Source organism: Verrucosispora sp. TAA-831 (genome assembly GCF_050780145.1).
GTDB lineage: Bacteria > Actinomycetota > Actinomycetes > Mycobacteriales > Micromonosporaceae > Micromonospora.
The window spans coordinates 2633003-2745981 of record NZ_CP192240.1 but is presented as its reverse complement, the minus strand read 5'-3'; the positions used below and the strand labels follow the sequence as shown (position 1 = coordinate 2745981).

Annotated in this window: 104 protein-coding genes and 1 riboswitch (2 of these 105 running past the window's edge); of the genes, 42 read left to right on the top strand and 62 right to left on the bottom strand. The window is 72.3% G+C overall.

The features are described from left to right. From ACQVFL_RS12480 to ACQVFL_RS12465, 4 genes are all read left to right on the top strand, one after another. Nucleotides 1-458: the end of an ABC transporter permease gene (locus ACQVFL_RS12480; protein WP_396694095.1), read on the top strand. The gene continues 520 nt to the left of window position 1, outside the view; 458 of the gene's 978 nt are visible here — the last part of the coding sequence; its start codon lies beyond the left edge, outside the window; it ends in the stop codon at nucleotides 456-458. Continuing rightward, nucleotides 455-1378: a carbohydrate ABC transporter permease gene (locus tag ACQVFL_RS12475; RefSeq protein ID WP_396694097.1), complete on the top strand. Its 924-nt coding sequence runs from the start codon at nucleotides 455-457 to the stop codon at nucleotides 1376-1378. Before ACQVFL_RS12480 ends, ACQVFL_RS12475 begins: the two co-directional genes overlap by 4 nt. 45 nt (nucleotides 1379-1423) lie before the next feature. Beyond that, complete coding sequence (locus ACQVFL_RS12470; RefSeq protein ID WP_396694099.1) at nucleotides 1424-3064, top strand: extracellular solute-binding protein; 1641 nt, start codon at nucleotides 1424-1426, stop codon at nucleotides 3062-3064. 147 nt (nucleotides 3065-3211) lie between these two features. After that, the gene (locus ACQVFL_RS12465; RefSeq protein WP_396694101.1) at nucleotides 3212-3898 is read left to right on the top strand and encodes a hypothetical protein; all 687 of its coding nucleotides are present in this window, start codon (nucleotides 3212-3214) and stop codon (nucleotides 3896-3898) included. A 66-nt stretch (nucleotides 3899-3964) separates the two neighbouring features. Here the strand turns inward: ACQVFL_RS12465 and ACQVFL_RS12460 are convergent, their stop codons facing one another. Then, a complete protein-coding gene (locus ACQVFL_RS12460) occupies nucleotides 3965-5536 on the bottom strand; it encodes a DUF6194 family protein (RefSeq protein WP_431729408.1) in 1572 nt (523 codons plus the stop codon). A gap of 63 nt (nucleotides 5537-5599) precedes the next feature. Between ACQVFL_RS12460 and ACQVFL_RS12455 the strand changes: the two genes are divergently transcribed. Beyond that, nucleotides 5600-6334, top strand: a complete 735-nt coding sequence (locus ACQVFL_RS12455) for a TioE family transcriptional regulator (RefSeq protein WP_396694181.1) — start codon at nucleotides 5600-5602, stop codon at nucleotides 6332-6334. A 38-nt stretch (nucleotides 6335-6372) separates the two neighbouring features. Here ACQVFL_RS12455 and ACQVFL_RS12450 read toward each other — a convergent pair whose 3' ends face one another. The 6 genes from ACQVFL_RS12450 to ACQVFL_RS12425 all read right to left on the bottom strand — a co-directional run bounded on the left by ACQVFL_RS12450 (nucleotide 6373) and on the right by ACQVFL_RS12425 (nucleotide 12127). Further along, nucleotides 6373-7179: a hypothetical protein gene (locus ACQVFL_RS12450; protein WP_431729407.1), complete on the bottom strand. Its 807-nt coding sequence runs from the start codon at nucleotides 7177-7179 to the stop codon at nucleotides 6373-6375. 126 nt (nucleotides 7180-7305) lie between these two features. Beyond that, nucleotides 7306-9438 (bottom strand): alpha-glucuronidase, encoded by a 2133-nt coding sequence (locus tag ACQVFL_RS12445; protein WP_431729406.1) that lies wholly within the window; start codon nucleotides 9436-9438, stop codon nucleotides 7306-7308. A gap of 31 nt (nucleotides 9439-9469) precedes the next feature. Beyond that, nucleotides 9470-10369, bottom strand: a complete 900-nt coding sequence (locus ACQVFL_RS12440) for an energy-coupling factor ABC transporter ATP-binding protein (RefSeq protein WP_431729405.1) — start codon at nucleotides 10367-10369, stop codon at nucleotides 9470-9472. Continuing rightward, nucleotides 10366-11109 carry a cobalt ECF transporter T component CbiQ gene (cbiQ, locus tag ACQVFL_RS12435; RefSeq protein ID WP_396694111.1) on the bottom strand — a complete coding sequence of 248 codons (744 nt, stop codon included), beginning with the start codon at nucleotides 11107-11109 and terminating at the stop codon, nucleotides 10366-10368. Before cbiQ ends, ACQVFL_RS12440 begins: the two co-directional genes overlap by 4 nt. After that, nucleotides 11109-11438, bottom strand: coding sequence for an energy-coupling factor ABC transporter substrate-binding protein (locus ACQVFL_RS12430; protein ID WP_396694113.1), 330 nt, complete (start codon nucleotides 11436-11438; stop codon nucleotides 11109-11111). Before ACQVFL_RS12430 ends, cbiQ begins: the two co-directional genes overlap by 1 nt. After that, a complete protein-coding gene (locus tag ACQVFL_RS12425; protein WP_396694115.1) occupies nucleotides 11435-12127 on the bottom strand; it encodes an energy-coupling factor ABC transporter permease in 693 nt (230 codons plus the stop codon). Before ACQVFL_RS12425 ends, ACQVFL_RS12430 begins: the two co-directional genes overlap by 4 nt. 30 nt (nucleotides 12128-12157) lie before the next feature. After that, nucleotides 12158-12332, bottom strand: a riboswitch (cobalamin riboswitch). Nucleotides 12333-12457: 125 nt separating this feature from the next. On the opposite strand from ACQVFL_RS12425, the gene ACQVFL_RS12420 reads away from it, so the two are divergent. Further along, on the top strand, nucleotides 12458-12862 hold the full coding sequence (locus ACQVFL_RS12420) for a DUF2267 domain-containing protein (RefSeq protein ID WP_396694117.1): 405 nt from the start codon (nucleotides 12458-12460) through the stop codon (nucleotides 12860-12862). Between the two features lie 4 nt (nucleotides 12863-12866). Here ACQVFL_RS12420 and ACQVFL_RS12415 read toward each other — a convergent pair whose 3' ends face one another. Further along, nucleotides 12867-13286 (bottom strand): roadblock/LC7 domain-containing protein, encoded by a 420-nt coding sequence (locus tag ACQVFL_RS12415; protein WP_396694119.1) that lies wholly within the window; start codon nucleotides 13284-13286, stop codon nucleotides 12867-12869. Between the two features lie 297 nt (nucleotides 13287-13583). On the opposite strand from ACQVFL_RS12415, the gene ACQVFL_RS12410 reads away from it, so the two are divergent. Then, nucleotides 13584-15170, top strand: coding sequence for a hypothetical protein (locus ACQVFL_RS12410; protein WP_431729404.1), 1587 nt, complete (start codon nucleotides 13584-13586; stop codon nucleotides 15168-15170). 19 nt (nucleotides 15171-15189) lie between these two features. Here ACQVFL_RS12410 and ACQVFL_RS12405 read toward each other — a convergent pair whose 3' ends face one another. Continuing rightward, complete coding sequence (locus ACQVFL_RS12405) at nucleotides 15190-16032, bottom strand: helix-turn-helix transcriptional regulator (RefSeq protein WP_396694123.1); 843 nt, start codon at nucleotides 16030-16032, stop codon at nucleotides 15190-15192. A gap of 178 nt (nucleotides 16033-16210) precedes the next feature. Between ACQVFL_RS12405 and ACQVFL_RS12400 the strand changes: the two genes are divergently transcribed. Continuing rightward, a complete protein-coding gene (locus ACQVFL_RS12400) occupies nucleotides 16211-17155 on the top strand; it encodes an SDR family oxidoreductase (protein WP_431729403.1) in 945 nt (314 codons plus the stop codon). 69 nt (nucleotides 17156-17224) lie between these two features. On the opposite strand, the gene ACQVFL_RS12395 is transcribed toward ACQVFL_RS12400, so the two are convergent. From ACQVFL_RS12395 to ACQVFL_RS12380, 4 genes are all read right to left on the bottom strand, one after another. After that, a complete protein-coding gene (locus tag ACQVFL_RS12395; protein ID WP_431729402.1) occupies nucleotides 17225-18601 on the bottom strand; it encodes a GH1 family beta-glucosidase in 1377 nt (458 codons plus the stop codon). A 35-nt stretch (nucleotides 18602-18636) separates the two neighbouring features. Further along, the gene (locus ACQVFL_RS12390; protein WP_396694129.1) at nucleotides 18637-19476 is read right to left on the bottom strand and encodes a carbohydrate ABC transporter permease; all 840 of its coding nucleotides are present in this window, start codon (nucleotides 19474-19476) and stop codon (nucleotides 18637-18639) included. After that, nucleotides 19469-20443: a carbohydrate ABC transporter permease gene (locus ACQVFL_RS12385; RefSeq protein ID WP_396694131.1), complete on the bottom strand. Its 975-nt coding sequence runs from the start codon at nucleotides 20441-20443 to the stop codon at nucleotides 19469-19471. Before ACQVFL_RS12385 ends, ACQVFL_RS12390 begins: the two co-directional genes overlap by 8 nt. A 66-nt stretch (nucleotides 20444-20509) precedes the next feature. Continuing rightward, complete coding sequence (locus ACQVFL_RS12380) at nucleotides 20510-21805, bottom strand: sugar ABC transporter substrate-binding protein (protein ID WP_396694133.1); 1296 nt, start codon at nucleotides 21803-21805, stop codon at nucleotides 20510-20512. Between the two features lie 216 nt (nucleotides 21806-22021). On the opposite strand from ACQVFL_RS12380, the gene ACQVFL_RS12375 reads away from it, so the two are divergent. Beyond that, on the top strand, nucleotides 22022-23221 hold the full coding sequence (locus ACQVFL_RS12375) for an ROK family transcriptional regulator (protein ID WP_431729401.1): 1200 nt from the start codon (nucleotides 22022-22024) through the stop codon (nucleotides 23219-23221). A gap of 227 nt (nucleotides 23222-23448) precedes the next feature. Further along, nucleotides 23449-25671: a discoidin domain-containing protein gene (locus ACQVFL_RS12370; protein ID WP_431729400.1), complete on the top strand. Its 2223-nt coding sequence runs from the start codon at nucleotides 23449-23451 to the stop codon at nucleotides 25669-25671. Nucleotides 25672-25716: 45 nt separating this feature from the next. Here ACQVFL_RS12370 and ACQVFL_RS12365 read toward each other — a convergent pair whose 3' ends face one another. Next, entirely contained in the window at nucleotides 25717-26556 is an 840-nt protein-coding gene (locus ACQVFL_RS12365; RefSeq protein WP_431729820.1) for a LysR family transcriptional regulator, read from the bottom strand. Between the two features lie 101 nt (nucleotides 26557-26657). Here ACQVFL_RS12365 and ACQVFL_RS12360 point away from each other — a divergent pair, with 101 nt between their 5' ends. Next, on the top strand, nucleotides 26658-27392 hold the full coding sequence (locus ACQVFL_RS12360) for an SDR family oxidoreductase (RefSeq protein WP_431729399.1): 735 nt from the start codon (nucleotides 26658-26660) through the stop codon (nucleotides 27390-27392). Nucleotides 27393-27663: 271 nt separating this feature from the next. Here ACQVFL_RS12360 and metH read toward each other — a convergent pair whose 3' ends face one another. Beyond that, complete coding sequence (metH, locus tag ACQVFL_RS12355; RefSeq protein ID WP_431729398.1) at nucleotides 27664-31179, bottom strand: methionine synthase; 3516 nt, start codon at nucleotides 31177-31179, stop codon at nucleotides 27664-27666. A 281-nt stretch (nucleotides 31180-31460) separates the two neighbouring features. Between metH and ACQVFL_RS12350 the strand changes: the two genes are divergently transcribed. Together ACQVFL_RS12350 and ACQVFL_RS12345 are read left to right on the top strand one after the other, a co-directional pair. Then, nucleotides 31461-32330, top strand: a complete 870-nt coding sequence (locus tag ACQVFL_RS12350; protein ID WP_396694143.1) for a PAC2 family protein — start codon at nucleotides 31461-31463, stop codon at nucleotides 32328-32330. 140 nt (nucleotides 32331-32470) lie between these two features. Next, nucleotides 32471-33262 (top strand): GntR family transcriptional regulator, encoded by a 792-nt coding sequence (locus ACQVFL_RS12345; protein ID WP_396694145.1) that lies wholly within the window; start codon nucleotides 32471-32473, stop codon nucleotides 33260-33262. 58 nt (nucleotides 33263-33320) lie between these two features. On the opposite strand, the gene mshC is transcribed toward ACQVFL_RS12345, so the two are convergent. The 4 genes from mshC to ACQVFL_RS12325 all read right to left on the bottom strand — a co-directional run bounded on the left by mshC (nucleotide 33321) and on the right by ACQVFL_RS12325 (nucleotide 36776). Next, a complete protein-coding gene (mshC, locus tag ACQVFL_RS12340; RefSeq protein WP_431729397.1) occupies nucleotides 33321-34553 on the bottom strand; it encodes a cysteine--1-D-myo-inosityl 2-amino-2-deoxy-alpha-D-glucopyranoside ligase in 1233 nt (410 codons plus the stop codon). A 66-nt stretch (nucleotides 34554-34619) separates the two neighbouring features. Next, a complete protein-coding gene (locus ACQVFL_RS12335; protein ID WP_396694149.1) occupies nucleotides 34620-35438 on the bottom strand; it encodes an SCO1664 family protein in 819 nt (272 codons plus the stop codon). Further along, entirely contained in the window at nucleotides 35435-36010 is a 576-nt protein-coding gene (locus ACQVFL_RS12330; protein ID WP_117229826.1) for a DUF3090 domain-containing protein, read from the bottom strand. Before ACQVFL_RS12330 ends, ACQVFL_RS12335 begins: the two co-directional genes overlap by 4 nt. A gap of 52 nt (nucleotides 36011-36062) precedes the next feature. Then, nucleotides 36063-36776 carry an MSMEG_4193 family putative phosphomutase gene (locus ACQVFL_RS12325; protein ID WP_431729396.1) on the bottom strand — a complete coding sequence of 238 codons (714 nt, stop codon included), beginning with the start codon at nucleotides 36774-36776 and terminating at the stop codon, nucleotides 36063-36065. 649 nt (nucleotides 36777-37425) lie between these two features. Between ACQVFL_RS12325 and ACQVFL_RS12320 the strand changes: the two genes are divergently transcribed. After that, on the top strand, nucleotides 37426-38007 hold the full coding sequence (locus tag ACQVFL_RS12320) for a hypothetical protein (RefSeq protein ID WP_431729395.1): 582 nt from the start codon (nucleotides 37426-37428) through the stop codon (nucleotides 38005-38007). 121 nt (nucleotides 38008-38128) lie between these two features. Here ACQVFL_RS12320 and ACQVFL_RS12315 read toward each other — a convergent pair whose 3' ends face one another. Together ACQVFL_RS12315 and ACQVFL_RS12310 are read right to left on the bottom strand one after the other, a co-directional pair. After that, complete coding sequence (locus ACQVFL_RS12315; RefSeq protein WP_396694815.1) at nucleotides 38129-38965, bottom strand: undecaprenyl-diphosphate phosphatase; 837 nt, start codon at nucleotides 38963-38965, stop codon at nucleotides 38129-38131. Continuing rightward, on the bottom strand, nucleotides 38962-40014 hold the full coding sequence (locus tag ACQVFL_RS12310; protein WP_431729394.1) for an LLM class F420-dependent oxidoreductase: 1053 nt from the start codon (nucleotides 40012-40014) through the stop codon (nucleotides 38962-38964). The genes ACQVFL_RS12315 and ACQVFL_RS12310 overlap by 4 nt, the downstream gene beginning before the upstream one ends. A gap of 147 nt (nucleotides 40015-40161) precedes the next feature. Between ACQVFL_RS12310 and ACQVFL_RS12305 the strand changes: the two genes are divergently transcribed. Then, entirely contained in the window at nucleotides 40162-41133 is a 972-nt protein-coding gene (locus tag ACQVFL_RS12305; protein WP_396694819.1) for an aldo/keto reductase, read from the top strand. A gap of 59 nt (nucleotides 41134-41192) precedes the next feature. Further along, a complete protein-coding gene (locus ACQVFL_RS12300) occupies nucleotides 41193-41387 on the top strand; it encodes a DUF5703 family protein (protein ID WP_396694821.1) in 195 nt (64 codons plus the stop codon). Nucleotides 41388-41476: 89 nt separating this feature from the next. Here the strand turns inward: ACQVFL_RS12300 and ACQVFL_RS12295 are convergent, their stop codons facing one another. Together ACQVFL_RS12295 and ACQVFL_RS12290 are read right to left on the bottom strand one after the other, a co-directional pair. Further along, nucleotides 41477-42130 carry a hypothetical protein gene (locus tag ACQVFL_RS12295; protein ID WP_396694823.1) on the bottom strand — a complete coding sequence of 218 codons (654 nt, stop codon included), beginning with the start codon at nucleotides 42128-42130 and terminating at the stop codon, nucleotides 41477-41479. A gap of 19 nt (nucleotides 42131-42149) precedes the next feature. Then, nucleotides 42150-43478 (bottom strand): M20/M25/M40 family metallo-hydrolase, encoded by a 1329-nt coding sequence (locus tag ACQVFL_RS12290; protein WP_396694825.1) that lies wholly within the window; start codon nucleotides 43476-43478, stop codon nucleotides 42150-42152. 107 nt (nucleotides 43479-43585) lie between these two features. On the opposite strand from ACQVFL_RS12290, the gene ACQVFL_RS12285 reads away from it, so the two are divergent. From ACQVFL_RS12285 to ACQVFL_RS12275, 3 genes are all read left to right on the top strand, one after another. Further along, the gene (locus ACQVFL_RS12285; protein ID WP_431729393.1) at nucleotides 43586-44185 is read left to right on the top strand and encodes a hemerythrin domain-containing protein; all 600 of its coding nucleotides are present in this window, start codon (nucleotides 43586-43588) and stop codon (nucleotides 44183-44185) included. Nucleotides 44186-44262: 77 nt separating this feature from the next. Beyond that, the gene (locus tag ACQVFL_RS12280; protein ID WP_396694829.1) at nucleotides 44263-45258 is read left to right on the top strand and encodes a LysR substrate-binding domain-containing protein; all 996 of its coding nucleotides are present in this window, start codon (nucleotides 44263-44265) and stop codon (nucleotides 45256-45258) included. A gap of 38 nt (nucleotides 45259-45296) precedes the next feature. Further along, entirely contained in the window at nucleotides 45297-45533 is a 237-nt protein-coding gene (locus ACQVFL_RS12275) for a hypothetical protein (RefSeq protein ID WP_431729392.1), read from the top strand. A gap of 101 nt (nucleotides 45534-45634) precedes the next feature. Here the strand turns inward: ACQVFL_RS12275 and ACQVFL_RS12270 are convergent, their stop codons facing one another. Genes ACQVFL_RS12270 through ACQVFL_RS12260 form a run of 3 tightly spaced genes read right to left on the bottom strand, consistent with a single transcriptional unit; the run spans nucleotide 45635 to nucleotide 48739 of the window. After that, a complete protein-coding gene (locus tag ACQVFL_RS12270) occupies nucleotides 45635-45985 on the bottom strand; it encodes a DUF3140 domain-containing protein (protein ID WP_396694831.1) in 351 nt (116 codons plus the stop codon). Next, a complete protein-coding gene (locus tag ACQVFL_RS12265) occupies nucleotides 45985-46149 on the bottom strand; it encodes a hypothetical protein (RefSeq protein ID WP_350697378.1) in 165 nt (54 codons plus the stop codon). The genes ACQVFL_RS12270 and ACQVFL_RS12265 overlap by 1 nt, the downstream gene beginning before the upstream one ends. 34 nt (nucleotides 46150-46183) lie before the next feature. After that, nucleotides 46184-48739: an ATP-dependent Clp protease ATP-binding subunit gene (locus tag ACQVFL_RS12260; protein ID WP_396694833.1), complete on the bottom strand. Its 2556-nt coding sequence runs from the start codon at nucleotides 48737-48739 to the stop codon at nucleotides 46184-46186. 193 nt (nucleotides 48740-48932) lie between these two features. Here ACQVFL_RS12260 and ACQVFL_RS12255 point away from each other — a divergent pair, with 193 nt between their 5' ends. The 5 genes from ACQVFL_RS12255 (at nucleotide 48933) to ACQVFL_RS12235 (ending at nucleotide 54120) form a co-directional block, all read left to right on the top strand. Beyond that, nucleotides 48933-49313, top strand: a complete 381-nt coding sequence (locus ACQVFL_RS12255) for a hypothetical protein (RefSeq protein WP_396694835.1) — start codon at nucleotides 48933-48935, stop codon at nucleotides 49311-49313. A gap of 182 nt (nucleotides 49314-49495) precedes the next feature. Continuing rightward, nucleotides 49496-49756 carry a hypothetical protein gene (locus tag ACQVFL_RS12250; protein WP_131053345.1) on the top strand — a complete coding sequence of 87 codons (261 nt, stop codon included), beginning with the start codon at nucleotides 49496-49498 and terminating at the stop codon, nucleotides 49754-49756. 8 nt (nucleotides 49757-49764) lie between these two features. Next, entirely contained in the window at nucleotides 49765-50799 is a 1035-nt protein-coding gene (locus ACQVFL_RS12245) for a hypothetical protein (protein WP_431729391.1), read from the top strand. Next, nucleotides 50792-53461, top strand: coding sequence for an FtsK/SpoIIIE domain-containing protein (locus tag ACQVFL_RS12240; RefSeq protein ID WP_431729390.1), 2670 nt, complete (start codon nucleotides 50792-50794; stop codon nucleotides 53459-53461). Before ACQVFL_RS12245 ends, ACQVFL_RS12240 begins: the two co-directional genes overlap by 8 nt. Beyond that, nucleotides 53458-54120, top strand: coding sequence for a hypothetical protein (locus ACQVFL_RS12235; protein WP_396694841.1), 663 nt, complete (start codon nucleotides 53458-53460; stop codon nucleotides 54118-54120). The genes ACQVFL_RS12240 and ACQVFL_RS12235 overlap by 4 nt, the downstream gene beginning before the upstream one ends. A 114-nt stretch (nucleotides 54121-54234) precedes the next feature. On the opposite strand, the gene ACQVFL_RS12230 is transcribed toward ACQVFL_RS12235, so the two are convergent. Beyond that, a complete protein-coding gene (locus ACQVFL_RS12230) occupies nucleotides 54235-55587 on the bottom strand; it encodes a cupin domain-containing protein (RefSeq protein ID WP_431729389.1) in 1353 nt (450 codons plus the stop codon). Nucleotides 55588-55590: 3 nt separating this feature from the next. Then, entirely contained in the window at nucleotides 55591-55896 is a 306-nt protein-coding gene (locus ACQVFL_RS12225) for a hypothetical protein (RefSeq protein ID WP_176094334.1), read from the bottom strand. Between the two features lie 154 nt (nucleotides 55897-56050). Between ACQVFL_RS12225 and ACQVFL_RS12220 the strand changes: the two genes are divergently transcribed. Then, a complete protein-coding gene (locus tag ACQVFL_RS12220) occupies nucleotides 56051-56818 on the top strand; it encodes a PIG-L deacetylase family protein (RefSeq protein ID WP_396694846.1) in 768 nt (255 codons plus the stop codon). A 77-nt stretch (nucleotides 56819-56895) separates the two neighbouring features. Here ACQVFL_RS12220 and ACQVFL_RS12215 read toward each other — a convergent pair whose 3' ends face one another. From ACQVFL_RS12215 to ACQVFL_RS12180, 8 genes are all read right to left on the bottom strand, one after another. Beyond that, entirely contained in the window at nucleotides 56896-57324 is a 429-nt protein-coding gene (locus ACQVFL_RS12215; protein ID WP_431729388.1) for a DUF2267 domain-containing protein, read from the bottom strand. A 427-nt stretch (nucleotides 57325-57751) separates the two neighbouring features. Continuing rightward, nucleotides 57752-58621 carry a DUF72 domain-containing protein gene (locus ACQVFL_RS12210; protein ID WP_431729387.1) on the bottom strand — a complete coding sequence of 290 codons (870 nt, stop codon included), beginning with the start codon at nucleotides 58619-58621 and terminating at the stop codon, nucleotides 57752-57754. A 45-nt stretch (nucleotides 58622-58666) separates the two neighbouring features. Beyond that, on the bottom strand, nucleotides 58667-59065 hold the full coding sequence (locus ACQVFL_RS12205) for a TraR/DksA family transcriptional regulator (RefSeq protein WP_131057494.1): 399 nt from the start codon (nucleotides 59063-59065) through the stop codon (nucleotides 58667-58669). A 122-nt stretch (nucleotides 59066-59187) separates the two neighbouring features. Further along, nucleotides 59188-59829: a uridine kinase gene (locus ACQVFL_RS12200; RefSeq protein WP_431729386.1), complete on the bottom strand. Its 642-nt coding sequence runs from the start codon at nucleotides 59827-59829 to the stop codon at nucleotides 59188-59190. A gap of 131 nt (nucleotides 59830-59960) precedes the next feature. Continuing rightward, complete coding sequence (locus ACQVFL_RS12195) at nucleotides 59961-60572, bottom strand: winged helix-turn-helix domain-containing protein (protein ID WP_431729385.1); 612 nt, start codon at nucleotides 60570-60572, stop codon at nucleotides 59961-59963. A 339-nt stretch (nucleotides 60573-60911) separates the two neighbouring features. Further along, a complete protein-coding gene (locus ACQVFL_RS12190; RefSeq protein ID WP_431729384.1) occupies nucleotides 60912-61442 on the bottom strand; it encodes a winged helix-turn-helix domain-containing protein in 531 nt (176 codons plus the stop codon). A gap of 44 nt (nucleotides 61443-61486) precedes the next feature. Then, nucleotides 61487-61984, bottom strand: a complete 498-nt coding sequence (locus ACQVFL_RS12185; RefSeq protein WP_396694857.1) for a rhodanese-like domain-containing protein — start codon at nucleotides 61982-61984, stop codon at nucleotides 61487-61489. A 64-nt stretch (nucleotides 61985-62048) separates the two neighbouring features. Further along, a complete protein-coding gene (locus ACQVFL_RS12180; protein ID WP_396694859.1) occupies nucleotides 62049-62510 on the bottom strand; it encodes a cysteine dioxygenase in 462 nt (153 codons plus the stop codon). Nucleotides 62511-62652: 142 nt separating this feature from the next. Between ACQVFL_RS12180 and ACQVFL_RS12175 the strand changes: the two genes are divergently transcribed. Beyond that, nucleotides 62653-63048 (top strand): ankyrin repeat domain-containing protein, encoded by a 396-nt coding sequence (locus tag ACQVFL_RS12175; RefSeq protein ID WP_396694861.1) that lies wholly within the window; start codon nucleotides 62653-62655, stop codon nucleotides 63046-63048. A 10-nt stretch (nucleotides 63049-63058) separates the two neighbouring features. Here the strand turns inward: ACQVFL_RS12175 and ACQVFL_RS12170 are convergent, their stop codons facing one another. The 4 genes from ACQVFL_RS12170 to secA2 form a co-directional block, all read right to left on the bottom strand. Then, the gene (locus ACQVFL_RS12170; RefSeq protein WP_431729383.1) at nucleotides 63059-63826 is read right to left on the bottom strand and encodes a class I SAM-dependent methyltransferase; all 768 of its coding nucleotides are present in this window, start codon (nucleotides 63824-63826) and stop codon (nucleotides 63059-63061) included. Nucleotides 63827-63929: 103 nt separating this feature from the next. Next, entirely contained in the window at nucleotides 63930-64433 is a 504-nt protein-coding gene (locus tag ACQVFL_RS12165; RefSeq protein WP_396694865.1) for a DUF2231 domain-containing protein, read from the bottom strand. A gap of 71 nt (nucleotides 64434-64504) precedes the next feature. After that, nucleotides 64505-65245 (bottom strand): ANTAR domain-containing protein, encoded by a 741-nt coding sequence (locus ACQVFL_RS12160; RefSeq protein WP_396694867.1) that lies wholly within the window; start codon nucleotides 65243-65245, stop codon nucleotides 64505-64507. Nucleotides 65246-65428: 183 nt separating this feature from the next. Then, a complete protein-coding gene (gene secA2 / locus ACQVFL_RS12155) occupies nucleotides 65429-67723 on the bottom strand; it encodes an accessory Sec system translocase SecA2 (RefSeq protein WP_396694869.1) in 2295 nt (764 codons plus the stop codon). Nucleotides 67724-68070: 347 nt separating this feature from the next. On the opposite strand from secA2, the gene ACQVFL_RS12150 reads away from it, so the two are divergent. From ACQVFL_RS12150 to ctaD, 3 genes are all read left to right on the top strand, one after another. Next, nucleotides 68071-69057 carry a glucosyl-3-phosphoglycerate synthase gene (locus ACQVFL_RS12150; protein WP_396695358.1) on the top strand — a complete coding sequence of 329 codons (987 nt, stop codon included), beginning with the start codon at nucleotides 68071-68073 and terminating at the stop codon, nucleotides 69055-69057. A gap of 137 nt (nucleotides 69058-69194) precedes the next feature. Further along, complete coding sequence (locus ACQVFL_RS12145) at nucleotides 69195-69920, top strand: ATP-binding protein (protein ID WP_396694871.1); 726 nt, start codon at nucleotides 69195-69197, stop codon at nucleotides 69918-69920. An 87-nt stretch (nucleotides 69921-70007) separates the two neighbouring features. Beyond that, nucleotides 70008-72008, top strand: coding sequence for an aa3-type cytochrome oxidase subunit I (ctaD, locus tag ACQVFL_RS12140; RefSeq protein ID WP_396694873.1), 2001 nt, complete (start codon nucleotides 70008-70010; stop codon nucleotides 72006-72008). A gap of 96 nt (nucleotides 72009-72104) precedes the next feature. Here ctaD and ACQVFL_RS12135 read toward each other — a convergent pair whose 3' ends face one another. The 4 genes from ACQVFL_RS12135 to ACQVFL_RS12120 form a co-directional block, all read right to left on the bottom strand. After that, entirely contained in the window at nucleotides 72105-72968 is an 864-nt protein-coding gene (locus ACQVFL_RS12135; RefSeq protein ID WP_396694875.1) for a SigB/SigF/SigG family RNA polymerase sigma factor, read from the bottom strand. A 216-nt stretch (nucleotides 72969-73184) separates the two neighbouring features. Next, nucleotides 73185-74606, bottom strand: coding sequence for a hypothetical protein (locus ACQVFL_RS12130; protein WP_431729819.1), 1422 nt, complete (start codon nucleotides 74604-74606; stop codon nucleotides 73185-73187). Between the two features lie 76 nt (nucleotides 74607-74682). Then, complete coding sequence (locus tag ACQVFL_RS12125; protein WP_431729382.1) at nucleotides 74683-75765, bottom strand: thiamine pyrophosphate-binding protein; 1083 nt, start codon at nucleotides 75763-75765, stop codon at nucleotides 74683-74685. Further along, nucleotides 75758-76876 carry a Vms1/Ankzf1 family peptidyl-tRNA hydrolase gene (locus ACQVFL_RS12120; RefSeq protein WP_396694879.1) on the bottom strand — a complete coding sequence of 373 codons (1119 nt, stop codon included), beginning with the start codon at nucleotides 76874-76876 and terminating at the stop codon, nucleotides 75758-75760. The genes ACQVFL_RS12125 and ACQVFL_RS12120 overlap by 8 nt, the downstream gene beginning before the upstream one ends. 148 nt (nucleotides 76877-77024) lie before the next feature. Here ACQVFL_RS12120 and ACQVFL_RS12115 point away from each other — a divergent pair, with 148 nt between their 5' ends. Further along, nucleotides 77025-77564 (top strand): hypothetical protein, encoded by a 540-nt coding sequence (locus ACQVFL_RS12115; protein WP_396694881.1) that lies wholly within the window; start codon nucleotides 77025-77027, stop codon nucleotides 77562-77564. Between the two features lie 3 nt (nucleotides 77565-77567). Here ACQVFL_RS12115 and ACQVFL_RS12110 read toward each other — a convergent pair whose 3' ends face one another. After that, nucleotides 77568-77915: a DUF3817 domain-containing protein gene (locus tag ACQVFL_RS12110; RefSeq protein WP_396694883.1), complete on the bottom strand. Its 348-nt coding sequence runs from the start codon at nucleotides 77913-77915 to the stop codon at nucleotides 77568-77570. A gap of 101 nt (nucleotides 77916-78016) precedes the next feature. Here ACQVFL_RS12110 and ACQVFL_RS12105 point away from each other — a divergent pair, with 101 nt between their 5' ends. Together ACQVFL_RS12105 and ACQVFL_RS12100 are read left to right on the top strand one after the other, a co-directional pair. After that, a complete protein-coding gene (locus tag ACQVFL_RS12105; protein WP_396694885.1) occupies nucleotides 78017-79495 on the top strand; it encodes a glutamate-cysteine ligase family protein in 1479 nt (492 codons plus the stop codon). Nucleotides 79496-79581: 86 nt separating this feature from the next. After that, nucleotides 79582-80616: a hypothetical protein gene (locus tag ACQVFL_RS12100; protein ID WP_431729381.1), complete on the top strand. Its 1035-nt coding sequence runs from the start codon at nucleotides 79582-79584 to the stop codon at nucleotides 80614-80616. Nucleotides 80617-80646: 30 nt separating this feature from the next. Here the strand turns inward: ACQVFL_RS12100 and ACQVFL_RS12095 are convergent, their stop codons facing one another. Further along, nucleotides 80647-80970 carry a hypothetical protein gene (locus tag ACQVFL_RS12095; protein ID WP_431729380.1) on the bottom strand — a complete coding sequence of 108 codons (324 nt, stop codon included), beginning with the start codon at nucleotides 80968-80970 and terminating at the stop codon, nucleotides 80647-80649. 161 nt (nucleotides 80971-81131) lie between these two features. After that, nucleotides 81132-82580, bottom strand: coding sequence for an argininosuccinate synthase (argG, locus tag ACQVFL_RS12090; protein ID WP_396694891.1), 1449 nt, complete (start codon nucleotides 82578-82580; stop codon nucleotides 81132-81134). A gap of 140 nt (nucleotides 82581-82720) precedes the next feature. Between argG and ACQVFL_RS12085 the strand changes: the two genes are divergently transcribed. Next, nucleotides 82721-83719, top strand: a complete 999-nt coding sequence (locus tag ACQVFL_RS12085) for a hypothetical protein (protein ID WP_431729379.1) — start codon at nucleotides 82721-82723, stop codon at nucleotides 83717-83719. Here the strand turns inward: ACQVFL_RS12085 and ACQVFL_RS12080 are convergent. After that, nucleotides 83685-84602, bottom strand: coding sequence for a LysR family transcriptional regulator (locus tag ACQVFL_RS12080; protein WP_396694895.1), 918 nt, complete (start codon nucleotides 84600-84602; stop codon nucleotides 83685-83687). The genes ACQVFL_RS12085 and ACQVFL_RS12080 overlap by 35 nt on opposite strands. Before the next feature lie 81 nt (nucleotides 84603-84683). On the opposite strand from ACQVFL_RS12080, the gene ACQVFL_RS12075 reads away from it, so the two are divergent. Together ACQVFL_RS12075 and ACQVFL_RS12070 are read left to right on the top strand one after the other, a co-directional pair. After that, nucleotides 84684-85655, top strand: coding sequence for a DMT family transporter (locus ACQVFL_RS12075; protein WP_431729378.1), 972 nt, complete (start codon nucleotides 84684-84686; stop codon nucleotides 85653-85655). 245 nt (nucleotides 85656-85900) lie between these two features. Beyond that, nucleotides 85901-86977, top strand: a complete 1077-nt coding sequence (locus tag ACQVFL_RS12070) for a hypothetical protein (protein WP_431729377.1) — start codon at nucleotides 85901-85903, stop codon at nucleotides 86975-86977. Nucleotides 86978-87015: 38 nt separating this feature from the next. On the opposite strand, the gene treZ is transcribed toward ACQVFL_RS12070, so the two are convergent. The 3 genes from treZ to glgX are packed head-to-tail and all read right to left on the bottom strand — an operon-like array spanning nucleotide 87016 to nucleotide 93157. After that, nucleotides 87016-88737 (bottom strand): malto-oligosyltrehalose trehalohydrolase, encoded by a 1722-nt coding sequence (gene treZ, locus ACQVFL_RS12065; protein ID WP_431729376.1) that lies wholly within the window; start codon nucleotides 88735-88737, stop codon nucleotides 87016-87018. Beyond that, a complete protein-coding gene (gene treY, locus ACQVFL_RS12060) occupies nucleotides 88734-91037 on the bottom strand; it encodes a malto-oligosyltrehalose synthase (RefSeq protein WP_431729375.1) in 2304 nt (767 codons plus the stop codon). The genes treZ and treY overlap by 4 nt, the downstream gene beginning before the upstream one ends. 2 nt (nucleotides 91038-91039) lie before the next feature. Continuing rightward, a complete protein-coding gene (glgX, locus tag ACQVFL_RS12055; RefSeq protein WP_431729374.1) occupies nucleotides 91040-93157 on the bottom strand; it encodes a glycogen debranching protein GlgX in 2118 nt (705 codons plus the stop codon). 326 nt (nucleotides 93158-93483) lie between these two features. On the opposite strand from glgX, the gene ACQVFL_RS12050 reads away from it, so the two are divergent. The 4 genes from ACQVFL_RS12050 (at nucleotide 93484) to ACQVFL_RS12035 (ending at nucleotide 99298) form a co-directional block, all read left to right on the top strand. Continuing rightward, nucleotides 93484-94887: a glycosyltransferase family 4 protein gene (locus tag ACQVFL_RS12050; RefSeq protein ID WP_396694906.1), complete on the top strand. Its 1404-nt coding sequence runs from the start codon at nucleotides 93484-93486 to the stop codon at nucleotides 94885-94887. 729 nt (nucleotides 94888-95616) lie between these two features. Beyond that, entirely contained in the window at nucleotides 95617-96273 is a 657-nt protein-coding gene (locus ACQVFL_RS12045) for a response regulator transcription factor (protein WP_431729373.1), read from the top strand. 130 nt (nucleotides 96274-96403) lie between these two features. Then, a complete protein-coding gene (locus ACQVFL_RS12040) occupies nucleotides 96404-98524 on the top strand; it encodes a M14 family zinc carboxypeptidase (protein ID WP_431729372.1) in 2121 nt (706 codons plus the stop codon). 93 nt (nucleotides 98525-98617) lie between these two features. Continuing rightward, the gene (locus ACQVFL_RS12035; RefSeq protein WP_431729371.1) at nucleotides 98618-99298 is read left to right on the top strand and encodes a fasciclin domain-containing protein; all 681 of its coding nucleotides are present in this window, start codon (nucleotides 98618-98620) and stop codon (nucleotides 99296-99298) included. Between the two features lie 144 nt (nucleotides 99299-99442). On the opposite strand, the gene ACQVFL_RS12030 is transcribed toward ACQVFL_RS12035, so the two are convergent. The 7 genes from ACQVFL_RS12030 to ACQVFL_RS12000 all read right to left on the bottom strand — a co-directional run bounded on the left by ACQVFL_RS12030 (nucleotide 99443) and on the right by ACQVFL_RS12000 (nucleotide 107552). Continuing rightward, nucleotides 99443-100726, bottom strand: a complete 1284-nt coding sequence (locus ACQVFL_RS12030; RefSeq protein WP_396694913.1) for a citrate synthase — start codon at nucleotides 100724-100726, stop codon at nucleotides 99443-99445. 301 nt (nucleotides 100727-101027) lie between these two features. Further along, nucleotides 101028-103088, bottom strand: a complete 2061-nt coding sequence (locus tag ACQVFL_RS12025; RefSeq protein ID WP_431729818.1) for a sulfatase-like hydrolase/transferase — start codon at nucleotides 103086-103088, stop codon at nucleotides 101028-101030. A gap of 94 nt (nucleotides 103089-103182) precedes the next feature. Then, complete coding sequence (locus ACQVFL_RS12020) at nucleotides 103183-104682, bottom strand: methyltransferase (protein ID WP_431729370.1); 1500 nt, start codon at nucleotides 104680-104682, stop codon at nucleotides 103183-103185. Between the two features lie 10 nt (nucleotides 104683-104692). Next, on the bottom strand, nucleotides 104693-104890 hold the full coding sequence (locus ACQVFL_RS12015; protein WP_431729935.1) for a hypothetical protein: 198 nt from the start codon (nucleotides 104888-104890) through the stop codon (nucleotides 104693-104695). A 160-nt stretch (nucleotides 104891-105050) separates the two neighbouring features. After that, the gene (locus tag ACQVFL_RS12010) at nucleotides 105051-106493 is read right to left on the bottom strand and encodes a HAMP domain-containing sensor histidine kinase (RefSeq protein ID WP_431729369.1); all 1443 of its coding nucleotides are present in this window, start codon (nucleotides 106491-106493) and stop codon (nucleotides 105051-105053) included. Between the two features lie 2 nt (nucleotides 106494-106495). Beyond that, entirely contained in the window at nucleotides 106496-107251 is a 756-nt protein-coding gene (locus ACQVFL_RS12005) for a response regulator transcription factor (protein WP_396694920.1), read from the bottom strand. Nucleotides 107252-107327: 76 nt separating this feature from the next. Next, on the bottom strand, nucleotides 107328-107552 hold the full coding sequence (locus ACQVFL_RS12000) for a hypothetical protein (RefSeq protein WP_396694922.1): 225 nt from the start codon (nucleotides 107550-107552) through the stop codon (nucleotides 107328-107330). A gap of 168 nt (nucleotides 107553-107720) precedes the next feature. On the opposite strand from ACQVFL_RS12000, the gene ACQVFL_RS11995 reads away from it, so the two are divergent. The 3 genes from ACQVFL_RS11995 (at nucleotide 107721) to ACQVFL_RS11985 (ending at nucleotide 110340) form a co-directional block, all read left to right on the top strand. After that, complete coding sequence (locus ACQVFL_RS11995; protein WP_431729368.1) at nucleotides 107721-108665, top strand: serine/threonine-protein kinase; 945 nt, start codon at nucleotides 107721-107723, stop codon at nucleotides 108663-108665. A 53-nt stretch (nucleotides 108666-108718) separates the two neighbouring features. Beyond that, nucleotides 108719-109138 carry an OsmC family protein gene (locus tag ACQVFL_RS11990; RefSeq protein ID WP_350697330.1) on the top strand — a complete coding sequence of 140 codons (420 nt, stop codon included), beginning with the start codon at nucleotides 108719-108721 and terminating at the stop codon, nucleotides 109136-109138. Nucleotides 109139-109470: 332 nt separating this feature from the next. Then, complete coding sequence (locus tag ACQVFL_RS11985) at nucleotides 109471-110340, top strand: hypothetical protein (RefSeq protein ID WP_431729367.1); 870 nt, start codon at nucleotides 109471-109473, stop codon at nucleotides 110338-110340. A 62-nt stretch (nucleotides 110341-110402) separates the two neighbouring features. Here the strand turns inward: ACQVFL_RS11985 and ACQVFL_RS11980 are convergent, their stop codons facing one another. The 4 genes from ACQVFL_RS11980 to ACQVFL_RS11965 all read right to left on the bottom strand — a co-directional run. Then, nucleotides 110403-110849, bottom strand: a complete 447-nt coding sequence (locus ACQVFL_RS11980; RefSeq protein WP_431729366.1) for a response regulator — start codon at nucleotides 110847-110849, stop codon at nucleotides 110403-110405. A gap of 58 nt (nucleotides 110850-110907) precedes the next feature. Continuing rightward, entirely contained in the window at nucleotides 110908-111267 is a 360-nt protein-coding gene (locus ACQVFL_RS11975; protein WP_396694928.1) for an STAS domain-containing protein, read from the bottom strand. A 77-nt stretch (nucleotides 111268-111344) separates the two neighbouring features. Beyond that, nucleotides 111345-112406, bottom strand: coding sequence for a cobalamin B12-binding domain-containing protein (locus tag ACQVFL_RS11970; protein ID WP_431729365.1), 1062 nt, complete (start codon nucleotides 112404-112406; stop codon nucleotides 111345-111347). Beyond that, nucleotides 112403-112979, bottom strand: partial view of a SpoIIE family protein phosphatase gene (locus tag ACQVFL_RS11965; protein ID WP_431729364.1) — the 3' portion only. It continues 1166 nt past the right edge of the window; the window shows 577 of its 1743 coding nt (coding positions 1167-1743); the start codon falls outside the window, past its right edge — the gene reads right to left on this strand; it ends in the stop codon at nucleotides 112403-112405. The genes ACQVFL_RS11970 and ACQVFL_RS11965 overlap by 4 nt, the downstream gene beginning before the upstream one ends.

The following is a 112979-nucleotide window of genomic DNA, read 5'->3' as shown; positions in this document are numbered from 1 at the left end:
AGGCGGTGCCGTTCCTGCAACGCCCCGAGTGGTTCCGGACCATCTACATCTCCTCCGAGGTCTGGCAGACCGTCGGTTGGGGCACCATCCTCTATCTCGCCGCACTGACCACCATCGACGAGGACCTGTACGAGGCGTCCCGCATCGACGGCGCGAACCGCTGGCGACAGACCTGGCACGTCACGCTGCCGGGGATCCGGCCGACCATGGTGACGTTGCTGATCCTCAACATCGGCACCTTCATGGCGGTCGGGTTCGAGAAGATCCTGCTGCTGTACAACCCGCTGACCTACCCGACCGCCGACGTGATCTCCACGTACCTGTTCCGGATGGGCTTCGGGTCCAGCAACTTCAGCTACGCCGCCGCGATCGGCCTGTTCGAGGCGGTGATCGGGCTGATCCTGGTGCTGTCGGCGAACCTGATCGCCCGTCGCACGGTGGGGACGAGCCTGTGGTGACCGTCGAACCCGCCGCCGCCCGACCGCGTCCCCGTCGGCGCAGGGGCATCCGGCAGTCCCGGGGCTACCGGGCGTTCCAGGTGGTCAACGCGATCGTGCTGACGCTGGTCGTGCTGGTGACGCTCTATCCGTTCGTCAACATCGTGGCCCGCTCGCTGAGCAGGGAGGCGTACATCATCGCGGGCGAGGTGAACCTGGTGCCGCGCGGGTTCACCGTCGACACGTACCGCCTGGTGTTGTCCGATTCGCTGTTCTGGACGAACTACCGCAACACCCTGGTCTACACGGTGACCGCCACGCTCATCTCGATCGTGCTCACCACCTGCTACGCGTACGTGCTGTCCAAGAAGGACCTCAAGGGGCGCGGTGCGCTGGTCGGTATCGCGGTGTTCACGATGTTCTTCTCCGGCGGCCTGATCCCCAACTACGTGCTGGTCACCAGTCTCGGCCTGAAGAACAGCGTCTGGGCCATCGCGCTGCCCAACGCGATCAACGTGTTCAACCTGCTGGTGATGAAGGCGTTCTTCGAAAGCCTGCCGAACGACCTGGAGGAGGCCGCCGCCGTCGACGGGCTGAACACGTACGGCATCCTGCTGCGGATCGTGCTCCCGCTGTCGAAGGCCATCGTCGCCACCATGGTGCTGTTCTACGCCGTGGCCTTCTGGAACTCCTGGTTCGCCGCCTTCCTGTACATGGACCAACAGGAGTTGTGGCCGGTGACCGTGTACCTGCGCAACCTGATCGCCGGTGCCACCGGCGCGGAGAACGTCGGTGCGATCGCCGAGGCCAACGAGGTGCAGGCCGAGGCGACCCTCAAGTCCGTGACCATCGTGCTCACCACCCTGCCCATCCTCCTGGTCTATCCCTTCGTCCAGCGGTACTTCGTCCGGGGCATCATGCTCGGCGCGGTCAAGGGCTGACCAGCGGTTCACCCCTGCTCCCACCACCACACCGAAAGGACCGCCATGCTCCGCAGATCGTGGCGCCAGGTGGCGATAGCCGCTGCCGCCCTGCTCACCGCCTCCAGCCTCGTCGCCTGTGGCGACGACCCGTCCGACAACCAGGACCTGTCGGAGAACCGGGCCGGCGCGATGGAGAACTACGCGGTCGGTACGCAGTTCACGGCCACCGAACCGATCTCCTTCTCCGTCCTCTACAACAACCACCCGAACTACCCGCTGAAGAACGACTGGCTGTTCTGGTCCGAGCTGACCTCCCGGACCAACGTCACGCTGGAACCGGTGGCGGTGCCGCTGAGCGACTACAACCAGAAGCGCAGCCTGCTGATCGGCGCCGGGGACGCGCCGCTGCTGATTCCCAAGACGTACCCGCCGGACGTGAACACGTTCGTCTCCTCCGGGGCGATCCTGCCGGTCAGCGACTACCTCGATCTGATGCCGAACCTCAAGGAGAAGATCGAGAAGTGGAACCTCAAGCCTGAGATCGACACGCTCCGCCAGCAGGACGGCAAGTTCTATCTGCTGCCCGGCCTGCACGAGAAGCCCTGGCACGACTACTCGCTGGCGATCCGGACCGACATCCTGGAGGAGCTGAACCTGGAGATCCCGAAGACCTGGGACGAGCTCTACACCGTGCTCAAGGCGATGAAGACCGCCTACCCGGACGTCTACCCCTTCTCCGACCGGTGGAGCCAGCCCAACCCGGCCGGCAACCTGCTCAACCTGCTGGCCGTCACGCACGGGCTGGACGGGGCCGGCTGGAACTTCCAGCACATGAGCTGGAACGCGCAGGCGCAGAAGTTCGAGTACACCGGCGCCACCGAGCACTACCGGCACGTGCTGGAGTACCTCAACAAGCTGGTCGCCGAGAAGCTGCTCGACCCGGAGAGCTTCACCCAGACCGACGACGCCGCCCGGCAGAAGCTCGCCAACGGCAAGTCCTTCGTGATCAGCGCGAACGCCCAGGCCGTGGTGAACGACTACCGGCCGGACCTGGCCGCGACCAACCCGAAGGCGAAGATCGCCAAGATCCCGCTGCCGGTCGGGCCAGCCGGTGAGATCAACCCGTCCAGCCGCCTGGAGAACGGGATGATGATCTCGTCGAAGGCGCGGGACAGCAAGAACTTCGTGGCCATGATGCAGTTCGTCGACTGGCTCTGGTACTCCGACGCCGGCCAGGAGTTCGCCAAGTGGGGCGTGGAGGGCACCACCTTCGTCAAGGACGCCTCCGGCAAGCCCACCCTGGCCCCCGACGTCAACGTCATCGGCCTCAACCCGAGCGCGCCCAAGCACCTGCAGAAGGACTTCGGCTTCTACAACGGCGTGTTCGCCTACGGTGGCAAGCCCGAGCTGGTCCAGGCGTTCTTCTCCCCCGAGGAGCAGGAGTTCCAGCAGGTGATGAACGCCCGGACGCCGAAGTCACCGCCGCCGCCGTACCCGCTCGACGACGAGGAACGCGAGCAGGTGTCGCTCTGGGAGACCCCGCTGCGTGACCACGTCTACCAGGCCACCCTCCAGTTCGTCCTCGGCCAGCGGGACCTCGGCCAGTGGGACGCCTACCTGGCGGAGCTGAAGGGCAAGAACATGGACGCGTACGTCGAGCTGGCGAACAAGGCGTACGAACGCTACAAGGAGGCCAACGGCTGACCCCCGGGCCGGTCCGATCGTGTCGGTGCGACCGGACCGGCCACTCTCCCGCCCCCGCGAGCCCCCGAGGACGAGGATGCGCAGCACTGTTGTCGGCCACACCGCGCCCTACGGGAACGAGAGCCGCCTGCGCGGCCAGGAGCGGCCGTGAGCGCCGTGGTGCGGGAGTTCGGCGACGGGCCGCTGTCGCGGGGTGCGGCGCTGGTCTACACGCTGCTGGTGGTCGAGGTGCTGCTGCTGGTCTGCGCGGCGCCCGGCCTGGTCGCCCTGTTCGCGCTGGAACGGCATCCGAGCAACCTGCCGCTGGTCGCGCTCTGTGCGGTGCCACTCGGCCCGGCGCTGTCCGCCGCGCTGTACACGCTGCACCACCAACGCCTCGACCTGACCGACCTGCACCCGGGGCGGCTGTTCCGGCGCGGCTACCGGGCCAACCTGATCGGTGCGCTGCTGGTCTGGGTGCCGACGCTGGTGTGGCTGACGATCATCGCGGTGAACCTGGTCAACCTGCCGGTGGCCGGGGTACCCGGCTGGTGGGTGGTGCCGCTGGTGGCGGTCGGGGTCGGGGTCGCCGTGGTCGGGGTCAACGCGCTGGTCATCACCTCGCTGTTCGCGTTCCGGCTGCGGGACGTGCTGCGGCTGGCCGCCTACTTCGTGAGCCGAACCCCGGTGGTGGCGGTCGGTACCGCGTTGTTGCTGGTGGCGGCGACCGCGCTGACGCTGGTCGCGTCGGAGGCGGCGACCGCGGCCCTGGGGTCGCTGCTGGCGCTGGCGTTGGTCCGCGGCACCGCGCCGATGACCGACGCCATCCGCGAGGAGTTCGTACGGGGTGCGTGATTCGTACGGGGTGCGTGAAAGGAAGGGCACCTTTCTAACGTCTCGTGCATAGCAGGGGTCCCCTCCTCACACCTCACCCGAGCGCTTCCGACGCGCGACGGCGCGGGCGTGCGCGATCGCCAGCAGCCGGTCGATCTCGGGCAGCATCTGCGGGCCGGGCATGACGATGCCGACGAAGCCCTGCCGGGCGTACGCGGGATGCGGCAACACGGTGTCCAACCGGGCGAGGTCGTACTCGTGCCGGTGCTGCGGGAAGTCGCCGGGCGGGAACCCGAACAACCGCGTGAACTCGGTCCGGCCCACGTCGAGGTTGAGCCGGAAGACACCGGGTCGGTCGAGCCCGGAGTCCTCGTCGAAGCCGGGCACGTCACGTTCCACGATGGTGGCAAACGGCCGCCGGTGGTCCGGGCCGACGGAGAAGAACCGGTCGCCCCAGGCACCCTCCGGTGCCCCGTTCTCCGCGCCCGCCACGAGTTGCGTGGTGCCGGGCAGCGCCAGGATCCGTTCGGCGAGCATCACCGGGCCGGTGCCGGTCGGCACGTGCAGCAGCGCGTCCGCGTGGTCCACGGTCGCCTGCTCCAGCGGGAAGTAGCGGTAGTCGTGGGTCCGCTTCTCGGCGGGACGCACCGTCGCGGCGGCGACGTAGCGGGGCAGGTCGCCGTCGCGCCGAAGGGCTGCCTCGAAGGAGGCGGGCTCGGGCGTCCCGATGCCGAGCGCCGGGCTGACGCCGAGGCTGCCGACCACCACCGCGTACCCGTCGCCGAGCAACGAGCCGGCGATGGCACCGGCGCTGAACCAGGTGACCTCGACACCGGCCATCGTCATGGTGCCCGGCTCCCGTTGCAGGTGCCGGTTGTGCGCGAAGACCAGGGTGGGCCCCCGGTCCGCCTCGGCCGCACGGATCGCGAGCAGGTTCTCCGCCATCAGCGCGTCCCGGACCGCCACCAACCGGGCGAAGCGCTCCTCCCGGCCCAGTGGCGCGGCGGCCGTCGCGTGGTAGCGCAGCACCGCGACCGCCGCCGTGGCCTGCGCGTACGCCGCCCGCCAGCCGCCCGGCCGCCGGGGCGCGTGCAGGTACAGCTCGGTCAGCAGGTCGTCGGCGAGCACCCGCAGGCGCTGCGCCTCGGGCGTGTCGCCCACCGACCGCCCCGGTTCCCAGATCGCCTCCTGGTCGCTCCACCGGGTCTCGTCGCCCACCAGGGCGTCGATCTCGGCCGTCCGGTCTCGGCCCAGGAACTCACAGACCCGGAGCAGGAAGCGGCGGGGGCTGGGGGCACCGGTGATCTCCAGCGGGGCGTCGAAGCCGTGGAACGTCAGGCGCTCGGCCGCCGACCGCCCCGCGTTGTACTCCCGCATCCGCACCAGCAGGTCCCGGTTGGCCGGGGCGTCACCGAACCCGTGGCTGAACCCCTCGGCGAGCGCGCGGTCCAGGGTCACCGTGGCGCAGCCCCGCACGAACTCGTCGGCGACCAGCCCGGCGGCCCGGTCGCTCTCCAGCGCGATCGACCGGTAGCCGCGCTGCGCCAGCGTCAGGAACAGCTCGTTGCGGATCTGGAGGAAGGCGGATTCGCCGTGTGTCGGTTCGCCGAGCGCGAGCAGGGTCGGCGGTACGGGGAGCAGGTCCAGGAGATCTGTCATTCCATCGACCGTATCGCTGAACCGCTCGTTGAGACTTTGGCGCAGACTGGCACGGTGAACGCGGTGCAACCCTCAAACGGTGGGACACGTCGACCGATCGACCTGGCCCGCCCGCACGGGCTGTCCGCGCAGGCGGTCCGCAACTACGAGCGGGACGGGATCCTGCCGCCCGCCGAGCGCAGTCCGACCGGATACCGCAGGTACACCGAGCGGCACGCCCGCGCGCTGGACGCGTACCTGGCGTTGATCCGGGGGCACGGGCACGCGGCGAGCGGCGAGATCATGCGCGCCGTGCACCGGGGCGAGATCGACACGGCGCTGCGGATCATCGACCAGGGCCACGCTCTGCTGCACCGGGACCGGGAGACGCTCGACGCGGTCGAGGCGGCGGTGGCGGTCCTCGTCGGGGCCACGCCCGAACCGCGCCGTCGCACGGGGATGCCGATCGGTGCCGTGGCGCACCGGCTCGGCGTACGCCCGGCGACCCTGCGCAAGTGGGAGCGGGCCGGCGTGCTGCGGCCGGACCGTGACCCGGCGACCCGCTACCGCGTCTACTCCCCCGACGACGTGCGGGACGCCGAACTCGCCCACCTGCTGCGGCGCGGCGGATACCGGCTCGACCACATCGCCGACGTACTCCGCCGGGTACGCGCCGCCGGGGGCACCGCACCGCTCGCCGCGTCCCTGCACGGCTGGCGGGAGCGGCTCACCGTACGCGGGAGGCACCTGCTCACCGGCGCGGCGCGGCTCGCCGCGTACCTGGATCCGGCGGCGGAGACGACGCTGCCCGGCCGGTGAGGGCTACTCACCGACCGGGCAGTCGTGCCGGTTCCGGGTCAGGAGGTCAGGTCCCCGAGGCCCTTCATCATCTCGGCGAAGTCGGTGGTCTCCGCCGCCGGCGGGGTCTCGATGTTCACCGGCTTGCCGTAGTCGGTGTAGTCGACGGTGATGTCGCCGAGGTTGCCGGTGACGACCTTGGCCCGACGGGGCTGGTACTGCCCGTCGACCCAGAGGTCGATGGTGACCTCCTTGACACCCTGCTTGGCCAGCTCCTGCTCGACGCCCTTACGCATCTCGGCGTCGATCTGCTGGAGGTACTCCTCGATCGACTGGGTCACGGTGTAGTGGACGGTGTCCACCCCGTTCACGTTCTCCTCACCCACGACCGTGACGTTCTCGCTGGCGAGCAGCGCCTTGACCTGCTTGGTCGGGTCGACGTCCTCAAGCTGCTTGGTGAAGTCCATGCCGGCCTGCGCACCGGCCGCACCCACATCGATCTTCAGCCAGCGCTTGCCGCCCATGCTGGCGCGGTCGGCCTCCGGGACCTCGACGTAGACCGCGGTCTCGATCATCCGGATGGTCGTCGGCTTGCCGTCCGAGTCGGTGGTCGTCATCTCGACCTTGATCGGGTCACGCAGATCGATGACACCCTGCGCGGTGATCTTCTCGCCGCCCGCCGTGCCCTGCATCGACATGGTCACCGAGTCGCTGGACTCGGTCTTCTCCACGGTCTTCTGCAGCGACCCCTTGAGGTCCTTGGCGAGCTGCTCCAGCACGTTCGGCTGCGCCGCAGCATCCGAGTCGGACGACGAACCGCCGCCGCAGGCGGTCATCGCGAGTGCCGTGAGCGCGGAGACCGCCACGACGGCGACCCTCTTGGACAGTGACAACTGACAGCCCCATTCCCTGGACAACGCTGGGGGACCTCCCCCAGGCAGACCGCCGACACGCTACCGGAGTCGGTCAACCCCCACCGACTCCGCCCGGCCTCAGAACAGCGGACGACCATACGTGTCCGGCACTCCGGACTTGCGATGGAAGTACGCGTTGACCTGGTCGCACCACTCCTGGGCACTGCGTCGTTGCTCGGCCAGACGCTCATCCACCCGGGCGTACACGGCCGGGTCGACCAGCCCGGCCAGCGCCGCCCAGCGGTCACTCATCGCCGTCACCTCGGCGACCCCGGCGAAGTGCGTGTCGTAGATGTGCTGCACCACGGTGCTCCCGCTGTGCAGCACGTGGTCGTAGCGGACGTGGTGGAAGAAGAGCAGCAGCTCGTCGGGGCACTGCTCCACCGACTCGTACACCTGCGACCAGGGCGGCGGGTACTGGCCGGTGAAGCCGGTGCCGGTGGCCCGGGTCCGGTCCACGCCCACCCCGTTCCGGTCGGCGAAGTGGTAGGTGCCCCATCTCGTGTACTCGTACCCGTCGACGTCCGGACCGTAGTGCAGCCCGGGTCGCACCATGAAGCCCACCCCGAGCGGGGCGGTGTACCGCTCGTAGGTGCGCCACGAGTCGTCCATGATCTCGTGCAGCGTCCGCCGCAGCAGCTCGGGATCGGCACCGGCCGCCGGATCGAAGGTCAGGTCGATCCACTCGTCGAGCACCTCCTCCGGACGCAGGCGCGGGTCCCAGGCGAGCCGGCCGTAGGCGTACAGGTTGGCCTGGGCCAGCGGGTGACCGGTCCAGAACGGGTCGTCGCCCACGTTGGAGACGGCGGCCAGTCCACCGCCGTCGGCGGCCACGTCGGCGACCGTCGGCCCGTCCTCGCCCCACGGCGTGAACCGCAGCACCTCGTGCCACCACGGCGCCAGATAGCAGACGTGCCGCTGCTGGCCGGTGTACTCCTGGGTCACCTGGAACTCGACCGCCAGCCGGGTGCCCGGCATCGCCGCGATCACCGGGGAGACCGGCTCCCGCGTCTGGAAGTCCACCGGACCGTGCTTGACCTGCACGACCACGTTGTCCCGGAAGCGACCGTCGAGCGGGGCGAAGGTGTCGTGGGCGGCGCGGGCGCGGTCGGTGGAGCGGTCCCGCCAGTCCTGCCGGTGGTTGTAGACGAAGGCCCGCCAGTGCACCACGCCCCCGTACGGCGCCAGCGCCTCGGCCAGCAGGTTCGCCCCGTCGGCGTGGTCACGGTCGTAACTGAACGGGCCGGGCTGTCCCTCCGAGTCGGCCTTCACCAGGTAGCCGCCGAAGTCCGGGATGCGGTCGTACACCCGGGCGGTGGTCTCCGCCCACCAGGCGGCCACCTTCTCGTCGAGCGGGTCGGCGGTGGACAGCCCACCGACCATCACCGGCGCGGCGAAGTTCACCGACAGGTGCACCCGGATGCCGTACGGGCGCAGGTCGTCGGCGATCTCGGCGACGTCGTCGAGCCGGTCGGTGAGCAGCCGCGCCTCGGTGGCGTGCACGTTGACGTTGTTCACCGACACGGCGTTGATCCCGCACGCCGCCAGCAGCCGCGCGTACGCCCGCACCCGGGCCCGGTCCGGGTGCGCCCGGCCGTCCCGCCAGAGGATCGACCCACCGGCGTACCCGCGTTCGACCTGGCCCATCACCGGGTGCACGTCGACGTTGTCCCAGTGGTCCAGCATCCGTCGCCGCATCACCGGCCGGTACGCCCGCGCCGGATGCGGAGCGCCGAACGCCGCCTCACCGAGCCGGACCACGTGGAACAGCCCGTAGAGCAGTCCCGCCGGTTCGTCGGCCAGCACCACCGTGACCTCGCCGTGGCGCACGACCGCGTACCCCTCGTCGCCGAGCGGCCCGCCCCCGGCGGCGGCCAGGTCGGCCCGCGCGGCGTCGAGGACCCGTTGCGTCCCGTCGTCGTCCACGACGGACGGTGTGCGGTCGGACGGCGCGGTCCCGCCCGGCCGACCGGCGGTCCCGGTCAGGGCGAGGACGAGGTGGGCGGGTGGGCCGTCGGCGGAGCGGCGGACCGTGCCGCCGTGCGTGGCGCAGGCGAGTCGGACCTCGTGCAGCACCGTGTCGACGAGCAGGCCGTCGCCGTGGACGAGCGTGTGCCGGGCACCGACGGCGCGGAACGCGGCCGGCGGTAGCCAGGCGGGATGGACGTCGGTCGGGTCGGGGCCGGTGTGCTCCGGGCGAATCCGTCGCATTGCGCAGATCGTAACCATCTTGATCGATGCGTCAAGGTCCTTCCGGAACCTTTCGGCCGGTACCGACCGCAGCGTCCAACAGCCGGGCCAACTCCGCCGGGGTCCGTGGCCGGGCCCCGGCCAGGTCGGGCACGCGGTCCAACAGCCGGTGCACCACCGGCGCCCACGCCGGAGTCAACGCGGCACCGTCGAGCAGGTCCCCGCCGCCCAACTCGGCACCGCTCACGCCCTGCCGGATCCGGCCGCCCGCCACCAGCACCCGCTCGTCGGCCCACCGGTATGCCAGGTCCACGTCGTGCGTGGCCAGCAGCAGCGTGGTGCCGGCCCGGTGCAGGGCGTCGAGCGTCCGCAGCAGCGCTTCCACCCCCGACGGGTCCAGCCCGGCGGTCGGCTCGTCGAGGATCAGCACCCGGGGTCGCAACGCCACCGCTCCGGCGATCGCCACCCGCTTGCGCTGCCCGTACGACAGCAGGTGGGTGGGACGGTCGGCGAGGTCGGTGATCTCCAACGCGGCCAGCGCCTCGGCACAGCGCTGCCGCACCCGCGCGTCGTCCAGACCGAGGTTGACCGGCCCGAACGAGACGTCCTGGAAGACGGTCGCGGCGAACAACTGGTCGTCGGGATCCTGGAGCACCAACTGCACCTGCTGGCGGACGTCGAGCAGCCCGGCCCGGGTCCGACGCAGCGGCACCCCGCCGACCAGCACCGTGCCCGAGTCGACGGCCGACGCGCCGACCATCAGCCGGAACAGGGTCGTCTTGCCGCCGCCGTTGGGTCCCAGCACGGCCATCCGCCGCCCGGCTGGCACCCGCAGGTCGACGTCGGTCAGCACCGGACGGTCCGCCTCGTACCCGAAGCTGACCCCGCGCAGCTCCAGCAGCGGCGGGTCGCCGACCTCGCGCAGCTCCGACAGGGGCGGGTCGCCGCTCACCCGAACACCACCAGCAGCCGGGTGGACAGCACCACCGCCGCCAACAGCAACACGGTGACCGCCAGGAACGCCACCGACGGTTGCCGCACCTCGGTGCGTACCGCCAACGAGCCGGTGTAACCGCGCAGCGCCAACCCCTCCTCCCACCGCCGGGCCAGCGAGAACGCCCGGACGAAGACCGCGCCGGCCTGCCCGGCCAGCGACCGGTAGGTGCTGGCCCAGGTCCGGTAGCCCAGCCGGGCCGCCTGGGCCTGCCGCACCGCGTGCACGCTCTCCAACAGCAGGAACAACATCCGGTAGATCAACGCGGCCACCTCGGTGACGGCGCTGGGCACCCCGAGACGCTGAAGCCGGGGCAGCACGTCGGCGAGCGGCGTGGTGGCGGCGAACAGCAGCAGACAGAGCAACGCGGCGCAGGCCCGACCGGCGGTCGTGGCGGCCGTCGCCACCCCCTCCGGTGCCCACCGCACACGCGTCGGGCCGGAGACCGCCACCAGCATCGGCACCGAACCGGTCAGGATGAACAACAGCGGGGTCCGGGCCGCCCGGACCAGCAGGCGCGGCGGCAACGCCGCCGGCCCGAGCAGCGCCACCGTCGCGGTCAGGCCCACCACCAGGGCGCCCGGCCACGGCGGCAGGAGCAGCGCACAACCCAGCAGCCCCAGGGCCAACAGGGCCTTCTCCGCCGGGTGGCGGCACCGCCAGGGGCTGGCGTACGCCGCCACGTCCAACGCGAGCACTAGTCGGTGGTCTTCTCCCCGGTCGCGGACTGCTCGCCACGCAGCCGCTGCCGGGTCCGGGCGACCCCGAAGTAGTAGCCGAGGAAACCGGCCCCGAGGGCGGCCTGGAGCGCGAACAACGCCGACTCGATCTCACCCGACGGCGGCTCGTAGATCGAGCTGAACCACGGCTCGTAGTCGGGATGGTCGTTGACGATCGCCTCCTCGGCGAGGGCGTCGGCACCGGTGAACGGCTCATCGCCGCTGCCCAGCCCCAGCACCAGCGGCGCCACCGCCAACGCCACCACGGCGAGCAGCAACAACAGGTTGGTCCGGCCGAACGACTTCACGCCACCGCTCCCTCGGTCGTCGGGGCCGGACGGCGCAGTACGCCGAGCCGGCGGAGTTCCTGCGGACTCACCCGGACCAGCAACCGCACCACCAGGACGGTGAGCAGCCCCTCGCTGATCGCCAGCGGGATCTGGGTGACCGCGAAGATGGACCCGAACTTGGCAAGCGCGCCGACGAAGCCCGAATCCGGGTCGGGGAAGGCCAACGCGAGCTGCGCACTGGTCACGCAGTAGGTCGCCAGATCGGCCAGGGCGGCGGCGAAGAACACCGAGATGCCGAGGCCGCCACCGAGCCGGCGGACCAGCGCGTACACGCCGAAGGCCACCCAGGGGCCGACGATGGCCATCGAGAAGACGTTCGCGCCGAGCGTGCTCAACCCGCCGTGCGCCAGCAGGAGTGCCTGGAACAGCAGCACGATCGTGCCGAGCACACTCATCACCGGTGCCCGGAACAGGATCGCCCCGAGCCCCACACCGGTCGGATGGGAACAGGAGCCGGTCACCGAAGGGATCTTCAGCGCCGACAGGACGAAGGTGAACGCCCCGGCCGCGCCGAGCAACAGCTTCGCGTCGGGATTCGCGCGGACCTGCTGGACCAGGTTGCGTGCACCGTGGATGACGAACGGCGTCGAGACCGCGAACCATGCCGCCGCCTGCACCGGTGGTAGGTAGCCCTCAGCGATGTGCATGAGTCGACCTCCCCTTCCAACACCTCGTGGACGAGATCACACGTCGGGGTCGGTCTCCTGGCTCCCGGATCGTCGCGAACTCCGGCCTTCCCAGGTCCTCCACGGACCCAGTGGCGTACAAGTCGGAGTGAACTCCCCGGTCACAGTGGCGAGGGCCGCGCCGGTCTCACACCGGCTTCCCATTACCGCGACGGCGAGACGTTATCCGTTCCGCGCACCGGCGCACAAGACTCGTCGATACCCCGACGACCGTACTCGGGTGAAGAGTGCCGTTTGTCACGACGATTCCCGGGTAGACGCCAGATCCGTTGCGAGAAAGGGGCCGGCGGGTTGGACGAGAACGAGTTCATCGACTCGGTGGCGAACCGCACCGGCGCGTCGACGGAGCAGGCGACCGCCATCGCGCGCGCAACCCTGACCACGCTGGCCGAGCGGATCGACGGAGGCGAGGCCCGGGACCTGGCCGAGCAACTCCCGGAAGGGCTGCGGGCGTACACGTTCGCGCCCAGCGAGACCGCCGAACGCTTCGGCCTCGACGTGTTCGTCCAACGCGTCGGCGGCCGGGCCGACGTCGACCCCGACCTGGCCGAGGCCGGCATCCGGGCGGTCCTGGACACCATTCGAGGTGACGTCGCCCCCGCCGCATACGACGACGTCATCGCGAACCTACCGGCCGAACTGTGGCAGGTGGCCAACCCGGCGCCGTCCTACGACGCGCAGCGCGACCGCGGCTAGCGGATCACCGGCCGGTCAGGTGGGGCGCCGGCTCCACGTACACCGGCAGGTGATCGCCGGCCTGCGCACAGAACAGGGCGACCTCGTACGCCATGTCCCCGACCTCCGCCGACCCGTCGATCCCGACGGTGAGGATCGCCCCGTTGCCGGCGGTGGCGTGGAACAGGAACGCCCGCGACATCTGCACCACCACCTGATGCAGCTCGCCGTTGCCGCACAATCGTGCGGCGGCCAGACCCAACGCCTGAAGCCCACAGACCACACTGGACAGTTGCTCGGCGATCTCCTCGTCGATGCCCCGCGAGGCCCCCAGCATGATGCCGTCCGGGGAGAGCACCACCGCGAACTTGGCACCGGGCACCCGATCCACGATGTCGTCGAGCGCGGCGTTGAGGTTCTCGGCGGTGACCAGGGCATGGGTCATAAGGCGCTGTCCTCTCGTCGAAACTCCTACGTTCGTACCAGAGAAGACGCGGTGTCAGGGGCCCTACGTTCCCCCGAACCTGTTCCCTGATCCCCCTAACGTACGACGCCGCTGGTCACCCTAATCGGACGGGTCGGACGTCACGGTCACACCGAGAACCGTTCCTCTGACCGACCGTGATGTAAGGAGGGGTCCCCTGCTAACGCCTCGTGCATAGCAGGGGACCCCTCCTTACATCCACACCTCGCCCGGCGGCCTCATGTCGCGGTGGTTGCCTACGGTGATCAGAATGGCGGGATGACGCGTACCCGCTGGACTGCCCTGATCGCGGTGGCCGCTCTCGCGACGGTCGCCGGCTGCTCCGACGGGGCGGAGTCGGAGTTGCCGGTGCGGGCAGCGCCGTTGCCGGCCGAGGTGCGGGGGCTCGGTGCGGCGGTGCTGGCGGTGCCGGTGGCGGACGAGCGGCGCAGCGACCTGGTCGGGCTGCTGGCGGTGGACCGGTTCGGGGACGACGTGGCGGGGCTGACGCCGGTCCGGCGGCACGTCGACCTCGCCCTGGGCGATCCCCGGTTCCCGACGGTCGCGCGGGGCCTGGCGGAGGACCGCCGGGACGCGCTGCTCGTGGGCGGGCGGTTGCGGGATGTCACGCTGCCCGAGCACACGTACGCCCGGGAGGTCACCGGCGTCGGCGCCGGGCTGGCGATCACCGGCTCCCGGTGCCTCACGGTGACCGGCGCGGGGGCGATCGCGCAGCCGTCGGTGGAGGCGTCCTGTTCTGCCGCCGAGCTGGGTGGTGTGGTGTGGCAGGACCGGCCGCGCACCGGGTACGGCGGGATCGACCTGGAGACCGGGGCGGCGAGTGCGCCCATGACGTTGCCGTCGTACCCGATCGCTGCCAGCGCGGACGGCCGCTACCTCGCCGCGCCCAGCAAGGAGCGGCCTCGGCGGCTCGTCGTGGCGGACACCTCGAACGGGCGGTCCCGGCCTACCGTCACGCTCGGCAGCGGCACGGTTCAGGGGGCGATGACAGAGGGCGGCTTCGCGGTGCTGCACCTTCTCGACCAGCGGCGGGCGGTCAGTGTGGTGGCCCCGGACGGTGACGTGCGGACCCTGCTCACCCCGGTCGGGGAGGTCGCCTTCGCCCCGGACGGGCGACGGGCCGTGGTGGTGGACACCCGCTCCGGCAGCAACCGGCTCGCCGTGCTCGATCTCACCTCGGGTGCGGTCACGCCGGTGGCGGACCTGCCGCCGATGACGGGGTCGGTGACCGCGACGGTGTCCGGGGACACCGCCCTGGTCGTCGACGTGCCGTTCGGGCCGGACAGCGGCGAGCCGACGCCGCGCCCCACCCGCGCCTGGTCGGTGCGGCTCTCCGAGGCCACCGCGACCCCGCAGCCGGGCTCGCCCGCCGCGGCGGCGGTGCTGGTACGCAAGACCGACACCCCGCCGGCCGTCGCGTCGGCGGTGTCGGCGTTGCTGTTCCAGCCGGGCGGCGAGACGCTGACCCTCGATCCCGACGGTACGGTGACCACCGCCCCGCCGGGCGCCACGCCCACCGCGAGCCTCGGTGGCGGTGCGGTGCTGCACACGGTGGTCGATTCCGACGGCGAGGAACGTGCCGACCGGGTGCTGGTGACCGACGGGTCGGGCGCGGCGACCGAGGTGCCCACCGGTGCCGGTGACGACCAGCGGGTCGACCGGGTGATCCTCACCCCGGACGGCGGTCACCTGCTGATCTCGCTGCGGCCCACCCGTCCCCGGGGGCAGCCGGGTGACCTCGACGCCGTGGTGGTCGTGCGCCGCGACGGCTCCGGCGAACCGGTCGTCGTCTACCGGGGTGCGGTGCTGGCCGGCCTCGGCGTGGCGCAGACGAGCACCCCGTGACCGGGACGGTGTCGCGTGCTCAGTGCATCGCCTGGGTGCCGATGACGGCCAGCAGTTCCAGCTTCTCGTAGCTCTCGCTGCCGGGTACGGCGGTGTAGACCAGCAGCGAGTGGCCCTGCCCCGGGTCGACGAGCACCTGGCAGGTCAGCTCCATCATGCCCAGCTCAGGGTGGACGAAGTGCTTCACCTCGTGCGGGCGGACGCCGACCTCGTGGTCCTCCCAGACCCGCCGGAACTCGTCGCTCTCCGTCAGGAGCAGGTCGGCGAGGTGCGCGGCGCGGGAACCGGGACCGCGCAGCGTGACGACCTCGCGTAGCCCGGAGGCGAACATCCGGGTGAGGTGCGGATGGTCGCGGGGGTCGTAGCGGGCGCGGGTCTCCGGGTCGGTGAACCACCGGTAGCCGATGCTGCGGGCCGGGCCCTGATAGCGCGTCAGGTCGCCGGTGAGCGCGACGCCGAGCGGGGTCTGCCGGAGCGTCTCGCCGAGTTCGGTGACGACCTCGGCGGGGGTGTCGTGCAGGCGGTCGAGGATGCGCAGCAGGCCCGGGCTGATGTGTGTGCCGGCGGCGCTCGGCGCGGGCGGGTTGTGCCCGGCGAGCCGGAACAGGTGGTCGCGTTCGTCGAGGGAGAGGTGCAGGCCCTGCGCGATGGAGGCGATCATCTGCTCGGACGGTTGCGGGCCGCGTTCGCGTTCCAGCCGCGAGTAGTAGTCGGTCGACATGTGGCAGAGCGCGGCCACCTCCTCGCGCCGGAGCCCGCTCGTGCGGCGGCGTTGCCCGCGCGGCAGGCCGACGTCCGCCGGTTGCAGCGACTCGCGACGCCGTCGCAGGAACTGCGCCAGTCCGGTCCGGTCGATCGCCATGGGTGCCTCCTTCGGTGCCACCTTGTTTCTACCGCCCGCGTCGGTCGGTAGCCACGGCCCGCCGATCCCCCCTTCACCGCGCTGACCCGGCCGCCCGATCCGGGGATCGACGGGCCCTGAATATCGCCGCCGGGATCGCCGAGGGTGGAGACACCGACACGATCCCAGGAGTACGAACATGCCAGGTAAGACGATCGACATCAGCGTTCCCGACCTGTCCGGAAAGCGGGCGGTCGTCACCGGGGCCAGCGACGGCATCGGGCTCGGCATCGCCACCCGGCTCGCCGCCGCCGGTGCCGACGTGATCCTGCCGGTGCGCAATCCGGACAAGGGCGAGACGGCGGTCGCCGCCATCCGCCGTCAGCACCCGAGGGCGACCGTGTCGCTGCGGGCGCTCGACCTCTCCTCGCTGGCCTCCGTCGCCACGCTCGGCGAGACGCTGCGTGCGGAGGGGCGGCCGATTCATCTCCTCGTCAACAACGCGGGCGTGATGACGCCGCCGCAGTTGCAACGCACCGCCGACGGGTTCGAGCTGCAGTTCGGCACCAACCACCTGGGGCACTTCGCCCTCGTCGGTCACCTGATGCCGCTGCTACGCGCCGGTCGGGCGCGGGTGACGTCGCAGATCAGCATCGCGGCGAACCGCAACGCCATCAACTGGGACGACCTGAACTGGGATCGGTCGTACGACGGGATGCGCGCGTACAGCCAGTCGAAGATCGCGTTCGGGTTGTTCGGGCTCGAACTGGACCGCCGCAGTAAGGCCCACGGCTGGGGCATCACCAGCAACCTGTCCCACCCGGGGGTCGCCCCGACCAGCCTGCTCGCCGCGCGTCCCGAGGTGGGTCGCCAGCGGGACACCCTGGGCCGACACATGATCCAGACCATGTCCCGGCTCGGCGTCGTGGTGGGCACGGTCCGGACCGCTCAGCTTCCCGCCCTGTACGCCGCCACCGCCCCCGCCGCCGTCGGTGGCCGGTTCTACGGGCCGAGCGGCATCGGGAACCTGGGTGGTGCCCCGGCCGAGCAGAAGCTCTACTCCCGGCTGGGCGACGCCGCCGAGGCGCAGCGGGTCTGGCGGGTCTCCGAGGAGTTGACCGCGGTGTCGTACCCGACCGACTGAGACGGTGCGGTGGGTGCCCCGGATGCCGCCCGGCGCGGCACCCGGGGCGTCCCGGGCCCCGTCGGCCCGTCATCCGCGTACCGCGACGGGATCGACCGTCGCGGTACGCCGCTGGTGGGTGCGGATCAGGTCGGCGTACCGGACGCCGCTGGCCTTGAGCGTGCGCCGCTGGGTGGCGTAGTCGACGTGCACCAGACCGAAGCGCTTGTCGTAGCCGTACGCCCACTCGAAGTTGTCCAGCAGGGACCAGGCGAAGTAGCCGGCCACCGGGGCGCCCCGACCGACCGCCGCCGCGCACGCGGCCAGGTGCCGTTCGAGGTGGTCGGTGCGTTCCGGGTCGGTGACGGTGCCGTCGGCGGCGACCACGTCCGGCCAGGCCGAGCCGCTCTCGGTGACCAGGATGCGGGGCGGCGCGTACTCCTGGCTGACCTCGACCAGCAGGCGTTCCAGGCCGGCCGGGTGCACCTCCCATTCCATCGCGGTGTGCGGCGCGTCGGGCACCGGCACCTGCCGGGCGTACGGTGCCGGGCCGTCCGGGTCGTCGGCGGCGACCTGCCGGAAGTAGTAGTTGACGCCGAGGAAGTCGGTCGGGGTGGCGATGACCGCGAGGTCGTCGCCGCGCACCGGTGGTTCCACCCCGTAGGTGGCGACCATGTCGGTCGGGTAGCCCCGGCCGTGCAGCGGGTCGAGCCACCAGCGGTTGACGTGCCCGTCGAGTCGGCGGGCGGCGGCGAGGTCGGCGGGTCGGTCGCTGGCCGGGTCGATCGGGCTGAGGTTGAGCACCGGCCCGATCGACGCCGGGGCGGCGGCGTGCGCCCGGATCGCGGTGGTGGCCAGGCCGTGGCCGAGCAGCACGTGGTGGGCGGTGTGCACGGCGCGGCCCAGGTCCCGCTCGCCGGGGGCCATCCGCCCTTCCAGGTGGCCGATCCAGGCGACGCAGAGCGGCTCGTTGACGGTGCACCAGTCGGTGACCCGGTCGCCGAGGCGGGCCGCGACCACGGCGGCGTAGTCGGCGAACGCCTCGGCGGTGTCCCGCTGCGGCCAGCCGCCCCGGTCCTGCATCGCCTGCGGCAGGTCCCAGTGGTAGAGCGTGACGAACGGGCGGATGCCGGCGGCCAGCAGCGCGTCGGTCAGCCGGTCGTAGAAGTCCAGGCCGGCGGCGTTGACCGGGCCGACGCCGTCGGGTCGGACCCGGGGCCAGGCCACCGAGAAGCGGTACGCCTCGACGCCGAGGTCGCGCATCAGCGCCACGTCCTGCGGCCACCGGTGGTAGTGGTCGCAGGCGACCTCGCCGGTGTCGCCGTTGTCGACGGCGCCCGGCCGGGTGCAGAACGTGTCCCAGATGGAGGGTCCACGGCCGTCGGCGTGCACGGCGCCCTCGATCTGGTAGGCCGAGGTGGCGACACCCCAGAGGAAGTCGGGCGGGAGCGGGGACAGGTCCGGCACGGGCGGGTTCTCCTCGGTTCTCACGGTGGACGGGCTCACTTGACCGCGCCGGCGGTGAGACCGGCGACGAAGTAGCGCTGCAACGCCAGGAAGCCGGCGACGACCGGCACGCTGACCACCAGCGAGGCGGCCATCACCTGGTTCCAGTAGACGTTGAACTGGGTGGAGTAGCCCTGCAGGCCGACGGCGAGGGTGCGGCTGCTCTCGTTGGTCAGCACCGAGGCGAACAGCACCTCGCCCCAGGCGGTCATGAACGCGTACACGGTCACCGCGACGACGCCGGGCACCGCCGCCGGCAGCACCACCTGGAACAGGGTGCGCAGCGGGCCGGCGCCGTCGACCTGCGCGGCCTCGTCGAGCCCGCGCGGGATCGAGTCGAAGTAGCCGACCAGCATCCAGATCGAGAACGGCAGCGAGAAGGTGAGGTACGTGATGATCAAGCCGGTACGGCTGGCGTAGAGCGCGATGCCGGTGGCGTTGCCCAGGTTGACGTAGATCAGGAACAGCGGCAGCAGGAACAGGATGCCGGGGAACATCTGGGTGGAGAGCACCGTCACCGAGAAGACCTGCCGGCCCCGGAACCGGTAGCGGCTGACCGCGTACGCGGCGAAGACCGCCACGGTGACCGAGAAGATCGCCGCCACGCTGGCCACCAGCAGGCTGTTGAGCAGGTACCGGCCGAGCGGGACGGTCGACCACATGTCCACGAACGCCTGCCCGGTCGGGCGGCGGGGCCACCAGGTGAAGGCGGCCTGGACGTCCTGCAGCGGTTTGAGCGCCGAACTGACCATCACGTAGAGCGGGACGAGCACGAACCCCGCGAGCAGGGTCAGCACGACCCGGCGCGACCAGCGTTCGGCGGCGGTCTCACGCATCGTTCCTCCGTCGGTTGGTCAGCAGCAGGTATCCGGCGGTGACCAGCAGCAGGAACAGCAGCAGCACCACGGACATGGCCGAGCCGGTGCCGAAGTCCCAGGTCTGGAAGGAGCTGCGGTAGATGTGCAGCGAGATCAGGTCGGCCTCGGCCGGTGCCGAGCCGCCGAACAGCACGTACGGGGTGTTGAAGTCGTTGAACGTCCAGAGGAACAGCACCAGCAGCAGCACCAGGTTGACCGGGCGCAGCATCGGCAGGGTCACCGAGCGCAGGCGACGCCAGAATCCGGCGCCGTCCATGGCGGCGGCCTCGTACAGCTCGTCGGGGATGTTCTGTAGTCCGGCCATGATGCAGAGGAAGGCGAAGGGCCAGGTCCGCCAGATCGACACGACCAGCAGCGCGACGAAGCTGTTGTCGCCGATCAGCCAGAACGGTGGCTCGTCGACCAGCCCCAACTGGTCGACCAGCACGTGGTTGACCAGGCCGGTGTCGCGCTGGAACAGGAAGGTCCAGGTGATCACGGCGGTGTAGACCGGCAGCGCGTACGGGGTGAGGAACAGCGCGCGCAGCACCGCCCGGCCCCGGAAGGGTCGTTGCAGCAGGACGGCGGCGGTGGTGCCGAGCACCCAGGACAGCCCCACGGAGAGCACCGTGTAGACGACGGTGACCCGGAACGAGCGCAGCAGGTCGGCTCCGGCGGCGGAGTCGACGTCCAGCACGACGCGGTAGTTGTCCAGCCCGACGAAGGGCGCGCCGGACCAGTCGCGGATGTGGAACTGGGTCAACTCCAGCAGGCTCATCCACGCGCCGACGAGCATCGGCACGACGTGGATCGCCAGCTCCAGCACGATGGCCGGGGCGAGCAGCAGGTACGGCAGCAGCGACCGGCGAGGTCGGCGGGATCGTGGCCGCGCGGGTGACCCGGTGTCGGTGGGGGTGCTGGCGGGTGGCGAGGTGGTGACGGCCATCAGGGTCCTTCCGCAGGCTGGCCGTGAGAGGGTCGGCGGGCACCTCCCACGGCCAGCGGTCCGTGGTCAGCGCATCTGCTGCTGTGCCCGGGTCAACTTCTCCCGGACGCTGTCCTCGGTGACCGGCCTGCCACTGGCCGCGTCGGCGAAGAGTTCCTTGATGGCGGTGCCGACCAGGGTCTCGAAGGTGCTCTCCTCGGGCACCTGCGGCAGCGGTGCCGCGCTGGTGGCCAGCGTCTGGGCGAGGACCTTCTGCTCGTCGGCGGCGAACGCCGGGTCGGCGGCGACGGTGGTGACCGCCGGCAGCGAGCCGTACGTCTTGTTCAGCGTCACCTGCTCGGTGTCGCTGGTCATGAACTTGACGAACTCCAGTGCGCCGTCGAGGTTCTCGGTGTGCTTGAACACGGCGATGTTGATGCCGGCGACCATGCTGTTGATCTGCTTGCCGCCGGCCGGCGGGGTGGCCAGGAACGGCACCGGGGCCACGCCGTACGCGTCCGGGGCCATGTTCTGTGACCGCAGGTTGGCTCCGGCGGCCTGCCAGAGCAGCATGGCGGCCTTGCCACCGGCGAAGTCGGAGACGGACTGGTTCTGCGCGTACTCCGCGTTGCTCGGGTTGACGATCTTGTCGACGGCCATCAGGTCGACGTAGCGCTTGACGGCGGCGACGTTCTGCGGGGTGTCGAAGCTGGGCTTGCCGGCGGCGTCGAACCAGTCGCCGCCGTACTGCTGGCCGAAGGTGAACGCGTGGTGGGCGTTCTCCGACGGGTTGGCGCCCTCGACGGCCAGGCCCCACCTGCCGTCGCCGGTGAGCCTCCGGCCGACCTCGGCCACCTCCTCCCAGGTGGTCGGCGGGGCGGTGATGCCGGCGTCGGCGAACGACTTCTTGTTGTAGTACAGCGCGTAGGCGAGGCTGTAGAGCGGGACGGCGGCCGGTGGCTTGTCGGCGGCACCGGCGGCGGCCAGGGCGGCGGGGACGAAGCGGTCCTTGCCGCCGATCTTGTCGAGCGTGGCGTCGTCGAACTCGACCAGCGCGCCGGTGGCCTGCAACGAGGCCGACCAGGTGTTGCCGATGTTGACCACGTCCGGGCCCTGCCCGGTGGTGGCCGCGGCGAGCAGCCGGTTGAGCAGGTCCGACCAGGGGACCACCTCGACGTTGACCGTGATGCCGGTCTGCTGGGTGAACCTGTCCAGCTCGGGCTGGAGAATCGCCTTGTCGGCCTCCAGGCTGGCGCCCTGGTTGCTGGCCCAGTAGGTGAGGGTCTTGCCGGCTTCGCCGGAGGACTCGCCGGAGCCGCAGGCGGTGAGCGACGCGGCGGCCAGCACGGTCGCAGTGAGTATCGCGAGGTGTCGTCTCGACACGGTCTGCCCTTTCGACGGGGGTGGTGGGGACGCCGGTCGGGCCCGGGAGGACGGGGCAGCGTGGGCGGGACCGGACGGTGGAGGGGAGGCGGAGAAGGTTCCCGCCGAGTTACATCACGGCTTAATTAATGTCGTCATTAAAATGGCTCGGCGGGGAGCCGTCAAGCACGGGCCGTACAGTCGCCCCGGGGCGGGCCGATCAAAATGAGGTGACACGTGGAGCTGGCGCGGGCGACGAACCGCAGCGTCCGAGTGCGCAACCGGTCGGCCCTGCTGTCCCGGATCTTCCTGGACGGCCCGCTGACCCGGCAGGATCTGGTCCGCAGCACCGGCCTGAGCCAGCCGGCGGTGAGCAACGTGGTCGGCGACCTGATCGACGAGGGCCTGGTGATGGAGGCCGGCGCCGCCGAGTCCGACGGGGGCCGACCGAGCATGATGCTGCGGATGGCGCCCCGGTACGCCGTGGTCGTCGGGGTGGACGTGGGCGAGACCCGGGTCCGGGTCGAGCTGTTCGACCTGGCGATGATCCTGCTGGCCAGCGCCGAGTACCCGCTGGAGGACGGCGGCACCGAGCCGACCACGGCGGCCGGGCACGTGCTGACCGGCATCGACCGGGTGCTGGCCGAGGCCGACGCGCGCCACGACGAGGTCCTCGGCGTCGGCATCGGCGTCTCCGGGGTGGTCGAGCAGGGCGACCGGGCGGTGGTGGACGCGCAGACCCTCGGCTGGGACCACGTACCGCTGGAACGTCTGATCGCCGAGGGCACCGACCTGCCGCTGCACATCGACAACGGCGCCAAGACCCTCGGCCAGGCCGAGATGTGGTTCGGCGCCGGCCGGGGTGCCCGGCACGCGGTGTTCGCCCTGGTGGGCTCCGGTGTGGGCGCGTCCGTGGTGACCAACGGCGTCACCTACCGGGGCGCGTCCAGCAGCGCCGGCGAGTGGGGGCACACCACCCTCGTGTACGGCGGACGCCCCTGCCGTTGCGGCGCCCGGGGCTGTCTGGAGGCGTACGTCGGGGCCGAGGCGATCATCGACCGCTACCGCGAGTCCCGGCACGGACGGGCGGTGCCCGGAGCCGACGAGGAGTCGCAGATCGCCGCGCTGGTGGCGGCGGCCGAGTCGTCGCCGACCGCCCGCCGGGTGCTCGACGAGACGGCCGACTACCTGGGCGCCGGGGTCGCCAACCTGATCAACCTGTTCAACCCGGAGCGGGTGGTGCTGGGCGGCTGGGCCGTCATGGCGCTGGCCGAACTGCTGCCCGCCGTCCGGGCCGCCGCGGGCCGCCAGGCGCTGCGCCTGCCGTACGCGCAGGTCTCGATCGAGCTGGGCGAACTCGGCGTGGACGCGGTGGCGCTCGGCGCGGCGACCCTGCCGATCGCCCGGCTGCTCGCCACCGGCGGGGTCCGCCACTAAGCCGCAAAGCAGACCTTCGGAATAAATAACGACGTTATAGATCGATGTCTTGACGCCGCCGCAACGACGACGCAACACTCTGCGGCAGACGCTCCGGCGTCCGCGGTGCCCTCCCGGCGGCACCACCGCACCGCCGCACCAGCCGCACCGCACACCGCCTCACCAGCAGCCTGTCCCGCACCCCGTCGCGCCCGACGTCCGCTCCCCCACGACCGACAGGCGACGTCATGACCGCACGCGCACCCCACGTACCGCCACCGCACCTCCGCCGACGACCCACCACCCGGCGCCTGCTCGCCGGGCTCGCGGTGACCCTGGTCGCCGCCCTCGTCCCGACCGTCGGCGCGGCACCCGCCCAGGCCGCGCCCGTCCTGCTGTCCCAGGGCCGCCCGGCCACCGCCTCCTCCACCGAGGGCGGCGCCTACCCTGCCTCCGCCGCCGTGGACGGCAACTCCGGCACCCGCTGGTCCAGCGCGTTCAGCGACCCGCAGTGGCTCCGCGTCGACCTCGGCGTCCGGGCCACCCTCACCCAGGTCACCCTGGCCTGGGAGGCCGCGCACGCCCGTGCCTTCCAGATCCAGGTCTCCGACGACGGCACCTCCTGGACCACCGTGCACAGCACCAGCACCGCCACCGGCGGCACCCAGACCGTCGCCGTCAGCGGCGCCGGCCGCTACGTGCGGATGTACGGCACCCAGCGGGCCACCGGATACGGCTACTCGCTGTGGGAGTTCCAGGTCTGGGGCGAGACCGGCGGCACCGGCACCCCGGTCGAGCCGACCGATCCGCGCAACCCGAACCTCGGGCCGAACACGTTCGTCTTCGACCCGTCCACCCCCACCGCCACCATCCAGAGTCGACTCAACACCCTCTTCACCCAGCAGGAGACCAACCAGTTCGGGCCGCAGCGCTACGCCGTGCTGTTCAAACCCGGCACCTACACCGCCGACGTCAACCTCGGCTTCTTCACCCAGGTCGCCGGTCTCGGCATGTCACCCGACGACGTGAACCTCAACGGCCACGTACGGGTCGAGGCGAACTGGTTCAACGGCAACGCCACCCAGAACTTCTGGCGGGCCGCCGAGAACCTGTCGGTGACCCTGCCCGCCGGGGTACAGGTGGAACGCTGGGCGGTGTCGCAGGCCGCGCCGTACCGGCGGATGCACCTGCGCGGCGCGCAGAACCAGATCCAGCTCTGGAACGGCCACGACGGCTGGTCCAGCGGCGGCCTGATGGCCGACACCCGCATCGACGGCCTGGTCGTCTCCGGTTCGCAACAGCAGTGGTACTCACGCAACAGCGAGTTCGGCAACGGCTGGACCGGCTCGGTGTGGAACATGGTCTTCCAGGGCGTGACCGGCGCACCCGCGCCGAACTTCCCCAACCCCTCGCACACCGTCGTCCCCACCACCCCGGTGGTGCGGGAGAAGCCGTTCCTCTACGTCGACGGCACCGGCGAGTACCGCGTCTTCGTGCCCGCCCTGCGCACCAACTCGACCGGCACCACCTGGTACAACAAGACCCCCGCCGGCTCGTCGATCTCGCTGGCCGACTTCTTCGTCGTCCGGCCCGGCACCTCGGCGGCCACCATCAACACCGCACTCACCCAGGGCAAGCACCTGCTGTTCACCCCCGGCGTGCACCGCGTCACCGAACCGATCCAGGTCAACCGGGCCAACACCGTGATCCTCGGCCTCGGCCTGGCCACCATCCAGACCGACAACGGCACCGTCGGCATGCGGGTCGCCGACGTGGACGGCGTCAAGGTCGCCGGCATCATGTTCGAGGCCGGCACCACCACCTCGCCCGTCCTGATGGAGGTCGGCCCGTCCGGGTCGTCGGCCGACCACGCCGCCAACCCCACCTCGCTGCACGACGTGTTCTTCCGCATCGGCGGACCGGGCGTCGGCCGCGCCACCACCAGCCTCGTCGTCAACAGCGACGACGTGATCGGCGACCACATGTGGCTGTGGCGGGCCGACCACGGCGACGGCGTCGGCTGGACCGTCAACACCGCCGACACCGGGCTGGTGGTCAACGGCGACGACGTCACCATGTACGGCCTCTTCGTCGAGCACTACCAGAAGTACCAGACCGTGTGGAACGGCAACCGTGGGCGCACGTACTTCTACCAGAACGAACTGCCGTACGACCCACCGAACCAGGCCGCCTGGATGAACGGGGCGACCCGGGGCTACGCCGCGTACAAGGTGGCCGATTCGGTGACCAGCCACCAGGCGTGGGGGCTGGGCAGCTACGCCTACTTCAACGTCGACCCGTCGGTGGTCGCGGAACGCTCCTTCGAGGTCCCGAACAACCCGAACGTGCGCTTCACCAACATGGTGACCGTGTCGCTCGGCGGCGTCGGCACCATCAACCGAATGATCAACAACACCGGGAACACGGTCAACAGCGCCAACCAGGTCGCGTACCTGACCACCTACCCGTAGGACGGCCGTCGGTGCCGGGCCACCCGGCCCGGCACCGACACCGTTCTACCGTCCGGCCGCGACCCGGACCAGCCCGGCCACCGTCCGGGAGCGGCTGTGCGCGGGCCAGGCGAGCACGGTCGAGACGTACGGGGCGTCGGTCAGCGGTACGGCCGTGTGCGCACTCCACAGCCAGGACCGGGACGAGGCACAGAGGACCGCCACGGTGTGCCCGAGGGCGATCAACTGGGCCAACTGCGCCTGGTCGTGGATCTCCGGCCCCGGGCCGGGTGCGTAACCGCCGTCCCGACCCGGCCACCGGGCCACCGGCAGGTCCGGCAGGTCACTGATCTCCGCCATGGTCAGAGAGGTACGCGCGGCGAGCGGATGCCCGGCCGGCAGGATCGCCACCTGCTGCTCGGTCACCAGGTCCTCGGTGTCGAAACCGGTCAGGTCGTCGAAGGGCCGCTGCATCAGCGCCACGTCGGCGCGACCGTCCCGCAGCATCCGCGCCTGGTCCCCCATCCCGCACAGCAGCACCTCGACCTCGACCGCCCCGGGCTCCGCCGCGTACGCCTCCAGGAGCTTCTGCAACAGTTCGTGATTCGTACCCGCCTTGGTGGCCAGCGTCAGTCGGGGCGGGACGGTCGCCGCCCGGCGGGTACGGCGGGCCGCCGCCGAGGTGGCGTCCAGGATCGCGCGGGCCTCGTCGAGCAGCACCCGACCCGCACCGGTGAGCGTGACACCGCGCCGGTCGCGGTCGAACAACGTCACCCCGAGACGCCGTTCGAGCTGCCGGATCGCCCGCGACAGCGGCGGCTGGGCGATACCGAGGCGCTCGGCCGCCCGAGTGAAGTGCAACTCCTCCGCGACGGCCACGAAGTACCGCAACTCGCGGGTCTCCAGCGTGTCCACCTCTCGACGGTACTGCGCCGATACCCGTGGGGTATCAGCACGTACCGAAACGGTGTAAGGAACCCGCTGCGCGCCGCGCCACCATCGGCGTCATGAGCGACATGAAGACCGCGCTGATCACCGGCGCGAACAAGGGACTCGGCTACCAGATCGCCGCCGGCCTCGGCGTACGCGGCTACCGGATCGCGGTGGGCGCCCGCGACGAGGCCCGGGGCGACGCGGCCGTGAAGACGCTGCACGCCGCCGGGGTGGACGCCTTCCCGGTGCCCCTGGACGTCACCAGCGACCGCAGCGTCACCGAGGCCGCCCACCTGATCGATCGCCAGGGCGGACGCCTGGACGTCCTGGTCAACAACGCCGGCATCTCCGGACCGAGCGGGCCGGGCTGGGCGCAGGACCCGACCACCCTCGACCTGGACGTCGTCCGGGCGGTCGTGGACACCAACGTCCACGGCGTGATCCGGGTGACCAACGCGATGCTGCCGCTGCTGCGCCGCTCCCCCGCCCCGCGCATCGTCAACGTCTCCAGCAGCATCGGATCCCTCACCTGGCAGACCGACCCCACCATCGAGGTCGGCCCGATCATGGCCGCCTACGCACCGACGAAGTCGTACCTCAACGCGGTGACCGTGCACTACGCCCGGCAACTCGCCGGCACCCGCATCCTGGTCAACGCTGCTTGCCCCGGCCTGGTCGCCACCGACTTCACCGGCGGCCTCGGACGCCCCGCCGAGGAGGCCGCCGCCACTCCGATCCGGCTCGCCACCCTGCCCGACGACGGCCCCACCGGCACCTTCTCCAACGACGACGGCACCATCCCCTGGTGATCCCCGGCCGCCCCCTCGGCAGCGGTACGGCACGTCGAGGGAACGGCCCCTCCGGTGCCACCGAACGTCGGCCCGACGAACGCACACGGGCGGCCCCCGCGGCGGGCGGCCGTGAAGCCACCGCAAGGTCACGCTCGATCAGGGATCGAGTGGCATCCAAGCCCGACAATAGCCACTCGATCTCGGATCGAGCGTGACCTTCTGCGCGGACCGGGCGCGCACACTATCGATCATGAGGTGCCGAAAGTGCAGGTCACGGCACCTGCGGTCGTCACTTGGCGTTGAAGTAGCTGGCCTCCGGGTGGTGGACCACGATGGCGTCGGTGGCCTGCTCCGGCATGAGCTGGAACTCCTCGGACAACTGCACGCCGATGCGCTCCGCACCGAGCAACTCCACGATCTTCGCCCGGTCCTCCAGGTCCGGGCAGGCCGGGTAGCCGAACGCGTACCGGCAGCCCCGGTAGTCGGTGCGGAGCAGGCCAGCGAGGTCCGTGGGGTCGTCGGCGGCGACGGTACGGCCGTCGGGCAGGGTCAACTCGGAGCGGACCCGCTTGTGCCAGTACTCGGCCAACGCCTCGGTGAGCTGCACGGACAGCCCGTGCACCTCCAGGTAGTCGCGGTACTCGTTGCGGGCGAACAGCTTGGCCGCGTACTCGCTGACCGGCTGGCCCACGGTGACCAGTTGCAGGGCCACCACGTCCAGGTCGTCGCCGCGCGGGCGGAAGAAGTCGGCGAGGCAGAGGCGCCGTTCCTGGCGCTGCCGGGGGAAGGTGAACCGGGCCCGCTCGGCGTGGCCGTTCTCGTCCAGCACCACCAGGTCGTTGCCCTCGGAGTACGCCGGGAAGTAGCCGTACACCACGGCCGCCTCCAGCACCTTGTCGGCGATCAGGCGATCCAGCCAGTAGCGCAGCCGGGGCCGGCCCTCGGTCTCCACCAGTTCCTCGTAGGACGGACCCTTGCCGCCCCGTGCGCCCCGCAGGCCCCACTGGCCCATGAAGGTGGCCCGCTCGTCCAGCAGCGCCGCGTAGTCGGCCAGCGGCACGCCCTTGACCACCCGGGTGCCGAAGAACGGTGCGCGCGGCACCGGCACGTCGGCGGCCACGTCGGAGCGGACCGAGGTGTCGCTCAGCTCCGGCAGCGACTCGGCGACCACGGCGCGCTGCCGCTCGCGGCGGGCCCGCCGGGCCGCCAGGGCGGCCTCCCGCTCGGCGTCGACCACGGGTGCCCCGCCGCGCTTGGCGGCCATCACCCGGTCCATCAGGGAGAGTCCCTCGAAGGCGTCGCGGGCGTAGTGCACCTGGCCGGGGAACATCGACCGCAGGTCGTCCTCGACGTACGCCCGGGTCAGTGCCGCGCCGCCGAGCAGGACCGGCCAGCGCTCCGCGACCCCGCGCGTGGCCATCTCGACCAGGTTCTCCTTCATGATGACCGTGCTCTTGACCAGCAGGCCGGACATGCCGATGGCGTCGGCGCGGTGCTGCTCGGCGGCGTCCAGGATGGCGGAGATCGGCTGCTTGATGCCGATGTTCACCACCTCGTAGCCGTTGTTGGACAGGATGATGTCGACCAGGTTCTTGCCGATGTCGTGGACGTCGCCCTTGACGGTGGCGAGCACGATGCGGCCCTTGCCGCCGTCGTCGGCCTTCTCCATGTGCGGTTCGAGGTAGGCCACCGCGGTCTTCATCACCTCGGCGGACTGGAGCACGAACGGCAACTGCATCTGGCCGGAGCCGAACAGTTCACCGACGACCTTCATGCCGTCCAGCAGGATGTCGTTGATGATGAGCAGCGGGGCGGTGCCGGCGGCCATCGCGGCGTCCAGGTCGGCCTCCAGGCCGTTGCGCTCGCCGTCGATGATCCGCCGCTTGAGCCGCTCGTGGAGCGGCAGCGCGGCCAACTCCTCGGCCCGGGTGGCGCGTGCCGACGCGGCGTCGACGCCCTCGAAGACCTCGATGAACCGCTGCACCGGGTCGTAGCCCTCGCGGCGGCGGTCGTAGACCAGGTCGAGGGCGATCTCCCGCTGCTCGTCGGGGATCTTGGACATCGGCAGGATCTTGCTGGCGTGCACGATGGCCGAGGTCAGACCGGCCTGCACGCACTCGTGCAGGAAGACCGAGTTGAGCACCTGGCGGGCCGCCGGGTTGAGGCCGAACGAGACGTTCGAGATGCCCAGCGTGAAGTTCACGCCCGGCCAGCGGCGGGCGATCTCCCGGATCGCCTCGATGGTCTCGATGCCGTCGCGGCGGGTCTCCTCCTGGCCGGTGGCGATCGGGAAGGTCAGCGCGTCGATGAGGATGTCGGCGCGGCGCAGGCCCCAGCGGCTGGTCAGGTCCTCGATGAGCCGGCCGGCGACGCGTACCTTCCACTCCGCCGTGCGGGCCTGGCCCTCCTCGTCGATGAGCAGCGCGACCACGGCGGCGCCGTGCTCGGCGACCACCGGCATGACCCGCGCGTAGCGGGAGTCGGGGCCGTCGCCGTCCTCGAAGTTGACCGAGTTGACCACGCACCGGCCGCCCAGCATCTCCAACCCGGCCTCGATCACCGCCGGCTCGGTCGAGTCCAACATGATCGGCAGCGTGGAGGCGGTGGCGAAACGTCCGGCCAGCTCCCGCATGTCGGTGGTGCCGTCGCGCCCCACGTAGTCGATGCAGAGGTCCAGCAGGTGCGAGCCGTCCCGGGCCTGGCTCCGGGCGATCTCCACACAGGCCTGCCAGTCGGCGGCGAGCATCGCCTCCCGGAACGCCTTGGAGCCGTTGGCGTTGGTCCGCTCCCCCACCATCAGCACGCTGGCGTCCTGGGCGAACGGCACGTGGTGGTAGATCGAGGAGACACCGGCGTCGGCGCGTGGCTCGCGGACCACCGGCCGCACGTCGCGGATCCGCTCGGAGAGCACCCGGATGTGCTCCGGCGTGGTGCCGCAACAGCCACCGACCAGCGCGACGCCGTACTCGACGACGAACCGCTCCAGGGCGTCGGCCATGTCCTCCGGGCCGAGCGGGAAGTACGCGCCGTCGGCGGTGAGCACCGGCAGGCCGGCGTTGGGCATCACCGACACCGGGATGCGCGAGTGCTGGGCCAGGTAGCGCAGGTGCTCGCCCATCTCGGCCGGGCCGGTCGAGCAGTTCAGCCCGATCAGGTCCACCCCGAGCGGCTCGATCGCGGTCAGCGCCGCGCCGATCTCGCTGCCCAGCAGCATGGTGCCGGTGGTCTCGACCGCCACATGGCAAATGATCGGCACCTGGACGCCCGCCTCGGCCATCGCCCGCTTCGACCCGGTCACCGCGGCCTTGACCTGGAGCAGGTCCTGACAGGTCTCGATGATCAGCGCGTCCGCGCCACCGGCAATCAGGCCACCGGCGTTCTGCTGGTACGCGTCGCGCAGCGTGGCGTACGCGGCGTGCCCGAGCGTGGGCAGCTTGGTCCCGGGGCCGATCGAGCCGAGCACCCAGCGGGGTCGCTCCGGCGTCGAGTACGCGTCGGCGGCCTCCCGGGCCAGCCGCGCCCCCACCTCGGACAGCTCCCAGATCCGCTCGGGGATGTCGTACTCGGCGAGGTTCGGCAGGTTGGCACCGAAGGTGTTCGTCTCCACACAGTCCGCGCCCGCGGCCAGGTACGCCTCGTGCACCCCACGCACCACGTCCGGACGGGTGACGTTGAGGATCTCGTTGCACCCCTCCAGACCGTCGAAGTCGTCGAGGGTCAGGTCCGCGGCCTGAAGCATCGTGCCCATCGCCCCGTCGGTGACGAGGATCCGGTCTGCCAGCGCATCGAGCAACGAAGTCCGCACGCTCTCAGGTTAGTGCGACACGGTGTCCCCGCATCCCCACGTGCGGCCGTTCCCACATTGTGTCGCCGGGATCACCTGCCCGCTTTCGCCCACTATGCGCGCTACACCCGGCCCCTCCGGCCGCCACCGGCCGTGGTGACGGGCCGGGGATCCGGCGCGGCCGACGGGCCGGGTACGGGCGCGGCACGTAGGCTGACTGATGTGAGGGACATCAGCGACACCACCACGCACGGCGGGCGGCCGACCGAGGCCGTCGGCGACGAGCAGGGTGAGGTGACGGCGTGACCGAGTTCGACGGGTTGCCGGTGCTGCGATCCCCGGTGGCCATCGCCGCCTTCGAGGGGTGGAACGACGCCGCCGACGCCTCGACCGCCGCCGTGGAACATCTGGAACAGGTGTGGGAGGCACGGCCGATCACCGAACTGGACCCGGAGGACTTCTACGACTTCCAGGTCAGCCGGCCCACCATCACGATGTCCGACGGTGCCACCCGACGGGTCGAGTGGCCGACCACCCGGTTCACCGTGGCCAGCCCCTCCGGCACCGAACGCGACGTGGTGCTGATCCGGGGCATCGAGCCCAGCATGCGCTGGCGCACCTTCTGTGAGCAGGTGTTGGAGATCTGCCACAGCCTGGAGGTCGAGCGGGTGGTCCTGCTCGGCGCGCTGCTGGCCGACGTGCCGTACACCCGGCCGCTGCCGATCAGCGGCAGCGCCTCCGACGCCGACGCCGCCCGCCGCTACCAGCTCACCCCCACCCGGTACGACGGACCGACCGGCATCGTCGGCGTGCTGCACGACGCCTGCACCCGGGCCGAGGTCGACGCCGTCTCGTTCTGGGTGCACGTGCCGCACTACGCCAACAACCCGCCCTGCCCCAAGGCCACGCTCGCCCTGCTGCACCGGGTCGAGGAGGTGCTCGACCTGCCGGTGCCGATGGCCGACCTGGCCGAGGAGGCCGCCGAGTGGGAGCAGCGGGTCCGCAGCGCCGCCGAGCAGGACGCCGAACTCGGCGAGTACGTCCGTGAGCTGGAGGAACGCGTCGGCGACGCGGGCATCACCCCGTTGACCGGGGACGAGATCGCGCAGGAGTTCGAGAAGTACCTGCGCCGCCGTGGCGGCTCCGCCGGCCCGACCGCCGGCTCCTGGTAGCCGACTTCCCCCTCTCCGCGCGACGCCCCGGACACGTGATCGTGTCCGGGGCGTCTGTTCGTCGACCTCTGTCGTGTCGGGGTGGCGCGGCCCACACCCCGTAGGGCATCCTAGGAACCTAGCTGATAGGGGGTCGGGGAATGCAGATCAACCCGGGTGCCGCAGAGTTCCCGCACCGGCAGATCGCCGCACAGCTCAAGACGCAGATCCGCCGGGGCGACTGGGGGCCGGGTGAGCGGCTACCGTCCATCCCGGCCATCGCCGAGATGTTCGGCGTGGCCAAGCAGACCGTGCAACGCGCCGTCGACCAGCTCCGCGTCGAAGGCATCCTGATCACCAAACCCGGCTCCGGCACGTACGTGCGCGGCACCCGGCGGCGACTCAACCGGCTCTCCCGCGGTCGCTACGGCGGCTTCCGGGGCTACCACACCGACCTGGCCGCCCGGTACCGCCAACAACTCGTCGCCGTCGGCCGCTCCCCCGCACCGCCCGAGGTCGCCGACGCGTTCGGCGTACCCGACGGCACCGACCTGCTCTGCCGCCGCCACCTGGTCCGCACCGAGGACTCACCGGTCGAGGTGGGCGCCTCCTGGTTCCTGCCCGCCGACACCGCCGGCACCACACTGGAACGCGCCGAGGCCTTCGGCCGCCCGCTCTATCAGGAGGCGGAGGAGGCCACCGGACGCCGGTACGCGACCGCCACCGACACCATCACCGCACGCCAGCCCAGCCGCGAGGAGGCCGAGACCCTCCAGATCCGGCCGGACACCCCGGTGCTGCACCTGCTGCACGTGGCGTACGACGCGCACCGCAAGCCCATCGAAGTCGCCCAGGCCACCTGGCCCGGACCGGTGACCACGCTGACCGAGGAGTACCCGATCCCCGCCCCCACCAGCGCCCCCGACCCCGACCCCGGCCTGGTCCTCGGCTGACCCCCACTCCTCGCAGCAGGATGCGGCGGGTGCGGGGCAGGGCGCGGCGGGGCGAGGGTCAGAGGCGGATGCCGAGGAGGGCGTCCAGGGTGGTGGCGAACAGGGCCGGGGCGGCCGGATCGTCGGCCGCACCGGCGAGGGTGCGTTCGGCCCACTCGTCGGCCAGGCGCACCGCCCCCGGGGAGTCCAGGTCGTCGGTGAGGCGGTCGCGTACGGCGGAGAGGAAGGTCTGGCCGGACGGCCCGGCGGGAGCGACGGCGGCCCGACGCCAGCGGGCCAGACGCTCCTGCGCGGTGGTCAGCAGGTCGTCGGTCCAGGAACGGTCGGCGCGGTAGTGGCCGGTGAGCAGGGCCAACCGGACGGCCATCGGGTCGACCCGGTCGGCGCGCAGCCGGGAGACGAAGACCAGGTTGCCGCGGGACTTGGACATCTTCTCGCCGTCCAGGCCGATCATGCCGGCGTGTACGTAGTGCTCGGCGAAGGGCAGCGTGCCGGTGAGCCGTTCGGCGTGCGCGGCGGAGCACTCGTGGTGCGGGAAGACGAGGTCGTTGCCGCCGCCCTGGACGCCGATGGTGGCGCCGAGCAGGTTCAGCGCGATGACGGTGCACTCGATGTGCCAGCCGGGGCGGCCGGGGCCGAGGTCGCCCCCGGGCCAGCAGGGTTCACCGTCGCGGGCCCCGCGCCACAGCAGCGGGTCCAGCGGGTCGCGTTTGCCGGCCCGGTCCGGGTCGCCGCCGCGCTCGGGGAAGATCTCCAGCATCTCGGCGCGGGACAGGTTGGACTCGTAGCCGAAGCGCGGTGCGGTGGAGACGTCGAAGTAGACGTCTCCGGTGCCGTCCTCCAGACGGTAAGCGGCGCCGTCCTTGAGCAGCAGCAGCACCTTCTCGGCGATGTCCGGGATCGACTCCACGGCACCGACGTAGTGGGCCGGCGGAATGATCCGCAGCGCCTCCATGTCCTCCCGGAACAGCGCCGTCTCCCGCATCGCCAGGACCTTCCAGTCCTCGCCGTCGCGTTCGGCGCGTTCCAGCAGTGGGTCGTCGATGTCGGTGACGTTCTGCACGTACCGCACCTCGTGGCCCGCGTCGCGCCACATCCGCTGCACCAGATCAAAGGTGATCATGGTGGCGGCGTGTCCCAGGTGTGTGGCGTCGTACGGCGTGATGCCGCAGACGTACATGGAGGTCGGTCCGTCGGTCGGGTGCACACCCTGCCGCGCCGAGTCGAACAACCTCAGCGGCCCACCCCTGCCCGGCAGCCGCGGCACCTCGTGCCCCACCCAAGACTCCATGACCGTCAGCCTAGCCAGCCGACCGCGGGCGTCACGCCGGGCTCGTCAGTGATCAAGCCGACATGGTCACACCGGCGGCCACGGCACGGCCGGCCAGTCGTGGGACGGCTGCGGGAAACGGCACTCCCCACGCAGCCGCCCGATCCGGGCGGCCAGCTCGGCGATCTCACCGATGGTGAGGTGGTCGGCGAGGTCGTCACCGAGCGGACCGGCGACCTGGACGGCGAGCCGGTCCAGCGTCTCGACGGCGTCCGGCGGCAACTGTCGGCCGGCCCAGCCCCACAGCACCGTACGCAGCTTCTCCTCGACGTGGAAGCTGACGCCGTGGTCGACGCCGTACAGCCGGTCGTCCGGACCGACCAGCACGTGGCCGCCCTTACGGTCGGCGTTGTTGATCACCGCGTCGAGCACCGCGAGTCGCGCCAGTCGCGGGTCGTCGGCGTGGGCCAGCGCGTACGCGGTGCCGTCGTCGTCGCGGGCCGCCGCCACCGGGAACCAGCGGGGCGGTACGGCGTCGGCCGGCACGAACCCGACGAGCGGTTCGGCGTCGTCCGGCTCGTCGATCCACAGTTGGCAGGAGCCGGGGCCGAACGGGCCGTCCCGCAGCACCGTGGGCGGCACCAGGTCCCAGCCGCTGGCGGCGGAGACCAGGTAGGCGGCCACCTCCCGGCCGGCGAGGGTGCCGTCCGGGAAGTCCCACAGCGGACGCTCACCGCGGACCGGCTTGTAGACGCAGCGGGCGGTCACGCCGTCCAGGGTGAGGATGCCGCGCAGGGTGGTGTTGGAGGCGTCGACCAGCCGGCCCTCGATGCTCAGGTCACCGTCGCGCAACAGCCGCAACGCCGCGCCACCGTCCTGCCGGGGTGCCAGGCCGGACGAGGTCACCGGTGGTAGCCGTTGTTCCGGGGGCAGAGGTGACCGGCCGGGTCGAGCGGCTGGCCGCACAGCGGACACGGGGGACGGCCGGCGTTGACCACGCGCCGCGCCCGCTCAATGAACTCGCGAGTCGCCTCGGGCGTCAGCCGGACCCGGAGCCGGTCGAGGTCCTCGTCCGGCTCGACGTCGTCGGCCTCGTCCTCCTCCGACTCCCCCAGCTCCAGCTCACTCTCGGTCTCGCCGACGGCGATCGCCTCGATGACCACGGTCGCGGAGTCCGCGTCGAAGGCCAACCCCAGGGTGCCGACCCGGAACTCCTCGTCGACCGGCGTCTCCAGCGGCTCGTTGTCACCGAGCGAGGCGGGTGCCTCGGGCAGATCGACGCCGAAGCGGCGCTGCGCCTCGGTGAGCAGTTCCTCCAGCTTCTCGGCGAGCAACGAGACCTGGACCTTCTCCAGCGCGACGCTGACCACCCGGCCGCCGCCGCGGGCCTGGAGGAAGAACGTACGCTCCCCCGGCGGCCCGACGGTCCCGGCGACGAACCGCTCAGGCGGCTCGAAGGCGTGCACCTGGTGCGTCATACCCACGACCCTATCCGGCGCCCCCGCACGCCGCGCACCCCACCGACCCGAGTCACCGCACGCCGCCCGCACCGCCGCCCACGGCGGCATCCGAGTCCGTCGGCCGGGCGGCCCGGCGACGCCGCTTGCGGACCGGAGGCACCAACCCGGACAGGTCGCCGCCGACGTCGTTGAGGCGTACCAGGAAGGGACGCAGCGGCGTGTAGCGGATCGCGGTCACCGACGCCGGGTCGACCACGATCCGCTGGAAGAGATCCAGGTGTACGCCGAGCGCGTCGGCGACGATCGCCTTGATCACGTCGCCGTGGCTACAGGCCAGCCAGACCGCCTCCGGGCCGTGCTCGGCGGTGATCCGGGCGTCCCAGGCGCGTACCGCCGCGACGGCACGGGCCGCCATCTGCGCCATCGCCTCCCCCTCGGGGAAGACCGCCGCGCTCGGATGCTGCTGCACCACCGCCCAGAGGGGCTCCTTGGCCAGCTTCTTCAACGGCTGGCCCTCCCAGGTGCCGTACCCGCACTCGATGAGCCCGTCCTCGACGACCGGCGCGGCCTGCGGCAGGGCGAGTTCCAGGGTCTGCCGGCAGCGGATGAGCGGGCTGGTCACCACGGCGGCCAGCGGCAGACCCCCCAGGCGCTCGCCGACGGCGCTGGCCTGGGTCCGACCGGTGTCGTCCAGTTCGACCGGCTGCCGACCGGCCAGTCCGCCGTCGGCGTTGGCGGTGGTGCGTCCGTGTCGCAGGAGCAGAAGTGTCGCCACCCGCACCACCCTAGGCCCTCACCGCCGCCCGCCCCGGCCCGTCCCGCCACCGACCCGAACCCGACATTCCTCGCGAACGGCACGCATACCCCGCCGCGCCCGGAGCCGGCTGGGGTTGGTGTGTAAGGAAGGGGCACCTTGCTAACGCCTGATGCATAGCAGGGGACCCCTCCTCACATCCCCGCCCCGCGCAGAACCCCGAGGTGGGTGGATCTGTTGTCGCTGGAGCGACAACAGATCCACCCACCCCTTCTGCCTCTTCCCCGAACCAGCCAACCCACCTGAGCGATTTGTCCGCAAAGTCCAGTTTGGTGGTGGAATTCTCGGCGGCCCGACGTCGTTGTAACGAGGTACCGGCCACCCCAGGACCGGCCACCCAGGTACCGGCGAGGCCGAGCCCACGCGTACCGACGGCAGTGTCAGACCGGGCCACGGCAACGCCACACGCGGCGTCGCGCGGCGGGAATCATCGAACCCCGCCGGCCGTTACACCTGGACCGCGCGTCGACAACCGGCTCACGCCCCGCGCGGAGCCAACACCCCGGACCTGTGAGCAGCCAGCCCGACCCGGGCCCTGCCTCCCCTGATCGTTCACCAGCGCCAGACGGCGTCGGCACCACACCCCCACGGTGCCCTACCCCCGAATGGAGCTACCCCCATGAACACCATGCTCCGCAACAGCGTCCTCGCCATCGCCGGACTCACCGTCGCCGGCGGCCTCGCCGCCGGACCCCTCAACCACGACACCACCACACCCACCAACCCCATCGCCGCCGCCGTCCAAGCCGACAAGCCCGACACCGGCACACTGATCCCACACGGCGTCCAAGGCACCCAGTCCCACATCGACCTGACCGACGAGCAGATCGACAACGCCAAGGCCATCATCGCCGCCACCAAGAAGGCCGACATGAACGAACGCGCCGCCGTCATCGCCATCGGCACCGCATTCCAGGAATCCAAGCTGGAGAACCTCGGCCACCTCGGCGCCCGCAACGACCACGACTCACAGGGCCTGTTCCAGCAACGCCCGTCCAGCGGTTGGGGCACGGTCGAACAGATCACCGACCCCGAATACGCCACCCTCGCCTTCCTCAAGGGCCTCAAGCAGGTCGACGGCTGGCAGAACATGCCGCTGACCGTCGCCGCCCAAACCGTCCAGGTGTCGGCGTTCCCCGACCACTACGCCCAGTGGGAACAGCAAGCCGCCGACCTCGTCGCCGCACACTGGAACAGCTGACCCCCACCCGAACACGAACACGACGGCCGGCACCCCCAGCCCGGGGGTGCCGGCCGTCCGCGTTAGGAAGGGCCCCCTGCTATACACCACGCGACAGCAGGGGCCCCCTCCTTCCATCAACTCAGGTGGCGCTGATGGTGCCGGTGAGCAGGAGGGCGAACACCAGGGTGCCGACCGCCACCCGGTAGAGCACGAAGACGTACAGGGTGTGGTGCGCGACGAAGCGCAGCAGCCAGGCGATGGCCGCGTACCCGACGGCGAAGGCGATCAGCGTGGCGACCACCATCTGCGCCACGGTCGGCGCCGAGGTGCCCGGGGCCGCTGGCTCGAAGACGTCCCCGAGGCTGAAGATCCCGGACATCACCACGGCCGGGATGGCCAGCAGGAACGAGTAGCGGGCCGCCGTCTCCCGGGTCAGGTTGAGGAAGAGACCGAAGGTCAACGTCGCACCCGACCGGGACACGCCGGGGATCAGCGCCATCGCCTGGGCGAAGCCCATCACCACGCCGTCGCGCATCCGGAAGTCCTTCAACGTCCGGGTCTGCCGACCCCAGTACTCGGCGAAGGCGAGCACGAAGGCGAACACGATCAGGGTGGTGGCCACCACCCACAGGTTCCGGGCGGTTTCCCGGATCTGGTCCTTGAACAGGAAACCGAGCGCCCCGATCGGGATCGAGCCGACGATCACGTACCAGCCCATCCGGTAGTCGAGGCTGGAGCGTACGGAGGAGTCCCAGATGCCGACCGTCCAGGTGCGGCCGATGCGCCAGATGTCCTTGGCGAAGTAGAGCAGCACGGCCGCTTCGGTGCCGAGCTGGGTGACCGCGGTGAACGACGCCCCGGCGTCACGGTCGAAGAAGATCGCCGAGGTGATTCGCAGGTGCCCCGACGAGCTGACCGGGAGGAACTCGGTCAGGCCCTGGACGATGCCCAGGACGATGGCTTCGATCCAGGTCACTCCCCGACTCCCGAGAGTTCCAGTGCCTCGGCCACGGTACGCAGGGTCTGCACCCCGGTGTCCCGGTCGCCGGCGAAGAGGGTGACCGACAGGGTGGTGACGCCGGACTCGGCGTACTGGCGCATCCGCTCGGCGATCCGTTCCTTGGGACCGAGCAGCGAGGTCCGGTCGATGAACTCCAGCGGCACCGCCGCCGCCGCGTCGCGCTGCCGCTTGGCCAGGTAGAGGTCCTGCACCTCGCGGGCGGCGTCGCCGTATCCCATCCGGGTCGCCAACTGGTTGTAGAAGTTCTGCTGCCGGCTGCCCATCCCGCCCACGTAGAGGGCGGCGTACCAGCGCACCAACTGCGCGCACGAGTCGACGTCGTCGCCGACCACGACCGGCACGGACGGCACCACGTCGAAGCCGACCAGTTCCTTGCCGACCTTGGCCCGGCCGGCGCCTACCGCCGCGAGCTGTTCCTGCGCGAACTCGGGGGCGTAGAAGACGGCCAACCAGCCGTCGGCGATCTCGCCGGCCAGCTCCAGGTTCTTGGGACCGACCGCGGCGAGGTAGATCGGGATGTGCTCACGCGGCGGGTGGAAACCCAGCCGCAGCGCCTTGCCGGGACCGTCGGGCAGCGGCAACTGGTAGAACTCGCCGTCGTAGGCGACCTCCTTGCGGGCCACCGCCAGCTTCACGATGTCCACGTACTCGCGTGTGCGGGCCAGCGGCTTGCCGAACCGTACGCCGTGCCAGCCCTCGGAGACCTGTGGGCCGGAGACGCCCAGGCCGAGCCGGAACCGGCCGCCGGAGAGCGCGTCGAGGGTCGCCGCGGTCATCGCGGTCATCGCGGGCGTACGGGCCGGGATCTGCATCACCGCGCTGCCGATGTCGATCCGCTCGGTCTGCCCGGCCATCCAGGAGAGCATGCTGGGTGAGTCGGAGCCGTACGCCTCCGCCGCCCACACCACCGAGTAGCCGAGTCGGTCCGCCTCCTGAGCCATGGCCAGATGATCCGCCGGCGTGCTCCAGGCTGTCTGGTATCCGAGGTTTAGCCCGAGTCGCACAGAGTCCTCCCCCATCCGCAGTCGCATCAGGTTACGCAATGCCGCCGAGAGCGAGGATCACCGGCTCACCCGAATCGCCGTGCGTCTGGGCAGACTCGACGGGAGCGAGGATATCGGTTCGGCCCTCGTTCGAAATAAGGTTCACCCATGCAACAGCGACCGCTCGGCCGAAGCGGGCTGGCGGTTTCCCGGCTCGCGCTCGGCACCATGACCTGGGGCCGGGACACCGACGCCGACGACGCCGCTGCGCAACTGAAGAGCTACCTGGACGCGGGTGGCAACCTGATCGACACCGCCGACGTGTACGGCGACGGTGACGCCGAGTCGGTGATCGGCTCGCTGCTGGGCACGCTGGTGCCCCGCGACGACCTGCTCATCGCCACGAAGGCGGGGTTGCGCCCGGGTGGTCCCCGCCGCCGTGACGGCTCTCGGGGACACCTGCTGCGTACGCTCGACGCCTCGCTGCGACGCCTGGGAACCGACCATGTCGACCTGTTCCAGGTACACGGCTACGATCCGGTCACGCCGCTGGAGGAGACCCTGGCCGCGCTGGACCACGCGGTGGCCAGTGGGCGGGTCCGCTACGTCGGCGTGTCGAACTTCTCCGGCTGGCAGACCGCCCGGGCGGCGGCCTGGCAGGCGGCCTGGCCCGGACGCGCCCCGGTGGTCGCCGCCCAGGTGGAGTACTCCCTGCTGGAACGGGGTGTCGAACGTGAGGTGCTGCCGGCCTGCGAGGCGCTCGGGCTGGGCGTGCTGCCCTGGTCGCCGCTGGGTCGGGGGGTACTCACCGGCAAGTACCGGCACGGGCGCCCGGCGGACTCCCGGGCGGTGTCGCCCCATTTCGAACGCTTCGTCGCCACCTACCTGGAGCCGCGCTGCTCCAGCATCGTGGAGGCGGTCGCCACCGCCGCCGGTGGCCTCGGGGTCTCCCCGCTGGAGGTGGCGCTGGCCTGGATCCGGGACCGGCCCGGCGTGACCGCGCCGATCCTCGGCGCGCGGACCTCCGGGCAACTGCTCGGCGCCCTACAGGTGGAGCGGATGACGCTGCCGGAGGAGATCACCACGGCGCTGGACGACGTCTCGGCCCTGGAGGTCGGATACCCCGAACGCGACGGGTGAGGTGCCCGACTTCCGCCGAGGGTGGCGCGCGGCGGCTCCGAATGGGCAGCATAGGGCTCATGGACTACGAGTACGCGCCGCTGCGGTTACCGCCGAACGTCGACCGGTTGACCGCCGCCGCGCAACTGGCGATCCAGGCCGAGTTCAGCGGGTGGGAGTTGGCCCGGGTACGGCTGTTCCGTGACGGCACCCGTCAGGTGGTGCTGCGCCGCCGCCTGGCCAACGGCTCCCCGCAGCCCGGCCTGTCCTACTGACGGGACGCGGCCAGGCCCACCCGGCGGTGGGTAGATCTGTCGCTGCTCCGGCGACGACAGACGTACCCACCACCGAAGGACACGTGGGGTCAGTGTACGTGGTCGTGCTCGTCGTCGAGCTCCATGAACGGGTGCTCGTCGAGTCGGCCGACCAGCCGGTCGTCCGCCGCCGGCTGGAACGGGCCCACCGGGTCGTCGTCGTCGAACGACTCCAGGTCGACCGGGGTGCCGACCTCGCTGACCATCACCACGCCGTCGAGCGGCTCCAGCTCCGGCACGTCGAGCGCGCCGAGCGAACCGTCGCCGCTCTGCAGCAACTCCAGCACCGCCTCGCCGACGCCCTCCACCGGCGGCACCTGGTCCTCGCCGGGGGCGCCCTCGCGGCGGGCCGCCTCGGCGACGCGGATCAGCGCGGAGACGCTGGGTACGCGGTAGTCGCGGCGCTGGCGTACCGAGATCACCTGCGGGTGCGGGTCGGTCGGCTCCACGCCCTCGGCGCCGCCGAAACGCTGGTCGGCCTCGTTCGGGTCGATCGACTCGACGTCCCACGGAGTCACCTCACCGAAGGCGTCCATGAGTTGCTCGTCGTAGGCGAACGACGCGTTGTTCAACGCGACGTACGCCTGCCAGACGTCGTCGTCGTCGATCCGGCCCTCGGCGGCGCGGACGGCGGCCAGGTGGTGGCGGGCCGCTTCGATCACGCGCTCGAGTGCGGCTTCCAGCTCACCGTGCTGGTCGGTCATGAGGTGTCCCTCTCACTTACTAACAGGTGCGCAGGAACCGGTCGAGAACCCGCACGCCGAACTGTAGTCCGTCCACCGGTACCCGCTCGTCGATGCCATGGAACAGCGCGGAGAAGTTCAGGTCGGCCGGCAGCCGCAGCGGCGCGAAGCCGAAACACCGTACGCCGATGTGGGCGAACGCCTTAGCGTCGGTGCCGCCGGAGAGCATGTACGGCACCGGCCGGGCGCCCGGATCCTCGGCGACCAGCGCGGCGGACATCGCCGCGACCAGATCGCCGTCGAAGGTGGTCTCCAGGGCGGGCTGGCGCTGGACGTACTCGATGGCGATGTCCGGGCCGACCAGCTCGCGTAACTGCCGTTCCAGCAGCTCGGACTGGCCGGGCAGGCTGCGGCAGTCGATGGTGGCGCTGGCCCGGCCGGGGATCACGTTGTCCTTGTAGCCGGCGGCGAGCCGGGTGGGGTTGGCGGTGTTGCGGATGGTGGCGCCGATGATGTTGGCGATCGGGCCGAGCTTGGCGATGGCGGTCTCCGGGTCCTCCGGGTCCAGCTCGATGCCGAGCACCTCGGAGACCTCCTCCAGGAAGGCCCGTACGGTGTCGGTGACCACCACCGGGAAGCGGTGCCGGCCGATCCGGGCCACCGCCTCGGCCAGCGCGGTGACCGCGTTGTCGTCGTGCACCATCGAGCCGTGCCCGGGCCGACCCTTGGCGTGCAGCCGCAGCCAGTCGATGCCCTTCTGCGCGGTCTCGATCAGGTAGAGCCGCCGCGACTCGTCCACCGTGTACGAGAAGCCGCCGACCTCGCCGATGCCCTCGGTGCACCCGTCGAACAGCTCCCGGTGCCGGGTGACCAGGTAGTGCGCGCCGTACTCGCTGCCGGCCTCCTCGTCGGCGGTGTACGCGAGCACGATGTCGCGCGGCGGACGGACGCCGGTGCGCTGCCAGTGGCGCACCACGGCGAGCACCATCGCGTCGAAGTCCTTCATGTCGATGGCGCCCCGGCCCCACAGGTAGCCGTCGCGCAACTCGCCGGAGAACGGGTGCACCGACCACTCGTCGGCGTCGGCGGGCACCACGTCCAGGTGGCCGTGCACCAGCAGCGCGCCCCGGCTCGGGTCGGCGCCGGGGATCCGGGCGATCACGTTGGCCCGCCCGGGGGCGGACTCGTGGATCTGCGGGGTGATGCCGACCTCGGCCAGCTTCTCGGCGACGTACTCGGCGGCGAGGCGCTCGCCGACGCTGGTGGCGTTGTCGCCGGTGTTGGTGGTGTCGATGCGCAGCAGGTCCCGGCAGAGGTCGACGACCTCGTCGGTCGGCGCGGGGAAGGCGGGGTGCGCGTCGCTCGTCATCGCCCCTTCATACCAGCCTGCCGTTTCGGCCCGGGTGAGTGCGGGTACTGCGCGCGCGTCCGAATGCCATATCATCGTCGCTCCGCCCGCCCAGCCGAGGAGGGACCGTGTCCGTCCACCTGCCGCCGCTGCCACCGTCGACCGGCGACGGTTATCAGCCCGCCGGGCAGAGCATCGCCGCCACCATCGCCGAGGAGCACCAGCAGTTGCTGAGCCTGACCCGGCGGCTGGTCGAGCCCGGCCCGGATCCGGCGCACGGTCGGGAGATCCTGGTCGCGGCGCTGTCCCGACACCTGGCGGCCGAGGAGCAGTGCCTGCTGCCCGCCATCCGGCAGGCACTGGAGGACGTCGACCAGCCGGTCGCCGACGTCCTGGCCGGCGACGCCGCGCTGCTGATGGCGCTGCACGGGCTCGACGACGACCGGCTGCCCATGGTCGCCAACCTGCTCGACGCGCACGTGGTGGCCGTGGACGCCCTGGTCGAGCGGCTCTGCGCGGCGGCCACCGAGGAGGAGCTGATCCGGCTCGGCAACCGGTTGGAGATCGCCGAGGAGGCCGCGCCGACCCGGCCGCACCCGGGGATCCCGCACACTCCGCCGTGGAACCGGATCGTCGAGCCGGCGGTGGCGCTGGTCGACAAGTTCCGGGACGCGGTCACCGGCCGGCACACCCAACTGAGCGAGGTCGCGGAGCCGCCGCAACGCTGAGTCACCGCCGACATGTTCATGGTCGTTGATCCGTCCGGGCCCTTCCGCCGGATGCTCCGTGGCCCTACCGTCACGCTATGAATCTGGAGTTGCGGCACCTGCGGGTGGTCTGCGCCATCGCCGAGACGGGCAGCGTGACGAAGGCGGCCTCCACGCTCGGCCTGGCGCAGCCGGCGCTGACCGCCCAGCTCCAGCGCATCGAACGAACCCTGGGCGGTCCGCTGTTCGAACGGGACCGGCGCGGCGCCCGGCCGACCGCTCTGGGCGAGCTGGTGCTCGCCCGGGCGCGGGTGCTGCTGCCGGCGATGAAGGGACTCCAGGACGAGGCGGCCCGGCTGGCCGGGGCCGGCGACGCCCCCCGCCGCTACCGCTTCGGCGGGGTGAACAGCCCGATCCTGGGTCGGCTGGTGCACCGGCTGGCCGCCGAGCAACCCCAGGCGCAGATCACCACGTACGCGTCCTGGTCGGTCGACGAGTTGGCGCAACTGGTCGCCGGTGGGCGGCTGGACTACGCGTTGACCGGGGTGTGCGGGGACTCCACCCCGTCGGCGGACTACGGGTTGAGCTGGCGGGAGGTGGCCGTCGACCCGGTGATGGTGCTGCTGCCGGAGACCCATCCGCTGGCCGGGCGCAGCGAGGTGGCGTTGGCCGAGCTGCGGCACGAGCAGTGGGTGGCGGCCCCGGGAGACGGCTGCTTCGGTGACTGTTTCGCCGCCGCCTGCGCCCGGGCCGGCTTCACCCCGCGCAAGCTGTACGAGGCCGACGTGCGCGGCTGCATCGACCTGGTGGACGCCGGGGAGGCGGTGGCGTTGTGCCAGGCCACCTTCCGGCCGGTGGCGGGCCTGGTGACCCGGCGGCTGGCCGGCAGCCCGCTGCGCTGGCGGCTGATGCTGGGCTGGCACCCGGAATCCCCTGCCGCCCGAATGGCCGATCTGGTGCTGGACACGGCGCTGGTGGCGTACACCGACGCGTTGGCGCCGCATCCGGCGTACCTGGCCTGGCTGCTCGGCAATCCGGCCTTCGGGGTGCGCCGGCCGGCGGCGACGGCGGACCGGGGGCTGCGAAGCGCCTGACGGGTGCGAACCGGCCGACGGCGGGTATGCGGCGCGACATGACCGACCTCTATCCCGCCGCCGACGACCGTGAGGTGCTGCGCCGGGCCGCCGCCGCGCACACCGCCGCCGTCCGGGAGGTGGAAGCGTTCCTGCGCCGGGTGCCGGAGGTGCCCGACCCGGCGGACCTGGCCGAGTACGCCAACCTGATCACCAGGGAGGAGCAGACCCGCGCCGAGCGGCAGGCCGCCGGGGAGGCCGTCGGCCTGACCATCGGCAGCCTGGGGAGCGAGTAGCGCCCGGCCGCGCAGGTGTGAAAGGAGGGATCCCCTGCTAACGCCTCCGGTATAGCATGGGACCCCTCCTTTTCACCACGCGCACCCCGCGCGAACCGGCGTCAGCGTTCGACGAGGACGTCGTGTCCGAGGTCGAGCAGTGCGTGCCGCCACTCGTCGTCGGCGTTGCCCCGGCGCGGCTTGTCCGCGGCCAGCGACCGGATCCGCTCCACCGCCTCCCGCATCACCTCGACGTCGTCGGGTGTCAGGTCCACCTTGCGTTTGCGCAGCACGGCGAGGATCTGCCGACCGGGCTCGGGCAGGTTCAGATCCGGGTCCGGGCCGAACGCCTCCTCGCCGGACCCCCGGGTCAGCAGCCACTGCCGTAGCTGTTCGGAGGGCACGTTGACCTCGGCGTGGAAGTCCTCCCAGAGCACCTCCACCTCCGGGTCGAGCCGCTGCTCGCGTGCCATCACGCCTCCTCTCCGGGTGGCGACCCGGCGTCGTCCGGGTGCCCCTCGTCGGTCTGCCCGCCCAGCCCCTCCGCCGGCACCTGCACGCGGGCCGGGTTGGCGGTCGGCGGCGCCAGGATCGGGTCGCTGCGTTCGTCGTCCCGGGCCTCGTCCGGTTCCGTCATCGCCTAGCCCCTCCGATCGTCGGTTCCCGGCCGGTCAGCGGGGGTGGGTGGTGCCGGCCGTGGCGTGCCCGCGCGCGCCGGCCGCCACGTCGAAGGCGAGCCGGCCGTCCCGGGCGTCCACGGTGACCTTCTGACCGGGCGAGAGCTGCTGCTCCAACAGCATCCGGGACAGGTGGTTGTCCACCTCCCGCTGGATCACCCGGCGCAGCGGCCGGGCACCGAACTCCGGCTGGTAGCCGTGTTCGGCCAGCCAGTCCACCCCGGCGGTGGTGAAGTCCACCTCGATGTCCTGGGCGTGCAACCGACGTCGGGTCTCCTCCAGCAGCAGTCCGGTGATCTGCCGCAACTGCTCGGCCTCCAGCCGACGGAAGATGATCACCTCGTCGATGCGGTTGAGGAACTCCGGCCGGAAGTTCTCCTGGAGCCGACGCATCAGCCGCTCCCGCAGCTCGTCGCTCTCCTGTTCGCTACCGGGCTCGCCGGTGCCGAAGCCGACCGCGCGCTGACTGCCGGTGATCAGCTCCGACCCCAGGTTGCTCGTCATGATCAGTACGGTGTTCTTGAAGTTGACCGTCCGCCCCTGGCTGTCGGTGAGCCGCCCGTCGTCGAGCACCTGCAACAGGATGTTGAAGACGTCGGGGTGGGCCTTCTCGATCTCGTCCAGCAGCACCACCGCGTACGGGCGGCGGCGCACCGCCTCGGTGAGCTGACCGGCCTCCTCGTACCCGACGTAGCCGGGCGGGGCGCCGACCAGCCGACTGACGGTGTGCCGTTCCTGGAACTCGCTCATGTCCACCCGGACCATCCGGTCGGCCTCACCGAACAACGCCTCGGCCAGGGCCCGGCCCAGTTCGGTCTTGCCCACCCCGGTGGGGCCGAGGAACAGGAAGCTGCCCATCGGCCGGTTCGGGTCGGCCAGGCCGGTCCGGGAACGGCGGACCGCCTCGGCGACCGCCTCGACCGCGTCGTCCTGCCCGACGACCTTCTCGTGCAGGTGCCCCTCCAGGCGCAGCAGCCGGTCCCGTTCCTCCTCGGTGAGCTGGCTGGCCGGGATGCCGGTGGCCCGGGAGACCACCTCGGCGATCTCGTCCGGCCCCACCTCGGGCACCTGGCTGTCGTTGCCGTCCTCACCCCGGGCGCGCTGCACCTGCCGTTCCAGCTCGGAGACCCGGTCGCGCAGCGTGGAGGCGCGCTCGTACTGCTCGTCGGCGACCGCCTGTTCCTTGTCCCGGCGCACCTCCTCAAGCTGCTGCTCCAGGTCGCGTACGTCGGCGGCGGGCGTCCGTGTCCGCAGCCGGACCCGCGCGCCGGCCTGGTCGATCAGGTCGATCGCCTTGTCCGGCAGGAAGCGGTCGGTGACGTACCGGTCGGACAGCTCGGCGGCGGTGACCAACGCCTCGTCGGTGAACCGCACCTGATGGTGGGCCTCATAGCGGTCGCGCAGGCCGCGCAGGATGGAGACGGTGTCCTCGACGGTGGGCTCCGGCACGAAGACCGGCTGGAACCGTCGGGCCAGCGCGGCGTCCTTTTCGATGCTGCGGCGGTACTCGTCCAGCGTGGTCGCACCGATCACCCGCAACTCGCCCCGCGCGAGCGCGGGCTTGAGCATGTTGGACGCGTCCATCCCACCCTCGCTGCCGGCGCCGCCCGCGCCGACCAGGGTGTGGATCTCGTCCAGGAAGATGATCAGCTCGTCGCGGTGCGCACGGATCTCGTCGATCACCTTCTTCAGGCGTTCCTCGAAGTCGCCCCGGTAGCGGGTGCCGGCGACCAGCCCGGCCAGGTCGAGCTGGACGACCCGCTTGCCGAGCAGGGTCTGCGGCACGTCGCCGTCGCAGATCCGCTCGGCCAGTCCCTCCACGATCGCGGTCTTGCCGACGCCCGCCTCGCCGATCAGGACCGGGTTGTTCTTGGTCCGTCGGGACAGGATCTCCACCGCCTGCTCGATCTCGTCCGCGCGCCCGATCACCGGGTCGATCTGGTCGTTGCGGGCCAGGTCGGTGAGGTCCTGGCCGTACTGGTCCAGGGTGGGCGTGCCCCGGTCCGGGCGCGGGTTGGTCATCGGGCCGCGTTCGGCGTTGGCGGCCTGCAACGACTCCGGCTGGATCCGGCCGGCGGCGAGCATCCGACCGGCCGGCGACTCCGGGTTGAGCGGCAACGCCATCAGGATGTGCTCGGGACCGATGTAGTTCGCCCCCATCGCCCGGGAGAGCTGGTGGGCGTCGAGCAGCGCCCGCTTGGCCGCCGGGGTGAGCGACAGGTTGGGCGGCACGTCGCCCTGCGGGGCGCCGTCGGCCCGCCCGCCCAACGCGTTGAGCAGCGTGTCCGGGTCGGCACCGGCCCGGCGTACCAGGTCACGCAGCGGCTCGCGTTGCAACGCCGCCCACAGCAGGTGGTCGGTGTCCAGGTCGCTGCTCTGCTTCTGGGCGGCCCGGCGTGCCGCGTCGGCCAGCATCTCCCGGGCGTCGGCGGTCATCAACCGGGTGATGTCGACCCGGTGCGCGGGGCGTCGCCCACCCTCGCCCCGGCCGAAGTACCGCGCCAGGAACTCGTCCCACGGGTCGGAGCCGAAGTCGCCGGGTCCCATCATCTCTGTCCTCCGCGGTCGGCGCGAGACGGTCGGCACGGGCTACCCGGCCCCAGGCCGGACAAACGCCACCGGCGGGCACCGGCGGGACGGCCACGGGTGGCGGCACGGGACGTCGCCGGGCGGCGGGACCACGCGAAACGCCGACCGGGCGTGCCGGCGGGCGGGGCGACCGCCCGAATGGCAGGGTGAGCGGATGGAGACGACGACCCCGCTGCTGATCGTGGACGCCGCCAACGTCGTCGGGTCCCGCCCGGACGGCTGGTGGCGGGACCGGGCCGGGGCCACCGCCCGACTACGGGACACGCTGACCCCGGTGGGCGGGCGCGGCGTACCGCCGGAGCTGTCCCCGCCGGTCGAGGTGGTGCTGGTGGTGGAGGGCGCCGCGCGGGGCGTACCCGGCGTCGACGGGGTCCGGGTGGTCGCGGCCGACGCCTCCGGTGACGACGCCGTGGTCGAGCTGGTCGCCGAGGCCGGCGACCGACGGCGCCTGGTGGTCACCGCCGACCGGGCGCTGCGGGAGCGGGTCACCGCGCTCGGCGCGGAGGTGTACGGGCCCCGCTGGCTGCGCGGCTGACCGGGCGGGCACGGCCCGGGACGATCGCCCTGCGTGATCGTCCGACCCCGGGTCCCACGAATCGGACTCGCCGCGCCTGCGGTCGACAACCGGTCAGTAGGGCAGCAACACTGACAGGGTATGTTCGTCCCCCGACCGGCATAGGCTCTAATGGAGTCCTCCCCGCCCCCAGGAGGTTCCGCGTGGCGAGCGTCGCCGAGCTCAAGGCAGCCATCGATGTCGCGCTCCAGCAGATCGGTGACGGCCAGAGCGCCGTGCAGGCCGCCGGCGAGAAACTGGCCGAGGCGCAACAGACGCTGGCGGGCGCGCTGGAGGGCAGCGGACACACCACCGTCGAGGCGGCTCAGGCGTCGTTGACGCAGGCCAGCCAGGAGTTGGAGGAGTGCCTCGCCGCGACGCTCGTCGCGGTCGAGCAGGCCCAGCAGTACGTCGCGACGCTGTAGGGGCGGGCGTGTCCATCGTCGAGGACGTCGGCGCACAGGTCCGGGCCGCCGCCGAGGATCTTCCGCTCGGCCTGCTGGGGCAGGCGCTGGAGAAGTTCGGGCTGGCCTCCGAGCGGCTGCGCTGGGTACGCCAGGAGTCGGCCAACCCGATGGGCGTACCGGAGTTGTCCGCCGCCACCGAGCACGCCGAGACCGCCGGGTACGCGCTGCGCGTCGCCCAGGAGCAGCTCACCGCGTACCTGGCCGCGATCGGGCTGGCTCCCGACGGGGCCGCGCCGCCGCCGGTCGGTGACCAGGAGCGGCGCCCGGCGCACGACGCCCCCCGGAGCGCCGAGCCGGTGGCCGACGCGCCGGAGGCGCCCGGTGAGGTCCGGCTGCGCCGCTGGTGGTCGGTGCGGGTGGCGGAGCTGACCGGCGGGCGGGAGGGCCCGGCCGAGGGTCCCGACGAACGCATCTCCGACTCCCAGGAGCTGCTGCGCCGGGTGGTCCGCGGAGTCCGGTCCGGTGACCGCGACGGGCTGCACCGCGACCTGCGCGGCGCGCACGCCGACGTCGGACTGGGGTTGGCCGCGGTGGCTCCGCCGCTGCTGCGTGACCTCGCCGCCGAACTGCTCGGCCATCCGCCGCGCAGCGACGATCTGTCCCGGCTGCGCCGCGAGCTGGACGGCCGGGTCCGGGACCTGCTCCCCGGCCTGCCCACCCCGGTGCTGGACACGCTGCTGACCCGGGTCTGCCGGATGCCTCCGCCGCGTCGGGGCGAGGACGAGCAGCCGCACGCCGCCGACCCGGCGGTCACCGCCGGGGTGCTCACCGGCGTCCTGCTCGACCGCCTCGGGCGCGACCTGCCCGCCGACGATGGTGAAAGGAAGGGCCCCCTGCTAACGCCTGAGGTAGTAAAGGGGTCCCCTCCTCACACCGGCAGCACACCCCGCACGAGCGCACCTCGCGCGAGCGCGCACGGCGGTTCGGGCGCGGACACACCCGGCGCACGGCCGTTCGGCGGGCCCCCTCCGGGTCGACCGGGACGCGGTGTAGATGGCTGACCGGCGCAGCCAGCTGGTCGCCCGGGTCCGGGAACTGCTCGCCGAGGCCCTCGGCGCGTCCCGCACCCGGTCCGCCACGGCCCAGACGACGCTGGCCACCGCCCGGGACCGCGCGGTGCGGATCCGTCGCGCGGCGGCCGGCGTACCGGAGCGGGTGGGTGCCGAACGGGACAAGCGGCTCGCCGAGATCGACGCCCGGCACGCCTCGCGGCTGGCCACCCTGGCCCGACGGGCCGCCGAGGCGGCGACCCGGGAGGCACCGGGTGCCGGGTCGGCGGACTGGCCGGGTTGGCAACCCACCCCGGCGACCCGTGGCGAGCCACCGGGCGCCACCCGGGTGGGCACCATCCGGCTGCCCGACGCCGAACCGGTGCCGGCGCTGGTGTCGCTGCTCGACGGTGGGCACGTGGCACTCGACGGCGACCCGGACGGCTGTGCCGCCGTGGTGTCGGCCCTCCTGCTGCGCAGCCTCGGTCGGGCCGCGCCCGGCAACGTCCGGGTGATCGGCTACGACCCGGACCAGCTCGGCGGCGGGCTCGCCGGGTTCGCCCCGCTGGGCACCGCCGGGCTGCTCACCTTCGTCGGCCCGGGTGGCCTGGGCCGCCTGCTGGACGATCTGGTGGAGCAGATCCGCCGGATCAACGAGACGGTGCTCGCCGGTGAGCACGCCTCGCTGCGCGAGCTGGCCGTCGCGACCGGCCGCCGGCCGGAGCCGTGGCGGGTGGCGGTGCTACTCGGCGGCGACGAGTTGTCCCGGCACGAACGCGGCCAGCTCGACCGGGTGGTCCGCACCGGGGTGGCGTGCGGCGTCCATCTGATCGTGCGCGGCGTGCCGCTGCCCGACGACGCGGCGCTGACCCGGATCGCGGTCACCGCCGACGGCGCCCGGGTCGGCACCCTGCCGGTACGCCTCGACCCGCCGCCACCGGCCACCCTGGTCACCGAGACCTGCCGGCAGATCGCCTCGGTGGTCAGCGCCGGTCCGGCCCCCACCCCCTTCACCGACCTGCTGCCGTCACCGGAGCAGATGTGGCAGGAGGACTCGGCGACCGGGTTGACCGCCCCGATCGGCGAGGGCCCACAGGGTCGGCCGGTGCTGCTGACCCTCGGCGACTATCCGCCGCACGCGTTGATCGGTGGCCCGTCCGGCACCGGCAAGACCAATCTGATCTTCGCCTGGATCGGCGCGCTCGCCGCCCGCTACTCCCCCGCCGAACTGGAGTTCTACCTCCTGGACTTCAAGGAGGGGGTGTCCTTCGCCCGGTTCGCCAAGGGGCGGCGGGACCCGAGCTGGCTGCCGCACATGCGGCTGGTCGGCATCAACGTCAACACCGACCGGGAGTTCGGCCTGGCGTTGCTGCGCTTCCTCGCCGAGGAGTTGCGCCGTCGCGCCGACGCGGCGAAGAAGCACGAGGTCACCAAGCTGGCCGAGTTGCGCGCGGTGGACCCGACCGGGCACTGGCCGCGGATCGTCGCGGTGGTCGACGAGTTCCAGATGCTGCTGGCGGGCCGGGACGCGGTGGCCCGGGAGGCGGCCGACCTGCTGGAGGACCTGGCGCGCCGGGGCCGCTCGCAGGGCATCCACCTGGTGCTGGCGTCGCAGGACGTACGCGGCATCGAGGCGCTGTGGGGCCGTCCGGCGCTGGTCGCCCAGTTCACCCTGCGCATCGCGCTGCCCAAGGCGCTGCGCATCCTCGCCGAACGCAACGACGCCGCACAGTCGCTGCCGAAGTTCCACGCGGTGGTCAACGCCGAGTCGGGGCTGCCGGAGGGCAACGAGGTGGCCCGGATCCCGTCGGCCAGCGAGTGGGAGACCTGGAGCGAGTTGCAGCACCGGCTGTGGCGGATGCGCCCGGCCGAGGCGGCGCCGGCCCGCCTCTTCGACGGCGACGCGATCCCCCGGTTGGCCGAGGCGCCGGACTTCCGGGCACTGACCCCGCCGGAGGTCGGTACGCCACGCGGCCCGGTCGCGCTGCTCGGCGAGATCATCGACGTGCAGGCCCGGTCGGCGGCGCTGCGGCTGCCCCGCGCCCCCGGACGCAACCTGGCGGTGCTGGGTACCCGGATCGACGAGGCGTGTGCGGTGCTGGACGCGGCGGCCCGGTCGCTGGCCCGGCAGCACCGGCCCGGCACCGCCCGGTTCTCCATCGCCTGCCTCGACCCGGACGCCGACCCGGCGGCCCGGGCGCTCTACGAGGATCTCGCCGACGACGCCGCCTGGTACGACGAGGAGACGGTGGCCGAGCTGATGGCCGAGACCGCCGAGGGCATCGGTGGACCGGGCACCGGCAGCGTCCCGCACTACCTGCTGCTGTTCGCCGTCGACGCGGCGTCGGGCGCGCTCGCGGCGCGGGCCGGCAGGTCCACCGGTCTGGAGCACCTGCGCCGGATCCTGCACGACGGCCCGGAGCGGCGTACCCACGTGCTGGCCTGGTGGCGGGGGGTGGCGCGGATGAAGGCCGACCTGGGCGGCACCGGCGCCCGCACCGACCAGATCGGCGCCTGGGTCGCTCTGGACACCCACGGCGGGGACCTCAGCGGGCCGTTGTACCCGGGCAGCGGCGGGCCGGACTGGTATCCCCGACCGTGGCGGGGACTCTTCTTCGACCGGGCGGTGCACCGCACCGGGCAGACCATCATCCCCTACGGACCGGCCCGATGAACGAACCGGTGACCAGTGAGACCTATGCGGCCCAGCTCCGGCGGCTCGCCGAACTGACCGCCCGGGTGCAGGAACAGCGGGCCGAGGCGAACGCCTGGTACGACCAGCAGTGCGCGGCGGCGGACCGGGCGGTGGCCGAGTCGGCCGACGAGGTCAACCGGGCCGAACGGGAACTGGCCGCGGCCCGCGAGTCGCAGGAGTTGGTGGACGCCGAGTCGGCGGCGCTGTGGCAGGAGCTGAACAGCCGGCTCGGCGGTGGCGGGCGGCGGGCGGGCACCCCACCGGCACCGGCCCTGGACGCCACCGGCGATCCGATGCCGCTGCTGGACGCGGCGCGGGACCTGCTGCGCCGCACCCGCCAGCCGGGCGAGTTGCCGAGCAGCGTGAACCCCCTGCTGGCGCTCTGCGGGGTGGGCGGCGCGGTGCTCGCGTACGCGCTGGGGGCAGCCGCCCGGGCCCTGGGTGGCCGTGCCGACGGTGAGCTGGGCGTGGGCCTGCCGGTGCTGGCGCTGGTGGTGACGCTGCTCGGCCCGGTGATCGGGCTGGTGCCGGCCCGGGTGGTGGCCGACCGGCGGCACGCGGTGCTCAGCCCGCGCCCGGTGATCGTGGTGGTGGTCGCCGGCCTGGTCACCACGCTGCTCCTGCTGATCGTGACCTGACTCGGTCGGTGGCCCCCGCCGCGCCGTGACCGGGCCCGGTGGCCCCGCCGCGCCGTGACCGGGTGGCCACGGCGTCGACCGGGGCCGGCAGCGTGCGGTGCCGGGCCGGTGCGATCAGGCGGGGACGAGTACGGCCTCGCGCAGCAGGCGGCGGGTGAGGGTGAGGCGGTCGGCGTCGTCGTCGAGGCCGGGCAGGTCACCGACCCGGACGACCGAACCGGCGAGCAGGACCCGCAGCGCCGCCGCGCACTGCGCGGGCAGCGTGACGGTGCGGTCGAACAGCCGCAGCACCACCTGTTCGCCCTGCTCGTCGAGCTGGCGCCGCAGTCCGGGACGGACGGTGACCCGACTGTCGGCGTCCAGCGCGGCGATCGCGGCGGCCTGCGCCAGCGGCCGTAACGGGGCCGGACGCGACGCCGGCCAGGCACGCTGCCGCAGCCGGGCCGCGACCTCGGCCGGGTCGGCCCGCAGCAGCCAGTCGCGCAGCGCCTCCACGGTCTCGGTCAGCTCCGGCTCGATGGCGTCCGGGTCGGCCAGGTCGGTGCCGAACGGCAGGGTGGCCCGCAGCCGTCGGTCCTCGGCGGCCAGCGCGAGCAACTCCTCGACCATGGCGTACCGGGTCAGCGCGCGGATGCCGACGGTCAGGTGCAGGGAGCTGGAGTCCTGGGCCTGGGCGCTGTGCAGCCAGCCCCGGGGCAGATAGAGCGCGTCACCCGGTTCGAGCACCACGTCCAGCGCGGGCTCGCCCTGCGCGGTGGCGGTGACCTCGTCGGCCCGGCCGCCCCACTGCTGGCGTTCCAACGGGTCGGGCAGCACCGGCGGATGGATGCGCCAGTGCTTGCGGCCGTCGACCTGGAGCACGAACACGTCGTGGGTGTCGTAGTGGGTGGCGAACCCCTGGTTGCCGGCCGGCGTCAGGTAGGCGTTGACCTGCATCGGCTGGCCGACGGCCAGGCTGAGGTCACGGGTGAAGTCGATCAGCGCCGGCCAGGTGCGGTGCAGGCCCTGGAGGACGAGGGTGGCCCCGTCGGCGTACAACCGCATGACCTTCTCGTCGAGGACCTGGTCGCCGATCTCGGCGCCGGCACCGCCGCCGCCGGTGTAGCGCGCCGCCGGCAGTACCTGGCCGTCCTTGGCGACCCGCAGGAAGGGGGTACGCAGGCCGCGTCGACTGAGCAGCTCGTCGGCGTCGGCGGGGCTGAGCAGGTCGGTGAAGCCCGCCGGGTTGGGCAGCTCGGCGGCGCGGGACAGCAGCGGGGTCTGGCCCCAGTGCGCGGCGGCGAACTTGGCCGGCTCCACGCTGACGCAGCGGGCCAACGCCGCCTCGGCGGTCGACGCCGATCCGCTGCCGGGGGCCGCCGCCTCGGCGACGCCGTGCGGGGCCGCGGTGTCGCGGGGTGCCGCGTCCGGGGGTACGGACGGGACCGCCGGGCGGCCGTGGCCGCCCGGCGGGTCGAGTCGCGTCATCGCCTATCGCGCGGCGCCGTCGGCGCCGCCGTCGTGCTGGCCCGGAGTCGCTCCGCCGTCGGCGGGACCCTCGGCGCTGCCGTCCGCGCCACCGTCGTGCTGGCCCGGAGTGGCCCCACCGTCGGCGGGACCCTCGGCGCTGCCGTCCGCGCCACCGTCGTGCTGGCCCGGAGTGGCCCCACCGTCGGCCGGTCCCTCGGCGCTGCCGTCCGCGCCACCGTCGTGCTGGCCCGGGGTCGCTCCGCCGTCGGCCGGACCTTCGAGCCCGCCGCCGCTGGTGGTCTGCATGTCATCGTCGTTGAGTGGCATCGTGCTCCCTCGGATCAACCCGCCCCCGCCGTTGGTCGGGTGCGTCGTGCGGCGGGTGTTACCCCGCGCCCGATCTTCTCTAACCACACTGCACCCCACCGTAGACGCCGGAACCGGTCCACACGTGCCGTTCCTGGGTGCGGCGGGTGGCAGGATGGACGGACCCGACCGGATGGAGGTGCCGATGGACACGCCGTTGAGCCCGGTGACCGAGGACTGGCAGCGGGCGCTGGCGATCGTGGCGCACCCGGACGACCTGGAGTTCGGCGCCGCCGCCGCGATCGCCCGCTGGACCGGCCAGGGCAAGCAGGTGGTGTACTGCCTGGTGACCAGCGGCGAGGCGGGCATCGACGGGATGGCACCGGAGCAGGCCCGCACGGTACGCGAGCAGGAGCAGCGCGCCTCGGCGGAGCTGGTCGGCGTGGACGTCGTCGAGTTCCTCGGCCTGCCCGACGGGATCCTGGAGTACGGCGTACCGCTGCGCCGGGAGCTGGCGGCCGTGGTGCGCCGGCACCGCCCGGAGATCGTCATCACGAACAACTTCCGGGAGACCTGGGACGGCGCGGTCACCCTCAACCAGGCCGATCACATCGCGGTGGGTCGGGCCACGCTGGACGCGGTCCGCGACGCCGGCAACCGGTGGATCTTCCCGGAGCAGCTCACCGACGAGGTCGAGCCGTGGGGTGGCGTCCGTCAGGTGTGGGCGGCCTCGTCGCCGCGCTCCGAGCACGGGGTGGACACCACCGAGACGTTCGCCCAGGGGGTGGCGTCGCTCCAGGCGCACGAGGCGTACCTGACCGGGCTGGGTGACGGCAGCTTCGACGCCGAGGAGTTCCTGGAGGGCGGGGCGCGGCCGGTGGGGAGCCGGTTGGGCGTACGCTACGGCACCTCGTTCGAGGTGTTCCACTTCGACCTCTGGTAGCCGACCGGCCCGACCTCTGGTGGCCGACCGGCCCGCTCCACGCGTGGTGGGGCGGGCCGGTGTCGCCGGTGCACGGGTCAGGGCATGATCCGGGCGAGGTCGTCGGGCATGGTGTCCTTCACCTCGTCCCACTCGCCCTGGGTGACGTGCCGACGCAGGGTGTCCAGCACCACCTGGACCACCCGCTCCGGGCCGCCCTGCACGTCGTACGGGAAGCCCTGGCGGACCTCGTGGAGGAAGTCGTCCCGGTTCAGTTTGATCGGCACGTCGGACGGCTGCCAGCCCTCGAAGTAGATGCCGCGCACCACCATCGGCAACTGGGCGGAGAACTCCACGCTCTCCTGGACCGGCATCCGGTCCCGCAGCAGGTGCAGCACGGTGCGCAGCGCCGCGTACGACTGGTTGCGCTGCTCCTTGGGCCACCCGTACGCCCGCTCGATGTCCTTGAGGATCAGGATGGTCTTGTCCATCGAGGACTCGACCGCCGACTCGAACCGCTCAGACATCAGTCCACCCCCGTAGATCGGTCTCCCACCGTCGGTCGTCGTGCCGTCGCGGCGGCCCCACCGGGCCGCCCCGGGGTCGTACCGGGCTGCTCCCGGCTCGTGGCGCCCGCCGGGTCCGGCCGGACGCGCCGACGACCCGCAGCACCGCGCCCTGTCGTCGCTGCCCTACCACCCCAGCCGTCATCGCCCACCACCCCCCGTTCACCACCTTCGGTACCTACCCCCCACCCTCCCCACCCCCCGGGTGACCCACCCTCACCCCCACCGGATGACCCCCACCCCCCACCCCCCACCCCCTGCCCCCCGCCCCCCTCGCCGAGTTGATCAAGAAGTTTTGGCGCTGCTTTCGCACTCGGCAGGTCCCAAACTTCTTGATCAACAGGGCGGGGGCGGGGGTGGGGTGGGAGGGCGGGGGCGGGGCGGGGGGTCAGGGGGTGAGGAGGGACTGGAGGTGTTGGGCGTTGGTCTGGGCGTAGTCCCGGAAGCAGTTGTTGAGCAGGACGTGGGTCTGTCGGGTGTCGGCGGCGAGGTCGCGTAGGCGAGGGGCCCAGTCGCGCAGTTCGCGGTCGGAGTAGCGGTAGCCGAACTTCTCGTGGATGTCCCTGCTGGTCCACTTGTCGCTGTGCCCGTGGAAGCGGACCACGGCCAGGTCGGCGGTGGCCGCGAGCACCGGCGGGACCGACGAGCGGTGCCCCTGGGGCATGTCCACGGCGACGTAGGCCAGGTCGTGCTTCCGCAGGAAGTCCAGGGTCTCCTCGGCGTTGTCGCCGTCGAACCAGGAGGCGTGCCGGAACTCGAAGACCGGCCGCAGCGGCGCGCAACGCCGGTCGACCTCCCGCAGGTACTCCTTGTTGTCCCGCCGGATGGTGAACCAGGGTGGGAACTGGAACAGCAGCGCACCGAGCTTGTCCGCGCGCACCAGCGGGTCGAGGGCGCTGAGGAATCGGGTCCACACCTCCTCGTACGCCTGCCGGGGCAGGTCGTCCGGATAGAGGTGGCGTTTGTCGGTGTCCGGCCGCAGGTCCTTGTAGAGCGCGCTGGGCCGGGTGGGATGGCCGGTGAGCAGGCTGAACGCCTTCACGTTGAAGGTGAAGCCGTCCGGCGTGCGGTCGGCCCACAGCCGGGCGGTCCGCTCGGCCGGTGGCGAATAGTACGTGGCGTCGACCTCGACCAGCGGGAACTGCCGGGCGTAGTAGGCCAGCCGCCTCTCCGGCGTGTCGGCGGTCTGCGGATACCAACCGGAGTCCAACAGGGTCCGGTCGGTCCAGGAGGCGGTACCCACCTTGATCTCGCCCATGGGTGGGGTCCCCGCCGCGTCCCGGACCGACCGGTCGCCGACGGCTCAGGCAGCCCGACGCTCGCGGGTCTGCTTGCAGGTCACACAGGTGGTCGCCGACGGGAAGATCTCCAGTCGCTCCACCGGGATCGGCGAGGTGCAGCCCTCGCAGAAGCCGTACGTGCCCTCGGCGAGGCGCGTCAGCGCGTGCTCGAACTGGGCGCGCCGGTCGAGGATGGTCCGCAGCAGTGACTGCGCGGTGTCCCGCTCGGCGGTCTTGGTGCCACTGTCGGCCTGGTCGTCACCGGCGGTGTCGCCCACCTCGACCAGCCGCAGCACGTGGCTCTGCTGCACCGCCTGCTCGTACTCCGCGGACAGCTCGTCGTGGCGGGCCTGCAGGGAGAGTCGGATCTGGTCGATCTCCGCCTGGGATCGGCCCGTGCCGACCGTGTCGTGGACGAGCATCGCTGCCTGCCTTTCCTGAGCCTCGTCATCATCGCGGACGGGACGGTCCCCATCCGGTCATACCGCCCAGGCGAGGACTCCCGGGCGCCGTGAGCCCCGCGAGTACCCATCGCTTCCGCAGGTCAAACCGAGTCGTCGTCGGATTCCACGATCGCGGGCCGGCGCGGGTCGTCGGCGCGTACCACCAGGTCGGCGAAGGCGGCGGGGGTGACCTCCTCGGCGTACCGGGCGAACGCGGGCAGCGTCCAGGCCAGGTCGGGGTCGGTCCGGCGGCGCAGCGCGCCGGGTGACAGTTCCAGGTGGACGACGACGTCGAAGGGTAGTCCGCCGCCGACCAGGAACGTGCCGCTGACCAGCACCACACCGCCGGGCGGCAGGGTGACGTAGTCGGCGCGGCTGGCCCGGTCGGTCCCGGCGTCCCAGAGTGCGGGTAGCAGCCGCCCGGTGCCGTCCGGCCCGGCCGGGTCGAGCACCTCGCGGCGCAGTCCGGCCTCGTCGACCCAGCCCTCGTAGTAGGCGTCCGGATTGGTCCGTCCGCGCTCCAGGCGTACCGAGGCGGGGCGGAGGAAGTCCTCGGCCCGGATGTGCAGCACCGGGCGGCCGAGGGCGCGCAGCGGGTCGATGAGGGCGGTGGCCAGTTCGTCGGGGCGAGCGGCGGGGGCGCCGTCCACGGCCACCCGCAGCCGTCGAGTCGGCGAGGCGGAGGCGAACCGCTCGGCCAGTTCGGCGACGAGCAGGTCGGGTGAGACCGGACGCACACGCATCCGACCATCGTGCCCGGTCGCCGCCGGGTGCTCGGCACGACCCGGCCGAGCCGGGTCGGGGCACGATGGGCGCGTCGGGGTCTCGGCGGGAGGGCAGTCGAGGTCCAGGCAGGGACCGCGGTCCGGACGGGTCAGGCGGTGCGGTCGAGGGTGACGCGGGCGTCGTCGGCGAGCCGGTAGCCGACGCCGTAGACGGTAGTGACCAGGGGTACGTCGACGCCGACCTTGCCGCGTAGGCGGCGGACGTGCACGTCCACCGTGCGGACCCCCGCGTGTTCGTAGCCCCAGACCGCGTTGAGCAGTTGGAGCCGGGTGAACACCCGGCGGGGGTGCGCGACCAGGTGCAGCAACAGGTCGAATTCGAGCCGGGTCAACGGCAGCGGCTCGCCGTCGCGCAGCACCGAGCGGGACGAGGCGAGGATGTGCAGGTTCGGGATGGTCGGGGCGATCTGCCGCACGGGGGCGCGTCCGGTGGGGAGGCCCTCGGTACGCCGCTCCGGCACCACCGGCGGGCTGGCCACGATCGTGCCCTCGCCGCGTTCCAGCAGTTCCCGGGCCGCGTCGAGCAGCCGCCGGGCGGCCGGTGTCAAGGACTCCTCGCAGACCAGCGGGATCGACAGGGTGACGGTGAGGACGGGTGTGGTGGAGTTGGCCGGACGTCGCTGACCGCCGGGTGGGCGACCGGGAACCGCGGGTTGGGACGTATGCCATCCGGCGCGCGACGATGCGGGGCTGACCGACATGGTCCTCCTTGGCTGGTCCGGGTTTTCCCCACGGCCCCGGGACGCCGCCTTATCGATGCTTCCCGGCGCCCGTGCGAGGGTCAAGGGGCGACCGCGTTGCATGAATGTGACAATTGACCGACACATCGGAGCCGACCGCTCGCTCTGCGTACGAGGCCAGTTGATTACAGCAGAGTCGCAAACTTGACCTGATACGGGGGTCGCTGTCGGGTTTCGGGTTCCCCCGATGGTGTGACGCGCAGTCCACGCGACGGGCGAGGAGCATGCCAGCGTCACGCGTACGGGACAGAACGGTGCGGCGCGTCCCGTGACAGGACACGCCGCACCGATCGGTCGGACTCACCGCTGGACGCTCACCCGGGCGTCGTCGGCGAGGCGGTACCCCACTCCGTGGACGGTGGTCAGCAACGGCGTGTCGACGCCCAGCTTGGCCCGCAGCCGACGGACGTGCACGTCGACGGTGCGGGCCACCGCGTGGTCGTAGCCCCAGACCGAGTTGAGCAACTGGAGGCGGGTGAACACCCGACGCGGCCGTTCGGCGAGGAAGAGCAGCAGGTCGTACTCGATGCGGGTCAGCGGGACGTCCCGGTCGCCCAGACGCACCCGGCGCGGCCCGGTGAGGATCTGCACGGTCCGTGGGTCCTCGACGATGGTGGGCCGCTCGACGCCGCCGTCGCCCGACACCCGCCCCTCGCCCGACTCGGCGAGTTCACCCAGCAACTCCAGCAGGCGGTTCAGGCGGGGGCTCGCGGCGGCCGAGGCGAGGTCGACGGTGATGGTCAGGGTCGGCCCGGTGCGCTGCCGCAGCAGCCGGGCGCGGTTCGTACGGCCGGGCGGGGCTTGGCGCGGGCTGATCGCGACGACGGACATGGTGGCCTCCTGGGACTACCGCCACGCCGGGTGGGCGTGGGTGTTCAGTGGGACGCCCGGCCGGCGGTCGCCGGGGACGCGGGGATGGACGGTCTGGCGGGCGGGGTGGGACCGAGCACGGGCAGTCCGACGATCCGCCAGGCGGCGAACCCGCCGATCACGTCGGTCGCCCGGTGCAGGCCGATGTCCTGCAGCGCGGCGGCGGCCAGCGACGAGGTGTAACCCTCCTGGCAGATGACGACCACCGGCACGTCGTACCCGACGGCCTGGGGCAGCCGGGCGGCGCAGCGGGGGTCGAAACGCCACTCCAGCACGTTGCGCTCGACGATCAGCGAGCCCGGCACGGTGCCGTGCGCGGCGCGCTGGGCGGCCGGGCGGATGTCGACCAGCAGGGCACCGGTGCGGTGCGCCACGTGGGCCTGCTCGGGGTCGAGCCGGTCGAGGCGGGTGCGGGCGGCGGCCAGGATCTCGTCGATGCCCCGGGAGCCCGGGGGCGGCACCGACGCCGGACAGCGGGCGGCGACGGAACGGTTCTGCGACATCATCGGTTCCTTCCAAGGGGTACGCGGCCGGGCGCTCGGTCGGGTGGCGACGCGGCGTGGGAGATCACCATGCCACGCCGGCCTCGGCCACCTCGGCGACGAGCAGCCGGCCCTGCGCGAGGCGGTAACGGGTCATCCGGCGCAGCGCCGGGCGGTAGACGTGGACGCTGACCGCGGGTTCGGCGTGCCGGTTGGTCACCACGTGCACGTGCCGTGGCCCGAAGCGGCGGCCGGAGCCGGCGGCGAGCAGGTGCGGGCGCAGCCGCCCGCCGCTGACCGTCTCCTCGGTGAGGACGCCCGCGGCGACCAGGAAGGCACCGGAGGAGCCGCCGTGGTCGTGCAGGTCGGTGCCCTGCCCGGGCAACCAGCTCAGCGCCCACACCTCGTGGTGGTCGTCGGCGTCGAGCCGGGCGTACCACCGGGTCGTCGGGTCGAAGTGCAGCGGCACGGGCCAGTTCGCGGTGTCGGCGGCCCACCGCCGGGCGACGGCGAGCAGGTCCGGCTCGGTGACGGGCAGGGCAGACATGGGGCCTCGCAACGGTCAGCGGTGCGGATACCGGACCAGTCTAGACGGCAAACCCTATAGGTTTAGTAGGTAATCCTACATGCTGGGAAGCGAGTACCGACCGCGCCGAGCGGCGTCGTACCGCCACCACTAGCCTGTACCGGTGAGCGAGGAACTCGACGCCGAGACCCTGGAGTTCGCGCACCGGATGTTCGACCTGGCGCGCGACGGCGCGACCACCGAACTCGCCGGTTACGTCGACGCGGGGCTGCCGGTCAACCTGACCAACGAGCGGGGCGACAGCCTGCTGATCCTGGCGGCGTACCACGCCCACCCGGAGACCGTCGCCGCCCTGATCGACCGCGGCGCCGACCACTCGCGTACCAACGACCGGGGTCAGACCGCCCTGGCCGCGGCGGTCTTCCGCAAGAACGCCACGGCGGTCCGCGCGCTGCTCGACGCCGGGGCGGACCCGGACGGAGGCAACCCGTCCGCCGTCCAGACGGCGCAGTTCTTCGACCTGCCGGAGATGCTCACGCTGCTGCGCCCCACGACCTGAGACCGACGGGTCAGCCCGCCGGACGGGCCGCCTCGACGAGGAAGCGCCGGGCGTACGCGACGAACGGCCCCTCGGCCTCGATACGCGCGTGCAGTCGGGCCAGCGCCGGCCGGTGCGCCGCCACGGTGAAGCCGGGTACGGTCCAGACCACCTTGCGCAGGAACCAGACCACCGCGCCGATGTCGTGGAAGACCGTCCGCAGCGTCGCCTCGCGCAGATCCACCACGGTCAGACCGGCGGCACGGGCCTGCGCGACCGCCTGTTCCGGATGCCGGTACGCCGGTGGTGGCAACGGCCCCAGGACGGCCTCGCTGAGTTCGCGGACCGTGCCCGGCCCGATCTGCTGCGACAGGAACGTGCCGCCCGGCCGCAGCACCCGCGCCACCTCCGGCCAGTCGGTCCGCACCGGATGCCGACTGACCACCAGGTCGAAGCAGCCGTCGGCGAAGGGCAGCGGCGCGTCCGGGGACACCGCCACCACGGTCGCGCCGAGCGGGCGCAGATTCTCCCGGGCCACCGGCACGTTCGGCGGCCACGCCTCGGTCGCCACCAGCCGTCGGGGCGGGCGCGGCACCTCGGCGAGCACCTCTCCCCCGCCGGTGTCGATGTCCAGCGCCGCGTCGACCGTCGCCATCCGCGCCGCCACCAGGCGGGCGTACCCCCAGGGTGGACGTTCCTCGGTGGCCCGACCGGTCAGCCAGTCGAAGCCCCACCCGTCGACCGGGGCGGCCGTCCCCTCGGCGATCAGTTCCTCGAAGCGCGCTGCGGTTGTCGGCATCGGGCCAGCGTCCACGCGCGGCGATGACCCGGCAACCGGATTGCGTGAAAGGAAGGGTCCCCTGCTATCGCCTGGCGTATAGCAGGGGACCCTTCCTTTCATCTCAGTACGGGCGGGGACGGACCACCTCGACGGTGGGGGCGTCCACGCCGCGCAGGGCGTCGAAGCCGGGTGCCGTGGCACCGGCCGACTCGAAGTGGCGCATCAGCCGCGAGCCGAGGTACACCCCGACGCCACCGATCGCCAGCGCGACCACCTCGACCACCAGCAGCGCGGGGGCCGCGCCCCGGTTCGGCGCATCGGCCCGCACCAGGCAGGAGAGCAGGAACAGCCCGGCCATACCGGCGTTGACCAGGTTGAAGGTGATCGCGGTACGGCGGACCCGGTCCGGCGGCACGTCCCACAGGTCGACCATCCCGGCGATCGCGGTCAACGCCGCCGCCACCAGCGCGGCCACCGCCGTCCAGTAGCCGACCTCGCCGAGGAAGACCGGGCCACCGGCCACGTCGGCGAGGTCGAAGATCGTCGCGCAGACGAAGAGCCCGTACGGGAACGTCACCAGCATCGGTTGGATGGGGTGCCCCTGCACCCGCAGCCGGCTCTGCATCGATTCCCCCCTGGGTCGGATCAGCCGTCAGTCCAGGGTGCTACCCGGACGCCGGCCGGGCGAAACGACGCTCAGTTGTCGCGAGGGCGGGAGACCGTGCTGACCAGCCGCTCAGCGACCTCCCGCAACGGGATGGACAGCGACGAGGCGGCGCTGCGCAGCACCTCGAGGGCGTCCTCGGCCGGGCAGCCGCGCTGCGTCATGATCACTCCCACGGCGTGACCGATCACACCCTCGGCGAGCAGCGTGGCGTCCTGCTCACCGACCAGCGCGGCTCGCCGTTCCCGCTCGCGTACGGCGGCCAGCAGCAGACCGGCGTGCTCGGCGAGCAGCATCGCGGTCAACTGGTGGCCGGTGGAGAGCACATCGGACTCCCCCGCGTACAGGTTGACCGCCCCGATCACCTGCTCGTCGATGTCGACCGGTGCGGAGATCACGCCGTGCACTCCGAGTTCCCGGGCACGGGGGGTCCAGTCCGCCCACCGAGACTCGGCGTCGAGGTTCTCGGCACCGACCATCTCCCGGCGGCGGATCGCCTCCATCGCCGGGGTGTCCGGACCGAAGCTCAGGTCGTCCAGCCCGGCGAGCGAAGCGTCGGAGGCGGCCACCCCGGCGGGCTCGCCGGCACGCAGCGCGGTGAAGCCGCACCACCGTACCCCGGCCAGGGCGTCGCGGGTGATGCGTACCAGCGCGGTGAGCGCGGCGTCGAAGTCCTCCACCGCGATCAGTCCGGCGGTGAGTTCCCGCAGTAGGGCTGCCGTCTCCAGCACGCCGAGGCTCTCGGCCAGCGGAGGGCTGGTCTCCAGGTTCACCGGCAGCCCGCCCCGGTACCCGCGGCCAGCGTCGTCACCTGAATCCTCCTCGGTCTGCGCCTCGACCCGACGGCGGCTCCGGTAGCACGGACCCGCCCTACTACCCAGCGATACATGGGTCGAAACGGCGCAAACCGGGGCCCCTCCCAGGGTACGACGACCACCGGGAGGGGCGTGGCCGGGTCAGCGGGAACCGGCTCCGGACAGACGACGGCCGACCGAGGCGATCAGTCGGTCCAGCTCGGAGCCGAACGGGTTGTCGTGCACCAGGTAGGTCCAGGTGGCACTGGGCCGCGACAGCTCGGACTCGTCCGGCTCCCAGTCCTCGTCGAACTCGGTCTCCTCGAAGGTGGCCAGCGTGCGGGCCTCGATCTCGGGCACCAGGTTGGTGAAGGCGGGCACGGCGGCCCGGTGGAACTCGTCCAGCGGGTCGAGCCGACCCAGGGCGCGCAGGTGCACACCTTCGCGTACCTCGGAAAGCTCGGCCAGGTGCGCGGCCCAGAGCCGGTCCAGGTGATAGAGCGCGATCGACCGGGCGGCCCGGGCGAGCAGGTCCTCGTCCATCTCGCCGGCCTTGTCGGGCATCTTGTCCAACAGCATCAGCGCCGCGACGTCGCTGGTCAGCAGCCGTTCCCGGCGCTCGGCGAGCGCCTTGCGCTGCTGCTCGATGACCACGCTGTAGCGCCAGGTGTTGCGGTGGATCTCGTGGTTGACGCCCTCCGCGACCCGCTGCGCGTGCTCCACGGCGTAGTCCACCTGCGCGTCGGTGACCAGGCCGTCCGCGTTCATCCGGGGCGAGGCCGGCACGGTGTCGCCGGCGTGCCGGACCACCAGGTCGTCCTCCAGGCTGACGAAGAAGACCGACCCGCCCGGGTCGCCCTGCCGCCCGGCCCGGCCACGGAGCTGGTCGTCGACCCGGCGGCTGTCGTGCCGGCCGCTGCCGATCACGTAGAGGCCACCCAGCTCGGCGACCTGGTCCCGGTCGGCCTGGTCGCTGCCGCCGAGGCGGATGTCGACGCCCCGGCCCGCCATCTGGGTGGAGACGGTCACCGTGCCGTGGGCGCCGGCCTCGGCGATGATCGCCGCCTCCTCGTCGTCGTTCTTGGCGTTGAGCACCACGCAGGGCACACCGGCCGCGTGCAGACCGGCGGCGAGCTGCTCGGACTCCTTGACGTCGAGCGTGCCGACCAGCACCGGGCGCCCGTCGGCGTGGCAGCGCCGGATCTCGTCGATCAGCGCCTCCTCCTTCTCGGCCCGGGTGGCGTAGATGCGGTCCGGCTCGTCCACCCGCACGCACGGGGTGTTCGGCGGGATCACCGCGACCTCCAGGCCGAAGAACTCCCGGAGCTGGTCGCCGACCAGCACCGCGGTCGCGGTCATGCCGCACACCTTCGGGTAGAGGCCGATGTACGCCTGCACGGCGATGGTGCCCAGCACCTCGCCCTCGGCCGTGGCGTCCAACCCCTCCTTGGCCTCGACCGCGGCCTGGAGCCCGTCGGGCCAGCGCCGCCGCTGGGCGACCCGCCCGCGCATCTCGTCGATCAACTCGACCGTGCCGTCCCGGACGATGTAGTCCACGTCCCGGTGCAGCAGGGCGTGCGCGTGCAGCGCCACGTTCACCGCGGAGAGCTGCTCGACGTTCTCCTCGTCGTACAGGTCGATGCCGAGCTTCGCCTCGACGGCGGCCAGGCCGGCGGAGGTGAAGGCGGCGCTGCGGCCGTCCTCGGCGACGGTGTAGTGCTTGCCCTTGCGCAGGCCGCGCACCAGCCCGGCGGCGGTGTGCACCGGGTCCTGCTCGCCCGGCACCGAACCGGCGAGCACCATCGGCACCCGGGCCTCGTCGATCAGGATCGAGTCCGCCTCGTCGACGATGGCGGTGCGCAGCGGCGGCTGGACCCGGTCGGCGATGTCGGTGACGAGCTGGTCGCGCAAGAAGTCGAAGCCCGCCTCGCTGACCGAGACGTAGGTCACGTCGCAGGCGTACGCGGCCCGGCGCTCGATCGGGGTGGACGCCTCGTTGACCCAGCCGACGGTGAGCCCGAGCAGCGTGTAGACCGGCTCCATCCACTGGGCGTCGCGACGGGCCAGGTAGTCGTTGACGGTGAGCACGTGCACCGGGCCGTTGCCGAGCCGGACGTGCCCGTACGCGGCGATCGCGGCGGTCAGCGTCTTGCCCTCACCGGTGGCCATCTCGGCGACCTTGCCGGAGAGCAGCGACATCGCGCCGAGGAGCTGGACGTCGTACGGCCGTTGGTCGAGACCTCGGCGGGCGGCCTCGCGGCCGAGCGCACAGATCTCCTCGTAGCTCGACGCGGCGTCGGCGGCCTCGGTGAGTTCGGCGTCGTCGAACGCCGAGACCTTCTCCTCGCGGGCCTCGATGGCCGGCAGCAGCTTCTCCAGCGGGGCCAGATCGACCGTGGTCCCCGGGCGCTGGAGGAACCGGCGGAACCTGGTCTTCAACCGTTGCGACACACCCATGAGCCGCAACGGTACGCGACCGGAGGCCGGTTGTGACGGCCCGACCGGCGTGCCGTCGCGCGAACCGACCCCCTCGCCCGCTCCCCCGACCCTTCGGCGACGATGACTGCGCAGGTCAGCGAGGACTCGGGCGGCATCGGGTCCCGAACGGGTTCCGCGTCGGGTACGTGCCCGGAGCGCCCGCAATCAAACGTTCATCCGGCGGGAACGTGGCCGGCGCACGGTGGTGATCAAGCTGGGGGATGGATCCGATTAGCGTGCGGGGTGCTGGGAAATCCGACTCCCGGTCTTCCCGCGACGATCAGGGGGTGCCTGTGCGGAACACTGAATCTCTGGTCTCGCCCGTGGTGGAGGCCTGGGCCACGTATCGGACGACCTCGGCGGCCGACTGGCCGACGCGGCGGCTGCTGCGGGCCAAGGGCGACAGCCGGGTCAGCGTGGTGCTGCCGGCGCGCAACGAGGAGGCCACCGTCGGGGCGATCGTGTCGACCATCCGCGAGCACCTGATGGACCGGGTGCCGCTGGTCGACGAGCTGATCGTGGTCGACTCGCGGTCCACCGACCGGACCGCCGAGGTGGCGCGGGCGGCTGGCGCCGAGGTCGTCGGCCAGGACGCGATGACCCAGGGGCTGCCCCGGCTGACCGGCAAGGGCGACGCGCTCTGGGCCGGTCTGGCCGCGGCGGAGGGTGACGTGGTGGCGTTCGTCGACGCCGACCTGCGGGAGTTCCGCCCGCACTTCGTCACCGGGCTGATCGGCCCGCTGCTCACCGACCCCTCGGTCGACTTCGTCAAGGGCTTCTACCACCGGCCTCTGATCAACACCAGCGGGGTGGAGGCCGACGGCGGCGGCCGGGTGACCGAGCTGATGGCCCGTCCGATGCTCAACCTCTTCTGGCCGGAGCTGGCCGGTTTCGTGCAGCCGCTGGCCGGTGAGTACGCCGGGCGTCGTGAGGTGCTGGCCCGGGTGCCCTTCGTCTCCGGCTACGGCGTGGAGACCGCGATGCTGATCGACCTGCTGGAACTCGTCGGGCTGGACGCGTTGGCGCAGGTCGACCTGGGCGAGCGCAAGCACCGGCACCAGGACACCGCCGCGCTGGGCCGGATGTCCGCGCAGATCATGCTCACCGCCTGGTCGCGGTTGCAGCGCCGGGGCTGGGCCAGCCCGGACGTGCTGCCCACCGCGCTGCTCACCCAGTTCCGGCGGGGCGGCTCCGACGCGCTGCCGAACCTGGACCGGGAGATCGTGGTCAGCGACGTGTCGGTCCAGGAGCGTCCGCCGCTGGCGGAGCTTCGACACCGGGTGCCGAGGCGGCGGGTGGTCGCCGCCTCGTAGCGCCGCTCGCCGCGGTAGCGCTCCCACGTCCCCGGTGGTACACGGGGACGGGTCGGCGCTGCCCGGCGCGGTTTCGTCGGGCCATCGGCCGGGTAGTTGGCAGGCCTTGCGGCGGGCGAGACAAGTCGAGGGCGGAGATGGCGAGTCGGATCATCTGTGAGGTAGACGACGGAGCAGCGGTCACCGTCGTCCGGCTCGCCGGCACTCTCGACCTGACCACCACGCGGATGGCCTACGGGGTGCTGGACCGCTGTCTGTCCGACCAGCCGGACGCGCTGGTGGTGGATCTGTCCGGGCTGCGGGTGGAGGACCCGTTGGCGGTGTCGGTCTTCGCCGCCGCCGCCCGTCGGGCCGCCGGTTGGCCGGTGGTGCCGATGGTGCTCTGCGCGCCGGGCGCGACGGCGACCACGCTGACCGACTCGACGGTCTGCCGGGTGGTGCCGATGCGGCGCTCCTGTGACGAGGCGACCCGGGTGGCCGGCGCGTCGGCCGTACCCCGGCTGCGGGTGCGTCTGGAGCCGGTGGCGGCGGCCTGCCGACGGGCCCGGGAGCTGGTCGTCGACGCCTGCGGGCGGTGGAACCTGCCGGAGGCGGTCGGCCCGGCCTCGGTGGTGCTCAGCGAGCTGGTCGGCAACGTGGTCCGGCACGCCGGTACTCCGATGCAGGTGACCGTGACGCTGCGGCGGCCGTGGCTGCACCTGGCGGTGGTCGACGGGAGCAGCGCGCCGGCCCAGCCGGGCCGGTCCGGGCACCGCGACGAGGGCGGCCGGGGCCTGCTGCTGGTGCGCGAGCTGACCGAGCGCTGGGGCAGCGCGCCGGCCGGCGACGGAAAGGCCGTTTGGGCCACGCTGCCGGCTAATTGACCGAAATTACCCCTCTCGCCTGGTTACATGGTCGACGGGGCGGGTAGCCACGCCCGTCCTTTTGCGTCGTCAGCGGGGTGAGAGCGCATGCCCAAGCGGGTAACCACCGAACCCGGACAGGACCGAGGGCCGGCCATCCTGGCACCGGCCCGGTTCGGCGGCTATCCGGGCCCGCTGCGCAAGCCGTTGCCGGGCGCGAAGCTGGTCAGGTTCCTGGCCACCACCGACCACAAGCAGATCGGGCTGCTCTATCTGCTCACCTCGTTCGGCTTCTTCGTGCTGGCTGGGATCGAGGCGATGCTGATCCGCGCCGAGCTGGCCCGCCCGGGTCTGCAGTTCCTCTCGCCGGAGCAGTACAACCAGTTGTTCACCTCGCACGGCGCGGTGATGTTGCTGCTGTTCGCCACGCCCGCCGCGTTCGGGTTCGGCAACTACATCGTGCCGATCCAGATCGGCGCGCCGGACGTGTCGTTCCCCCGGCTCAACGCGCTGGCGTACTGGCTGTACCTGTTCGGCGGGCTGATGGTGATCGGCGGCTTCCTCACCCCGCAGGGCTCGGCCGACTTCGGGTGGACCGCGTACACGCCGTTGAGCACCGTGGAGCACTCCCCCGGCGTCGGCGCGAACATGTGGGTGGTCGGACTGGTGGTGTCGGGTCTGGGCACCATCCTCGGCGCGGTCAACCTGATCACCACGATCCTGACGCTGCGCGCGCCCGGCATGACCATGTTCCGGCTGCCGATCTTCACCTGGAACATGCTGTTCACCAGCGTGCTGGTGATCCTGGTCTTCCCGCTGCTCGCCGCCGCGCTGCTGGCGTTGACCGCCGACCGGCTGCTCGACGCGCAGGTGTTCAACCCGGACACCGGCGGGCCGATGTTGTGGCAGCACCTGTTCTGGTTCTTCGGGCACCCCGAGGTCTACATCATCGCGCTGCCGTTCTTCGGCATCATCACCGAGGTCATCCCGGTCTTCTCCCGTAAGCCGATCTTCGGTTACACCGGCCTGGTGCTGGCCACCATCGCGATCACCGTGCTGTCGATGACGGTGTGGGCGCACCACATGTTCGCCACCGGCCAGGTGCTGCTGCCGTTCTTCAGCATCCTCAGTTATCTGATCGCGGTGCCGACCGGGGTGAAGTTCTTCAACTGGATCGGCACGATGTGGAAGGGACAGCTCACCTTCGAGACGCCGATGCTCTTCTCCATCGGTTTCCTGGTGACCTTCCTGCTCGGCGGCCTCACCGGCGTCCTGTTGGCGAGCCCGCCGGCCGACTTCCACACCCACGACACCTACTTCGTGGTGGCGCACTTCCACTACGTGGTCTTCGGCACGGTGGTCTTCGCGCTCTTCGCCGGCTTCTACTTCTGGTGGCCCAAGATGACCGGGCGGCTGCTCGACGAGCGGCTCGGCAAGATCCATTTCTGGACCATGTTCGTCGGCTTCCACGGCACCTTCCTGGTGCACCACTGGCTGGGCAACGAGGGCATGCCCCGCCGGTACGCCGACTATCTGCCCACCGACGGCTTCACCACGCTCAACACCATCTCCAGCGTCTTCTCGTTCGTGCTGGGCGCGTCCACGTTGTTCTTCATCTGGAACGCCTGGAAGTCCTGGCGGTTCGGCGCCCAGGTGACGGTGGACGACCCGTGGGGTTTCGGCAACTCCCTGGAGTGGGCCACCACCTGCCCGCCGCCGCTGCGCAACTTCGACCGGATGCCGCGGATCCGCTCCGAGCGTCCGGCCTTCGACGCCAAGTACGGCGAACTCGTCTCCGACCTGGGTCGCGACCTTCCGCAGCGGACGGTCAAGCCGCCGCAGGACTTCCGCGACGAACTGCACCGCGAGACGCATCCGCCCGAGTCGCCGGCCGCCGGGGGCGCGCACGGCGCGCCGGAGGCCGAGGCGTACCAGCCCGCGCCGCAGTCCGGGGCCCGGCCGGTGCAGGTGCCGACGCCGGAGGAGGTACGCCGGCCCAGCTTCGCCGACACCGACGAGCCGGAGGACGACCCGCTGGGCGCGGAGCGTCGGGAGCAGAACGACCGCTGGCGGCATCCGCGCGGACGCGGCGACGGCACCGAGAACTGAGTCGGCTCGCACGTGTGACCGGTCCGGGGGACGCGCGGGGCAAAGCGTTAGGAGGGGTCCCCTGCTAGGCACGAGGCGTGAGCAGGGGACCCCTCCTTACCGAACCGTCGTCCGCGCCGTCTTCGTGGTCGCCTCGGACTCGGCCGGACCGTTCTGCCACGGCGGCGGCGCGTCGGCGAGCATCGCCTGACGCAGCCAGGTCAGCGCCCGGGACAGCAGTCGGGACACGTGCATCTGGGAGATGCCGAAGCGGGCGGCGATCTCGGCCTGGGTCTGGTTGCCGTAGAAGCGCATCGCCAGGATCCGTCGTTCCCGCCAGGGCAGCCGGTGCAGCAGCCCGCTGACCGTCACCCGGTCGTCGACCGACTCCAGCGCGATGTCCGACTCGCCGACCAGGTCACCGAACTCGGCCGAGCTCTCCCCGCCGACCGGCGCGTTCAGCGAGGCCGGGCTGTAGCCGGCCGCCGACTCCAGCGCGGCGAGGATCTCCTCCTCCGGCGTCTCCAGTCGCTTGGACAGCTCCGCGACCGTGGGCGCCCGGGACAGTTCGCTGGTCAGGGCCGCCGTCGCCTGCCCGACCTCCAGGATCAGGTCGCGCAGCCGTCGGGGCACGTGCACACCCCAGGTGCGATCCCGGAAATGCCGCTTGATCTCGCCCACGATGGTGATCGCGGCGTACGCGGTGAAGGAGCCGCGTTCCGGGTCGTACCGGTCGACGGCGTTGACGAGTCCCAGACGGGCCACCTGCTCCAGGTCCTCCAGCGGTTCCCCGCGTCCCCGGTAGCGGCGGGCCAGCCGACCCGCGAACGGCAACGCGAAGCGGACCAGGTCGTCCCGTGCCTCCTGGCGTCGCTCGGGCGGCAGTCCCTCGATCCGGGCCGCGTACGCGAGCGCCGCGGCGTCGAGATCCTCCAGCCCCCGGTCCGTCGGTGGTGGTGTGGTGGTGGTCTGTCCGAACATCCGCGCCTCCCTCAGGAAGGACCCCGCCCGGATTGGTGGACACCGGGCACGCGCGTGGACACGCACGGGCCGAAGAGTGGTTTGGTGATTGGGATGCCAGCGGGCGACGCCACGCCGCGGCACGGTGATCAGCCTGTCGCAGCCGGCGGTGTTCCCGCTCCGTAGGTACTCAATCACGGCGGCGCGGGTTCGCGAGGATGTTTCGTCAGCCCCGCCTCAACAGATGAGCAGGCCGTGGGCGGTGCCGCCGGCGCGCAGCGCGGCCAGCGCGTCGGGCACCGTCAGCGGCGGCGGGGCGGGCAGGTCGTACGGCTGGGCGCGGAGCACCTCGGTGGCCCGGCGGGTGGGCACGGAGGTGACCGGGTACCCGCGGGCGGTGGCCCGGTCCAGGGCCCGACGTCGACGGCCGAACCCGGCGACGGCCAACCACTGCGGCAGCCCGGCCAGCGCCGGTGAGCGCACCCCGGGCGGCTCGGGGAGTACGTCCACCGAGGCGAACGGCTCACTGCCGGCCAGCCACCACTCGGCCTGCTCGACGCTGCGTCGGGTCGCGTTCTCGCACCAGTACGGCACCATCCCCGCCCGCACCACCTGCCACGGGTCGAGCAGTCGACCGCATTCCACCACCAACCGGTCACCGGTCTTGCCGGCGGCGCGCAGCCAGCGACGGTACAGGTCGGCGACGGCGGCGCTGAGCACTTCCGGCCCCGGGAACAGCAGCCGGTGCACCGGATGCCCGGCGTGGGCGGTCCACTGCCGGACGGCGCGGTCCAGACCGGGCTCCACGCCGTGCTCGGCGACGGCCGGCGGAGCGGAGATCTCCGGCGGCTCCCAGTTCACGCCGTCTCCCCCGGCGGAGCGCAGCACCTGCCGCAGCGCGTGGCTGTCCGGGTGGAAGTCGACCGGTTCCAGCCCGCTGGCCGGGCAGCCGACCTGGAAGCTGTGCCCGTCGGCGGCGTCGTGCACCGGCCAGGTCCGTGCGTCGCTGAGCACCAGCACCGGAGCGCCCGGCGTCAACCGGTCGGTCAGGAACCGGCGGTACGCCGCCGGCAGCGTCCGCCACCGGGCGGTCAACGCGACCGTCACACCGGCCAGCGAGCCCCGGCTGGCCGGGCAGTGCACCTGACGGACGTGCAGGTCGGGGTTACCGGCCAGCAGCCGCCCGGCGAGGGCGGCGCCGTGGTCCAGGGCGGCGCGGGGGCGGTCCACCGCGCCGCGCGGCCAGTGCGCGGTCATCTCGAAGCCGGCGGGCAGCCACGGTATCCGCAGCGCGGTCGCCAGGTGGGCGGCGGCACCGTGCGGCGAGCCCAGCAGCACGCCGGGATACCGGCCGCGCGGGTACTGGTCGACGAACCACCCGGCCACCCGGGCGGCGTCGACCTCGGCGGCCTGCCCGGCGGTCAGGGCCACTCGACCGGCGGTGCGGGCGGCGGCGGCCCGGCGGATCGGGTCCGGGGTGCCGGCGAACCGGGACACCGGGCCGACGTGTCCGATGTCGGCGCAGTCGGTACCGCGGAGCGCGCGGGCGATGGCGGCGACCAGGATCCGGGCGGTGCTACCCACCGCGACCACCCGGTCGCCGGTCAGCCCCGCACCCGCTGCCGTGAGTCCCGGGCGCGATCCTCGCGCCGGCCCCACCGTGCCCCGTTCGCTCACGCGGCCCGGCTTCCCGCCCGGATGCGGCTTAAACAGGGCATCCCTTCCCCGAGCGGGATCAATCAGGTGATCTTCCACCGTCCACCCCGACGGTGCGCAACACCCCGGCGAGGCCCACGCCGACCGGACCGACCACCAGTTCCAGCAGGCAGGGCCGGTCCGCGCCGAACGCCTCCGCCGAGGCCGCGCCGACCAGTTCCGGCCGGTCGACACGAACACCCCGCAGACCCAGCAGGCGGGCCCAGCCGGCGTACGGGACGTCGTCGGCGGGCGGACGGGGCGACTGCGCGTACCGGGGGTGCCCGGAGCGGGTGTTCAACACCAGCAGCACCAGGCGCGGATCCGGCCACGCCGTCCGGTGCCGGGCCACGGCGACCAGTTCGGCCAGCCCGGAGGCGCGCATCCCCTCGTCGGCGACGACGGCGAGCACCGGGCGGTCCGGGGCGGCCAGCTTGGCGGCCAGCGCGTACGGCAGGGCGGCGCCGGGCGCACCGTCCGTGCGCAGCAGCTCGACCCCGACCGGTACGCGCAGGTGGCGGGCGTACCCGGCGACGGTGCCGCCGCCGTCCACGGTCACCGCGCCGCCCGGCGGCAGCCGGGTGACCAGTTCGTCGAGAACCTGCCCCGGATCGACGGCCCGACCCTCGTCCCACGGCAGGCGGACGGACGCGTCGGCGGGCAGCACCAGGCAGACCGGGCCGCCGCCGCGCAACGCGCTGCCCAACGCCTCGTCCACCAGTTCCGGCACCCGGGCCGGGTCGGCGGCGTACCGGACGTCCCGACACATCCCGGCGAAACGGGGGCCGTCGTCGCGGTGCCCGTCGAGCTGCTGCTCGCCGAGCACCGCCAGCACCGGCAGGCCGGCCCGGCGGGCGGCGTCCAGACCGCCGAGCAGGCCCAGCGCGTCCGGCCCGCCGTCGGAGAGGCAGACGCCGACCCCACCGGCGAACCGGGCGTGGCCGGCGGCCATCGACGCGGCGCTCTCGGCGTGCCGGACCGGGACGAACTCCGGGTCGTCGCCGGCCGCCTGCAACGCCTCGACCAGTGGCGCGGTCGCCCGGCCCGGCGCGCCGTAGACCCGCGCGACCCGCCAGGCCAGCAACCGCGCGACGACCGCGTCCGCGACGGACTGGTCAGCCACCGCCCCGTCCCGGGGTGACCGGGTCGACGTAACGCAGCACCGCGCCGACGCCCTCCACCAGCTCCGGAGCCTCGTCCGGGCCCAGCACGGTCAACTCGGCGTCGGTGCCGACCAGGGCCCGCACCAGTGCCGCGTCGGCGCGTACCCGGGCCGGATCGGCCACGGTGGGGAGTTGACCCGGGTCGGTGGCGATGTCGGTGGCCGCCGGGCCGATCCAGAGCTGCCCGTCGGCGGACGGGTCGTCCACCAGCAGCATCGTGTCCACCTGGTTGCGTTGCAGCGCGGCGACCACGGCGTCGAGTCCGGCGCCGACGTCCTCCTGCGTGCCGAAGCGGTCCAGCGCGGCGGTGACCCGCTGGTCGGCCACCTCGGCGATGGTCTGCACGGTCAGGTCGTCCAGCATGCTCTGGTCGGCCCCCTCGGCCCGGGACCCGGCGTCGGTGCGGACCACCATGTCCTGCCAGCGCGCCGGCATCTGGGCGGCGATCATGCCGGTGGCCCGGATGTCGCCGGCCACCACGACCACCTCGGCGCCGACCCGTTCGGCCAGCTCCACGGTGGCGGCGGTGACGTCGCCCGCGTTGTGGTGCCACGCCTCCATGGCGGCGCGCTGGTAGCGCGACTGGGACCAGCCGCCGGGCTTGACCCGGCGCAACGGGAAACTCTCCCGACCGGTGACGTGCGCCCGTCGGGGCACCCCACCGGCGCTGACCGACATCGCGTCGGCGCCGGTCCGGTCGGCCAGCACCCGCACCCACGCGACCTGCTCACCCCGCTGGGCGAGCAACGGCATCACGTGCGGCAGCGGCGCGTACGCGGCCAGGTCCCGCCGGGGCGGCGCGGAGAGGTACTCGGAGAGCACCACCCGCCCCTGGGCGCCGAAGACGGCGAGCCCGTAGTCCCCGGGCAGCGGGTCGTGTCCGCGTACCACCCGGTCGATGGCGGCGATGGTCGGTTCGTCGGCGCCCTGCTCGGCGAGCTGCTGTTGCAGCCCGCGCCAACGCAGGTCGAGTGCGGCGTGGGCGTCCTCGGTGTCCATCGAGGCGTCCAGGTAGACCGAGCACCACGGACCCGGGCGCTGGTAGAGCGGGCGCAGGAAGGACAGCTGCATGCTCGACCCCTTTCCGGCTCGACCCCGCGCTTACCCGCACCACCCGCGTTGTCACCTGCCGGCCACCGCGTGACCGATTTTCATTCACGTCGTTCAACCCCGAGGATCGATACGATCTGTAGGCGAAAGCGGACTCTGGGTGGTGGACATGGACACGACGTCGTACTCCCGACGCAGCCTGCATCCGACCGGTCGGATCCTCACCGCGCAGATCGTGCGGCTGATGGACGGCTACCCCCGGGAGGTACGCGTGGGGCAGCCGGTGCTGGTGGTGGTGGTCGCCGCCGCCGGTCTGATCGGCCTGCTGGCCAAGCTGGTCCGGGCCGCGCTCAGCGCCGGTTCGGGCACCGGCCGGCGCAGCTTCAAGGAGCTGAAGAAGGGGCCGGAGTACCTGGTCACCCCGGTCCGCCTGCGCGACTCGAACGGCAAACTGTACGAGGTGGAGCTGCACGGGCACCTGCCGCAGAGCGCGCTGCACCCGGCCGACCACGTCCAGCTCACCCTGCGCGACCAGGGCGACCCGGACCTGGCGCCGAAGATCGAACGGATCGTCAACCTGACCACCGGTCAACTGCTGCGACCGCGCACCGCCACCATGTGGTCGCACCTCGGCCCGCCGCTGCTGCTCCAGGCCACACTGGGGCTGCTGCTCCTGGCCGGGCTGGCCGCCTGCACCGCGCTGACCTGAGCGTCAGCCGACCGGGGCGGGCTCCCGCTGCGGCGCGGGAGTGGTGTCGAGCATGCCGCGTCGGCGGGCCCAGCGCTCGAAGACGAGGGTGGCGAACGGCGGCACCGCGCAGGCCAGCGCCACCACGGTGGCCGTCAGGCTCCACCGGTGCACCCGGGCCACGGCCAGCACGAGCAGCCCGTACACCACGAAGAGCGCGCCGTGGATCGGGCCGAACACCTTGACCCCCAGCTCGTTGTCGGGCGGGCCGTATTTCGCCGCCATCCCGGCCAGCAGGCCGGCCCAGGAGATCGCCTCCGCGATCGCCGCCACCACGAACAGCCGGGTCACCTTCTCTCGCACGTCAGCCATGGTATGCGGCACCGGAACCGGAGACCGCACGCGGTCGGGCCCTCCGCCCGGATGCATGGACGCGTCACGTCGGGGGTACCAGGGGTGACAGGGTGGTGACCATGGGCGAGGAAGTCGGCGCACAGACCTTCAGCCGCCAGGATCGGGCTCGCTACCGGGACAAGGTCCGGCGCTGTCTCGACGTCTTCGCCGAGATGCTCCGGGAGTCCCGGTTCGACGTCGACCGGCCGATGACCGGCCTGGAGATCGAGCTGAACCTGGTCGACGACGACTGGCTGCCCACCATGCGCAACGCCGACGTGTTGCGGGCGGTGGCCGACCCGAGTTTCCAGACCGAACTCGGGCAGTTCAACGTCGAGATCAACGTCGCGCCCCGGCGGCTGGCCGGCACCGGCCTACACGAGTTCGAGCAGAGCGTACGGGCCAGCCTGAACGCCGCCGACCAGCGGGCCCGGACGGTCGGCGCGCACCTGGTGATGATCGGCATCCTGCCGACCGTGCGCCCCGAGCACCTGACCGCCGAGACGTTGTCGAACAATCCCCGCTACGCGCTGCTCAACGAGCAGATCTTCGCCGCCCGGGGCGAAGACCTGCGGATCACGGTCAACGGGGTGGAGCGGCTGTCGGTGACCGCCGACACCATCACCCCGGAGGCGGCCTGCACCAGCACCCAGTTCCACCTCCAGGTCTCCCCGGCGCAGTTCGCCGACTACTGGAACGCCGCCCAGGCCGTCGCCGGGATCCAGGTGGCGCTCGGCGCGAACTCGCCGCTGTTCTTCGGCCGGGAACTGTGGCGCGAGACCCGCATCCCGCTGTTCCAGCAGGCCACCGACACCCGCCCCGAGGAGATCAAGACGCAGGGCGTACGGCCCCGGGTGTGGTTCGGGGAACGCTGGATCACCTCGGTCTTCGACCTGTTCGAGGAGAACGTCCGCTACTTCCCGGCGCTGCTGCCTGTCTGCGACGACGAGGACCCGTCGGAGACGCTGGCCGCCGGGGGCGTACCGAACCTGGCCGAGCTGCGGCTGCACAACGGCACCGTCTACCGCTGGAACCGGCCCGTCTACGACGTGCTGCGGGGCCGGCCGCACCTGCGCGTGGAGAACCGGGTGCTGCCGGCCGGGCCGACCGTGCTGGACACCGTCGCCAACGGCGCGTTCTACTTCGGACTCGTCCGGGCGCTGGCCGAGGCGGACCGGCCACTGTGGTCGCAGATGTCGTTCAGCGCCGCCGAGGAGAACTTCAACACCTGCGCCCGGCACGGCATCGACGCGCACGTCTTCTGGCCCGGCCTGGGCTACCTGCCGGTCACCGAGCTGGTGCTGCGCCGCCTGCTGCCGCTGGCCCAGCAGGGACTGGACCGGTGGGGCGTGGACCCGGACGAGCGGGACCGCCTGCTCGGCATCATCGAGCAGCGCTGTCTCACCGGGCGCAACGGCGCGAGCTGGCAGGTGGCCACGTTGCACCGGCTGGAGTCGACCGACCAGCTCGACCGCCCGGAGGCGCTGCGCGAGGTGGTGCGGCACTACGTGGAGCTGATGCACAGCAACCGTCCGGTCCACGAGTGGCCGATCCCCTGACGACCTCCCGACACAGAGAGTGATCGAACGGAGACGGGCATTACCGTGGGTGCGACGTCCTTCCGCCGGGTCGAGAGGATCCGCCGATGCCTCCGTCACACCGTCACTCCGTCACCCGTCTCGCCGTACCATTCCTCGCGCTCGCCCTCGTCGGCGGTGCCGTCCATCCGCTGCCCGCCACCGCCGCACCGCGCACCGCCACCACCGGCGAGCTGCGCACCAGCGTGCGCGACGCCGCCACCGGCGCCGACGCGCGCGGGTGCCTGCACCTGGTCCCGGTCGACCGCGACCCGCTCACCGTCGTCGCCATCGGCGAGGAACAGGTCGGGCGGCTCGCCGGCTGCACCGGCACCGAGGGCGGCACGGTGGTCGCCACCGACGTTCCACCCGGCCGGTACCGCCTGCTGGCCCGTCCCTACGAACCCCACCACGGACTGCAGTGGGTCGGCGCACACGGCGGCACGGGACAGCGGGAGCGGGCGGCGGTCGTCACGGTGCGTGCCGGCCGGACCGTGACCGCACCCACGGTCCGCTTCGACCCGCCGGGCGCCGTGACCGGCCGGCTGACCAGGACGGACGGTACGCCGGTGGCCTCTTCCGGGTACGTCTCGACGATGCCGGACGTCCCGGACCCCAAGTACGGCGGCCGGGGTGCCGTCACCGACGACGACGGCCGCTACACGCTGACCGGCCTCGGGCCGTACCACTGGCCGTTGTACTTCAGCGCAACCCGTATGGCGAGCCAGTGGTCCGGCGGCACCGCCGACTGGCGCGAGGCCCGCACGGTCCGGGTCCGCGCCGGTCGAACCGCCAGCCTCGACCAGACGCTCAGTCCCGGCACCGTGGTCAGCGGCACCATCACCGCCCCGGACATCTCCTACTACGCCCAGGTGATCGCCTTCCACTCCCGCACCGGTGACGTCGTGGGCGTGGCGGACGCGGCCTCCGAGTACACGCTGCGGCTACTGCCGGGGCAGTCGGTGGTGCTGCGCTGCGACTGCGCGTACACGCCGAGCCGCTGGTATCCGAACGCCGGGCAGATCGGCGGCGCCCAGCCCCTGCGGGTACGCGGCAGCCCGTTGACCGCACACTTCGACTTCACCCGTGTCGCCGTGCCGTGAGCGGGCGCTGCCGGTGCCCCGGCGAACGGATCAGCCGCCCGCCTGCCACACCTTCCACAGGCCGTAGAGGGCCGAGACGCCGAGCGCCACCGCGCCCAGCAGGACCGCCTGGCGGCGCTGCGCGCTCGGACGGACCTGGGCGAGGACGGTGGCCGCATAGAGCACCGCCACGATGATCGTCCAGGCCCACGCGGTGGAGATCCGTTCGTCGACCCGGCAACCGGCCGGCGCGGGGTGGATCGCCGGGCACACGTCGACGCGTGGCACGGCCAGATACCAGAAGCCGGCCCAGGCGAGGATCGCGACGGCGCTCGCCACGGCGACCGTCAGCCAGGGTCGGAACGCTGCGGACACGGCCACCTCCTTCGGGACACCCGGAAGCGTCGAGCGTGCGGGACACCCCGGGGGCGGCCAGCGTACCGGTCACGGATCTGCACGCGGAGACGGCACCGCCCGCCGTCGACGGTGGGTGACCGTCGACGGCGGGCGGGTGAGCCTGGTCGGAGCCCCGGCGGTCAGTCGACGCCGAACTCCATGGCGGCGCGGTCCAGGGCCGCGTCCTCGGTCGAGGAGACGCCCCGGGAGGCGATGGCCTCCGCGCCGCCCTCCGGCATCGCGCCGATCAGTCCGGTCGAGGCGGCCTGCGCGGCACCCACCACCCGCTGCGGCGCGCCGCCGACCATGCCCAGGTTGGCGTACTGCTCCAGCTTCGCCCGGGAGTCGGCGATGTCCAGGTTGCGCATGGTGAGCTGGCCGATCCGGTCCGCCGGGCCGAAGGCCGAGTCCGCGGTCCGCTCCATCGACAGCTTGTCCGGGTGGTAGCTGAAGGCCGGGCCGGTGGTGTCCAGGATCGAGTAGTCCTCGCCCCGCCGCAGTCGCAGCGTCACCTCGCCGCTGACCGCCGTACCGACCCAGCGTTGCAGCGACTCGCGCAGCATCAGCGCCTGCGGGTCCAGCCAACGCCCCTCGTACATCAGGCGGCCGAGACGGCGACCCTCGTTGTGGTAGTTCGCCAGGGTGTCCTCGTTGTGGATGGCGTTGACCAGCCGCTCGTAGGCGGCGTGCAGCAACGCCATGCCGGGCGCCTCGTAGATGCCCCGGCTCTTGGCCTCGATGATCCGGTTCTCGATCTGGTCGGACATGCCCAGGCCGTGCCGGCCGCCGATGGCGTTGGCCTCCAGCACCAGGTCCACCGCGCTGCCGAACTCCTTGCCGTTGATCGTGACCGGACGGCCCTGGTCGAAGCCGATCGTCACGTCCTCGGTGGGGATCTCCACCGCCGGGTCCCAGAACCGGACGCCCATGATCGGGTTGACCGTCTCGATGCCGGCGTCCAGGTGTTCGAGGGTCTTCGCCTCGTGCGTGGCGCCCCAGATGTTGGCGTCCGTGGAGTACGCCTTCTCGGTGCTGTCCCGGTAGGGCAGGTCCCGCTCCTGCAGCCACTCGGACATCTCCTTGCGGCCACCCAGCTCGGTGACGAAGCTGCTGTCCAGCCACGGCTTGTAGATCCGCAACTGCGGGTTGGCCAGCAGGCCGTACCGGTAGAAGCGCTCGATGTCGTTGCCCTTGAAGGTCGACCCGTCGCCCCAGATCTGCACGTCGTCGGCGACCATCGCCCGCACCAGCAGCGTCCCGGTGACCGCGCGCCCCAGCGGCGTGGTGTTGAAGTACGCCCGCCCGCCCGAGCGGATGTGGAAGGCGCCGCAGGTCAGCGCCGCCAGCCCCTCCTCGACCAGGGCGGCACGGCAGTCGACCAGGCGGGCCAGCTCGGCGCCGTAGCTGAGCGCGCGACCGGGCACCGAGGCGATGTCGGGCTCGTCGTACTGGCCGATGTCGGCGGTGTAGGCGCAGGGCACCGCACCCTTGTCGCGCATCCACGCGACCGCGACCGAGGTGTCGAGGCCGCCGGAGAAGGCGATGCCGACACGTTCACCCGTGGGCAGGGAGGTAAGAACCTTGGACACAAGGAAGAGTATGCACCACCCCGCATACCCATGCAAGTTGTAGCCGACGAGCCACCGTGCGCGGGAAATCAGGCAGACCTACGCCACCATAAATTCATTACCATCGAAGCCGTCACCCTCCGTGAGACGAGGAGCGCGCTGTGACTCAGGCTGACCGACGCACCCGCCGCCCGCACGCCGCCGACCAGATCGAGCTGCCGCCCGAGCCCCGCGCCACCTCCGTGTTCGTCACCGGGCACGCACCACGCCGACGCGGCGTGATCATCCTGCTCAGCGTGCTCGCCGGCTTCCTGCTCACCGTCGTCTGGTCGGCGGAGTTCGTCGACCAGACGATCGGCGACAACATCGCCAACGCCATGCTGGGCCACGACGCCAAGGAAACCCCGCTCAGCGGAGTCCTGGCCGGTGTGCTCTTCGCGTTCGTCTCCGGAGTCGCCGGCACCTTCACCGCCTGCAACGTCGCCGCCTTCGGTGCCCTCGCCCCCTTGGCCGGTACGCCCGACAGCCGGCTGGGCCGCTTCCTGGCGCCGCTGCGCCCGCTGGGCTGGATGGCGGTCGGCATGGTCACGGTCTCCGCCGCATACGGTGCGATCGTCGGCCTGGTCGGCACGTCGATGCCCCAGTTCTCCGTCGCGCCGAACACCCCTGGATCGCTGTCACCACGCAGCATCCAGTCCATGGTGGTCTTCGGCCTGATCGGGCTGATCATGATCTACCTGGGGCTGGCAGCGCTGCGGGTGGTGCCGGACCCCTTCGCCCGGATCTCACGCCGGTACCCCAACGCCCCACTGGTCTTCATGGGCGCGCTCATCGCCGGCTTCCTGATCGGGCGACCGTTCCCGCTGTTCCGTCAGATGTTCCGCGACGCCGCGGAGAGCGGCAACCCGTTGTACGGTGCGGCGGCCTTCACCCTCCAGTCGATCGGCAACATCGTCATCATGGCGGTGCTCTTCCTGTTGCTGGCATGGTTCGCCGGCAGTCGGTTGCAGAGCTGGTTCGCCGCGCGCCCGGCCCGACTCGCGGCGACCATCGCGGTGGCGTTCCTCGTCGCGGGCGTGTTCACCTTCCTCTACTGGGACGTCCGGCTGCTCGCCCGTCGGGAGATCATCCCCTGGTACCCGACCGCTCCCTGGGCATGATGTCGGCCGCCTCGCGGAGGGCGGTGATCGTGGTGCGTACGGCGGGGGTGTCCGCGACGGCGTCGTGCACCACCACGTGGATCGAGCGGATCGGGGTCGGCCGGACCACCCGGACCGGCCGCACCCCGTCGGGCAGGTGTGCGGCGCCGAGCGCGGGCAGCACCGTGAGGCCGATACCGGCGGCGACGAAGGCGAGCGCCGTACGGTAGTCGTGCGCCTCGACCCGGAACGCCGGGCTGAATCCGGCGGCGGTGCAGGCTTCGAGGAGTTTGGCGCGGCACCAGCCCCGGGCGAAGTCGTTGTCGACCCAGCGCTCCTCGGCGAGGTCGGCCAGGTCCACCTCGTCGTGGCCGGCGAGGGGGTGTCCGGCGGGCAGGACGGCCACGTACGGGTCGTCGAGGATGTGCTGGGCGGTGAAGCCCGAGCCCGGGTCGAAGCCGGGGTCGGCCACGACCACCTGGACGTCGGCGCGTTCCTCCCGGCTGTCCGGGATGTGCTCCCGTAGTTGCAGGTCCAGCCGGACGCCGGGGAGTTCGGTGAGGATGTGCCGCACCACGAGCGGCATCCACGCCTCCCCCACCGACGCGAAGTACGCGATGGACAGCGAGCCGGTGCGGCCGGTACGCAGGTCCGCGATCAGCGACTCGGCCGCGCCGACCCGGGCGAGCACCCGGTCCGCCTCGGCGGCGAGGGCGTGGCCGGCGGCGGTGGGCCGCAGACCCCGACCGGCGCGGGCGAGGAGGGTGAGGCCGGTTTCGCGTTGCAGCGCGGTGAGGTGCTGGCTGACGGCGGAGGGGGTGTAGCCGAGGTTGACGGCGGCGGCGGCGACGGAGCCGGACGCGACGACGGAACGGAAGACCCGGAGGCGGTGAACGTCGAGCACCCCACAACCATAAAGCAGAACTTAACGGTCGTGAAGAAACAGTCGCTGGTGCTGAATCGTCGGGCGTTCGAGAATCGACCCATGACGCTCACCGAAGCCCCCGGCAGGGCCACCACCGACGGCTCCCGCGCCACGGCGTACCCGCCATCTGCGGCACCGCGTCGGACCTGGCCGATCGTGGCCGCCGCCGCGACCACGGTGGTGCTGTGGGCCTCGGCGTTCGTCGGCATCCGCTTCGCCGGGCACGACTACTCGCCGGGCGCGATGGCGCTGGGCCGCATGCTGGCCGCGTCCGCCGCGCTGACCCTGTTCGTCGTGGTCACCCGACGGATCCGGGCGCCGTACGCCGCACCGAGTCCCCGCCGGGTCGCCGTGCCCCGGGGCGGCACGCTGGGGTTGATCGCGCTGTGGGGCGTGGCCTGGTTCGGCGGGTACAACGTGGCGCTCAACGCCGCCGAGCGGCTGGTCGACGCCGGGACGGCCGCGCTGCTGGTGGCGGTCGCGCCCATCCTCGTGGCGATCGCGGCGACGCTCGTACTCGGCGAACGGCTCACCGGCCGCCTCGGCGTCGGGGTGACGATCGCCTTCGTGGGCGTGGCCCTGATCGCGGTCGGCGGCTTCACCGGCCACGCCGACCCGGTGGGCGTCGCGCTGGCGGTCCTCTCCGCCGTGCTCTATGCCTTCGGCGTCCTGCTCCAGAAGCGTCTCCTGGCGCGGGTGGACGCGGTGACGGTGACCTGGCTCGGCGCGCTGGCCGGGACGGCGGCCCTGCTGCCGTTCGCGCCCACGCTGCTCACGGAGTTCACCGCGGCCCCGCTCCCGGCGACCCTCGGCGTACTGTTCCTCGGCGTGTTCCCGACCGCGATCGGCTTCCTCACCTGGGGCTACGTCCTGTCCCACTGGACCGCGGGCCGCACCACCGCCGCGACCTACCTGGTCCCGCCGGTGACGGTCCTGCTGTCCTGGACGCTGCTGGGTGAGGTGCCCGCGCCACTCGCCCTGCTCGGCGGCGTGCTCTGCCTGGCCGGCGTGATCTTCGCGACGCGCCGCTGACAGCCGAACGACGGCACGGCCGCACCACACGGGGCCCCGCTCGCGCCTCGCGGCACGGCGCGTGGCCCCGCTCGCGCCTCGCGGTGTGGCGCTCGGCCCCTGTCGAGCGATGGTTGCCCCGCGACGGTGGGCGCCCGGTGCCATCGGTGAGCCACGGGCAGCAACAGGGGCAGCAGCAGCGGCGGGCCGGCCGTAGACTCGCCTGGCCGCGCCGCAGCCGGGCGCACCGACGCGGGAGGAAGGCCGTGGCGAGCGACGCGTACGAACCGGTCGAGGTCTCGATGGCCTCCGATGCCGGGGCACCTCCGGCAGGCAGCCGCAGACGTCGGATCCTGCCCCTGGTCGCCGTGACGACCGTGGTGGCGGTGGCAGTGGGCCTGGCCGTCTGGTTCGCCCGACCCGCGCCGGAGCCGGACCCGGTGACCGGCCAACCTCCATCGGCACCCGTCGAGTTCGCTCCCGACCAGCAGATGTTCTACCCCGGTCATCTGCCTGGCCCGGTCCGTGCCGCCAGTTACGTGACCGAGCCGGACATCCACACCATCACGATGTCCGGGTACCTCGATTCTGCTGGGGACAGCGGTCGCTCTGACGACGACGAGGACTGGCGTGTCGAGATCCTGATGGCGGCGCGGGGCGCCGACGTCCACCGCTTCGACCGGGAGTACGACGAAGAAGGCGAACTGAAGGTCCCGGGCGATCCGGTCGCGCCGGTGCACGGCCGTCCCGCCTTCCAGACCGAGTGGGAAACCAGCCGGATCCTGGTCTGGGAGTACGCGCCGGATGCCTGGATCCGGATGACGGTGACCAGTGTCGACCGCCCTGGCGAGACCACGCGCCGCGTGGCCGAGGGCATTCGCTGGGTGACCACACCACTGCCCCTGCCCTTCGAGGTGACGGGCCTGCCCGACGGCGCTGTGCTCGAACGTACGACTCTGCAGTGGAGCCAGGACGGGCCGACGAGTTCCTCCGCCGAGTACCTGATGACGCAGATCGAGGGCGCTCACGAACGTCCGTTCGCCCACACCGTCACGGTCGGTCTGAGCACCGAGAGTCTGGCGAGTCGCAGAGACAACGAGACCGAGGACGTCACCGTGGCAGGCCGGGCCGCCACCGCACACGTCTTCAAGAACAAGGGCAGCGCGGGGACGTACCGGGTGGGTCAGCTCCCCGGTGGGTGCGCATCGTGTGTCGCGGAGTTGCACATCCCGACCCGACCTGCCAGCACCGGGGTGGGCGACCGGGACGACGCGCTGAAGCTGGCGGCCTCGATCCGGCTGGTGGAGGGTCGTGAGGATCCCGCCGGGTGGCGCTTCTGGTAGCCGGCGACCCGCCCCGGTGGCCGAGGACGACCGGCCGGTCAGAGTTCCACGATCGCTGCCGTCTCCGCCGGTAGCTCGATGCGGTCGCGTTGCACGGTGACGCCCTCCCCCGTGGCCAGCAGCACCCGGCGGGCCACCCCGGGCAGCGTCACCCGCTGCGGCTTGTCCGCCAGGTTCGCCGCCACCAGGCAGTCACCGCGCCGCATCACCAGGAACCGGTCGCCGTGGCGGACGTCGATGGCGAACAGGTGCGGGTCGGACAGTTCGGGGCGGGACTTGCGCAGCGCGATCAGGCGGCGGTGGAACTCGTACATCTGCCGGTGTTCGGGTTTGTCCAGCTCGGACCAGTCGAGCCGGGAGCGGACGAAGGTCTGCCGGTCCTGCGGGTCGGGCACGTCGCCGGGGGGCCAGCCGTGGGCGGCGAACTCGCTGCGGCGGCCGGTCACCACGGCAGCCGCCAACTCGGGCTCCGGGTGCGACGTGAAGTACTGCCACGGCGTCGACGCCGACCACTCCTCCCCCATGAACAGCATCGGCGTGAAGGGGGCGGTCATCAGGAGCGTCGCGCCGACGCGCAGCAGCGCCGGGGAGAGCGTCGCGGAGAGGCGGTCGCCGGTGGCGCGGTTGCCGATCTGGTCGTGGTTCTGCAGGTACGCGACGAAGCGGTGGCCGGGGGTACGCGGGTCGACCGGGCGGCCGTGCTGGCGGTGGCGGAAGCTGGACCAGGTGCCGGTGTGGAAGAACGCGCCGGTGAGCACCTCGGCGAGGCACTCCATGGTGCCGAAGTCGCCGTAGTAGCCCTGCCGTTCGCCGGTGAGCAGGGTGTGCAGGGCGTGGTGGGCGTCGTCGTTCCACTGGGCGTGCAGGCCGTAGCCGCCGGCCTCCCGGGGGCTGATCAGCCGGGGGTCGTTGAGGTCGGACTCGGCGATCAGGGACAGCGGGCGGCCCAGGTGCACGGAGAGCGACTCGACCTCGACGGCGATCTCCTCCAGCAGGTGCACCGCGCGGGAGTCGGGCATCGCGTGGACGGCGTCCAGCCGCAGGCCGTCGACGTGGTAGTCGCGCAGCCACATCAGGACATTGTCGGTGACGAAGCGGCGTACGCCGTCGGAGTGCGGGCCGTCCAGGTTGACCGCCTGGCCCCAGGGGGTGTCCCGCTCGCTGAGGTACGGCGCGAACATCGGCGCGTAGGCCCCGGAGGGCCCGAAATGGTTGTAGACGACGTCGAGGATCACCCCCAACCCCTTGGCGTGGGCGGCGTCGACGAGGCGTTTGAGTCCGTCCGGGCCGCCGTACGGTTCGTGCGGGGCGAACCAGCAGACGCCGTCGTACCCCCAGTTGTGCTCGCCGTTGAAGGCGTTGACCGGCAGCAGTTCGATCATGTCGACGCCGAGGTCGACCAGGTGGTCGAGCTTGCCGATCGCGGCGTCGAAGGTGCCTTCCGGGGTGAACGTGCCGACGTGCAGTTCGTAGAGGACGCTGCCGGGCAGTTGCCGCCCGGTCCAGGCGGTGTCGGTCCAGTCGAAGGCCGCGTGGTCGTAGCGGCGGCTCGGGCCGTGCACCCCGGCGGGCTGCCACCGCGAGCGGGGGTCGGGCAGCGCCCGGTCGTCGTCGAGCAGGAACGCGTAGTCGTCACCGGCGTCGGGCACCTCGACCCGCCACCAGCCGCCCCGCCCGGCACGCATCTCGTGGTCGGCGGCGCCCGGCAGGCGCAGCCGGACCCGGGACGCCTCCGGTGCCCAGACGGTGAACTCGGTCATGACGCCTTCCCGGTGCCATCGGTGGGGGTGAGCAGCGCGACGGGATAGGTGGCGAGCAGGTCGGCCAGACGGACCTGACCGTCACTGTAGACCCGCCCGGTGAACTGGCACGACATCTCGTCGACAGGCAATGACAGGGTGGTGTCGCGCCAGCCGCCGCCGGCCGCCAGACGCAGCGGGAGTCGGGTGGCGACGGCGAGCGCGCCGCCCCGGTCGAAGGCGACGGCGTGCCGGGCGGCCGGGCCGTGCACGACGACCGGCTGGTAGTCGCCGAACAGCTCCGGGCGGCCCCGACGCAGGCGCAGGGTGCGGGAGACCACGAGCAGCTTGGCTGCGCCGGTCTCGTCCACCGTCGGCTGCCAGCCGGCGTCGAGCCGGGCCAGCAGCTCCCGGCGTACGGCGAAGTCGACCGGGCGGCGGTTGTCCGGGTCGACCAGGGAGTCGTCCCACAGCTCGGTGCCCTGGTAGGTGTCGGGCACTCCGGGCATGGCGAGCTGCACCAGCTTCTGCCCGAGCGAGTTGACCCAGCCGGCCGGGGTGATCTCGGCGGCGAACGCGGCGATCGAGGCGTGCACCGCCGGGTCGTCGTACATGGCGTCGACCAGGGCGTGCATGGCCTGCTCGAAGGCCGGGTCGGGATCGGTCCAACCGGTCGAGGCGGCGGCCTCCCGGGCGGCCTTCTCGGCGTACGCGTGCATCCGCTCGCGCGCGATCGGCCAGGCGCCGACGACGGTCTGCCAGAGCAGGTGGGCCAGCGCGGCGTCCGGCAGTGGGACGGCGGAGGTCCAGGCGGTGACCTGCTCGGCCCAGCGGCGCGGCAGCTCGGCCAGGACGGCCAGGCGGGCGCGGACGTCCTCGCCGCGTTTGGTGTCGTGGGTCGACAGCGTGGTCATGCTCGCCGGCCAGCGTTCGTGCCGGGCGGCGGCGAAGCGGTGGAACCGGCCGGGCAGGGTGCCGAAGTGGGCGGGGCTGCCGCCGACCTCGTTGAGCGCGACGAACCGGGTCCACCGGTAGTAGGCGGTGTCCTCGACGCCTTTGGCCATCACCGCGCCGGTGAACTGCGGGAAGCGGCGGGCCAGTTCGTCGTCGGGGTCGCGTAGCCGCCGGGTCACCGTGTCCAGCGCGCCGGTCAGGTCGGTGCGGCGGCGGCCGGCCTCGGCGCGGGCGTTGGCCAGGTGCCGTGCCCCGTCGGGCGGGTAGCCCCGGTAGACCGGGAACGCGGCGGCCAACTCGGCCAGGGCGGCGCGGGCCACGTCCGGCTCCACGTCGGGGGCGAGTGCGGCGAGGCGGGTCAACTCGGTGGCGAGCAGCCGGGTGGCGGCACCGAGCTTCGTGTCGTGGGTCAGGTCGGCCCAGGAGGTGGCCCGACCGACCAGCCGGGTGTCCAGGGCGGTGAAATCGGCCTCGGCGTCGCTGTCGACGAAGAGTCCACCGACGGCGTTGAGGGCGTCGTAGCCGGTGGTGCCGTCCACCGGCCAGGAGGGCAGTTCCTCGCCATACTCCAGGATCTTCTCCACCACCAGCCAGGCGTCCGGGGCGGCCTCGCGCAGCCGGGCCAGGTAGCCGCCGGGGTCGCGCAGCCCGTCGGGGTGGTCGACCCGGATGCCGTCGACCTCACCGGCCGCCGCCCAGGCCAGGATCAGCTCGTGGGTGGCGGCGAACACCTCCGGGTCCTCCACCCGCAGCCCGGCCAGGGCGGCGATCGAGAAGAACCGGCGGTACGACAGCTCGGTGTCGCCGCGTCGCCAGGAGACCAGTTCGTAGTGCTGCCGGTCGTGCACCTCGCGGGGGCTGCCGTCGCCGGTGCCGTCGGCGATCGGGAAGCGGTGCTCGTGGTAGCGCAGCTCACCGTCGGCGATCTTGAGGTCGGCGAGCGCGTCGGGGTCGTCGGCGAGCACCGGCAGCAGCAGCCGGTCCCGCGTCCAGTCGATGTCGAACCAGCGGGCGTACGCCGAGTCGCGTCCCCGGCGCAGCACGTCCCACCAGGCCGGGTTGGCGGCCGGTACGGCGACTCCGGCGTGGTTGGGCACGATGTCGACGACCAGGCCGAGCCCGGCCGTGCGCAGTGCCCGCAGCAGGCGCTGCCGGGCTGGCTCGCCGCCGATCTCCGGGTTGACCTGCCGGTGGTCGACGACGTCGTAGCCGTGCGCGCTGCCCGGTGCGGCGGCCAGCAGCGGCGCGCTGTAGAGGTGGGTGACGCCGAGGGCGGCGAGGTAGCCGGCCAGGTCGGCGGTGGCGTCCAGGTCGAACCCCGGGCTCACCTGCACCCGGTAGGTCGCCCCGACGGGGGTCACGGTCATGGTCAGGCCACCCTCTCCAGCACCACCAGTGAGCGGTCCGGTACGCAGACCGAAGCGCCGGTCTCCACGGTGGTGCTCTTGTCCTGGTCGGGTTCGGCGGTGCTGATCACCAGCTCCCAGCGCTGGCCGAACTCGGCCGGCGGCGGGGTGAAGTCCAGTGGCGCGTCGTGGGCGTTGAAGCAGAGCCAGAACGAGGCGTCGTGGTGGCGTTGGCCGTACTGGCCGCGTTCCCGGATGCCCTCGCCGTTGACGAACAGCGCCACCGAACGGCCGAAGTCGTTGCCCCAGTCCTCGCCGGTCATCTCCCGCCCGTCCGGGGTGTACCAGGCCAGGTCGGGCAGGGGCTCGTCGACCCCGCGACCGTGCACCGGCAGGCCGGTGAAGAAGCGGCGACGCTGGAACACCTGGTGCTGCCGCCGGAACTCGACCAGGCGGCGGGTGAAGTCGAGCAGCTCGGTGTCGACCGCGTCCCAGTCGACCCAGGCGATCTCGCTGTCCTGGCAGTAGGCGTTGTTGTTGCCCCGTTGGGTGCGACCCAGTTCGTCGCCGTGTCCGATCATCGGTACCCCCTGGGACAGCAGCAGGGTGGCGATGAAGTTGCGTTGCTGCTTGGCGCGCAGCGCGCGCACGCCCGGGTCGTCGGTGTCGCCCTCGACGCCGCAGTTCCAGGAGCGGTTGTGGCTCTCGCCGTCGCGGTTGTCCTCGCCGTTGGCCTCGTTGTGCTTGTCGTTGTAGGAGACCAGGTCGGCCAGGGTGAAACCGTCGTGGCAGGTGACGAAGTTGATGCTGTGGAAGGGACGGCGGCCGTCGTCCTGGTAGAGGTCGGCGGAGCCGGAGATCCGGGAGGCGAACTCGGCGAGGGTGGCCGGCTCGCCGCGCCAGAAGTCGCGAACCGTGTCGCGGTACTTGCCGTTCCACTCGGTCCACTGCGGCGGGAAGTTGCCGACCTGGTAGCCGCCGGGGCCGACGTCCCACGGCTCGGCGATCAGTTTGACCCGGCTGACCACCGGGTCCTGTTGCACCACCTCGAAGAAGGTGGAGAGCCGGTCGACCTCGTAGAACTCCCGGGCCAGGGTGGCGGCCAGGTCGAACCGGAAGCCGTCCACGTGCATCTCGGTGACCCAGTACCGCAGCGAATCCATGATCAGTTGCAGCGAGTGCGGGTTGCGGACGTTGAGGCTGTTGCCGGTGCCGGTGTAGTCCACGTAGTACTGCCGATTCTCCTCCGACAGGCGGTAGTAGCTGGGGTTGTCGACACCCTTGAAGCTGAGCGCCGGGCCGAGGTGGTTGCCCTCGGCGGTGTGGTTGTAGACCACGTCGAGGATGACCTCGATGCCCGCCGCGTGCAGCGCCTTGACCATGCCCCGGAACTCCTGCACCTGCTGGCCCAGGTGGCCCAGGGCGGAGTAGGCGTGGTGCGGGGCGAAGAAGCCGATGGTGTTGTAGCCCCAGTAGTTGCGCAGCCCCATGTCGGCCAGGCGGTGGTCGTTGACGAACTGGTGCACCGGCATCAGCTCGATGGCGGTGATGCCGAGCCGGGTCAGGTGCTCGATCATCGGTGGTGAGGCGATGCCCGCGTACGTGCCGCGCAGCTCCTCGGGGATGCCGGGCAGCCGCATGGTCAGCCCGCGTACGTGCGCCTCGTAGATCACCGAGTGGTGGTACGGGATGCGCGGCGGGGCGTCGTTACCCCAGTCGAAGTACGGGTTCACCACCACGGACTTGGGCATGAACGGCGCTGAGTCGGTGACGTTCATCCGGTCCGGGTCACCGTGTTCGTAGTCGTAGACCGCCGGGTCCCACCGCACGTCCCCGTCGATCGCCTTGGCGTACGGGTCGATGAGCAGCTTGTGCGGGTTGCAGCGCAGCCCGTTCGCCGGCTCGTACGGGCCGTGCACGCGGTAGCCGTACCGCTGGCCGGGCCCGATCCCCGGGATGTACGCGTGCCAGACGTACGCGTCCACCTCGCGCAGCTCGATCCGACGTTCGTGGCCGACGTCCCACTCGTCGAAGAGGCACAGTTCGATCTTGTCCGCCACCTCGGAGAAGATCGCGAAGTTGGTGCCCATCCCGTCGTACGTGGCCCCGAGGGGGTACCGCTCGCCCGGCCAGACCTGCATGTCGCTCCTTCGGCCACGTGTCACGGGCGCGCGCCCGCGCCCGTAGCGCACCCGTCCGGGGGAGCCCGGCCGAGGCGCGCGGCGGTAATGCCCCGCACGGTCCGCCACCAATCCATCCGATCGGGTGAATGCCCGGTATCCGGCCGACTGATGCCAGATGAACCCTTGCGGTGCCGTCCGTCACTGTGACCGTTCTCGGGGTGCGTTATCGGCCATCATGCCGTTTCCTTGTTACCGGGCAAGTTCTCGCCTGCCCGAACCCCGACGCTGTTCCCCTCGCCGCCACCGACGCCGGCGCGTTCTCTGCTGCACGGACGGAGACTGCTGTGACGACCCTGCGGATCGGCGGGCGTACCGCCACCGCCACGGACCGGCTCCACCGGCCCACCCTCACCTCGCGACCCCAGATCCCGGCCCAGCCCGGTCCGGCCACCCCGCCGCGCACCCACCGCATCCTGATGTTGTCGTGGGAGTTCCCGCCGGTGCTCGTGGGCGGCCTCGGCCGGCACGTGCACGCGCTCTCGGTGGCTCTGGCCGCCGCCGGCCACGAGGTCACCGTCGTCACCCGTCACTGCGAGGGCGCTCCGCTGGAGGAGTACGTCGACGGCGTCCGGGTCGTCCGGGCCGTCGAGGACCCGGTGGCCTTCCCGCTGGCCACCGAGAGCCTGCTGGCCTGGACCATGGCGTTCAACCACACGCTGACCCGGGCCGCGCTGCGTGCCGCCTCCTCCGGCGGCTACGACGTCATCCACGCCCACGACTGGCTGGTCGCGCACGCCGCGATGACCCTGCGCGACCACCTGGACCTGCCGCTGGTGAGCACCATCCACGCCACCGAGGCGGGCCGGCACCAGGGCTGGCTGCCCGAGGAGATGAACCGCACCATCCACGGCGTGGAGCACTGGCTCAGCACCGAGTCGACCCGGGTGGTGGTCTGCTCCGGGTACATGCGCGAGGAGGTCAGCGCCCTGTTCGGGGTGCCGACCGAGCGCGTCGACGTGGTCCCCAACGGCGTGGAGCCGCATCGCTGGCGGGTCTCGGCCAGCGCGGTGGCGCAGGCCCGGGCCCGGTTCGCCGGGGACGGCCCGCTGGTCACCTTCGCCGGTCGGCTGGTCTACGAGAAGGGCGTGCAGCACCTGCTCGCCGGGCTGCCCAAGCTGCGCGAACGGCACCCCGGGCTGCGTGCGGTGATCGTCGGTGACGGGCCGTACCGGGGCGAGTTGGAGGCCGACGTGCACCGGCTCGGTCTGGGCGGCATGGTCAGCCTGCCGGGCTTCCTCGGCGGCACCGACCTGCCGGCCGTGATGGCCGCCTCCGACTGCTTCGCGGTGCCCAGCATCTACGAGCCGTTCGGCATGGTGGCGCTGGAGGGTGCCGCCGCCGGTGCCCCGCTCGCGGTCGCCGAGACCGGTGGGCTCGCCGAGATCGTCGAGCCGGGCGTCACCGGCATGACCTTCCGGCCGCACGACCCGGACGCGCTGACCGACGCGGTGCACGCGGTGCTCTCCGACCGCGAGCGGGCCCGGACGCTGGCCCGTCGCGCCCGTGCCATGGTGCACGAGCAGTACGGCTGGGCGGCCATCGCCAGCCGTACCGGCTCGGCGTACGCGGCGGCCATCGCCCAGGCCCCGAACGTCGCCGCCGAACGCGCCGCGCAGCTCATGGCGCACGGGCGGTCGCGTCCCGTGGTCCCGGACGGCAACCTGCTGGCCGCCGCCGGCCTGCGCTGACCCACACCGGCGCCGTCGCACGACACGGCCCTGGCTCCCGCCGCACGCGGGCGCCAGGGCCGTCACCGTTTCCGGCCGGCACCGTTCGGGCCGCGTGGCGGGAGGGCAGCGTGGCGGGAGGGCAGCGTGGCGGGAGGGCAGCGCGGGCGCTGTCCGGGTGATGCGACCGCCGCAGATGCCGCCACCGACCCGGACGTGGCCGGCCCGGCGGTCGGTGGCGGCGGAAGAGGTACTCCTTCGCCGCGCCTGTCGAGCTGACGGCGAGAACGGATCGCCGACGCCGTGCAGGTCCGCTCGACCGGCTGGTGGACGAGGCCGACGGATGCTCGACCCTGGCCGCGAACGGAGGCCGCCCGCTTGCTCGACCCAGGCCGCGAACGGAGGCCGCCCGGATGCTCGCCCCGACCGCGAACGCGCGCCGCCCGGATGCTCGATCCTGGCCGCGAACGCACGGACGGGTCAGCTCGACAGGCGTCGAGGGTGGTCGACCACCGCGACGGCGAGCCGCCCCCAGCGCACAGACCTGGCGGCGACGCGCGGATGACAAATCCGTCCAAGCCGGACCAAACGGGTGCGTGTCGGCCTGCGTCGAGCGGCGGCCAGACCCGTTCGGCCAGAGGTTTTTGTCGTTACGATCTTGTATCCGCACTGGTCACCACTGCTTAACATCCGACAGACTCGCAAGGATTCGGGAAGGCTGCGGCCTCCGCGAGGCCGAGGAGGATGTGCGTGCGGGTGCTCCTGGTGGAAGACGACCTCCGTGTGTCGGCGGGTCTCTCCGCGGCACTGCGGCGGCGGGGGCACGAGGTCGTGCAGGCACTGACGGCCGCCGAGGCGGTCGAGGCGGAGCCGGTGGACCTCATCCTGCTCGACATGAACCTGCCGGACCGCGACGGTCTGGAGGTGTGCCGGCGGATCCGCCAGCACAACGAGGGGGTCGCGATCATCGCCGTGACGGCGCGCGCCGAGGAGCGCGACCGGGTGGCCGGGCTGCGGGCCGGGGCCGACGACTACGTGGTGAAGCCGTTCTCGATGGTCGAGTTGCAGGCCCGGATCGAGGCGGTGATGCGGCGGACCACGCGTACCGCCCGGCCGGCGACGCTGGTGCAGGTCGGCACACTGCGCATCGACGTGGACGCCCGGCGGGTGTGGGTGGCCGACCGGGAGGTCGGCCTGTCCCGCAAGGAGTTCGACCTGCTGCTGGCGCTGGCCCGGCAGCCGGGCACCGTGGTGCCCCGGGACCGGTTGCAGTTGGAGGTCTGGCAGACCACCTGGGCGACCCGGCACAACCTCGACGTCCACGTGGCGGCGCTGCGCGCCAAGCTCGACGACGCCGGACTGGTCGAAACCGTACGCGGAGTCGGTTATCGCCTCCGGGCGGACTGAGCGTCGACTCAGGTCCGGGTTCGGACGAACCTCAAGGCATCCTCAAGAATCCCTGCTCGCAGCCCCGAAGTCGGCCGTCTGCGGGTGTGCTGTCGGTATCCAGCCCTCCCTCCTGTTTGGAGAACCCCCCTTGAGATACAGACGGACAACGGTCGGTGTCTTCTCCACACTTCTCGTCGCCGTGCTCGCGGCGACCGCCCAGCCGGCCCCGGCGCTCGGGCAGCCCACCACCGCGCTGGCCCAGGCGGAGCCGAACCAGGTCCAGGGCCTGACGGTCGTCCAGGGCGACGGGTACGCCACGCTGGCCTGGACGCACGTCGACGGCGCCACCGACTATCAGATCGAGCGGACCGCCCTCGCCGAGGACGGCACCGCCTCCGGTAACGGCGTGATCGTCGGTGTCTGGCGGCCGAACCGTCAGGTCAACAACTCGGAGCCCACCTTCGCCGACGCCGGCTTCGTGCCGGGCAACCGGTTCCAGTGGCGGGTACGCGCCCGCTTCGGCACCGAGGCGCAGCCGTACTCGGCGGCCGTCAACGGCACCACCAAGGCGCACTGGGGCGACCCGAACGTCGCCGGCCAGAACCTGCGTACGCAGTGGGAGAACACCCTCGGCGCGCAGTACACCAGCGACGTCAACGAGTACGCCTACACGGCGACCATCGACGAGCTGAGCGAGCGGGTACGCGTCGTGGAGCTCGGCCGCACCATCAACAACCGGCCGATCAACATGTTCGTCATCGGCTACCCCACCCCGCCGGCGACCCCGGCGGCCGTGGCCGCGACGAACCCGCTGCTGCTCAACTGCAACGTGCACGGCAACGAGCCGGGCGACCGCGAGGCGTGCTTCATCATGGCCCGCCAGCTCGCCTTCACCGACGACCCGGCCACCCTCGACCGGCTGTCGAAGACCACCGTGCTGATCCTGCCGACCATCAACGGCGACGGTCGGGCCGCCAACAGCCGGGGCAACTCCACCGGTCAGGACCTGAACCGGGACTACTCGCTGATCCGCCAGCCGGAGACGCAGACCTTCGTGGAGATGATCCGCGACTACCGCCCGATCGCCAGCTACGACGGTCACGAGTACGGCAACGCCAACACCGGTGACCTGCCGATGCTGCCGCCGCGGCACGCCAACGTGGCGCAGGGGATCTTCGACGAGTCGCAGAACATGATCGAGGGTCACATGTACACCCAGGGCGCCAAGGACGGCTGGTGGGCCTGCCCGTACGGCTGCACCGGGGCCAGCGTCGGCCTGGGTGAGGAGACCATCCTCCGGAACACGCTGGGTCTGAAGAACGTGGTCAACTCCCTGCTGGAGCTGCGCAGCTCCGGCGGCCCGACCCGGCCGGACGAGACCAACACGGCCAACAACCGCCGCCGCAAGACCTACTCGGCGCTGTGGACGTTCAACCAGTTCCTCGCGTACCACCAGGCCAGTGCCACCAACCTCAGCAGTGCCCGGGCCGAGGCGATCAAGTTCCAGTCGGCGAACACCGGCCGGATCGTCTTCCGCGGTTCCCGCCCGATCGAGGCCTACCCCGCGCCGCACCCGGGTGACACCCCGCCGCCGGTCGACGCCCCCACGCCGGCTCGGATCCTGGAGCAGGCGCCGTGCGCGTACAAGCTCACGGAGGCGCAGTACAACGGCGCCCGGACCGACGGTCCCGCCGGTCGGCAGACCACCGTGGCCCAGCGTCTCGCCGCGCACGGCTGGAAGGTGATCAAGGTCGCCGACGGGTACGTCGTCCCGCTGTCCCAGCCGGAGCGGGGCCTGGTGCCGCTGCTGCTCGACGAGCAGGCCGTCGAGGGCCTGGTCGCCGGCGAGCGGATCGCCGCCACCGTGACCGGTACCCGCAACGGTCCGCTGACCGTCTCGGGGGTGACGTGCCTCGCCGACGCCACCATCCGTGGCCCGATCAAGGTCCAGCCGGGTGCCGCGCTGATCGTCAACGGCAGCTCGATCAACGGGCCGGTGGACGCCAGCGGCGCGGCCGGGTTCGTGCTGACCGCCAGCACGGTGCACGGCCCGGTGAACGCCACCGGCGTCCGTGGCCCGGTGGTCCTGATCGGCAACCGCACCAACGGCCCGGTCAACGTGGTCAACAACACCGGTGACGCTCCGCTGGTCGCCGGCAACACCGTGAACGGCCCGCTGTCCTGCTCCGGCAACACCGCCGCGCCGGTCAACCTGGAGGTCGTCAACTCGGTGAGCGGTCCGAAGTCCAGCCAGTGCGCACGCCTGTGACCTGCTGAACCTCGACCGACCGACGTACCGGCAGGCCGGATCCGCGCCCGGCCTGCCGGTACCCACCTCTCGCCCAACCCCGTGGAGACAACCGTGACCGACACCCTCAGGCCCACCACGACGGACCCGCGCCGGGCCCGACGGCGCGCGGTCCCGGTCGCCGGTGCGGCCCTGGCCACGCTGCTCGCGGTCGCCGGCTGCACCGGCGGCACGGATCGCGCCGCCGACGCGGCGGACGCCGCGACGCCGGTCGCCGTCGCCGTGACCGGCCCGCTCTGCGAGCAACTGCCGGCAGGCACCGAACCGGGCAACCCGGGCTCGCTGGTGGGCCAGCCCGCCGACCAGGCCCTCCAGTGGATCCCCGTGCTGACCACCTTCGAGGCGGCGGTCCGGGCCACCGGGCTGGGCGGCGAGCTGGCCGGGGTGACCGTGCTGGCCCCCACCGACGGCGCCTTCTCGGCGAAGTTCTCCCGGACCAACCTCGACGAGTTGCTGCTGCACGACGTCGACGACCTGCGGGACCTGCTGCGCGAACACGTGGTGACCGGGCCGATGTCGGTCTCCGATCTGGTGGCCGCCGGCACGGTACGGACCCTCGCCGACACCGAACTGAGCGTCACCGGGCAGGGCGGGACCGCCCGGTTCGGTGACGAGGCGCAGACCGTCTGCGCCGACTACCAGGCCGCCGGCGCCCGGATCCATGTCATCAACCGGGTCCTCGGCTCGCTGCCCACCACCGCGGGCGAGGACGACGACGGCCATCCGGCGCACTGATCGTCCGTGGGGCCAACCCCCTCCTCGCGGACGCACGACGGCCGCCGATCCCCGGAACCCGGGGGCGGCGGCCGTCGTGTCGCTGTGAGAGGAAGGGACCCCTGCTATGCGCGAGGCGTTAGTAGGGGGCCCTTCCTTGCGGGGTCAGCGCTTCTCGAAGGGCAGGTAGTCGCGCTCCGTGGCACCGGTGTAGACCTGCCGGGGGCGGCCGATCTTGGTCTCCGGGTCGTTGATCATCTCGCGCCACTGCGCGATCCAGCCCGGCAGCCGGCCCAGGGCGAACAGCACCGTGAACATCTTGGTCGGGAAACCCATCGCCTTGTAGATGAGCCCGGTGTAGAAATCCACGTTCGGGTAGAGCCGGCGGTCGACGAAGAAGTCGTCGGCGAGCGCGATCTCCTCCAGTTGCACGGCGATGTCCAGCAGCGGGTCCGGCTTGGCCATCCGGCCGAGCACGTCCTGCGCCGCCTTCTTGACGATCGCGGCCCTCGGGTCGTAGTTCTTGTAGACCCGGTGGCCGAAGCCCATCAGCTTGACGCCGTCCTGCTTGTCCTTGACCTTGCGGACGAAGGACTGCACGTCACCGCCCTCGGCCTGGATCCGCTCCAGCATCTCCAGCACGGCCTGGTTGGCGCCGCCGTGCAGCGGGCCGAACAGCGCGTTCACGCCGGCCGAGACCGAGGCGAAGAGGTTGGCGTTGCTGGAGCCGACCAGCCGCACGGTCGACGTGGAGCAGTTCTGCTCGTGGTCGGCGTGCAGGATGAACAGCATGTCCAGCACGCGGGCCATCACCGGGTCGACCTCGTACGGCTCCGCCGGCACGCCGAACGTCATCCGCAGGAAGTTCTCCACGTAGCCCAGCGAGTTGTCCGGGTACAGCAGCGGCTGCCCGATCGACTTCTTGTAGGCGTACGAGGCGATGGTGGGCACCTTCGCCATCAGCCGGACCGTGGACATCTCCACGTGCTCGGCGTCGAACGGGTCCAGGCTGTCCTGGTAGAAGGTGGAGATGGCGCTGACGGCCGAGGAGAGCACGGCCATCGGGTGCGCGTCCCGGGGGAACCCGTCGAAGAACCGACGCATCTCCTCGTGCAGCAGCGAGTGCCGCCGGATGCGCTCGGTGAACTCGGCGAGCTGCTCGGTGGACGGCAGCTCACCGTAGATCAGGAGGTAGGAGACCTCCAGGAAGGAGCTCTTCTCGGCCAACTGCTCGATGGGGTAGCCACGGTAGCGCAGGATGCCTGCATCGCCGTCGATATAGGTGATCGCGGACGAACAAGCGGCGGTATTGACGAAACCGGGATCGTAGGTCGTCATCCCGGTTTCCTTCAGCAGCTTGCCCACGCCGACCCCGGCGGGGCCCTCGACCGCGGAATGTACCGGCATCGACAGCTGCCCGCCGGGGTGATCGAGCTTGACTTCCGTCATGTGGTTCCTCGCTTCGCCGGCAGATCTACGTTGAATTGCCTTCGCTTCTACCGTAATTGCGGTTGCGGCGACACCGCCTGCCGTGGTTCGGCGGTGAGGTATGCGTCACCCGATTCCCGACCACAGCGCTGGGAAACCCCGACGACGAGGACGTACAGGCACGAAGGAAGCACGAGGAGTATCGGCACGCGACGGGTGCGGAACTGTCCGAGCGCTCAGTCACGCGCCGCGCGACGGGCGACGGGCGGGTCGCGTCCGGGCGATGTCCGAGCCGTGTCCCGGCCGTGTGCGGGGGCCGACGTCAGGTGACGGCGAGCCGGCGCAGGTCACCGGCGGCGTCGACCAGGTACAGGTCGAGCTGGTTGGCGCCGGGGCGGAACAGCCGGTCGTCGGCGAGCAGTGCGGCGAAGCGGCGACCGCCCGGATCCGGGGCCACCACCGGCACCACGGCCGCGACCACCCCGTTGACCGCCACCGCCAGCGAGGTGCCGTCGGCGACCTGGTCGGGCACCGTTCCCCAGACCATCGCCGGCAGTCGGCCGTCGTCCGGGTCGACGGCCCGGAACGCGTTCCGCCCACCGACGACGGCGCTGCCGCCCGGCGGCGCGTCGCCCACGGTGGTGCCGAGAAGCGGATGCGGTTTCGGCGACGGCAGAGCGGCGGGCACGCCACCGGAGATCGCGATGGGCTGCGACGGCCGGTCGTAGAAGACCTTGCCCGGATCGGTACGCGGCGACTGGCGGGCCGAACGCCCGTCGACCCGCCACGGCAGCCGGATGGCCGCCTCGTCGGCGATGGTCGGCAGCAGGTCGACGTGTTCCCAGTTGCGGTCGTCCACCCGTCCGGCGCGCTGCCCGGGTGTCCGGACGAACGTCGGCACCCAGGCGACCTGCTCGGGTGCGGCACGGATCGCGTCCTCGCCCCGGCCCTGCACCCCCTCGGTGAAGCTGACGCCGTGGTCGGCGGTGACCACCACCAGCGCCCGGTCCCACAGCCCGGTGGCGCGCAGCGTACGGATGGTCTCGCCGATCAGCCGGTCGGTGTAGCCGAGCTGTGCCAGGTGCCGCTGCCGGGCCAGGTCCACCCACCCGTGCCCCTCGTACGGGAAGTCCTCGGGCGCCTCGTACCGGGCGCCGGACGGCAGGTACGCCCACGGGCTGTGCGGCATCAGCAGGTGCAGGAAGTGCAGCGTGGGCCGGTCCGACGGGGTCAGTCCGTTGAGGAAGCTGGTGAACCGGGCCGGTTGGTTGACGTTCAGGCTGTCCCAGCGGAACTTCGGGTCGCTCGGCACCGGCTCGGCGGCGTCGATGCCCGCCTCCTCGGCGGTGCGCTCCCGGTACGAGTCCTCCGGGTCGATCCGGCTGTCCTGCGGTGCGGTGATCTGCCGCGCGAGCCGGCCGGTCTCCCGCACCAGCACCCCGATCCCCTGTTCCGGGGTGACCGGCTGCTCGCAGCGGCTGGGCGGGCAGAGCCGGGTGATGCTCTCCTCGGCCCGGATGTCGTACAGGCCACCGAAGGCGGTGAAGAGGTTGTCCGGGTAGTGCGAGTAGTGCGGGGCGTACGGCTGGGCCGGGTAGCGGCCGGTCAGCATGGCCGGCAGCGCGTACGGCGTCCAGCCGCTGACCCCGGTCGAGTTGCGGTACCAGGTGGACGCGGCGGCCAGCTCGGCGAAGTGCGGGAAGCGGGCCGCGTCGATACCGCCGTTGGCGTCGAGCAGCGACACCAGCGGCAACTCGTCCAGCACCAGCATGACCACCGGCGGGTGCCGGTCCCCGGTGGCCGTACCGGCCGCGCCGCCGTCGCCCCGGGGCAGCACCACCGGCCCGGTCGGCGAGGCGAACACGAACAGCCCGACGAAGATCAGCGGACCCACGGCGGCCACCCGCAGCACCCGCCCCGGAGTCCGCCACCGTCGGTGGACGAGCGCCGCTGCGGCCCCGGCCACCGCCGCCACCAGCAGCAGCGGTACGCCCCGCAGCGGCGTGACGTGCCGACCCACCTGCACCGCCAGCGCGCCGACCAGCAGGCCGATCAGCAGCGTGTGCGTGACCGCCCGGGTGATCCGGCCGGCCACCCCGGTCAGCAGGCCGAGCAGCCCGAGCGCGACGGTGGGCACCACCGCGACGAGGGCGACCAGCAGCAGGATCTCGCCCCGGTCGGCCCGGTGGAACAGGAAGAAGTCCGGACTGCGGCCGAGGATGTCCAGCAGTGGCTGGGTGAGCGCCAACCCGACCAGTGCGGTGACCTCCAGCAGCCGAGCGCCCTCGGCCCGCCAGCCGCCCCAGCCCCACGACCACCCGCCCCACCGGCGGCCCGCCCTCCCGGCCCCGGCAGCGTCGGCCCCGGTCCCGGCGGCGTCCATGCCGGCAGCCCCGGTCCCCGCCTCGGCGCCGACACCGTCAGCGCCGGTCGCGTCGGATTCGGTCGCGTCGGAGTCGGTCGCGTCGGTGGGTCGGTCAGCCACCCAGGGCCACCCGGTAGAGGGTGCGGGTGCCCGAGGGCAGTTCCAGGCGGTCGGTGACGGTGCCGTGCGCGGCGAGCAGCGCCTCGAAGGCGTCCCGCCGGTAGTCGGGGAAGAGACCGTCGGGCTTGTTCGCCAGCAGCCGGGCGGCCATCGGGTCGTCGGGGTGCACGAACTCCACCACCAGTCGGCCGCCCCGGGCGACGTACCCGGCCAGGCAGGAGACCACCTCGGGCAGCGGCACGTTGCGTCCGATGGCCAGGTGGTGCACCAGGGCCAGGGCGAGCACGGTGTCCGCGTCGGCGCGGGCGGCGAACGAGGCCCGCTCCACGCCGCGCCACCCACCGCCGGGTGACGGGTCGGCGAGGTCCATCACCAGCGGCAGGACGCGCCGCTCCCCCTCGTCGCGCAGCGTGCGGTAGAGCCGGTCGAGCACCGCCGGGTCCTGCTCGACGGCGACGACGTAGTCGGCGTGCCGGGCCGCGAGGCGGGCGTACCGGCCGTCGTTGGCGCCCAGGTCGAGCACCAGGCGCGGCCGGGCGGCGCAGGTCAACGCGGCGGTGACGAACCGTTCCTTGACGGCCCGGTCGTCGCCGGAGTAGCCGCAGGTGCGCTGGTAGTCCACCCAGTGGGTGGCGGTGGGCCGGTGGTCGAGGCGGCGGACCAGCTTCTCGATGCCCCGGACGGTGGCCAGGGCCAGCTCCCGGCTGTAGCCGGCGGCCCGCAACTGGGCTCGGACGTCCGCAGTGCTGGTGGCGGCGCTGCGGCGCTGCACGCTGCCGTGCAGGTGCACGTGGGTCGGTACGCCCGGCAGCAGCCGCCGTACGCCCCGGAACAGCGGGGCCATCTGCTCCGGTTCGATGCCGTCGATCCGGGCCCGCAGCCAGGGCCGGAAGTCCAGCCCCAGGTGGGCGCCGAGCATCAGCGGATAGAGCAGCGTCTGGCAGAACTGCCGGTAACCGGCCCACGGTTCGCCGTCGCGCAGCGGGGCGAACGAGCCGACGTCGATGAAGACCGGTTCCACGCCGCGCCACTGGAGGTTGTACGCCGAGCCGTCCTTGGTGGTGAACCCGGCCGGCAGGGCCGCGCGGAGGATCTCCAGGTGCAGCAGGGCCGCGTCGCGCAGCATCGCGAAGGACCACTCGTACGGGTGGGAGACGAACGGGATGCGCTCGTGCCGCAACACCGCCGCCCACGCCGGGTGTCCTACGCCGGTCGGGTCGACGCCGACCGGTGTCGCGGCGGGTGGCACCTGCGCGCCCGCCGGGAGTTCCTCGGTGCCGCAGACCTTGCCGGCGGCGAGCAGGGGCGGGAAGAAGGTGCTGCCCGCGAGCTCCCGCCAGTGCTGGGCGGCGGTCTCGTCGAGTGCCCGCAGCACGTCGTTCCCGGCGTGGAAGACCCGGTTGGCCGGGTCGCGGAAGGAGCCGGGTTCGGCCCGCAGCTCGACGTCGGACGAGATCGGTCGGGTGGACCGGCCGAGGTCGGGGATCGCCATGGCGGGCGGGTCAGTTCTGGTCGGTGGGCTGGCGGCGGAACCGGTCGACGAGTCTGCGCCAGTACAGTTTGGCCGCCACCGCGACGCCGGCGACGCCGCCGACCACCGCCTGCACGATCAGGCTGCCGGATCCCGCGTCCAGGTAGGCCAGGTGGTCCACCGACCGCTCCTTCCCCTCGCCGTCTTCTTCGGTGCTCCCGTCCGACATCAAACTCACGTTTGGTGCGTTTTGCCGGACTCCTGCCACCGTACGCGGATTGCCGCTGTCTGTCGGGCACAACACCCGAATCGGCGCACCGGTGAGATCGGCGCACCGATGAAAGGAGGGGACCCCTGCTATGCACGAGGCGTTAGGAAGGTGCCCTTCCTTACATGCGTGGGAGACGGACGGTGAGGACGGTCTCGCCGGGGCGGGTGTCCAGGGTGACGGTGCCGTGGTGCGCCTCCACGACGGCGGCGACGATGGCCAGGCCGAGTCCGGTGCTGCCGTGCGCGCGGGAGCGGGAGCTGTCGCCTCGGGCGAACCGCTCGAACACCTCCGGCCGCAGTTCGGGCGGCACGCCCGGCCCGTCGTCGGCGACGCGCAGTTCGGCCACGCCGTCGGCCAGCCGCAGCCCGGTGGTGACGGTGCTGCCGGGCGGCGTGTGCACCCGCGCGTTGGTCAGCAGGTTCGCCAGCACCTGGTGCAGCCGGGCCGGGTCGCCGGGCACCCGGACCACGGTGTCGGGCAGGTCGAGCTGCCAGCGGTGCTCCGGACCGGCCACGTGCGCGTCGCTGACCGCGTCCACCACGAGTGCGGTGAGGTCGACCGGTTCGACGGCCAGCGGTCGGCCGGAGTCGAGCCGGGCCAGCAGCAGCAGGTCGTCCACGAGCCGGGTCATCCGGGTGCTCTCCGACTCGACGCGGCGCAGTGCGTGGGCCACGTCGGGCGGGACCCGGTCGCGACCCCGGCGGGCCACCTCCGCGTACCCGCGGATCGCGGCCAGCGGGGTGCGCAACTCGTGGCTGGCGTCGGCGACGAACTGGCGTACCCGGGTCTCGCTGGCCTGGCGGGCGGCGAGCGCGGCGGCGACGTGCCCGAGCATCCGGTTGAGCGCGGACCCGACCTGACCGACCTCGGTTCGCGGGTCGGTGTCGGCGACCGGCACCCGTTCGGAGAGGGCCACCTCGCCCCGGTCCAGCGGCAGTTCGCTGACGTGCGCGGCGGTGGCGGCGACCCGACGCAGGGGCCGCAGCGTGGCCCGCACGATCAGCGCCCCGGCGGTGCCGGCGACCAGCACCCCGGCCGCGGTGACGCCGGCCTGCGCGGCCACCATCCACCACACGGTCTCGCGCACCCCGGACAGCGGCACCGCGAGCACCCGGGCGGTTCCGGTGGCCGACGGGCGGGCCACCAGCCGGTAGCCGCCCCGCTCGCCCAGCTCGACGCTGCGCGGGCGACCGTCGGTGGGGACCCGGGCCAGCGCCGACACCTCCGTGACCGGCACCTCCTGCTCCTGACGGCCGACGAGCGTCCACGCCTCGGTGACCTGGCCGTCGACGATCCGCGCGCTGATCGTGCCGGACGGGAAGCCGCGCGGGACCCGCACGTCCCCGTTCCACGGCCCGCCGCCCGGCACGGGCTCCCACGGCACGCCGGGACGACCGCCGGGCATGGACTGCAACTGCTGGTCCAGCCGGGAGATCAGGAACTGCCGCAGCGCCACCGTGGTCAGCCCGCCGATGGCCAGGCTGACCACGGCGAGCAGGGCGACCAGCGTGACCACCAGGCGGGTACGCAGCGACCAGCCGGCCAGCCAGCGCCGCAGCATCCTCACTCCGCCGGCTTGAGCAGGTACCCGGCCCCACGCAAAGTGTGGATCATCGGCGGGCGACCGGCGTCGATCTTCTTGCGCAGGTACGAGATGTACAGCTCGACCACGTTGGCCTGACCGCCGAAGTCGTAGTTCCACACCCGGTCGAGGATCTGCGCCTTGCTCAGCACCCGGCGCGGATTGCGCATCAGGTAGCGCAGCAGCTCGAACTCGGTGGCGGTGAGCGTGACCAACTGCCCGTCCCGGCGTACCTCGTGGCTGTCCTCGTCCAGCGTGAGGCCGCCGACGGTGAGCACCGCGTCGGGCCGGGCGGCGACCGCGAAGCCGGAGCGGCGCAGCAGCGCCCGGAGCCGGGCGATCACCTCCTCCAGGCTGAACGGCTTGGTCACGTAGTCGTCGCCGCCCACGGTCAGCCCGGCGATGCGCTCCTCGACCGCGTCCCGGGCGGTCAGGAACAGCACCGGCAGGGTGGCGCTCTCCTCGCGCAGCCGGCGCAGCACCTGGAAGCCGTCGAGGTCCGGGAGCATCACGTCGAGCACCACCGCGTCGGGCCGGAACTGCCGGGCGGCGCGGACCGCCGCCGTACCGTCCCCGGCGGTACGGACCTGCCAGCCCTCGTAGCGCAGGGCCATCGACAGCAGGTCGGTCAGGGTCGGTTCGTCGTCGACGACGAGGACCCGGACCGGTTCGCCGTCGGGCCGGCGCAACTCGACGCGCCCCGACCCGACCGCTCCCTCGCTCATCATGGTTCCCATCGTGAGCCGACGGACTGCGCTCCGCTTGTGCGGTGGCTGTGTGCCGGCTGTGTGTGTCCCCCGCGCGCGGGTCCGGTCACTCGGTCACGCCGACCGGGTCGGTCCGGACGAAGCGCATCGTCCAGCCCCCCGTGCCGTCGGGCCGCTGCCGCGCGTAGAGATGGTCGGCGGCGGGGTCCGGTGCGGACTCCGGCCGGCGCAGCACCCACAGCCGGGGCGGCGCCCCGTCGGGGCCGGCCGGCAACGCCCGGACCAGATCGTCGGCCGGGCCGCCGACGAAACGTACGGTCACCTCGCTCATCGTGTGCTCCGCTCTCCGCTCGTCCGGTTCGTCGCCGTCCCGGCTCGCACGCTAACGCACCGGCCGCCGCCGGAGGCCGGTTTGCCCTGATCAACGACGGGGTACCGTGCCGGACGCCGTGCAGTCAGGTGCAGCACGGTGTGGCGGCACGAGGGCGAGGAGCGGTCCATGCGGACGCTGGACGGGCGATACCGGCTCGAACAGCGCATCGGCGTCGGCGGGATGTCCGAGGTCTGGCGGGCCCACGACACGGTGCTCGACCGGCCGGTGGCGGTGAAGCTGGTGTCGCCGGGCCAGCCGGACGGTGACGCCTCGGTGGAGCGCATCCGCGCCGAGGCCCGGTCGGCGGCCCGGCTGGTGCATCCCAACGTCGCGAGCGTGCACGACTTCGGCACCTGCGCCGGCCTGCCCGGGCGCGAGCAGCCGTACATCGTGATGGAGCTGGCCGAGGGGATGACGCTCGCCGCGCACCTGCGCGCCGGGCCGCTGGACTGGCAGATAGCCGTCCGGGTCTGCGCCGAGGTGAGTGCGGCGCTGGCCGCCGCCCACGCGCACGGCATCGTGCACCGGGACGTGAAACCGGCGAACGTGATGCTCACCCCGTCGGGGGTGAAGGTGCTCGACTTCGGCATCGCCACCCCGACCGGCACCGCGGACTCCACGCCCGACGGCGTGGTGGTCGGTACGCCCGCGTACCTCGCCCCCGAGCAACTGCGCCGGGCGCCGGTCACCCCGGCGGCCGACATGTACGCCCTCGGTGTGCTGCTCTACTGCTGCCTGGCCGGGCGGCTGCCGTACTCGGCGGACAGCGTCACCCAGTTGCTCGGGCCGCACGGACGGCAGCCACCGCGCCCCCTGCCCGAGGTCCCGGGGTTGCCCGCCGAGGTGGCCGACCTGTGCCGGCGCTGCCTCTCCGACGATCCCGCCCGGCGGCCGACCAGCCTGGTCACCGCCCTGCTACTGGGCGAGGCGGTGGACGCCCGGGTGTACGTGCCGATGCAGCTACCCCTGCTGCCCCGTCAGCGCCCGCCGGTCAGCCCGTGGACGGAGCGGGCGGCGGCCGAGGTCACCGAGGCCGCTCCGCGCGTGCAGTGGAGCCGGCATCCGCGGTGAGTTTCACCCGTTCGGGGTCGGGTAGCCGGGCGGGGAGCGACGGGAGGAACGCGATGAGTTCCTGGCTGAACGAGGTTGCCACGGCCACCGCCGAGGGTGGCCACATCCACACCGACGACGAGGCGCTCTCCACCGGCCTCGCCTCTCCGTTGGCGGCGCACTGCAGCGGGCTCACCCCGTCGCAGTTGCTCGCCGCCGCCTTCGCCTCCTGCCTGCATCACGCGGCGGTCGAGGCGGCCGGCGGGATCACCGACGAGGCACACACCGTGCAGGTACGCGCGGAGGCCAGCCTCGGTCGCGACGACGACGGCCGGTACCGGGCGGACGTGCACGCCTCGATCTCGTCGGTGGGGCTGACCCGCCAGCAGCTCAGCGAGCTGGTGGAGCAGGCCGACCGGCTGTGGCCGTTCTCCAGCGCCGACGGCGGCCGGCACCGGCTGACGGTCACCCCGGCCGAGAACGGCCGGCACTGACCCGTCTGAACGCCGCATCACGGCACGTCCGTGGGACCGGTGGGGCGGGTGGGGACCGGGGGGCCGACCGGGCGGGCCGGTGACGGCCCGGTGGATCGATGCGACGGTCCACCGAACGGACGATGGGCCACCCTCGACCGATCGACGGCGATGACTTCGCAATTTCGTCCGGTTCGCGCTAACAAATCCGGCATGGCGGGAACGACGGATAGCTGAGGTGCATCCGCTATCCGATGAAGCGTGCGGCATTGACCGGTGGACAACCACAAATTGTGACGCATGCCACCAAGCGGGCTGATGGCAGCGGGCCGCGAGCTTTCTAGCCTCGGCGGGTGCATCCCGACGACCCGATCGACCAGAAGCCGAACCCCGAGCGACCGGCGAGCCGTACGACCGACGGAGCATCATCCGAAAGGATGATAGGGCGACACCGTCGCCTGACGGGCCCCCGTCGTGGCGTCCGCTCCCTGCTGGCCTCCACCCCGGTCCGGGTGGCCCTCGCCACCGGCGTGACCTGCTGCCTCGGCGCGGCGGCGGTGGCGACGGCGAACCGGGACGACGACGAGGCCCCCCGGGCCCAGGTCGCCGAGTCGGTGGCCGAGCGCGCCCTGGCCGCCGAGGACGACCCCGCCTCCCGCTCCTTCGACCGCAGCCCCTCGCCCACGCCGACCAGCCCGAGCCCCAGCGCGTCACCGAGCGCCTCGCCGACGCCGAAGAAGACGACCTCCCCCAAGCCGAAGAAGACGACGCCGGCCCCGCCGGCCCGGCCCCGGCCGGTCGCCGGACTGACCCAGGCGCAGATGGACAACGCCAAGGTGATCGTGGAGGTCGGCGAGGACCTCGACATCCCGCGCCAGGGCCTCGTCGTCGCCGTCGCCACCGCCATGCAGGAGAGCACGCTGCTCAACTACGCCAGCGGCGTGCTGCCCGAGTCGCAGAACTACCCGCACCAGGCGATCGGCTGGGACCACGACTCGGTCGGGCTCTTCCAGCAGCGGCCCAGCAGCGGCTGGGGCAGCGTACGCGACCTGATGCGGCCCGCGTACGCCTCGCGCGCCTTCTACGAGGCGCTGCTGAAGGTGCCGGGCTGGCAGCAGATGAGCCTGACGATGGCCGCCCAGGCCGTCCAGATCTCCGCCTACCCGTACGCCTACGCGCAGCACGAGGAGCGGGCCGCCACCATCGTGGCGGCGCTGACCTGACCCGCGCACTCGCCGGTCCGACCCGCCTCGCGCCGTGCGGGCGACGGTCGGGCCGGCGGGCGTCAGGCGCGCTTGGGCAGCACCACGACCCGGCCGAAGAACTCGTCGATGCGGTGCACGACGTCGTTGAAGTCGTCCAGGTCGATCGGCTTGGTGACGTACGCGTTGGCCTGCAACGTGTAACTGCTGATGATGTCGGTGTCCGCGTTCGACGTGGTCAGCACGACGATCGGAATGGTCCGCAGGTCCTCGTCGTTCTTGACCTCGCCCAGCACCTGCCGTCCGTCCATCCGGGGCATGTTCAGGTCGAGCAGGATCACGTCCGGCCGGTGTGCCCCGGCGTGCCGCCCCTCGCGGCGCAGGAACTCCATCGCCTCCTGGCCGTCGCTGACCACGTCGATGACCTTGTCGACGGTCGAGGTGGCCAGCGCCTCCTCGATCATGAGCACGTCACCCGGGTCGTCGTCGACGACGAGGATGTGTACCGGGTCAAGGGTGCGTGCGCCCATCGTTACCTGCCTCAGGTCGGCGAGGACGGGACCTCTCGGCCCCGCGCTGGCGGGAAATCTAGCCCATCCCCGGGCGGTCGGTGGCCGCCGGGTCGACGGCGTCAGCACCGTACCCCAGCACCTCGGCGAGACCCGTCACCTTGAGCACCCGCTCCACCCGGCCGCTCGCGCCGGTGACGCGCAACCAGCCGCCCTCGGCCGCCGCCCGGTTGTCGCCCCGGACGAAGACCGAGATGCCGGTCGAGTCGCAGAACGTGAGGTCGGTCAGGTCGACCAGCAACCGGCGCTCCCCGGCGTCGGCCAGCCGGTCGATGACGGCGTTGAGCTGTCCGGCGGTACTCATGTCGAGTTCGCCGGCGAGCCGGAGACGGGTGGGCCCGCCGCCGAGGCGCTCGGCGTACGTGACGGTGAACGTCACGGTGATTCCTCCCGCCCTCACGAGACAGATGCTTGCAGTGGCGCAAGTATAGTGCCAGCCCGACGGCCGGCCGGATCTTACGCCTCGGCGGGTGCCGGGCGGGCGCAGCGCGCCGCCACCACGGCGCGGCCCGACCGGAGGTATCCGGCGGCGCGCGGGAAGTCCTGCAAGACGCGCGCGTAGTGGCTCAGGACGACGTCCACCGCGGCCTCCGGCACGCCGCGACTCTCCAGCACGGCCACCAGCCAGTCGACGAACTCGGTGAACAGCGTGTCGTCGTCGACGTAGAGCGCGGCGGCCAGGAAGTCCAGGATGTGGCCGAGGTCGCTGACCGTCGAGTCCATCTGTGCCGGGGTGTAGTCGCGGGCGACCGGGTGCCGCTGCGCCAGGTCGGCCAGCGCGCTGTCGATGAGTTCGCCGCGCCGGGCGACCAGGGCGGCGTACTCGTCGTCGGCGAGGTGCGCCAGGCTGGCCGGCGGCGGCCCGGCCCGCAGCGTCCGCTCGTCGGCGAGCAGGCGGGCGGCGGTCGGCCCGTCGGGCGCCCACAGCACGCCGAGGCGCTGCGCCCAGCGGCCGTCCACGCCGAAGCCCCGCCCGCCGACCACCACCGGCACGTCCGCGCGCCGGCATGCCTGGACCATGCGGTGCGCGTGCGGCAACCGCATCGGCAGCGCGCACGCCAGCGCGACCACGTCCGCGTCGTGCCGGTGCAGGTACGACACCAGGTGCGCGGCGGGCACGCTGGCCCCGAGGAAGGTCACCTGCCAGCCGCGCAGGCGCAGCATCTCGGCGACCAGCCGGGCCGGCAGCGCGTGCCACTCGCCGTCCATGCAGGCCACCACGATCCGACCCCGGGTCGGCCGCACCTCGCAGTACGCGGCGATGGCCGCCACCACCCGCTCGCTGATGTGCGTGGCGGCGTGTTCCTGCGCCACGCTCCACTCGTTGCGGGCCCACCGCTCCCCTACCTCGGCCTGGGCCGGGGCGACCAGTTCGAGCAGCAGACGCTCGGCGGGCACCCCGCCGTCGAGCAGCCCCCGGGCCACCTCGATGGCGGCGGACTCGTCGGCCTCGGCGAGACAGCGCAGGTAGTCCTCGTACGCGGCGGCGGAGAGGACTCCCCTGGTCGCGGTGGTCACGACCCGGTCGTCCCTTCCCCGTCCCCGGGCGGGGCGGGCACCGCGTGCAGGTGCCGGTGCGAGCGCGGACCGGCGCCGGTGGCGCGCAGCGCGAGCACCGCGATGTCGTCGTGGTCACGGTGCGCCAGCCAGTCGCAGGTGACCTGCTCGATCCGCTCGGCCAGGGCGGGCGCGGGCATCCGCTGGCAGTCGGTGACCGCCTGCACCAGCCGGTCGGTGCCGAGCTGCTCGTCGCCCCGCCGCCCGCCGCGCGCCTCGGTGACGCCGTCGCTGTAGAGCAGACACGTCTCACCCGCGGCCAGCCGGACGGTGACCTGACCGACGCGCGGGTCCGGCACCACGCCGATGAGCATGCCGCGCAGCGGCAACTGCTCGACCTCGCCGGAGTTCCGCAGCACCAGTGGCGGCAGGTGCCCGCCGCCGGCCAGGGTCAGCGACAGGCCGCCGTCGCGGTGCGGGCGGACCACGCCCAGCACCAGCGTGGCGAACCGGCCCTGCCCGTGGGCCAGGGTGGTCTCCAGCAACGCGTCGTTGAGCAGTTGCAACAGTCGGGCGGGCTGCTGCTCGACCCGG

Excerpts from the sequence above, each read along its gene's own strand:
- ACQVFL_RS12470 (WP_396694099.1), top strand. The coding sequence starts at position 1,424 with ATGCTCCGCAGATCGTGGCGCCAGGTGGCGATAGCCGCTGCCGCCCTG.
- ACQVFL_RS12460 (WP_431729408.1), bottom strand. The coding sequence starts at position 5,536 with ATGACAGATCTCCTGGACCTGCTCCCCGTACCGCCGACCCTGCTCGCG.
- ACQVFL_RS12445 (WP_431729406.1), bottom strand. The coding sequence starts at position 9,438 with ATGCGACGGATTCGCCCGGAGCACACCGGCCCCGACCCGACCGACGTC.
- ACQVFL_RS12425 (WP_396694115.1), bottom strand. The coding sequence starts at position 12,127 with ATGCACATCGCTGAGGGCTACCTACCACCGGTGCAGGCGGCGGCATGG.
- ACQVFL_RS12415 (WP_396694119.1), bottom strand. The coding sequence starts at position 13,286 with ATGACCCATGCCCTGGTCACCGCCGAGAACCTCAACGCCGCGCTCGAC.
- ACQVFL_RS12410 (WP_431729404.1), top strand. The coding sequence starts at position 13,584 with ATGACGCGTACCCGCTGGACTGCCCTGATCGCGGTGGCCGCTCTCGCG.
- ACQVFL_RS12405 (WP_396694123.1), bottom strand. The coding sequence starts at position 16,032 with ATGGCGATCGACCGGACCGGACTGGCGCAGTTCCTGCGACGGCGTCGC.
- ACQVFL_RS12400 (WP_431729403.1), top strand. The coding sequence starts at position 16,211 with ATGCCAGGTAAGACGATCGACATCAGCGTTCCCGACCTGTCCGGAAAG.
- ACQVFL_RS12390 (WP_396694129.1), bottom strand. The coding sequence starts at position 19,476 with ATGCGTGAGACCGCCGCCGAACGCTGGTCGCGCCGGGTCGTGCTGACC.
- ACQVFL_RS12385 (WP_396694131.1), bottom strand. The coding sequence starts at position 20,443 with ATGGCCGTCACCACCTCGCCACCCGCCAGCACCCCCACCGACACCGGG.
- ACQVFL_RS12370 (WP_431729400.1), top strand. The coding sequence starts at position 23,449 with ATGACCGCACGCGCACCCCACGTACCGCCACCGCACCTCCGCCGACGA.
- ACQVFL_RS12360 (WP_431729399.1), top strand. The coding sequence starts at position 26,658 with ATGAGCGACATGAAGACCGCGCTGATCACCGGCGCGAACAAGGGACTC.
- ACQVFL_RS12345 (WP_396694145.1), top strand. The coding sequence starts at position 32,471 with ATGCAGATCAACCCGGGTGCCGCAGAGTTCCCGCACCGGCAGATCGCC.
- mshC (WP_431729397.1), bottom strand. The coding sequence starts at position 34,553 with ATGGAGTCTTGGGTGGGGCACGAGGTGCCGCGGCTGCCGGGCAGGGGT.
- ACQVFL_RS12330 (WP_117229826.1), bottom strand. The coding sequence starts at position 36,010 with ATGACGCACCAGGTGCACGCCTTCGAGCCGCCTGAGCGGTTCGTCGCC.
- ACQVFL_RS12320 (WP_431729395.1), top strand. The coding sequence starts at position 37,426 with ATGAACACCATGCTCCGCAACAGCGTCCTCGCCATCGCCGGACTCACC.
- ACQVFL_RS12305 (WP_396694819.1), top strand. The coding sequence starts at position 40,162 with ATGCAACAGCGACCGCTCGGCCGAAGCGGGCTGGCGGTTTCCCGGCTC.
- ACQVFL_RS12300 (WP_396694821.1), top strand. The coding sequence starts at position 41,193 with ATGGACTACGAGTACGCGCCGCTGCGGTTACCGCCGAACGTCGACCGG.
- ACQVFL_RS12295 (WP_396694823.1), bottom strand. The coding sequence starts at position 42,130 with ATGACCGACCAGCACGGTGAGCTGGAAGCCGCACTCGAGCGCGTGATC.
- ACQVFL_RS12290 (WP_396694825.1), bottom strand. The coding sequence starts at position 43,478 with ATGACGAGCGACGCGCACCCCGCCTTCCCCGCGCCGACCGACGAGGTC.
- ACQVFL_RS12280 (WP_396694829.1), top strand. The coding sequence starts at position 44,263 with ATGAATCTGGAGTTGCGGCACCTGCGGGTGGTCTGCGCCATCGCCGAG.
- ACQVFL_RS12275 (WP_431729392.1), top strand. The coding sequence starts at position 45,297 with ATGACCGACCTCTATCCCGCCGCCGACGACCGTGAGGTGCTGCGCCGG.
- ACQVFL_RS12270 (WP_396694831.1), bottom strand. The coding sequence starts at position 45,985 with ATGGCACGCGAGCAGCGGCTCGACCCGGAGGTGGAGGTGCTCTGGGAG.
- ACQVFL_RS12265 (WP_350697378.1), bottom strand. The coding sequence starts at position 46,149 with ATGACGGAACCGGACGAGGCCCGGGACGACGAACGCAGCGACCCGATC.
- ACQVFL_RS12260 (WP_396694833.1), bottom strand. The coding sequence starts at position 48,739 with ATGATGGGACCCGGCGACTTCGGCTCCGACCCGTGGGACGAGTTCCTG.
- ACQVFL_RS12255 (WP_396694835.1), top strand. The coding sequence starts at position 48,933 with ATGGAGACGACGACCCCGCTGCTGATCGTGGACGCCGCCAACGTCGTC.
- ACQVFL_RS12240 (WP_431729390.1), top strand. The coding sequence starts at position 50,792 with ATGGCTGACCGGCGCAGCCAGCTGGTCGCCCGGGTCCGGGAACTGCTC.
- ACQVFL_RS12235 (WP_396694841.1), top strand. The coding sequence starts at position 53,458 with ATGAACGAACCGGTGACCAGTGAGACCTATGCGGCCCAGCTCCGGCGG.
- ACQVFL_RS12230 (WP_431729389.1), bottom strand. The coding sequence starts at position 55,587 with ATGACGCGACTCGACCCGCCGGGCGGCCACGGCCGCCCGGCGGTCCCG.
- ACQVFL_RS12225 (WP_176094334.1), bottom strand. The coding sequence starts at position 55,896 with ATGCCACTCAACGACGATGACATGCAGACCACCAGCGGCGGCGGGCTC.
- ACQVFL_RS12220 (WP_396694846.1), top strand. The coding sequence starts at position 56,051 with ATGGACGGACCCGACCGGATGGAGGTGCCGATGGACACGCCGTTGAGC.
- ACQVFL_RS12215 (WP_431729388.1), bottom strand. The coding sequence starts at position 57,324 with ATGTCTGAGCGGTTCGAGTCGGCGGTCGAGTCCTCGATGGACAAGACC.
- ACQVFL_RS12210 (WP_431729387.1), bottom strand. The coding sequence starts at position 58,621 with ATGGGCGAGATCAAGGTGGGTACCGCCTCCTGGACCGACCGGACCCTG.
- ACQVFL_RS12205 (WP_131057494.1), bottom strand. The coding sequence starts at position 59,065 with ATGCTCGTCCACGACACGGTCGGCACGGGCCGATCCCAGGCGGAGATC.
- ACQVFL_RS12200 (WP_431729386.1), bottom strand. The coding sequence starts at position 59,829 with ATGCGTGTGCGTCCGGTCTCACCCGACCTGCTCGTCGCCGAACTGGCC.
- ACQVFL_RS12195 (WP_431729385.1), bottom strand. The coding sequence starts at position 60,572 with ATGTCGGTCAGCCCCGCATCGTCGCGCGCCGGATGGCATACGTCCCAA.
- ACQVFL_RS12190 (WP_431729384.1), bottom strand. The coding sequence starts at position 61,442 with ATGTCCGTCGTCGCGATCAGCCCGCGCCAAGCCCCGCCCGGCCGTACG.
- ACQVFL_RS12185 (WP_396694857.1), bottom strand. The coding sequence starts at position 61,984 with ATGTCGCAGAACCGTTCCGTCGCCGCCCGCTGTCCGGCGTCGGTGCCG.
- ACQVFL_RS12180 (WP_396694859.1), bottom strand. The coding sequence starts at position 62,510 with ATGTCTGCCCTGCCCGTCACCGAGCCGGACCTGCTCGCCGTCGCCCGG.
- ACQVFL_RS12170 (WP_431729383.1), bottom strand. The coding sequence starts at position 63,826 with ATGCCGACAACCGCAGCGCGCTTCGAGGAACTGATCGCCGAGGGGACG.
- ACQVFL_RS12165 (WP_396694865.1), bottom strand. The coding sequence starts at position 64,433 with ATGCAGAGCCGGCTGCGGGTGCAGGGGCACCCCATCCAACCGATGCTG.
- secA2 (WP_396694869.1), bottom strand. The coding sequence starts at position 67,723 with ATGGGTGTGTCGCAACGGTTGAAGACCAGGTTCCGCCGGTTCCTCCAG.
- ACQVFL_RS12145 (WP_396694871.1), top strand. The coding sequence starts at position 69,195 with ATGGCGAGTCGGATCATCTGTGAGGTAGACGACGGAGCAGCGGTCACC.
- ctaD (WP_396694873.1), top strand. The coding sequence starts at position 70,008 with ATGCCCAAGCGGGTAACCACCGAACCCGGACAGGACCGAGGGCCGGCC.
- ACQVFL_RS12135 (WP_396694875.1), bottom strand. The coding sequence starts at position 72,968 with ATGTTCGGACAGACCACCACCACACCACCACCGACGGACCGGGGGCTG.
- ACQVFL_RS12120 (WP_396694879.1), bottom strand. The coding sequence starts at position 76,876 with ATGCAGCTGTCCTTCCTGCGCCCGCTCTACCAGCGCCCGGGTCCGTGG.
- ACQVFL_RS12115 (WP_396694881.1), top strand. The coding sequence starts at position 77,025 with ATGGACACGACGTCGTACTCCCGACGCAGCCTGCATCCGACCGGTCGG.
- ACQVFL_RS12110 (WP_396694883.1), bottom strand. The coding sequence starts at position 77,915 with ATGGCTGACGTGCGAGAGAAGGTGACCCGGCTGTTCGTGGTGGCGGCG.
- ACQVFL_RS12105 (WP_396694885.1), top strand. The coding sequence starts at position 78,017 with ATGGGCGAGGAAGTCGGCGCACAGACCTTCAGCCGCCAGGATCGGGCT.
- ACQVFL_RS12100 (WP_431729381.1), top strand. The coding sequence starts at position 79,582 with ATGCCTCCGTCACACCGTCACTCCGTCACCCGTCTCGCCGTACCATTC.
- ACQVFL_RS12075 (WP_431729378.1), top strand. The coding sequence starts at position 84,684 with ATGACGCTCACCGAAGCCCCCGGCAGGGCCACCACCGACGGCTCCCGC.
- treZ (WP_431729376.1), bottom strand. The coding sequence starts at position 88,737 with ATGACCGAGTTCACCGTCTGGGCACCGGAGGCGTCCCGGGTCCGGCTG.
- treY (WP_431729375.1), bottom strand. The coding sequence starts at position 91,037 with ATGACCGTGACCCCCGTCGGGGCGACCTACCGGGTGCAGGTGAGCCCG.
- glgX (WP_431729374.1), bottom strand. The coding sequence starts at position 93,157 with ATGCAGGTCTGGCCGGGCGAGCGGTACCCCCTCGGGGCCACGTACGAC.
- ACQVFL_RS12030 (WP_396694913.1), bottom strand. The coding sequence starts at position 100,726 with ATGACGGAAGTCAAGCTCGATCACCCCGGCGGGCAGCTGTCGATGCCG.
- ACQVFL_RS12025 (WP_431729818.1), bottom strand. The coding sequence starts at position 103,088 with ATGGACGCCGCCGGGACCGGGGCCGACGCTGCCGGGGCCGGGAGGGCG.
- ACQVFL_RS12020 (WP_431729370.1), bottom strand. The coding sequence starts at position 104,682 with ATGGCGATCCCCGACCTCGGCCGGTCCACCCGACCGATCTCGTCCGAC.
- ACQVFL_RS12015 (WP_431729935.1), bottom strand. The coding sequence starts at position 104,890 with ATGTCGGACGGGAGCACCGAAGAAGACGGCGAGGGGAAGGAGCGGTCG.
- ACQVFL_RS12010 (WP_431729369.1), bottom strand. The coding sequence starts at position 106,493 with ATGCTGCGGCGCTGGCTGGCCGGCTGGTCGCTGCGTACCCGCCTGGTG.
- ACQVFL_RS12005 (WP_396694920.1), bottom strand. The coding sequence starts at position 107,251 with ATGGGAACCATGATGAGCGAGGGAGCGGTCGGGTCGGGGCGCGTCGAG.
- ACQVFL_RS12000 (WP_396694922.1), bottom strand. The coding sequence starts at position 107,552 with ATGAGCGAGGTGACCGTACGTTTCGTCGGCGGCCCGGCCGACGATCTG.
- ACQVFL_RS11995 (WP_431729368.1), top strand. The coding sequence starts at position 107,721 with ATGCGGACGCTGGACGGGCGATACCGGCTCGAACAGCGCATCGGCGTC.
- ACQVFL_RS11990 (WP_350697330.1), top strand. The coding sequence starts at position 108,719 with ATGAGTTCCTGGCTGAACGAGGTTGCCACGGCCACCGCCGAGGGTGGC.
- ACQVFL_RS11980 (WP_431729366.1), bottom strand. The coding sequence starts at position 110,849 with ATGGGCGCACGCACCCTTGACCCGGTACACATCCTCGTCGTCGACGAC.